Source organism: Enterobacter sp. BNK-16 (assembly GCF_048684955.1).
GTDB classification, from domain to species: Bacteria; Pseudomonadota; Gammaproteobacteria; order Enterobacterales; family Enterobacteriaceae; genus Enterobacter; species Enterobacter bugandensis.
Window position 1 is genome coordinate 1,373,744 of record NZ_JBLQTQ010000001.1, and the last position, 114,887, is coordinate 1,488,630.

A 114,887-nucleotide genomic window follows, 5' to 3' on the forward strand; every position below is an offset into this window, starting at 1 on the left:
GAAGAGCGTTACGCTCTACCTCAACGCGCAGATTAAAGCGGGCGCGCAGTCGGTGATGATTTTCGACACCTGGGGCGGCGTGCTGACCGGACGTGATTATCAGCAGTTCTCCCTGTACTACATGCACAAAATCGTTGACGGCCTGCTGCGTGAAAACGAAGGTCGCCGTGTGCCGGTGACGCTGTTCACCAAAGGTGGCGGCCAGTGGCTGGAAGCGATGGCGGCAACCGGCTGCGACGCGCTGGGCCTCGACTGGACCACCGATATTGCCGATGCGCGCCGTCGCGTGGGCGACAAAGTGGCGCTACAGGGCAACATGGACCCGTCCATGCTCTATGCTCAGCCTGCCCGTATCGAAGAGGAAGTGTCGACTATACTGTCTGGTTTCGGCCAGGGTGAAGGCCACGTCTTTAACCTCGGCCACGGCATTCATCAGGATGTGCCGCCTGAACACGCAGGCGTATTTGTGGAGGCGGTGCATCGGCTTTCTGCCCAGTATCACAAGTAAGGAGTGGTTATGGATCTCGCGTCGCTACGCGCTCAGCAAATCGAACTGGCTTCATCAGTGATCCGCGAGGATCGTCTGGATAAGGATCCCCCGCAGTACATTGGCGGGGCGGACGTCGGGTTCGAGCAGGGCGGTGAAGTGACGCGGGCGGCGATGGTGGTGCTGAAATACCCGTCGCTGGAGCTGGTGGAGTACAAGGTGGCGCGTATCGCCACCACCATGCCCTATATTCCCGGCTTTCTCTCCTTCCGCGAATACCCGGCGCTGCTGGCCGCGTGGGAGCAACTCTCGCAAAAACCTGACCTCCTGTTTGTTGACGGGCACGGTATCTCCCATCCGCGTCGCTTAGGCGTCGCCAGCCACTTTGGTCTGCTGGTGGACGTGCCGACCATCGGCGTGGCGAAAAAACGCCTGTGCGGCGCGTTTGAGCCGCTCTCTGCCGAACCGGGCGCGCTGGCGCCGCTTATCCATAAAGGCGAGCAGTTGGCGTGGGTCTGGCGCAGTAAAGCGCGCTGTAATCCGCTGTTTATCGCCACCGGGCATCGGGTGAGCATGGACAGCGCGCTGGCGTGGGTGCAGCGCTGCATGAAGGGCTACCGGTTACCGGAGCCAACCCGCTGGGCTGACGCCGTTGCCTCTTCACGTCCGGCATTCATTCGTTGGCAGGAAATTCAGCCGTGATTCAGGTAAACTGCGGCTAATTTTCGATTCGAGACATCATCATGTTACAAAACCCGATTCATCTGCGCCTTGAGAAGCTGGAAAGCTGGCAGCACGTGACGTTTATGGCTTGCCTGTGCGAGCGCATGTATCCCAACTATGCCGCGTTCTGTAAGCAAACGGAGTTTGGCGAAGGCCAGATTTATCGACGTATCCTGGATTTGATCTGGGAGACGCTGACGGTGAAAGACGCAAAGGTGAACTTCGATTCACAGCTCGAAAAGCTGGAAGAGGCGATCCCGGCGGCGGACGATTACGACCTGTACGGCGTTTATCCGGCTATCGACGCTTGCGTGGCGTTGAGCGAGCTGATCCACTCCCGTCTGAGCGGTGAAACGCTGGAGCACGCCATTGAAGTCAGTAAGGCATCCATCACGACCGTCGCGATGCTGGAAATGACGCAGGAAGGCCGTGAAATGACCGACGAAGAGCTACGTGCTAACCCGGCGGTTGAACAGGAATGGGATATTCAGTGGGAGATTTTCCGCCTGCTGGCAGAGTGTGAAGAGCGTGATATTGAGCTGATCAAAGGGCTGCGCGCGGACCTACGTGAGGCCGGTGAGAGCAATATTGGTATAATTTTTAACCAATGAGACAACAAAACGTGATTTAACGCCTGTTTTGTCGCACCTCGACTCTTCCCTTCTGCCCCCCGTCTGGTCTACATTTGGGGGGCGAAAAAAAGTGGCTATCGGTGCGTGTATGCAGGAGAGTGCTTTTTTGGCATTTTCGTCGCACTCGATGCTTAGCAAGCGATAAACACATTGAAAGGATAACTTATGAACAAGACTCAACTGATTGATGTAATTGCGGACAAGGCTGATCTGTCTAAAGTGCAGGCTAAAGCTGCTCTGGAATCTACCCTGGCTGCTATTACTGAGTCTCTGAAAGAAGGCGATGCTGTACAACTGGTTGGTTTCGGTACCTTCAAAGTGAACCACCGCGCTGAGCGTACTGGCCGCAACCCGCAGACCGGTAAAGAAATCAAAATCGCCGCAGCTAACGTGCCGGCATTTGTTTCTGGTAAAGCACTGAAAGACGCAGTTAAGTAAGACGCGTGGCAGTGAACAGTTTTAACGAAGGGGCGGCAACGCCCCTTTTGTCATTCTGGCGTGGCACGCTCGCGCTGGCAGGCGTACTGTTGCTGTCTGCCTGTAGCCATGACTCCTCACTCCCCCCGTTTACCGCCAGCGGCTACGCTGACAACCAGGGCGCGGTCAGGATCTGGCGCAAAGATTCCAGCGATGAAGTCCATATGCTTACCGCGTTCAGCCCGTGGCATAACGGCAACACCTCGACCGCAGAGTACCGCTGGCAGGGCGATGCGCTATCGCTGATTGAACTGAACATCTACAGCAAGACCCCTGAACACGTGAAGGTGCGTTTCGACGACCACGGCGAGCTGAGCTTTATGCAGCATGAAGTCAGCGGGTTGAAACAGCAGCTTTCCAGCGATCAGGTCGCCCTTTACCGCTACCGCGCCGAACAGCTCCGTCAGACCAGCGACGCGCTGCGTCAGGGCCGCGTGGTGCTGCGCCAGGGGCGCTGGCATGCCGATGGCACGGTGACCACCTGCGAAGGGCAGACCGTAAAGCCTGAGCTTGAATCCTGGGCAACCGAACACATTCAGCGCCGTCAGCGGCATTCGTCTATGGAAGTGAGCGTGGCGTGGCTTGAGGCGCCGGAAGGCTCTCAGCTGCTGCTGGTGGCGAACGAAGACTTCTGCAACTGGCAGCCGACAGAGAAAAGTTTTTGATTTAAGTTCCCTCTCCCTTGAGGGAGAGGGTTAGGGTGAGGGGGAAATTACTCTCCCTGCTCCCGCGCAATGGCACGATAACCGATATCCTGACGGCTGAAGCTGCCGTTCCAGTGAATATCCGCCATTAGCGCATAGGCGCGTTTCTGCGCTTCTGCCACGGTCTGACCCAGCGCGGTCGCACACAGCACGCGGCCGCCGTTGGTCAGCACGCGGTCGTCGTCAGCCAGCTTCGTACCGGCATGGAACACCTTCGCGCCGTCAATCTCTTCCAGCGGCAGGCCGTGGATCTCATCTCCGGTGCTGTAGTTCCCCGGATAGCCACCCGCAGCAATCACCACGCCCAGAGACGCACGCTCGTCCCACTCTGAGGTTTTCTCGTCCAGCTTGCCTTCGCAGGCCGCCAGGCACAGATCCACCAGGTCGGATTTCATGCGCAGCATGATCGGCTGGGTTTCCGGATCGCCAAAGCGGCAGTTGAATTCAATCACCTTCGGGTTACCCTGCTTGTCAATCATCAGGCCCGCGTAGAGGAAGCCGGTGTAGGTATTGCCTTCCGCCGCCATGCCCTTCACGGTAGGCCAGATGATGCGGTCCATGGTGCGCTGATGCACCTCATCGGTAACAACGGGCGCAGGGGAGTAAGCGCCCATCCCGCCGGTGTTGGGGCCGGTATCGCCATTGCCCACGCGCTTGTGATCCTGGCTGGTGGCCATCGGCAGAACGTGCTCGCCGTCGACCATCACGATAAAGCTCGCCTCTTCGCCGTCGAGGAACTCTTCGATCACGATGCGGTGGCCCGCGTCGCCAAAGGCGTTGCCTGCCAGCATATCCTGAACGGCCGCTTCGGCTTCTTCGAGCGTCATCGCCACGATAACGCCTTTCCCGGCGGCCAGACCGTCGGCTTTGATGACAATCGGCGCGCCTTTTTCACGCAGGTAAGCCAGCGCGGGCTCGACGTCGGTGAAGTTCTGATACTCCGCCGTCGGAATGTTATGACGCGCGAGGAAATCTTTGGTGAAGGCTTTTGAGCCTTCCAGCTGTGCGGCACCTTCCGTTGGGCCGAAGATTTTCAGGCCAGCGGCGCGGAAGGCGTCTACGACGCCAATCACCAGCGGCGCTTCCGGGCCCACGATGGTCAGATCGATGTTCTCGCTCTGGGCAAAGCTCAGCAGCGCCGGGATATCGGTCACGCCGATAGCCACGTTCTGCAGCGCGGGTTCCAGTGCGGTACCGGCGTTGCCCGGTGCCACGAAGACGGTTTTAACCTGCGGAGACTGCGCCGCTTTCCACGCCAGCGCGTGCTCGCGCCCGCCGTTACCAATCACTAATACTTTCATTTTCTGCTCCGGGAATTAATGGCGGAAGTGGCGCATGTCGGTGAAGATCATTGCGATGCCGTGTTCGTCGGCAGCGGCAATCACCTCGTCGTCGCGGATAGAGCCGCCAGGCTGGATCACACAGGTGATGCCCACCGCAGCCGCAGCGTCGATACCGTCACGGAACGGGAAGAAGGCGTCAGAGGCCATGGCGGAGCCTTTCACTTCCAGGCCTTCGTCGCCTGCTTTGATACCGGCAATTTTCGCAGAGTAAACGCGGCTCATCTGGCCTGCGCCTATCCCGATGGTCATGTTCTCTTTGGCGTAGACAATGGCGTTAGACTTCACGAACTTCGCCACTTTCCAGCAGAACAGCGCGTCGCGCAGCTCCTGTTCGGTCGGCTGACGTTTGGTCACCACGCGCAGGTCGGCTTCTGTCACCATACCCAAATCGCGATCCTGAACCAGCAGACCGCCATTCACGCGCTTGAAGTCCAGGCCCGGCAAGCGCTCCGCCCACTGGCCGCAAACCAGTACGCGCACGTTCTGTTTCGCCGAGGTGATTTTCAGCGCTTCTTCGGACGCGGATGGCGCGATGATCACTTCGACAAACTGGCGGGAGATAATGGCCTGCGCGGTCTCAGCATCCAGCTCGCGGTTGAAGGCAATAATGCCGCCGAATGCGGAGGTCGGGTCGGTTTTGTAGGCGCGATCGTAGGCATCCAGAATAGAGGTGCTTACCGCAACGCCGCACGGGTTGGCGTGCTTGACGATAACGCAGGCCGGCTCGCTGAACTCTTTCACGCATTCCAGTGCGGCGTCGGTGTCGGCAATGTTGTTATAGGAAAGGGCTTTGCCCTGAACCTGCTGTGCGGTCGCAACGGAGGCTTCCTTGACCTCTTCTTCTATATAGAAGGCAGCCTGCTGGTGGCTGTTCTCACCGTAACGCATATCCTGCTTCTTAATGAAGTTCAGGTTCAGGGTGCGCGGGAAGCGGCCAGAAGGATCTTTGCTTTCACCGTGGTAGGCAGGAACCAGGCTACCGAAGTAGTTGGCAATCATGCTGTCGTACGCGGCGGTGTGTTCGAACGCCTTAATCGCAAGGTCGAAGCGGGTTTCGAGAGTGAGGGAGCCGTCGTTAGCATCCATCTCATTAATAATGGCGCTGTAGTCGCTGCTCTTCACCACGATGGCCACATCTTTATGGTTCTTCGCCGCGGAGCGCACCATGGTTGGGCCGCCAATATCAATATTCTCAACCGCATCTTCCAGAGAGCAGCCTTCGCGGGCGACGGTCTGGGCAAACGGGTAGAGGTTAACAACAACCATATCGATAGGCGCGATATCATGCTGTTCCATAATGCCGTCGTCCTGACCGCGACGGCCCAGAATGCCGCCGTGCACTTTCGGATGCAGGGTTTTGACGCGTCCATCCATCATTTCCGGGAAACCGGTGTAGTCGGACACTTCGGTTACCGGCAGACCTTTATCTGCTAACAGGCGAGCGGTACCGCCTGTAGAAAGCAGCTCCACACCGCGTGCGGAAAGTGCCTGAGCGAATTCAACGATACCGGCTTTATCAGAAACACTGAGCAGAGCGCGGCGGACTGGACGACGTTGTTGCATGGTAAATCCCCTGGATTTCACGATTACAGAGAGCGTTAGATGAATTTTCCAGCGAAAAACTCATCTAACACACCTGACGAGGCCTCCTTGTTAAGCGCGAGCATTTTAACGAAAACGTTTGCGCAACGCTCGCATATTTTCACTTTTTCGAAGCACTGTGGATAACTCTGTGTGTAAAAGGGTATAAGGCGGGGTTTTGCTGGGGAATGCAGCAGTCAGTCATTTTTCTGTCATTTAGCGGTTGCGGCCCGCGGAGAACTCCCTATAATGCGCCTCCATCGACACGGCGGATGTGAATCACTTCACAGTTAACCCGGTCGGTTGAAGAGAAAAAATCCTGAAATAACGGGTTGACTCTGAAAGAGGAAAGCGTAATATACGCCACCTCGCAACGGTGAGCTGAAAGCCGCGTTGCAACTGCTCTTTAACAATTTATCAGACAATCTGTGTGGGCACTCAAAGTGACATGGATTCTTAACGTCCTCGGACGAAAAATGAATACCAAGTCTCTGAGTGAACATACGTAATTCATTACGAAGTTTAATTCACGAGCATCAAACTTAAATTGAAGAGTTTGATCATGGCTCAGATTGAACGCTGGCGGCAGGCCTAACACATGCAAGTCGAACGGTAGCACAGAGAGCTTGCTCTCGGGTGACGAGTGGCGGACGGGTGAGTAATGTCTGGGAAACTGCCTGATGGAGGGGGATAACTACTGGAAACGGTAGCTAATACCGCATAACGTCGCAAGACCAAAGAGGGGGACCTTCGGGCCTCTTGCCATCAGATGTGCCCAGATGGGATTAGCTAGTAGGTGGGGTAACGGCTCACCTAGGCGACGATCCCTAGCTGGTCTGAGAGGATGACCAGCCACACTGGAACTGAGACACGGTCCAGACTCCTACGGGAGGCAGCAGTGGGGAATATTGCACAATGGGCGCAAGCCTGATGCAGCCATGCCGCGTGTATGAAGAAGGCCTTCGGGTTGTAAAGTACTTTCAGCGGGGAGGAAGGTGTTGAGGTTAATAACCTCAGCAATTGACGTTACCCGCAGAAGAAGCACCGGCTAACTCCGTGCCAGCAGCCGCGGTAATACGGAGGGTGCAAGCGTTAATCGGAATTACTGGGCGTAAAGCGCACGCAGGCGGTCTGTCAAGTCGGATGTGAAATCCCCGGGCTCAACCTGGGAACTGCATTCGAAACTGGCAGGCTAGAGTCTTGTAGAGGGGGGTAGAATTCCAGGTGTAGCGGTGAAATGCGTAGAGATCTGGAGGAATACCGGTGGCGAAGGCGGCCCCCTGGACAAAGACTGACGCTCAGGTGCGAAAGCGTGGGGAGCAAACAGGATTAGATACCCTGGTAGTCCACGCCGTAAACGATGTCGACTTGGAGGTTGTGCCCTTGAGGCGTGGCTTCCGGAGCTAACGCGTTAAGTCGACCGCCTGGGGAGTACGGCCGCAAGGTTAAAACTCAAATGAATTGACGGGGGCCCGCACAAGCGGTGGAGCATGTGGTTTAATTCGATGCAACGCGAAGAACCTTACCTACTCTTGACATCCAGAGAACTTAGCAGAGATGCTTTGGTGCCTTCGGGAACTCTGAGACAGGTGCTGCATGGCTGTCGTCAGCTCGTGTTGTGAAATGTTGGGTTAAGTCCCGCAACGAGCGCAACCCTTATCCTTTGTTGCCAGCGGTCCGGCCGGGAACTCAAAGGAGACTGCCAGTGATAAACTGGAGGAAGGTGGGGATGACGTCAAGTCATCATGGCCCTTACGAGTAGGGCTACACACGTGCTACAATGGCGCATACAAAGAGAAGCGACCTCGCGAGAGCAAGCGGACCTCATAAAGTGCGTCGTAGTCCGGATTGGAGTCTGCAACTCGACTCCATGAAGTCGGAATCGCTAGTAATCGTGGATCAGAATGCCACGGTGAATACGTTCCCGGGCCTTGTACACACCGCCCGTCACACCATGGGAGTGGGTTGCAAAAGAAGTAGGTAGCTTAACCTTCGGGAGGGCGCTTACCACTTTGTGATTCATGACTGGGGTGAAGTCGTAACAAGGTAACCGTAGGGGAACCTGCGGTTGGATCACCTCCTTACCTTAAAGAACCTGCCTTTGCAGTGCTCACACAGATTGTCTGATGAATGATGAACTTCTGAATGTACTTTTGAGTGCATTAAGAAGTTTTGCTCTTTAAAAATCTGGATCAAGCTGAAAATTGAAACGACACATCTTTAATGGTGTGTTCGAGTCTCTCAAATTTTCGCAATCAGAAGTGAAACATCTTCGGGTTGTGAGGTTAAGCGACTAAGCGTACACGGTGGATGCCCTGGCAGTCAGAGGCGATGAAGGACGTGCTAATCTGCGAAAAGCGACGGCGAGGTGATATGAACCTTTGACCCGTCGATGTCCGAATGGGGAAACCCAGTGTGTTTCGACACACTATCGTTAACTGAATACATAGGTTAACGAGGCGAACCGGGGGAACTGAAACATCTAAGTACCCCGAGGAAAAGAAATCAACCGAGATTCCCCCAGTAGCGGCGAGCGAACGGGGAGCAGCCCGGAGTCTGAATCAGCTTGTGTGTTAGTGGAAGCGTCTGGAAAGTCGCACGGTACAGGGTGACAGTCCCGTACACGAAAATGCACAGGTTGTGAACTCGAAGAGTAGGGCGGGACACGTGGTATCCTGTCTGAATATGGGGGGACCATCCTCCAAGGCTAAATACTCCTGACTGACCGATAGTGAACCAGTACCGTGAGGGAAAGGCGAAAAGAACCCCGGCGAGGGGAGTGAAAAAGAACCTGAAACCGTGTACGTACAAGCAGTGGGAGCACCTTCGTGGTGTGACTGCGTACCTTTTGTATAATGGGTCAGCGACTTATATTCTGTAGCAAGGTTAACCGTATAGGGGAGCCGAAGGGAAACCGAGTCTTAACTGGGCGTTAAGTTGCAGGGTATAGACCCGAAACCCGGTGATCTAGCCATGGGCAGGTTGAAGGTTGGGTAACACTAACTGGAGGACCGAACCGACTAATGTTGAAAAATTAGCGGATGACCTGTGGCTGGGGGTGAAAGGCCAATCAAACCGGGAGATAGCTGGTTCTCCCCGAAAGCTATTTAGGTAGCGCCTCGTGAACTCATCTTCGGGGGTAGAGCACTGTTTCGGCTAGGGGGCCATCCCGGCTTACCAACCCGATGCAAACTACGAATACCGAAGAATGTTATCACGGGAGACACACGGCGGGTGCTAACGTCCGTCGTGAAGAGGGAAACAACCCAGACCGCCAGCTAAGGTCCCAAAGTCATGGTTAAGTGGGAAACGATGTGGGAAGGCACAGACAGCCAGGATGTTGGCTTAGAAGCAGCCATCATTTAAAGAAAGCGTAATAGCTCACTGGTCGAGTCGGCCTGCGCGGAAGATGTAACGGGGCTAAACCATGCACCGAAGCTGCGGCAGCGACACTATGTGTTGTTGGGTAGGGGAGCGTTCTGTAAGCCGTTGAAGGTGTGCTGTGAGGCATGCTGGAGGTATCAGAAGTGCGAATGCTGACATAAGTAACGATAAAGCGGGTGAAAAGCCCGCTCGCCGGAAGACCAAGGGTTCCTGTCCAACGTTAATCGGGGCAGGGTGAGTCGACCCCTAAGGCGAGGCCGAAAGGCGTAGTCGATGGGAAACAGGTTAATATTCCTGTACTTGGTGTTACTGCGAAGGGGGGACGGAGAAGGCTATGTCAGCCGGGCGACGGTTGTCCCGGTTTAAGCGTGTAGGTGTGTGTTCCAGGCAAATCCGGTTCACTTTAACACTGAGGCGTGATGACGAGGCACTACGGTGCTGAAGTGATAAATGCCCTGCTTCCAGGAAAAGCCTCTAAGCATCAGGTAACACGAAATCGTACCCCAAACCGACACAGGTGGTCAGGTAGAGAATACCAAGGCGCTTGAGAGAACTCGGGTGAAGGAACTAGGCAAAATGGTGCCGTAACTTCGGGAGAAGGCACGCTGATATGTAGGTGAAGCCCCTGCGGGCGGAGCTGAAATCAGTCGAAGATACCAGCTGGCTGCAACTGTTTATTAAAAACACAGCACTGTGCAAACACGAAAGTGGACGTATACGGTGTGACGCCTGCCCGGTGCCGGAAGGTTAATTGATGGGGTTAGCGGCAACGCGAAGCTCTTGATCGAAGCCCCGGTAAACGGCGGCCGTAACTATAACGGTCCTAAGGTAGCGAAATTCCTTGTCGGGTAAGTTCCGACCTGCACGAATGGCGTAATGATGGCCAGGCTGTCTCCACCCGAGACTCAGTGAAATTGAACTCGCTGTGAAGATGCAGTGTACCCGCGGCAAGACGGAAAGACCCCGTGAACCTTTACTATAGCTTGACACTGAACACTGGTCCTTGATGTGTAGGATAGGTGGGAGGCTTTGAAGCGTGGACGCCAGTCTGCGTGGAGCCGTCCTTGAAATACCACCCTTTAATGGCTGGTGTTCTAACGTGGACCCGTAATCCGGGTTGCGGACAGTGTCTGGTGGGTAGTTTGACTGGGGCGGTCTCCTCCCAAAGAGTAACGGAGGAGCACGAAGGTTAGCTAATCCTGGTCGGACATCAGGAGGTTAGTGCAATGGCATAAGCTAGCTTGACTGCGAGAGTGACGGCTCGAGCAGGTGCGAAAGCAGGTCATAGTGATCCGGTGGTTCTGAATGGAAGGGCCATCGCTCAACGGATAAAAGGTACTCCGGGGATAACAGGCTGATACCGCCCAAGAGTTCATATCGACGGCGGTGTTTGGCACCTCGATGTCGGCTCATCACATCCTGGGGCTGAAGTAGGTCCCAAGGGTATGGCTGTTCGCCATTTAAAGTGGTACGCGAGCTGGGTTTAGAACGTCGTGAGACAGTTCGGTCCCTATCTGCCGTGGGCGCTGGAGAATTGAGGGGGGCTGCTCCTAGTACGAGAGGACCGGAGTGGACGCATCACTGGTGTTCGGGTTGTCATGCCAATGGCACTGCCCGGTAGCTAAATGCGGAAGAGATAAGTGCTGAAAGCATCTAAGCACGAAACTTGCCCCGAGATGAGTTCTCCCTGAGACTATAAGTCTCCTGAAGGAACGTTGAAGACGACGACGTTGATAGGCCGGGTGTGTAAGCGCAGCGATGCGTTGAGCTAACCGGTACTAATGAACCGTGAGGCTTAACCTTACAACGCCGAAGGTGTTTTGGCGGTGAGAGAGACGATTTTCAGCCTGATACAGATTAACAGAATTTGCCTGGCGGCTTTAGCGCGGTGGTCCCACCTGACCCCATGCCGAACTCAGAAGTGAAACGCCGTAGCGCCGATGGTAGTGTGGGGTCTCCCCATGTGAGAGTAGGGAACTGCCAGGCATCAATCAAGAAGAACCCCGTACCGTAAGGTGCGGGGTTTTTTGCTTTTGTTTTTCTCCCTCTTCCTGAAACTTTCTCACCTTCGACTTGCAGGCTCGACATTCATACCATTTCTGGGTATCGTTAGCTGTCTGGATGTCTAAACGTTTATACGTATATTGTGAGGAAGTAAGGTTATGCCGATTCGGGTGCAGGACGAGCTACCAGCCGTCAATTTCTTACGTGAAGAGAACGTCTTCGTGATGACGGCTTCACGCGCGACAGGTCAGGAAATTCGCCCGCTGAAGGTTCTCATCCTCAACCTGATGCCGAAAAAGATTGAGACGGAGAATCAGTTTCTGCGTCTGCTGTCGAACTCCCCGCTGCAGGTCGATATTCAACTGCTGCGTATTGATGCCCGCGAGTCACGTAACACGCCCTCTGAGCATCTGAATAACTTCTACTGTAACTTCGAAGATATTCGGGGGGAAAACTTCGACGGACTGATTGTGACAGGCGCGCCGCTCGGTCTGGTTGAATTTAACGATGTTGCTTACTGGCCGCAGATCAAACAGGTGCTGGAATGGGCAAAAGATCACGTCACGTCAACGCTGTTTGTCTGCTGGGCGGTACAGGCCGCACTCAACATTCTCTACGGTATTCCCAAGCAAACCCGCACTCAAAAGCTCTCCGGCGTATACGAACACCACATTCTTCATCCACACGCGCTGCTGACGCGTGGTTTTGATGACACCTTCCTGGCCCCGCATTCCCGCTACGCCGATTTTCCGGCCCAGCTGATTCGTGATTACACCGATCTGGAGATCCTGGCCGAAACGGAAGACGGGGATGCCTACCTGTTTGCCAGTAAAGACAAACGTATCGCGTTCGTTACCGGCCATCCTGAGTATGATCCCGATACTCTCGCATCAGAGTATTTCCGTGATGTCGAAGCGGGTCTTAATCCGGATATCCCGTACAACTATTTCCCGAAAAACGATCCGCAAAACAAACCAAGGGCCACCTGGCGCAGCCACGGAAATCTGCTGTTCACTAACTGGCTCAACTATTACGTCTACCAGATTACGCCGTACGATCTTCGCCACATGAATCCGACGCTGGAGTAATCGTCTGCATTAAACGATCCTAAAGCGTTTCAGCTATTCAGATCAGGCACCTTCGGGTGCCTTTTTTATTTCCGAAATCCCGTTCAACATGCCAGGAAACTTTAACTCCATATTAATCATCATGTTGCGTTGTAATTAAAATTAAAATGGAAATTGTTTTTGATTTTGGAAAAATTATAGATAGTCTTAATTCTGCTGAGCGAAAACTACACAACGATCTTTCGTTCGCATTGGGGGCGTGATTTTGGATCTTTGATGAGGAGCAGAACGATGACTCAACAGGCAACCACGGTCGATGAATTGACCTTTACCCAGCCGAATGGTGAGCAAGAACAGCAGGTTTTGACGGCCGAAGCGGTAGAGTTTCTGACTGAGCTGGTGACCCGCTTTACGCCGCAGCGCAATAAGCTGCTGGCGGCACGCATTCACCAACAGCAGGAAATCGATAACGGCAAGTTGCCAGGATTTATTTCGGAAACTGCTTCCATTCGTCGTGGTGAGTGGAAAATCCGCGGCATTCCTGAAGATTTACAGGATCGTCGCGTTGAGATCACTGGTCCGGTAGAGCGCAAAATGGTGATCAACGCCATGAACGCCAACGTTAAAGTCTTTATGGCCGATTTTGAAGACTCGCTGGCCCCGGACTGGAACAAAGTTATCGACGGGCAGATCAACCTGCGCGATGCCGTCAACGGCACCATCAGCTACACCAACGAAGCCGGGAAAATCTACCAGCTCAAACCGAATCCGGCGGTGCTGATCTGTCGCGTACGAGGTCTGCATCTGCCTGAAAAACACGTCACCTGGCGCGGAGAAGCGATCCCGGGCAGCCTGTTCGACTTTGCGCTCTACTTCTTCCACAACCACAAAAGCCTGCTGGCGAAAGGCAGCGGCCCCTATTTCTATCTGCCGAAAACCCAGTCCTGGCAGGAAGCGGCGTGGTGGAGTGAAGTATTCAGCTACGCAGAAGACCGCTTCAGCCTGCCGCGCGGCACCATTAAAGCCACGCTGCTGATTGAAACCCTGCCTGCCGTATTCCAGATGCATGAGATCCTACATGCGCTGCGTGACCATATTGTGGGCCTGAACTGCGGTCGCTGGGATTACATCTTCAGCTACATCAAGACGCTGAAAAACCATGCCGACCGGGTATTGCCGGATCGTCAGGTTGTCACCATGGATAAACCGTTCCTCAGCGCCTATTCGCGCCTGCTGATCAAGACCTGCCACAAACGCGGGGCGTTTGCGATGGGCGGCATGGCGGCGTTTATCCCGAGCAAAGATGCTGAGCGAAACAATCAGGTGCTCAACAAGGTGAAAGCCGACAAAGAGCTGGAAGCGCGTAACGGCCACGACGGTACGTGGATCGCGCACCCCGGCCTGGCCGATACGGCGATGGAAGTCTTTAACCGCGTGCTGGGCGACAACAAAAACCAGCTGTTTGTCACGCGCGAGGACGATGCCCCAACGGCTGAAGAACACCTGCTGGCACCGTGCGCGGGCGAGCGGACGGAAGAGGGGATGCGTGCCAATATTCGCGTCGCGGTCCAGTACATCGAAGCGTGGATCTCCGGCAACGGCTGCGTGCCTATCTACGGCCTGATGGAAGATGCTGCCACGGCGGAAATTTCGCGCACCTCTATCTGGCAGTGGATCCACCATCAAAAAACGCTCAGCAACGGCAAGCCGGTCACCAAAGCCCTATTCCGTCAGATGCTGGCCGAAGAGATGCGGGTCATCCAGGACGAGCTGGGCGAACACCGCTTCAGCAGCGGACGCTTTGACGACGCAGCGCGCCTGATGGAGCAAATCACCACATCAGATGACTTAATCGACTTCCTGACCCTGCCGGGCTACCGCTTCCTGGCGTAACTCACCACATAACAATATGGAGCATCTGCACATGAAAACCCGTACCCAACAAATCGAAGAATTAAAGAAAGAGTGGACTCAACCGCGCTGGGAAGGCATCCGCCGTCCTTACAGCGCGGAGGACGTGGTGAAATTACGCGGCTCGGTCAACCCGGAATGCACGCTGGCACAGAACGGTGCGGCGAAAATGTGGAAGCTGCTGCACGGTGGCTCCAAAAAGGGTTATATCAACAGCCTCGGTGCGCTGACCGGCGGTCAGGCATTGCAGCAGGCGAAGGCCGGCATAGAAGCCATTTACCTTTCCGGCTGGCAGGTCGCGGCGGACGCCAACCTGGCCTCCAGCATGTATCCGGATCAATCTCTTTATCCGGCCAACTCGGTACCGTCGGTGGTGGATCGGATCAACAATACCTTCCGCCGCGCGGATCAGATCCAGTGGGCCGCAGGCATTGAGCCCAACGATCCGCGTTTTATTGATTACTTCCTGCCGATCGTGGCGGATGCGGAAGCGGGCTTCGGCGGCGTGCTGAACGCCTTCGAACTGATGAAATCGATGATTGAGGCCGGTGCAGCGGCCGTTCACTTCGAAGACCAGCTTGCGTCGGTGAAGAAGTGCGGGCATATGGGCGGAAAAGTTCTCGTCCCGACCCAGGAAGCGATTCAGAAGCTGGTTGCCGCGCGTCTGGCTGCTGACGTGCTCGGCGTGCCGACGCTGGTGATTGCCCGTACCGATGCGGATGCGGCGGACCTGATTACCTCTGACTGCGATCCGTACGATAGCGAATTTATTACCGGCGAGCGCACCAGCGAGGGGTTCTATCGCACGCATGCCGGTATCGAACAGGCCATCAGCCGCGGCCTGGCCTATGCCCCTTACGCCGACCTGGTCTGGTGTGAAACGTCCACGCCGGATCTGGCGCTGGCGAAGCGCTTTGCCGATGCGATTCATGCGAAATACCCGGGCAAACTGCTGGCCTACAACTGTTCGCCGTCCTTCAACTGGCAGAAAAAGCTGGATGACAAAACCATCGCCAGCTTCCAGCAGCAGCTGTCGGATATGGGCTACAAGTACCAGTTCATCACTCTGGCAGGCATCCACAGCATGTGGTTCAACATGTTCGACCTGGCGCACGCTTACGCGCAGGGGGAGGGCATGAAGCACTACGTTGAGAAGGTGCAGCAGCCGGAGTTTGCCGCTGGTAAAGACGGCTATACCTTTGTTTCTCACCAGCAGGAAGTGGGGACGGGCTACTTTGATAACGTGACGACCATCATCCAGGGAGGCGCCTCATCCGTTACCGCCTTAACGGGGTCAACCGAAGAAGCACAGTTCTAAACTTTTCCCCCTCTCCCCTCCGGGGAGAGGGATGGGGTGAGGGGGAATATATGTCGCGTGGCCTGGAATTGCTGATTGCCCAAACCATTCTGCAGGGCTTTGATGCCCAGTATGGTCGTTTTCTGGAAGTGACCTCCGGCGCGCAGCAGCGCTTCGAACATGCAGACTGGCATGCGGTTCAGCAGGCCATGAAGCAGCGTATTCATCTCTATGACCACCATGTGGGTCTGGTGGTGGAGCAGCTGCGCTGTATTACCGACGGTAAAAGCCCGGACGCGGCATTTTTACTGCGCGTGAAAGAGCATTACACCCATCTGTTACCCGACTACCCTCGCTTCGAGATTGCGGAGAGCTTTTTCAACTCCGTCTATTGCCGGTTATTTGACCACCGCTCATTATCTCCTGAGCGGTTATTTATCTTCAGCTCCCAGCCTGAGCGCCGCTTCCGTACCATTCCGCGTCCGCTGGCGAAAGATTTCTTTCCCGATCGCGGGTGGGAAAAGCTCCTGCATCGCATCTTAACGGATTTGCCGCTGCGCCTGCCGTGGGAGAACAAGCTCCGGGATATCGGCTATATCCATGCGCATCTTCGTGAAACCTACGGCGAGGAGGTGCTCAGCCGCAGCCATGTGCAGGTGGCCAACGAGCTGTTCTACCGGAATAAGGCCGCCTGGCTGGTGGGCAAACTGGTTACGCCGACGGCCATTGTGCCGTTTCTGTTGCCCATTCACCGTACCGACGACGGCGAACTGTTTGTCGATACCTGCCTGACCACCAGCGCCGAGGCCAGCATCGTGTTTGGCTTCGCCCGATCCTATTTCATGGTGTACGCCCCGCTGCCTGCCGCCCTGGTGGAGTGGCTGCGCGAGATCCTGCCGGGCAAAACCACCGCCGAGTTGTATATGGCGATTGGCTGTCAGAAGCATGCCAAAACGGAAAGTTACCGGGAATACCTGCGCTATGTCACCGCGGCGGATGAGCAGTTTATCGAAGCGCCAGGTATCCGCGGCATGGTGATGCTGGTCTTCACGCTGCCGGGCTTCGACCGGGTCTTTAAGGTGATAAAAGACAAATTCGCCCCGCAGAAAGAGATGACCGCCGCGCACGTCCGCGCCTGCTATCAGCTGGTAAAAGAGCACGATCGCGTCGGGCGAATGGCCGATACCCAGGAGTTTGAAAACTTTGTGCTGGATAAGCAGCAGATCGATCCGGCGCTTATGTCGCTGTTAATGCAGGAAGCGCCGACGAAAATCACCGATCTGGGCGATAAAATAGCGATTAGCCATCTTTACATTGAGCGCCGTATGGTGCCGCTCAATATCTGGCTGGAACAGTCAGAGGGCCAGGCATTGCGTGATGCCATCGAAGAGTACGGCAACGCCATCCGCCAGCTCGCCGCCGCCAATATCTTCCCTGGCGATATGCTGTTTAAAAACTTCGGCGTCACCCGGCACGGGCGGGTGGTGTTCTACGATTACGATGAAATTTGCTACATGACCGAGGTGAACTTCCGCGATATCCCGCCGCCCCGTTACCCGGAGGATGAGCTCTCCAGCGAGCCGTGGTACAGCGTTTCGCCGCGCGATGTGTTTCCCGAGGAGTTTCGCCACTGGCTGTGTGCGGACCCACGCATCGGGCCGTTATTTGAAGAAATGCATGAAGATCTGTTCCACGCCAGCTACTGGCGCGGGCTACAAACGCGGATCAAAAATGGGCACGTGGAGGATGTGTACGCTTACCGCCGCAAGCAGCGGTTTTGTGTGCGGTTTAACGAATCCCACCGTACGCCAGCGTCACCTCTTTCGCGGCCTTAATCACCAGCGCGCCCAGCTCGGTCACCCGGTCGTCGGTCATACGTGAGATGGGGCCAGAGATGGAGATCGCAGCAAACGGCTCGCGATGTTCGTCGAAAATACAGGCCGCGAGGCAGCGCAGCCCAAGGGCATGTTCTTCGTCATCAAACGAATAGCCGCGCTTGCGGGTCAACGCCAGATCTTCTTTCAGATGCACCGGCGACACCAGCGTGGCGTGGGTGTAGGTGTGCAGCCCTTTACGGTGCAGCAGCCCCGTCACCTGCTCTTCGCTGAGCTGCGAGAGAAACGCTTTCCCCGCCCCGGAGGCGTGCATCGGCAGCTTGCCGCCAATCGGCGCGGACATGCGCATCAGCTGCGTGCACTGCACCTGGTCGATGATAATCGCCTGGTGGTCGCTCTGGTCAAGCACGGCAAGGTTCACCGTCTCGCCGGACTCCTCCATCAGCTTGCGCAGGATCGGGTGCACAATCGCCAGCAGGTTACGGCTCTGCAGGAAGCTGCTGCCCACGATAAACGCATGCGCGCCCACCGCCCAGTGCCCCAGCTCGCCGACCTGGCGGACAAAACCCAACTGCTGCATGGTGGTCAGCAGGCGGTGCGTGGTGGAGTTCGGCAGGCCAGCCTGCTGGGCCAGCTCCGTCAGGGCCACGCTACCGTGCGACTCGGCTATCCACTCCAGCAGCTTCAGACCGCGCGTCAGGGATTGAACCTGTCCGCCGGGTTGTGCAGCGGCGGTGGCGGCAGGTTTTCTGCCGCGTTTGGCGGGAACGGTCGCGACCATGACGATCTCCTTTTTCTGTATCGTGGAAATCATTTTCGTTTTATTTGGTAAATTTGCAACCGCTTTCCTGACTGATCGGAGGAGTGATGGTGAACATGTCTCATGTTACCGCGGCGTGACTTTTCCACCCTGCGAGATTGTGCCAGTATGGAACGCAGCCTTTTGGCCATGTTGAGCGTTGTCGGGAGCAAGTGTGAGCAGCAAAGTAGAGCAACTGCGTGCGCAGTTAAATGAACGAATTCTGGTGCTGGACGGCGGCATGGGCACCATGATCCAGGGCTATCGTCTGAGCGAAGACGATTTCCGCGGCGAGCGCTTCGCCGACTGGCCCTGCGACCTGAAAGGAAACAACGACCTGCTGGTGCTCAGCAAGCCGTCCGTGATTAAGGATATCCACAATGCCTACTTTGAAGCGGGTGCGGATATCGTTGAAACTAACACCTTCAACTCGACAACCATCGCCATGGCGGATTACCAGATGGAATCCCTGTCGGCGGAGATCAACTATGAGGCGGCCAGGCTCGCCCGCGCCTGTGCCGACGAGTGGACGGCCCGCACGCCGGACAAGCCGCGCTACGTTGCCGGGGTGCTTGGCCCGACCAACCGCACCGCGTCGATTTCACCGGACGTCAACGACCCGGCGTTTCGTAATATCACCTTTGACCAGCTGGTTACGGCGTATCGTGAATCGACCAAAGCGCTGGTGGAAGGTGGCTCCGACCTGATCCTGATTGAAACGGTGTTCGATACCCTCAACGCCAAAGCCGCGATATACGCGGTGAAAGAGGAGTTTGAGGCGCTGGGCGTTGACCTGCCGATCATGATCTCCGGCACCATCACCGACGCCTCCGGCCGCACCCTGTCCGGCCAGACAACCGAAGCGTTTTATAACTCCCTGCGCCACGCCGACGCGCTCTCCTTCGGCCTGAACTGCGCGCTGGGACCAGACGAACTGCGCCAGTACGTGCAGGAGCTTTCGCGCATCGCCGAATGCTACGTTACCGCGCATCCGAACGCCGGTCTGCCGAACGCGTTTGGCGAGTACGATCTGGATGCTGACACCATGGCGGCGCAAATCCGCGAGTGGGCCGAGTCAGGTTTCCTGAACATCGTCGGCGGCTGCTGCGGCACCACGCCGGAGCACATCGCCGCCATGAGCCGCGCCGTGGACGGGCTGCCGCCGCGCAAGCTGCCCGAGCTGCCGGTTGCCTGTCGCCTTTCCGGCCTGGAGCCGTTGACCATCGGCGACGACAGCCTGTTTGTGAACGTGGGTGAACGTACCAACGTTACTGGTTCCGCTAAATTCAAGCGCCTGATCAAAGAAGAGAAGTACAGCGAAGCGCTGGACGTCGCCCGCCAGCAGGTGGAAAGCGGGGCGCAGATTATCGATATCAACATGGACGAGGGGATGCTTGACGCCGAAGCGGCGATGGTGCGTTTCCTCAACCTGATTGCCGGTGAGCCGGATATCGCCCGCGTGCCGATCATGATTGACTCCTCCAAGTGGGAGGTCATCGAAAAAGGGCTGAAGTGCATTCAGGGCAAAGGCATCGTTAACTCCATCTCGATGAAAGAGGGCGTGGATATCTTTATCCACCACGCGAAGATGGTGCGCCGCTACGGTGCGGCCGTGGTGGTGATGGCCTTCGATGAGGTGGGCCAGGCCGACACCCGCGAGCGCAAAATTGAGATATGCCGCCGCGCGTACAAAATTCTGACCGAAGAGGTGGGCTTCCCGCCGGAAGACATTATTTTCGACCCGAACATCTTTGCCGTCGCGACCGGCATCGAAGAGCACAACAACTACGCCCAGGACTTTATCGGCGCGTGTGAAGACATCAAGCGCGAGCTGCCGCATGCGCTGATCTCCGGCGGCGTGTCGAACGTCTCGTTCTCGTTCCGCGGCAACGACCCGGTGCGTGAGGCGATCCACGCCGTGTTCCTCTACTACGCCATCCGCAATGGGATGGACATGGGTATCGTCAACGCCGGACAGCTGGCGATTTACGACGATCTGCCTGCCGAACTGCGCGATGCCGTAGAGGACGTGATCCTCAACCGTCGCGACGACGCCACCGAGCGCATGCTCGACCTGGCGGAAAAATACCGCGGCAGTAAATCGGATGAATCGGCCAATGTTCAGCAGGCCGAGTGGCGCGCCTGGGACGTGAAAAAGCGTCTGGAATACTCGCTGGTGAAAGGGATTACCGAGTTCATCGAGCAGGACACCGAGGAAGCGCGTCAGCAGGCAGCCCGCCCGATTGAGGTGATCGAAGGGCCGCTGATGGACGGCATGAACGTGGTCGGCGATCTGTTCGGCGAGGGCAAGATGTTCCTGCCGCAGGTGGTGAAATCCGCTCGCGTCATGAAGCAGGCAGTGGCTTATCTTGAACCCTTCATCGAAGCCAGCAAAGAGAAAGGCTCCAGCAACGGTAAAATGGTTATCGCCACCGTGAAGGGCGACGTGCACGACATCGGCAAAAACATTGTTGGCGTGGTGTTGCAGTGTAATAACTACGAAATTATCGACCTTGGCGTGATGGTTCCGGCGGATAAAATCCTCAAGACCGCGCGCGAAGTGAACGCCGATCTGATTGGCCTCTCCGGCCTGATTACGCCGTCGCTCGACGAAATGGTCAACGTGGCAAAAGAGATGGAGCGTCAGGGCTTCACCATTCCGCTGCTGATTGGCGGGGCGACCACCTCGAAAGCGCACACGGCAGTGAAGATCGAGCAGAACTACAGCGGACCGACGGTTTACGTGCAGAACGCCTCGCGCACGGTGGGCGTGGTTTCCGCACTGCTCTCCGAGACTCAGCGCGACGATTTTGTGGCGCGCACTCGCCAGGAGTACGAAACCGTTCGCGTACAGCACGGGCGCAAAAAACCGCGCACGCCGCCGGTGACGCTCGCTGCCGCACGCGATAACGACCTGGCCTTTGACTGGGCAAGCTATACGCCGCCGGTCGCGCATCGTCTGGGCGTGCAGGACGTGACGGCCAGCATCGAGACGCTGCGCAACTACATTGACTGGACGCCGTTCTTTATGACCTGGTCGCTGGCGGGCAAATATCCGCGCATCCTCGAAGATGAAGTCGTAGGCGAAGAGGCGAAGCGTCTGTTTAAAGACGCCAATGATATGCTGGACACGCTGAGCGCAGAGAAAACCCTCAACCCGCGCGGCGTGGTGGGGCTGTTCCCGGCGAACCGCGTGGGTGACGACGTAGAAATCTATCGCGATGAAACCCGCACCCACGTGCTGGCCGTGAGCCATCACCTGCGGCAGCAAACCGAAAAAGTGGGCTTTGCCAACTACTGCCTGGCGGATTTCGTTGCGCCGAAGCTGAGCGGGAAAGCTGACTATATCGGCGCCTTTGCGGTAACCGGCGGTCTGGAAGAAGACGCCCTGGCGGACGCGTTTGAAGCGCAACACGATGATTACAATAAGATCATGGTGAAAGCGATTGCCGACCGCCTGGCGGAAGCCTTTGCTGAATACCTGCACGAACGCGTACGCAAGGTGTACTGGGGTTACGCGGCGAATGAGAACCTCAGCAACGAGGAGCTGATCCGCGAAAACTACCAGGGGATTCGTCCGGCGCCGGGCTATCCGGCCTGTCCGGAACACACCGAAAAAGGCACTATCTGGAAACTTCTGGACGTAGAAGCGCATACCGGCATGAAGCTCACCGAGTCGTTCGCTATGTGGCCGGGCGCGTCCGTGTCGGGCTGGTACTTCAGTCATCCAGACAGCAAGTACTTCGCCGTGGCGCAGCTGCAGCGCGATCAGATCGAAGATTACGCCCTGCGCAAAGGCATGAGCGTGTCTGAGGTAGAGCGCTGGCTGGCACCGAATTTAGGCTACGACGCGGACTAACGTCACTTTTCCTTACAACAAACAGGGCACCTCAACGGTGCCCTGTCTCTTTCTTACGTTTAAACCCTTATACTTAATCATAAAATCTATAACGATAAGGAGAACCCACTTCCGTGCTGACGTTGTTACATCTGCTTTCGGCAGTCGCACTGCTCGTATGGGGCACCCATATTGTCCGCACCGGCGTGATGCGCGTGTTCGGCGCGCGCTTACGTACCGTCCTCAGCGGCAGCGTTGAGAAGAAGCCGCTCGCCTTCTGCGCGGGGATTGGCGTCACGGCGCTGGTGCAAAGCAGCAATGCCACCACCATGCTCGTCACCTCGTTCGTGGCGCAGGATCTGGTCGCGCTCGCCCCGGCGCTGGTGATCGTGCTGGGTGCTGACGTCGGTACCGCGCTAATGGCGCGTATCCTGACGTTCGATCTCTCCTGGCTGTCGCCGCTGCTGATTTTCATCGGTGTGATCTTTTTCCTTGGCCGCAAGCAGACCCGGGCCGGGCAGCTTGGCCGCGTGGGCATTGGCCTCGGGCTGATTCTGCTGGCGCTGGAACTGATTGTGCAGGCGGTGACGCCTATCACCCAGGCGAACGGCGTGCAGGTCATCTTCGCCTCGCTGACCGGTGACATCATGCTGGATGCGCTGATCGGGGCAGTGTTTGCCATCATCAGCTACTCCAGCCTGGCCGCCGTGCTGCTGACGGCCACGCTCACCGCCGCGGGCGCGATCTCCTTCCCGGTGGCGCTGTGTCTGGTGATCGGCGCTAACCTCGGCTCTGGCCTGCTGGCGATGCTTAACAACAGCGCGGCCAATGCTGCCGCCCGTCGCGTGGCGCTGGGGAGTTTGCTGTTTAAGCTGGTGGGCAGCCTGATTATTCTGCCGTTTGTCCATCCGCTGGCAAACCTGATGGACAACCTCCCGCTGCCGAAAGCGGAGCTGGTGATCTACTTCCACGTCTTCTATAACCTGGTGCGCTGCCTGGCGATGGTGCCGTTTGCCGCGCCGATGGCCCGCTTCTGCGAGCGTCTTATCCGTGATGAACCGGAGCTGGACGCGCGCCTTAAGCCGAAGCATCTGGATACCTCCGTGCTGGACACCCCCGCGCTGGCCATCGCCAACGCCGCCCGCGAAACGCTGCGCATGGGCGACGCGATGGAAACCATGCTCGAAGGGCTGAAAAAGGTGATGCACGGCGAGCCGCGCGAGGAAAAAGAGCTGCGCAGGCTGGCGGACGACATCAACGTGCTGTATACCGCCATCAAGCTCTATCTGGCGCGTATCCCGCAGGACGAACTGGCGGAAGAGGAGTCCCGCCGCTGGGCGGAAATCATTGAGATGTCGCTTAACCTTGAGCAGGCCTCGGACATCGTTGAGCGTATGGGCAGCGAAATCGCGGACAAATCCCTGGCCGCGCGTCGGGCGTTCTCCGTGGAAGGGCTGAAGGAGCTGGAAGCGCTGCACGAAAAGCTGGTGAGCAACCTGAAGCTGGCGATGTCGGTGTTCTTCTCCAGCGACGTACCGAGCGCGCGCCGCCTGCGCCGCAACAAGCATCGCTTCCGCATTCTTAACCGCCGATACTCGCACGCCCACGTTGAACGTCTGCACCAGCAGAACGTGCAGAGTATCGAGACCAGCTCACTCCATCTGGGGCTGCTGGGAGATATGAAGCGTCTTAACTCGCTGTTCTGCGCGGTGGCCTACAGCGTGATGGAACAGCCGGATGAAGATGACGAGCGGGATGAGTATTAATCTCTGAAAGCGCCTCGCAGATCCTCTCCATGAGGCGTGACCAAACTCTACTGAAAACGTAACGTCACGCCACAGGTCATAAGCAGACCTGTGGCGTGAGACAATGTAATCTTTTATGTATAAAATTTTATACAGGGATGTGGTATGCTGTCAGAAAAACCAGCAATGAGACCCATTGCATGGATGGGGAGTGCCTTCGATGATTTGCTCGGCTTCCCGGAGGAAATCCGGCGGGAAGCAGGGTATCAGCTACATCGATTACAGGCTGGATTAGAGGCGGCAGACTGGAAGCCGATCTCAGAGATTGGCAAAGGCGTTGCAGAGATACGGCTACGCGGTGACACGGGCGCATACCGAATCATCTATTTGGCTCGTTATGAGGATGCTGTTTACGTACTGCATTGCTTTAAGAAGAAAACGCAGCGGACATCAGGCCATGATAAATACACATAGCAAAGGCACGTTTTCAGGCGGTGCTTGATGCTCGGAGAGGATGAAAATGGGAAGACGCGTTGATACAAAAATTCGGCATGTGACAGCTTCAGAAACGAACATTTTTGCTGAGCTGGGTTTTGAAGAAAGTGAAGCTAAACAGTTGCACGAAAGTGCCGAAAAAGAGGTTGAGCAGTTGCTTGCCATCAAGCGGCAACTGATGCAGGAAATTTCCTCGTGGATTGCGGAGAATAAACTGCGTCAGACTGACGCTGCCGCCAGGCTAAACGTCTCTCGTCCCCGCGTGTCTGATGTCGTGAACCTCAAAACCAGTAAGTTCACCCTTGATACGCTGATCATGATGTTATGTAAACTTGGAAAACCCGTCTCAGTTACGGTCGGCTAATCTTTTTTTCCAGTCCATACCTAAGGTATATTTCGCCCTTCACAGGAGAAACTATGCTGCCAACTCAATCAACCCGATTAAACAAATACATTAGCGAGAGCGGGATCTGCTCACGTCGCGAGGCTGACCGTTACATTGAACAGGGTAACGTGTTTCTTAACGGCAAACGCGCCACGATTGGTGACCAGGTGGTCCCTGGCGACGTGGTTAAAGTGAATGGTCAGCTCATTGAACCGCGTGATGCTGAAGACCTGGTGTTTATCGCGTTGAACAAACCGGTTGGGATTGTCAGCACCACGGAAGACGGCGAGCGGGACAACATCGTTGATTTCGTTAACCACAGCAGCCGTATCTTCCCGATTGGTCGCCTGGATAAAGACTCTCAGGGGCTGATTTTCCTTACCAACCACGGCGACCTGGTGAACAAAATTCTGCGTGCCGGTAACGACCACGAGAAAGAGTATATCGTTACGGTGAACAAGCCGGTGACGGACGAGTTCATTCGCGGGATGGGCGCAGGCGTGCCGATTCTGGGCACCGTGACGAAGAAGTGCAAGGTCAAAAAAGAAGCGCCGTTTGCCTTCCGCATTACCCTGGTGCAGGGCTTAAACCGCCAGATCCGACGCATGTGCGAGTATTTTGGTTATGAAGTGACGAAGCTGGAACGTACGCGCATCATGAACGTCAGCCTGTCCGGGATCCCGCTGGGCGAGTGGCGTGACTTAACGGACGACGAGCTGATCGAGCTGTTCAAGCTTATCGAAAACTCCTCGTCCGAAGCGAAGCCGAAAGCTAAAGCGAAGCCGAAAACGCAGGCGATTAAACGTCCGGTGGTGAAGGCACCGCAGGCGGAAGAGAAAGGGCGGGGCAAGCCGGGTAACGGAAAACGCTTTACCCAGCCGGGTCGCAAAAAGAAAGGGCGCTGATTAGCGCCTTCCACGGGTTGATGTATTGGCGGACCAGGAAAAGGTCGCCTCTGCATCCGGCTTATAAGCCTGCTCTTTTTTCAGCTTGCGGGCTTTTTTCGCCGCAGCCTCACGTTGCGCCATCAGCTTGTCGATGTACTCTTTTTTAACCTGATTGGTTTCGGCGTTCGTCAGCGTGCGGCCATGTGCGATGCGGGCGCGGTCGAGAAGCGTTTTCAGTTCGCGCTGCTCGGCTTCCGTCATGTCTTTCTGGGTCAATCGTGGTGTAGCCATTGCTGAAGCCTCCTGATGGGGAGGCTCCAGTGTAAAGCAAGCCGGGTTAATTAACCCTGTTTCAGCGCATCTTTTTTCGGTTGCTCATCAATCGGCTTACCGGACCAGTAGCCCGCCAGCAGCGAGCCGGACAGGTTGTGCCAGACGGAGAACAGCGCGCCCGGCAGGGCCGCCAGCGGTGAGAAGTAAATTTTACCCAGCGCCGCTGCCAGGCCGGAGTTCTGCATGCCTACCTCGATTGCCAGCGTGCGGCAGGTGGACTCGTCAAAGCCAAACAGCTTCCCGCCCCAGTATCCGCCCAGCAGGCCGATGGTGTTGTGCAGCACCACCGCGACGATCACCACAAAGCCCACCGAGGCAATGTGCGACGCGGAACCAGCCACCACGGCGCTGATGATCGCCAGAATGCAGACCATCGAAAACGCGGGCAGGTACGGCTCAACCGCTTTCACCACGCGCGGGAACAGATGGTGAATGACCAGCCCCAGCGCAATCGGGATCACCACAATCTGCAGAATGCTGAGCAGCATGCCCATCACATCCACCTGAATATGTGCGTCCACGTACAGGCGGGTTAACAGCGGTGTGGCAATCACGCCCACCAGCGTGGATACCGAAGAGATGGTCACGGAGAGTGCCACGTCACCTTTCGCCAGATAGATCATCACGTTAGATGCCGTACCGCTGGCGACGCTGCCCACCAGCACCATCCCGGCGGAAAGGTCCGGCGGCATCTTAAAGGCCATCGCCAGCAGCCAGGCCGCGAGCGGCATCACCAGGTAGTGCAGGAATATCCCTGCAGCCACCGGCGCCGGGCGCGACAGCACGCGTTTAAAATCGTCGATTTTCAGGTGCACGCCCATGCCGAACATAATCAGCATCAGCAGCGTGGTGACCCACGGACCAATACCCGTGAAGGTGGTAGGGGTGTAATACGCGAGTACGGAGAGCAGCAGCGCCCATAGCGGGAACAGCCGGGTGATAACGGATAACATAGTGAATTCCTTGCAGTATTGTCGTGTTGTTTAGTTATGAAAAAGCCGGGTCTGTGCCCGGCTTATAGGTATTGTTTATCGTGCTAACGAATTTTATTCAAACAAATTCTGATGAAGTTTCTGCACCACCTGCTCGGCCTGATCGGCAGGGACCAGGAAGCAAAGGTTATAGCTGGAGGCACCGTAGCAGATCATGCGGATGTTGAACGGGTCAAGCACGCCGAACACCTCTTTGCCCACGCCGCAGGCGCGAGACAGCTTGTTACCGATGATGGCCACCAGCGCCAGGTCTTCTTCGACCTCCACGCGGCACAGCTCAGACAGCTCAATCAGCAGCGACTGCGTCAGCAGGGTGTCACCGGTGGAGGTGGAGCCGGTGGTGTCCAGCGTCAGCGCAATGCTCACTTCGGAGGTGGTAATCAAATCTACAGAGATGTTATGGCGCGCGAGGATGCCAAACACTTCCGCCAGGAAGCCGCGGGAGTGCAGCATGTTGTGGCTGTGCAGCGTGACCAGCGTCTGGCGGCGGCGCAGGGCCAGCGCGCGGAACAGCGGCGGGTTCTCGGTTTTCTTGCAGACCAGCGTCCCGCCCGCTTTTGGATCTTTACTCGAGCCAACGAAGACCGGAATATCGCTGCGCACGGCAGGCAGCAGCGTTGCCGGATGCAGCACTTTTGCACCGAAGGTGGCCATTTCAGCCGCTTCTTCAAAGGCAATCACATCAATACGTTTTGCCGCAGACACCACGCGCGGGTCGGTAGTGTAAATACCCGGCACGTCAGTCCAGATATCCACGCGCGTTGCGTGCAGGGCTTCGCCCAGCAGCGCGGCGGTGTAATCGCTGCCGCCACGGCCAAGCGTGGTCGTGCGTCCTTTCGCTTCGCTGCCGATAAAGCCCTGGGTGATCACCATGCCTTCTGCCAGGCGCGGCACCAGCTGCTGGTTGGTGAGCTCGGCCAGCATCTCAACGTCCGGTTCGGCGCGCCCAAAACGATCGCTGGTGCGCATCACTTTACGCACGTCAAACCACTGCGCCTGAACGTTACGCTCGCGCATAATTTCAACAAACAGCAGGGTAGACATCAATTCACCGTGGCTGACCAGTTCATCGGTCAGGGCGGTGGAGGTTGCCAGTGACGCCGCTTCTGCCAGGGTGGTGATATTTTCCAGCAGGCGCTCCACTTCTTCGCGGATCACGTTCGGGTTTTGCAGACGTTCAAGAATGTCGAACTGAATTTTGCGCAGTGCATCCAGCTTCACGAAACGTTCTGTCGCTTCCAGTCCTTCAGACAGAGAAACCAGCAGGTTCGTCACGCCGGCGGATGCAGAGAGCACCACCAGGCGGGTATTCGGATCGGCCAGCACCACATCGGCGCTGCGGTTCATGGCATCGTAATCGGCCACACTGGTGCCGCCAAACTTGGCGACCACAAAACTCGTCATAACAACCTCGTGTCAGGGAATGAATAAGCGACCTTGGCACAAGAATGAAACGAAAACAGGTGCAGGCGCAAAATACGGCCCTATAAATAAAATGCGGGGGAGGTCCTGTCAATGCTGGGATTATGCGGATTTTTTATGGGGGGGTACCCCTGAGAAACAGGACTTATAACAGGCCCATATTTTATGCTCCTTTTTACCCCCTTTTGACCGACATTTCGCCACGCCGGAAGGGCTCGACAGCAGCTATACTTTTCGGGTCTTTTCACCTGCGTTTGATGCAGACCAGGGCAATGGCATAAAAACCATCACAATTTTTATTTGCAGGCGCTACAATCGACCGCAGTCACAATTCTCAAATCAGAAGAGTATTGCTAATGAAAAACATCAACCCAACGCAGACCGCTGCCTGGCAGGCACTCCAGAAACATTATGATGAAATGAAAGACGTCACCATCGCGGATCTGTTCGCGAAAGATGCCGATCGTTTCACTAAGTTCTCCGCGACCTTCGATGACCTCATGCTGGTGGATTTCTCCAAGAACCGCATTACCGAAGAGACGCTGGCAAAACTGCAGGATCTGGCGAAAGAGACCGAGCTGGCCGACGCCATCAAATCCATGTTCTCCGGTGAGAAGATCAACCGCACCGAAGACCGTGCCGTGCTGCACGTGGCGCTGCGCAACCGTAGCAATACGCCAATCATCGTTGACGGCAAAGATGTTATGCCGGAAGTAAACGCGGTGCTGGAAAAGATGAAAACCTTCTCTGAAGCGATCATCTCCGGCAGCTGGAAAGGCTACACCGGCAAAGCGATCACCGACGTGGTTAACATCGGTATCGGCGGCTCTGACCTCGGCCCGTTCATGGTGACCGAAGCCCTGCGCCCGTACAAAAACCACCTCAACATGCACTTTGTCTCTAACGTCGATGGTACCCACATCGCCGAAGTGCTGAAAAACGTGAACCCGGAAACCACCCTGTTCCTGGTGGCGTCTAAAACCTTTACCACCCAGGAAACCATGACCAACGCCCACAGCGCGCGTGACTGGTTCCTGAAAACCGCGGGCGACGAAAAGCACGTGGCGAAACACTTTGCGGCGCTCTCCACCAACGGTAAAGCGGTAGGCGAGTTTGGCATCGATACGGCGAACATGTTCGAGTTCTGGGACTGGGTTGGCGGCCGCTACTCTCTGTGGTCTGCAATCGGTCTGTCCATCATCCTGTCCGTAGGCTTCGACAACTTCGTTGAGCTGCTCTCCGGCGCGCATGCGATGGACAAACACTTCTCCACCACCGCGCCTGAGAAAAACCTGCCGGTGCTGCTGGCGCTGATCGGGATCTGGTACAACAACTTCTTCGGCGCTGAAACCGAAGCGATCCTGCCATACGACCAGTACATGCACCGTTTTGCGGCCTACTTCCAGCAGGGCAACATGGAATCCAACGGTAAGTACGTTGACCGTAACGGCAACGCGGTGGATTACCAGACTGGCCCGATCATCTGGGGCGAGCCGGGCACCAACGGCCAGCATGCGTTCTACCAGCTGATTCACCAGGGTACCAAAATGGTACCGTGCGATTTCATTGCCCCGGCGATCACGCACAACCCGCTGTCCGACCACCATACGAAGCTGTTGTCTAACTTCTTCGCACAGACCGAAGCGCTGGCGTTCGGTAAATCCCGCGAAGTGGTTGAGCAGGAATACCGTGACCAGGGTAAAGATCCGGCCACGCTGGAGCACGTTGTGCCGTTCAAAGTGTTCGAAGGCAACCGTCCAACCAACTCCATCCTGCTGCGCGAAATCACCCCGTTCAGCCTGGGCGCGCTGATTGCGCTGTACGAGCACAAGATCTTCACCCAGGGCGCGATCCTGAACATCTTCACCTTTGACCAGTGGGGCGTTGAGCTGGGCAAACAGCTGGCAAACCGCATTCTGCCAGAGCTGGGTAACGATAAAGCCATCGACAGCCACGACAGCTCCACCAATGGTTTGATTAACCGTTATAAAGCATGGCGTGCGTAATTAATATGTCATGAAAAATGCCGGCGATATGCCGGCATTTTTTTATCGGATAATTCCTGATGTCTGTTAGTTAACTCAAATTCTGACTCTGAGTTTAATCTGAAAAAGGCGGTTAACCTGCTAATTGCTGCGGTTTATTTTAAGAAAATACGCAGAGCTAAGATAATAAGGATATATTATAATTTATTGATTTTTATCGATTATTTATTTCAAATATTTGTTTTTCGTTTCTGTTTTATCCATTAGTCCGAAAACCGTCCCCCTATTTCCCCCCACGGTAAACCCTCTGCTGTAGTTGTGTATACTCGATTCCGCCTGAATTTCTTTTCGGGCAAATCTCCATTCATTCATTGAAGGGAAATTGTTATGAAGAAAGTACTGTATGGCATTTTTGCCATATCTGCACTTGCGGCGACGTCTGTCTATGCAGCTCCGGTCCAGGTCGGGGAAGCAGCAGGGTCGGCAGCGACGTCTGCGTCTGCGGGAAGTTCTACCGCAGCCAGCACCAGCACCGTAAGTTCAGCCGTGGGTGTCGCGCTGGCGGCAACCGGTGGCGGTGATGGCTCCAATACCGGAACCACGACCACTACGACAACCAGCACCCAGTAATACCGGGTGTTTTAATCATAACCACACTTCGGTGTGGTTATTTCGCCCCTTCGGAGAAGAGTCGTGAAGCGACCTGCAATCATTCTGATTTGCCTGCTGTTGCAGGCGTGCTCAGCCACCACCAAAGGGCTGGGACATTCACTGTGGGAAAGCCTGTTCGGCACGCCGGGCGTTCATCTGACCGATGACGAACTTCAGAACATGCCGTACGCCAGCCAGTACATGCAGCTAAACGATGGCCCGCAGCTGTTTGTGGTGCTCGCTTTCGATGAAAACGGGCAGCAGAAATGGGTGACGCAGGATCAGGCCACCATCGTCACGCAGCATGCCCGAATTGTGAAAACGCTGCTCGGCGGCGACAACTTGCTCGAGGTGAATAATCTCGCCGAAGACCCGCTCATCAAGCCAAATCAGATCGTCGACGGCGCAAGCTGGACGCGCACGATGGGCTGGACCGAGCACAAGCAGGTGCGCTACGCCACGGCCCGCTCCACCTTCCGCTGGGACGGTACGGACAACGTGAAAGTCGGCAGCGACGAAACTCAGGTGCGCGTATTGGATGAAGAGGTCACCACCGACCAGGCCACCTGGCATAACCGCTTCTGGATCGACGAGGATGGGCAGATCCGTCAGTCCTTGCAGTATCTCGGTGCCGGTTTCTTCCCGGTGAAAACCACCCTGATCAAGGCGGCGAAATCATGAAAACGCTCATCCACGCTGTGCTTCTCGCCAGCCTTGCCGCGCCGCTGGCGTGGTCTGCAGGAACGGTAAAGGTCTACACGCCGGACAGTGAAAAACCCAAAACCTTAACCAACGCCGAGCATCTGCTCGATCTCGTCGGGCAGCCAAGGCTTGCCAACAGCTGGTGGCCGGGAGCGGTGATCGGCGAGCATCAGGCGACGGTTAAGGCGGAGCAGGAACACCGTGCCCTGCTGGCCCGCCTGACGAGCCTGGCGGAGCAGGAAGACGGCGACGATGCCGCGGCCATTAACAGCGTTCGCCAGCAGCTTCAGGCGCTGAAGGTGACAGGCCGCCAGAAAGTCAATCTTGATCCAGATGAAGTGCGCGTCACGGAAAAGGGCAACCCCACGCTTGAAGGGGAGTACACCCTCTGGCTTCCGGTAAAGCCGACGACGGTGACCGTGATGGGGCTTATCAGCAGCCCCGGTAAAAAGCCCTTTACGCCCGGTCGCGACGTGGCGAGCTATCTCGACGAACAAAGCCTGCTGAGCGGCGCGGATAACAGCTACGCATGGATTATTTATCCAGACGGGCATACGCAAAAAGCGCCGGTGGCGTACTGGAATAAACGCCATATCGAACCCATGCCGGGCAGCATCATTTTTGTCGGTTTTGCCGACCATTTCTGGACGAAGGCATATGACGGGCTTAACGCCGATATCCTTCACTCCCTGACACAGCGGATACCGGAAGAATGAAAAGAACCTATGTCTACAGCATGCTGGCGCTCTGCGTAAGCGCCGCCTGCCATGCAGAAACGTATCCGGCACCTGTTGGCCCGTCTCAGTCAGACTTCGGCGGCGTCGGTTTACTGCAAACGCCTACCGCGCGCATGGCGCGTGAAGGGGAAATTAGCCTGAACTACCGCGATAACGACCAGTATCGCTACTATTCCGCCTCCGTACAGCTTTTCCCGTGGCTTGAAACCACGCTGCGCTACACCGACGTGCGTACGAAACAATACAGCAGCGTCGACGCCTTCTCCGGCGATCAGACCTACAAAGATAAAGCCTTCGACGTCAAACTGCGCCTGTGGGAAGAGAGCTACTGGATGCCGCAGGTCTCCGTGGGTGCAAAAGATATCGGCGGTACCGGCCTGTTCGACGCGGAATACATCGTGGCCAGCAAGGCCTGGGGACCGTTTGATTTTTCTCTCGGTCTTGGCTGGGGCTATCTCGGCACCAGCGGCAACGTTAAAAACCCGTTCTGTACCTACAGCGATAAATACTGCTACCGCGATAACAGCTACAAGAAAGCCGGTTCCATCAACGGCGACCAGATGTTCCACGGCCCGGCCTCGCTGTTCGGTGGTGTGGAATACCAGACGCCGTGGCAGCCGCTGCGCCTGAAGCTGGAGTACGAAGGGAACGACTACTCGCAGGACTTCGCCGGGAAGATTGAGCAGAAGAGCAAGTTTAACGTCGGCGCCATTTATCGCGTCACCGACTGGGCCGACGTTAACCTCAGCTACGAGCGCGGCAACACGGTGATGTTTGGCTTCACGCTGCGCACTAACTTTAACGACATGCGGCCGCACTACAACGATAACGCGCGGCCTGCCTACCGGCCGGAGCCGCAGGATGCGATTCTGCAGCACTCCGTGGTGGCAAACCAGCTGACGCTGTTGAAATACAACGCCGGTCTGGCCGATCCGAAAATTCAGGTGAAAGGCGATACGCTGTACGTCACCGGCGAGCAGGTGAAATACCGCGACTCGCGGGAAGGGATCGAACGCGCCAACCGGATCGTGATGAACGATCTCCCGGACGGGATCCGCACGATCCGCGTGACGGAGAACCGCCTGAATCTGCCGCAGGTCACCACCGAAACCGATGTCGCCAGCCTCAAGCGCCATCTTGAAGGCGAACCGCTCGGGCATGAAACCGAGCTGGTGCAAAAACGCGTAGAGCCGATCGTGCCGGAAACCACCGAGCAGGGCTGGTATATCGATAAATCGCGCTTTGATTTCCATATCGATCCGGTACTGAACCAGTCCGTCGGCGGGCCGGAAAACTTCTACATGTATCAGCTGGGTGCGATGGCGACGGCGGATCTGTGGGTCACCGACCACCTGCTGACCACCGGCAGCCTGTTCGGCAACATTGCGAACAATTACGACAAGTTTAACTACACGAACCCGCCGAACGACTCGAAGCTGCCGCGCGTGCGTACCCGCGTGCGTGAATACGTGCAGAACGATGTCTACGTGAATAACCTGCAGGCCAACTACTTCCAGTACTTCGGCAACGGCTTCTACGGCCAGGTTTACGGAGGCTACCTGGAGACTATGTTCGGCGGCGCGGGGGCGGAGGTGCTGTATCGTCCCGTCGACAGCAACTGGGCGTTCGGGATTGATGCCAACTACGTTAAGCAGCGTGACTGGCGCAGCGCGCAGGACATGATGAAGTTCACCGACTACAGCGTCAAAACCGGCCACCTGACCGCCTACTGGACGCCTTCGTTCGCGCAGGACGTGCTGGTGAAAGCCAGCGTCGGCCAGTATCTGGCGGGCGACAAGGGCGGCACGCTGGATATCTCCAAACACTTCGACAGCGGCGTCGTGGTGGGGGGCTACGCCACCATCACCAACGTCTCGCCGGACGAGTACGGGGAAGGGGACTTCACCAAAGGGGTTTACGTGTCGATTCCGCTGGATCTGTTCTCATCCGGTCCGACTCGCAGCCGTGCGGCAGTAGGCTGGACGCCGCTGACGCGTGACGGTGGTCAGCAGCTTGGGCGTAAGTTCCAGCTGTACGACATGACCAGCGATAAGAACATTAACTTCCGCTGATGCTTCACACCGGGCGGCACTGCGTTTGCCCGGCCTACGGTTTTTGTAGGCCTGGTAAGCGCAGCGCCAGCGGGCGAATGCGCCAAACATAAACAAAAAATATAGATCCCCGTCACATTTTTGCGTTATACAGGAATCTCGTCCTGGAGAATGAGGTGCTGTATGACATCCCTGACTCGCCCGCGCGTTGAGTTTATCTCAACGATACTCCAGACCGTGCTGAACCTCGGTCTGCTGAGCCTTGGCCTGATCCTGGTCGTCTTTCTCGGCAAAGAGACGGTGCATCTGGCGGATGTGCTGTTCGCCCCTGAGCAAACCAGCAAATATGCGCTGGTGGAAGGCCTGGTGGTCTACTTTCTCTACTTTGAATTTATCGCCCTGATTGTGAAGTACTTCCAGTCCGGCTTTCACTTCCCGCTGCGCTATTTTGTTTACATTGGCATCACCGCCATTGTGCGGCTGATCATCGTCGATCATAAATCCCCGCTCGACGTGCTGATCTACTCGGCGGCGATCCTGCTGCTGGTGATCACCCTCTGGCTGTGTAACTCGAAGCGGCTGAAACGGGAATAAAAAAATGGCGGCCCGGAGGCCGCCTAACAACAGTCACAAGTTGGGTCAATACAATACGTCTAAAGTTGAGGGTTGCAGTGGCATAACAGATGAAACTTAACCTTTCACGCCGCCCGCCGTCAGGCCATTCACCAGCCAGCGCTGGGCCAGCAGGAACACCACGGTAATCGGGATGGCAGACAGTACGGCCGCCGCGGCAAAGTCGCCCCACAGGTAGTTTTGCGGGTTGAGGTATTGCTGCATACCTACGGCCAGGGTGTAGCTGTTCACATCGCGCAGTAACAGTGAGGCGACCGGTACTTCGGTGATCGCCGCGATAAACGACAGGATAAACACCACCGCCAGAATCGGCACGGACAGCGGCAGCAGCACCAGACGGAACGCCTGCCACGGGGTAGCGCCATCCAGCGACGCCGCCTCTTCCAGCGAGCCGTCGATGGTTTCGAAATAGCCTTTGATGGTCCACACGTGCAGGGCAATACCGCCGAGATAGGCGAAGATCACGCCGCCGTGGGTATTCAGGCCAATAAACGGCACGTACTGGCCGAGACGGTCAAACAGGGCGTACAGCGCCACCAGCGACAGCACCGCCGGGAACATCTGGAAAATCAGCATGCCTTTCAGCAGCGTTGCTTTGCCCGGGAAACGCATGCGGGCGAAGGCATAAGCACAGGTGGTGGAGAGCGTCACGATGCCGATCGCGGTGATGGTTGCTACCTTCACCGAGTTCCACAGCCACAGCAGCACCGGGAACGGCGGCGGGGTGACGCGGCCATCGGCGTGCTCCACGCTGAAGCCCAGCGCGAGCTTCCAGTGCTCCCAGGAGATTTCATCCGGGATCAGGCTCCCGGTCGCAAAGTTACCCGAGCGCAGGGAGATGGCGATAACCATCAGCAGCGGGAACATGATGGCCGCGATGAAAATCAGCAGGCCTAAGTGCGTCGCGAGGAGGCGCAGCTTCTGAGATTTGGGTTGTACCATTGCCATGTTCAGTGCCCTCCTTAGTCAAATTTCATACGTGTGGCTTTCAGGTTCACAATCGCCAGAGCGCCAACCAGCAGGAAGATCAGGGTGGCAATCGCCGCCGCCAGACCAAAGTCCTGGCCGCCGCCGCCTTCAAAGGCGATACGGTAGGTGTAGCTCACGAGCAGGTCGGTATAGCCTGCTGGCGTGGTGGTGCCAAGACGGTCCGGGCCGCCGTTGGTCAACAGCTGAATCAGCACGAAGTTGTTAAAGTTAAAGGCGAAGCTGGCAATCATCAGCGGCGTCAGCGGCTTAATAAGCAGCGGCAGCGTAATTTTAAAGAAGTTCTGGAACGGACCCGCGCCGTCCATCGCCGAGGCTTCATACAGATCGTCCGGAATCGCCTTCAACAGCCCCATGCACAGGATCATCATGTACGGATAGCCCAGCCAGGTGTTGACGATGATAATCATCGAGCGGGCGGTGGTCGGGTCGCTGAACCAGGCCGGTTTGATACCGAACAGCGCGCTCAGCATCATGTTGATTTCACCGAAGCTCTGGTTAAACAGCCCTTTGAAAATCAGAATCGAGATAAACGACGGCACGGCGTAAGGCAGAATCAGCAGCACGCGGTAAATCGCTTTGCCTTTCAGGGACTCCCACTGCACGAGGCAGGCCAGCACCATGCCTACGGCAACGGTCAGGATCACCGTCAGCACCGAGAAGACCACCGTCCAGACGAAGATGGCGAAGAACGGTTTCTGGATACCTTCGTCGGTAAACACGCGGGTAAAGTTGTCCCAGCCGATGGTGACGGTATAGCCAGGGCTGAGCTTGTCATCACCCCATTTGCCATCGGCCGTTATAGACTGATAGAAACCAATGTCGTTATTCGGACGGTACTTCACGCCGCTCTGGTTGTTGGTCAGCGTGCCGTCGTCCGCCAGGGTATATAGCGGCTGCGTGCCGGAGAACTGGCGCAGCGAGCTCATGGTCACTTTGCTTTCATCGGGCAGCACGGCGGTGAGCTGGGTCAGCGCCTGGCGATTCTGGGTAATGATACGCAGGTTCGCACGTTCACCCTCCGGCAGGGCCGCGGCCTCTTTTAAGACCAGCTTCTGCTCGCCGCCAAATTTGAACGCGTCGGAAAGATAGTTTTTGCCGCTCTCACCGTCAGTGAGCGCTAACTTCCACTCGTCACCTGCAGGATACAGGCCGAAGTTGAAGGTTTTACCTGCCTGATAAGAGCGATCCAGAAGCACCTGAGTGGCGCGCTCCTGCGCGAGTTGGTTGGTGCTGCTGTAGTTGGTGAACGCAATGGCGATGGTGCAGATTAGCGGGAACAGGACAAACAGCCCCATCCCGGCCACGCCCGGGTAGACATAGCGCCAGGCATAGGCTTTACGGTTGGCGAAAATATACAGGCCAGCAGAGCTTAAGATCAGCGTCATGATGGCGAACAGATATTCCCCTTGTACGTACATTAAAACAACAAGGTAACCCACCAGCAGACACAGCAGACCGATCGCTGACCACTTCAGCGCGTCGCTTTGCCACCAGTGCTTCTTTTTAATGACATCCATGGGGTTCTTCCTCTACAACGGTGGAAACTTTTCGTCAGGTGGCGCTGCGCTTACCTGACCTACGGATCGTGCCGTAGTCGTAGGGCGGGTAAGCGCACGCGCCACCCGCCGTTTTTCTTCTTACTTAGTAATACGACCCTGAGCATCCTTCAGCGCGGCATCGACAGTCTGGCGACCGCTTGCAGCGTTGATGACGGCGGTACGGGTGGCGTACCAGAACGCGGCCATCTGTGGGATGTTCGGCATGATTTCGCCTTTCTGAGCGTTATCCATGGTTGCCGCGATGCGTGGATCTTTTGCCAGCTGATCCTGGAAGGATTTCAGCGCCACGGCGCCCAGCGGTTTGTCCTTGTTCACTTCACCCAGACCCTGATCGGTCAGCAGGTAGTTTTCCAGGAACTCTTTCGCCAGCTCTTTGTTCGGGCTGGCGGCGTTGATGCCCGCGCTCAGCACGCCCACGAACGGTTTAGACGGCTTGCCGTTGAAGGTTGGCAGCAGGGTCACGCCGTAGTTGATTTTGCTCTTGTCGATATTGGTCCAGGCCCACGGACCGTTGATGGTCATCGCGGTTTCGCCTTTGTTGAACGCCGCTTCCGCGATGGAGTAGTCGGTATCCGCGTTCATGTGTTTGTTCTTAATCAGGTCAACCAGGAAGGTCAGGCCTTTTTTCGCGCCCGCGTTGTCCACGCCCACGTCTTTCACGTCATATTTGCCGTTTTCAAACTTGAACGCGTAGCCGCCGTCGGCAGCAATCAGCGGCCAGGTGAAGTACGGCTCTTGCAGGTTGAACATCAGGGCGGATTTACCTTTCGCCTTCAGCTCTTTATCCAGTTTCGGGATCTCTTCCCAGGTTTTCGGTGGGTTTGGCACCAGGTCTTTGTTGTAAATCAGAGACAGGGCTTCAACCGCGATTGGGTAGGCGATCAGCTTGCCGTTATAGCGAACGGCGTCCCAGGTGAACGGGAACAGTTTGTCCTGGAAAGCTTTGTCTGGCGTGACTTCAGCCAGCAGGCCAGACTGCGCGTAACCGCCGAAACGGTCGTGTGCCCAGAAGATGATGTCCGGGCCGTCACCAGTTGCCGCAACCTGCGGGAATTTCTCTTCCAGTTTGTCCGGGTGCTCTACGGTAACTTTGATACCGGTGTCTTTCTCGAATTTTTTGCCCACTTCGGCCAGGCCGTTATAGCCCTTGTCGCCGTTAATCCAGATAACCAACTTGCCTTCTTCAATTTTGGCGAGCGCTGGGGCGGAAACCATCATTGCTGCAAGGGCGGACAATGCGAAAACGCGTGCGCCAGTCTTGATATTCATATCTGCCATCCTTTTTGGTGATGTGCTCGTGGATACATAAGGTGGTTCAACGTGACTCAGTCTCCTTATTTGACATCCTCTTTCCATCCTCCCAACCCCTACGCCCCACCCCCCGTTTGTGTGATCTCCGTTGCATAAATTTAAGTTATGAGTGCTGGCGCACATAAAAACCCACCGAATTTTGCAGGCGGCTTCACGAATTTCGCCTCAGCCCCCCGGCTGCGGTCGCAGAGCCTGTTCTCTCATCCTCCCGCCTCCTCCCCCATAAAAAAGGCGGGGGGTGGAGGATTCACGAAAGTAATGGATACCCCATAGTGAACTTATCTTGAATGTTTCTGTCGGTGACAGGTTGTAACGAAGGGAGAAGGGCATGGCGAGCGTACAGCTGCGTAATGTAACGAAAGCCTGGGGCGACGTAGTGGTGTCGAAAGACATCAATCTGGACATCACTGAAGGCGAGTTTGTGGTGTTTGTCGGCCCATCAGGCTGTGGTAAATCAACTCTGCTGCGTATGATTGCCGGTCTTGAAACTATCACCAGCGGCGACCTGCTGATCGGTGATACCCGAATGAATGACATCCCGCCTGCCGAACGTGGCGTAGGCATGGTGTTCCAGTCTTATGCACTTTATCCCCATCTTTCCGTTGCCGAGAACATGTCTTTTGGCCTGAAACTGGCCGGGGCAAAAAAAGAGGTCATTAACCAGCGCGTCACGCAGGTGGCTGAAGTGTTGCAGCTGGCGCACCTGCTGGAGCGTAAACCGAAAGCGCTTTCCGGCGGTCAGCGTCAGCGCGTGGCGATTGGCCGTACGCTGGTGGCCGAGCCGCGCGTGTTCCTGCTTGATGAACCTCTCTCTAACCTGGATGCCGCCCTGCGCGTCCAGATGCGTATTGAAATCTCCCGTCTGCACAAGCGCCTTGGCCGCACGATGATTTACGTCACCCACGATCAGGTCGAAGCGATGACCCTCGCCGACAAAATTGTGGTGCTGGACGCCGGTCGCGTGGCGCAGGTGGGCAAACCGCTGGAGCTGTATCACTACCCGGCAGACCGCTTTGTTGCGGGCTTCATTGGCTCGCCAAAGATGAACTTCCTGCCCGTCAAAGTGACGGCGACAGCCATTGAACAGGTACAGGTGGAGCTGCCAAACCGCCAGCAGGTCTGGCTGCCGGTCGACAGCGCCAACGTACAGGTCGGGGCAAATATGTCCCTCGGTATCCGTCCTGAGCATCTACTGCCAAGCCACATTGCGGATGTGACGCTGGAAGGTGAAGTTCAGGTCGTCGAACAGCTTGGTCACGAAACACAGATTCATATCCAGATCCCCGCCATCCGTCAGAACCTGGTCTACCGCCAGAATGACGTGGTGTTGGTAGAAGAGGGTGCCACATTCGCTATCGGCTTGCCGCCAGAGCGCTGCCATCTGTTCCGTGAGGATGGCACTGCATGTCGTCGGTTGCATAAAGAGCCAGGCGTTTAAGCAATCCCAAAAGAAGACACGAAACCGACAGGTGAAGTGTTCAAAGAAAAGCAATGATCTCAGGAGATAGAATGATGATTACTCTGCGCAAACAAGTCCCTCTGGCGGTCGCCATTGCGGCAGGCATCCTGTCTGCCCAGGCTGGCGCCGTGGACTTTAAAGGTTATGCTCGTTCCGGCATTGGCTGGACCGGGAGTGGCGGTGCCCAGCAGTGCTTCCAGGCAACGGGTGCTCAAAGTAAATACCGTCTGGGTAACGAATGTGAAACCTATGCGGAATTGAAGCTGGGCCAGGAAGTGTGGAAAGAGGGCGATAAGAGCTTCTATTTCGACACTAACGTCGCGTATTCCGTTGCGCAGCAGAATGACTGGGAAGCCACTGATCCGGCCTTCCGTGAAGCCAACGTGCAGGGTAAAAACCTGATCGAGTGGCTGCCAGGCTCCACTATCTGGGCCGGTAAGCGCTTCTATCAGCGTCATGACGTCCACATGATCGACTTCTACTACTGGGACATTTCCGGTCCTGGTGCGGGTATCGAAAACATCGACCTGGGCTTCGGTAAACTCTCTCTGGCAGCCAGCCGCTCCACTGAAGCTGGCGGTTCTTCTACCTTCGCCAGCAACAACATCCGTGACTACACCACCGACACCGCGAACGACGTGTTTGACGTGCGTTTAGCGCAGATGGAAGTCAACCCGGGCGGTACGCTGGAGCTGGGCGTTGACTACGGTCACACCAACGTTAACGATGATTACTACCTGCAGCCAAAAGCTTCGAAAGATGGCTGGATGTTCACCGCAGAACATACCCAGAGCATGCTGAAGGGCTTCAACAAGTTCGTTGTTCAGTACGCAACGGACTCTATGACCTCCCAGGGTAAAGGTCTGAACCAGGGCGCGGGCATTGGTCTTGGCAATGACGATTCCGATGGCAAACTGTACGGATACGGCATCAACAACAACGGTAGCCTGCTGCGTATCCTTGACCACGGTGCAATCTCCCTGGGCGACAGCTGGGACCTGATGTACGTCGGTATGTATCAGGATATCGACTGGGATAACAACAACGGCACCAAGTGGTGGACCGTCGGCGTGCGTCCTATGTACAAATGGACGCCAATCATGAGCACCCTGCTGGAAGTAGGCTACGACAACGTCAAATCTCAGAAAACTGACGAAACCAACAACCAGTACAAAATCACCCTGGCACAACAGTGGCAGGCTGGCGACAGCATCTGGTCTCGTCCTGCAATCCGTGTCTTCGCAACCTACGCCAAGTGGGATGAGAAGTGGGGTTATGACACTTCCGGTAGCCCGATCTCTACGAGTTCCAACTATAACTCCAACTTCGGTATGCAGACTGCAGGCCTTGGCCGCGGCGACACTGACGAGTGGAGCTTCGGTGCCCAGATGGAAATCTGGTGGTAATTCGCAAGACCTGACGTAATGACCTGAAAGAGGGGCGTAAGCCCCTCTCTCCTTAGGGCCCTGCGCGCTATTGCCTGGCCACCGCAGAGCTGATGCTATCAGAGGTAATAACAATGAAAATGAAGAAAAGTCTCGTCGCGCTGTACCTCTCTGCGGGGCTGCTGGCCAGCGTGCCGGCGCTAACGTTCGCAGAAGTGAATTTTGTTCCTCAGAATACATCCACGGCGCCTTCCGTTCCGACGGCAGCGCTGCAGCAGCTGACTTGGACACCGGTTGATCAATCCAAAACGCAGTCCACACAGCTTTCCACGGGCGGGCAACAGCTGAATGTGCCCGGCATTTCCGGCCCGGTTGCTGCCTACAGCGTTCCGGCCAATATTGGCGAGCTGACCCTGACGCTGACCAGTGAAGTGAATAAGCAGACCAGCGTATTTGCGCCGAACGTGCTGATCCTCGACCAGAACATGACGCCATCTGCCTTCTTCCCGAGCGAGTATTTTACCTATCAGGAGCCCGGCGTGATGAGCGCGGACCGGCTTCAGGGCGTGATGCGTCTGACGCCAGCGCTGGGTCAGCAAAAAATCTACGTGCTGGTATTCACCACCGATAAAGATTTGCAGCAAACCACCAGGTTAGTGGATCCGGCAAAAGCGTATGCAAAAGGTACCGGCAATGCGGTGCCCGATATTCCCGACCCGATTGCCCGCCACGCAACGGACGGTCTGGTGAAGTTAAAAGTCTCCACCAATAGCGCTTCCAGCGTGCTGGTTGGCCCGCTGTTTGGTTCGTCTGGTCCGGGGCCGGTCACCGTCGGTAATACCGCCGCTCCAGCCTATGCCGCGCCAGTTGCCGCAGCGCCAGCCGCAGCGCCAGCCGCAGCGCCAGTCCCGGCGAAGAAAGCCGAGCCCGTACTGAACGACACCGAAGAGTACTTCAACAACGCCATTAAGCAGGCGGTGAAGCGCGGCGATGTCGATAAAGCGCTGAAACTGCTTGATGAAGCCGAACGTTTAGGTTCAACCACTGCCCGTTCCACCTTTATCAGCAGTGTAAAAGGCAAGGGGTAACTGTTCCCCACAGTGCTGATTTGTTAGTAGTTTAGTGCGCCTGAGTGGGCGCACTTTTTTTCGTATTCGCCAGGCTGTTGCGCCCATGTTGCGATAGTGATCGTTAAATAACGTTTGGCCCCCCCTCATTGCCCGTTTCTGCGATACAATGCCATTACGTTATGTATCGGAGAGTCTGGCATGTCACACCCCGCGCTAACGCAACTGCGTGCGCTGCGCTATTTCGACCAAATACCTGCGCTTGATCCGCAGCAGCTGGACTGGTTGCTGCTGGAAGATTCCATGACAAAACGTTTTGAGCAACAGGGTAAAACGGTCACGGTAACCCTGATACAGGAAGGGTTTGTCTCCGGCGATGAGATCGCCAGCGAGCTGCCGCTGTTGCCGCAAGAGGAACGCTACTGGCTGCGTGAAATTTTGCTCTGTGCCGATGGCGAACCCTGGCTTGCCGGGCGGACGGTGGTGCCCGAATCTACCCTATCCGGGCCTGAGCTGGCGCTGCAGCGGCTGGGGAAAACGCCGCTGGGACGTTATCTTTTCACCTCATCTGAGCTGACCAGGGATTTCATTGAAATTGGGCGTGATGCCGAACTGTGGGGGCGCCGTTCCCGCCTTCGCCTGAGCGGTAAGCCGTTAATCCTGACGGAGCTATTTTTACCGGCATCACCGTTGTACTAAGAGGAAGAAAAAATGGAGTGGACCCTGACGCAGAATAAGCTGTTGGCGTATCACCGCTTAATGCGTACCGATAAACCCATTGGCGCGTTGCTGCTGCTGTGGCCGACCTTATGGGCGCTGTGGGTGGCCACGCCGGGCATGCCGCCGCTGTGGATCCTGGGCGTATTCGTTGCCGGCGTCTGGCTGATGCGCGCGGCGGGTTGCGTGGTGAATGACTATGCCGATCGTAAATTTGACGGCCACGTAAAGCGCACTGCCAACCGCCCGCTACCCAGCGGCCAGGTGACCGGGAAAGAAGCACGCGTACTGTTCATCGTTCTGGTGCTGCTCTCTTTCCTGCTGGTATTAACCCTGAACACCATGACGATTCTGCTGTCCGTCGCGGCGCTCGCACTGGCCTGGGTTTATCCCTTTATGAAGCGCTACACCCATCTGCCTCAGGTGGTGCTGGGGGCGGCGTTTGGCTGGTCGATTCCGATGGCGTTTGCGGCAGTTAGTGAGTCCTTACCGCTTAGCTGCTGGCTGATGTTCCTGGCGAACATCCTCTGGGCCGTAGCGTATGACACGCAATATGCGATGGTTGACCGCGACGATGACCTGAAAATTGGCATTAAATCCACGGCCATTCTCTTTGGACGCCAGGACAAACTTATCATTGGCATTCTGCAGGTTGCGGTACTGGCGCTGATGGTCGCGATTGCGCGCCTGAACGGACTGAACTGGGAATTTTACTGGTCGATACTGGTAGCAGGGCTGCTGTTTGCCTACCAGCAGAAGCTGATTGCAAAACGCGAACGCGAAGCCTGCTTTAAAGCGTTTATGAACAATAACTATGTCGGTCTGGTGCTGTTTTTAGGCCTGGTCATGAGCTATTTTTCCTGATTGACGCGCGGTCATGCCCTGCCGGGTATGGCCGCATCGTTACCCGGCATTACCGCCCTCACAAATTTAAACCATCGTTTCATAAATTCGCGCTTTTGTGAGGCGCTTCACCTACGCTTCTCCCGGGCTAGTCTATTTTCTAAGCGTAAAAAAATAAAACACTGTTTTAACGCTGACATCGCTACCCTGGAGCTGACTCAATGAAAACGACCCTCAAGCCGTTACTGGCCGCGCTGTGCCTGTCTGCTTTTGCCTGCACCGTTTCTGCCCAAACCATCAAAGCCGCCGATGTGCATCCTGAAGGCTACCCGAACGTGGTCGCGGTTCAGCACATGGGTGAAAAACTCAAACAACAAACCGACGGCAAGCTGGAGATTAAGGTCTTCCCCGGCGGCGTGCTGGGGGATGAAAAGCAGATGATTGAGCAGGCGCAGATGGGGGCGATTGACATGATCCGCGTCTCCATGGCGCCGGTTGCCGCCATCCTGCCGGATATCGAAGTCTTCACCCTGCCGTACGTTTTCCGGGATGAGGATCATATGCATAAAGTGATCGACGGGGATATCGGCAAGCAGATCGGCGACAAGCTGACCGCGAACCCGAAATCCCGCCTGGTGTTTCTCGGCTGGATGGATTCCGGCACCCGCAACCTGATCACCAAAGAGCCGATAGTCAAACCTGAAGATCTGAAAGGGAAGAAAATCCGCGTGCAGGGCAGCCCGGTGGCACTCGCCACGCTGAAGGACATGGGGGCGAACTCGGTGGCGATGGGCGTTAGCGAGGTTTACAGCGGCATGCAGACCGGCGTGATCGACGGCGCGGAGAATAACCCGCCCACCTTTATCGCCCACAACTACATGCCGGTTGCTAAAAACTACACCCTCAGCGGCCACTTTATCACCCCGGAAATGCTGCTCTATTCAAAAGTGAAATGGGACAAGCTGAGCGCTGATGAACAGCAAAAAATCCTGACCCTGGCCCGTGAAGCGCAGTTCGAACAGCGCAAGCTGTGGAATGCGTATAACGACCAGGCGCTGGCGAAAATGAAGGCGGGCGGCGTGCAGTTCCACGATATCGATAAGACGGTATTCATCAAGGCCACAGAGCCGGTGCGCGCCCAGTATGGCGACAAGCATCAGGATCTGATGAAAGCCATCGCTGACGTCCAGTAATACGGAGCACGTATGTCCGAACTCTACCTGAAGTGGATGGACCGTCTGTACCTGCTCGCCATGGCGGTGGCGGGTGTCTCGCTGCTGGTGATGACGATTGTCATCCCCATCGGCATCTTTTCACGCTACGTGCTCAACCGCGGCGAATCCTGGCCGGAGCCCGTCGCCATTATCTGCATGGTAACGTTCACCTTCATCGGCGCGGCGGTGAGCTACCGCGCCGGGTCGCACATTGCGGTCAATATGCTCACCGACCGTCTGCCCGCGTCGCTGCAAAAGTTGTGTGTACGTGTGGTTGATCTGCTGATGCTGCTGATTTCCGGTCTGATGTGCTGGTACAGCTACTGGCTGTGCGTCGAGCTCTGGGAGCAGCCGGTGGCGGAGTTCCCGATTCTGACTTCCGGCGAAAGCTACCTGCCGCTGCCGATCGGGTCGGCGATTTTGATTCTGTTCGTTCTTGAACGCCTGCTGTTTGGCGCGCAGGAAAACCGTCCGGTCGTGCTGATCGGCAATCACAGTTAAGGGGTGAACAATGGATGCTTTTGTTTTGTTATTCACCCTCGCCATTTTGCTGGCGCTGGGGATGCCGGTGGCCTTCGCCGTGGGGCTGAGCGCCGTGGCAGGTGCGCTGTGGATTGATTTACCGCTGGAGGCGCTGATGATCCAGATCACCAGTGGGGTGAACAAATTTACCCTGCTGGCGATCCCGTTCTTCATCCTCGCCGGAGCGATCATGGCGGAAGGGGGCATTGCCCGACGGCTGGTTAACTTCGCCTATGTGTTTGTCGGCTTTATCCGCGGCGGGCTGTCGCTGGTGAACATCGTCGCCTCGACGTTCTTCGGCGCGATTTCTGGCTCGTCGGTGGCGGATACAGCGTCCATCGGCAGCGTGATGATCCCGGAGATGGAGAAGAAGGGCTATCCGCGCGAATACGCGGCGGCGGTCACGGCGAGCGGGTCGGTGCAGGCGATTCTGATCCCGCCCAGCCACAACTCGGTGATTTATTCCCTGGCGGCGGGGGGAACGGTCTCCATCGCCACGCTGTTTATCGCGGGCGTATTGCCGGGCCTGCTGCTGGGCGTGAGCCTGATGGTGCTCTGCCTGTGCTTCGCCCGCAAACGCGGCTACCCGAAGGGGGATAAAATCCCGTTCAGACAGGCGCTGAAAATCATGCTCGATGCCCTGTGGGGGCTGATGACGGTGGTGATTATCCTCGGCGGGATCTTGTCCGGGATTTTTACCGCCACCGAATCTGCCGCCGTGGCCTGCCTGTGGGCGTTTTTCGTCACCATGTTTATCTACCGCGACTACAAATGGAGCGAACTGCCGAAGCTGATGTGCCGCACGGTGAAAACCGTTACCATCGTGATGATTTTAATCGGCTTTGCCGCGGCGTTTGGCGCGGTGATGACCTACATGCAGCTGCCGATGCGCATCACCGAGTTCTTCACGTCGCTCTCTGATAATAAGTACGTGATCCTGATGTATCTCAACATCATGCTGCTGCTGATCGGCACGCTGATGGACATGGCGCCGATCATCCTGATCCTGACGCCGGTGCTGCTGCCGGTGACCAACGCGCTGGGGATCGACCCGGTGCACTTCGGGATGATCATGATGGTTAACCTGGGGATCGGGCTGATCACCCCGCCGGTCGGATCGGTGCTGTTTGTGGCGAGCGCGGTGAGTAAGCAGAAGATTGAAACCGTGGTGCGGGCGATGCTGCCATTTTACGGCATCCTACTGGTGGTGCTGGGGATGGTGACGTATATCCCGGCGATATCATTGTGGCTGCCGAGGATGTTAGGGATGCAGTAACGCCGTTTTTTGCCGGGTGGCGGCTGCGCCTTACCCGGCCTACGGTTCAGAGTTGTTATTGGCCCGGTAAGGCGCAGCCGCTACCGGGCGTTTTTATTTCCGCCGTAATAATCTCAACGCGTTAGCCGTGACCAGCACCGTCGCCCCGGTATCCGCCAGCACCGCCAGCCACAGTCCGGTCATGCCGAGGAGCGTGGTGACGAGAAATATCCCCTTCAGACCCAGCGCAATGCCGATGTTCTGGCGAATATTGGCGCGCGTCGCCCGCGCAAGATCTATCATCTGCGCCAGCCCGGTCAGACGGTTATGCGTCAGCGCCGCATCCGCCGTCTCCAGCGCTACGTCGGTGCCGCTGCCCATCGCAATACCGAGGGTGGCGGCCTTCATCGCCGGGGCATCGTTAATTCCGTCACCGACCATCGCCAGCGGCGCGCGGCTGTTCAGTTCAGTTACCGCGCTGACCTTGTCCGCAGGCAGTAATCCGGCCTTAAACGCCAGCCCCAGCTCGTCGGCAATCGCAGCCGCCGCGCGCGGGTTATCGCCGGTGAGGATCACGCCCTGTACGCCCAGCCTGTGCAGCGCCTCGACGGCATCTCTCGCATCGTCACGCAGGGTATCGCGCAGGGCCAGCATGCCCATCGGTACGCCGTCCTGCATCACGGTAACAACCGTCTGCCCGGCCTGCTCTAACGCCTCAACCTGTGGATGAGAGAACGCGCCCGCCGCAACAATCAGCACTTTTTTGCCGTCGACGACGGCCTCAATCCCTGACCCGACCAGCGCCCGTTGGGCGGTTGCCGAAGGGATAGCCAGCCCGCGCCTTTGCGCTTCACGCACTATCGCCTGCGCCAGCGGGTGAGTGGAGCCCTGCTCAACGGCGGCGGCCATGATCAGCAGTTCGTCCTCACTGATGTCCTGCGGATAGACGCCGGTGACCTGCGGCTTACCAACCGTCAGCGTGCCGGTTTTATCGAAGGCGATGTGCTGAACCTGGCTCAGCTGTTCCAGCGCCGCGCCGCCCTTAATCAGCGCCCCGCGACGTGCCGCCGCCGCCAGACCCGAGGTAATCGCCGCGGGCGTAGAGATCACCAGCGCGCACGGGCAGCCAATCAGCAGCAGGGTCAGCCCTTTATAAATCCAGCCCTCCCACGGCGCGCCGAAGAACAGCGGTGGAACGACGGTGACCAGCAGGGCGACCAGCATGATGGCGGGGGTGTAAATCCGGCTGAAGCGGTCAATAAAGCGTTCGACCGGCGCGCGGCGCTCCTCGGCCTCTTCAATCAGCTTCAGGATGCGGTCGATGGCGCTGTCGCCCGGCTCGGACAGGACTTTGAGCTGCACCAGGCGGTCGACGCTGGTGGCACCGGCAGGGACTTTTTCGCCTGCCGCACGCTCCACCGGAATGGATTCCCCGGTCAGGGCGCTTTCGTCAAAGCTCGCGGTGGCGGTAACGAGAGCCCCATCGGCAGGCAGACGCCCGCCCGCGGCGACTTCTATCACGTCGCCCGGGCGCAGCGTGTTGATGGCGACCGTTTCACGTTTGCCTTCATTGACCCGCGTGGCGGTTTCTGGCTTCAGCGCCATCAGCGCGCTCACCCCTTTGCGCGCCCGGCTCGCTGCCCAGCCCTCAAGCCGTTCGCCGATCAGGAACAGCAGCAGCACCATCGCCGCTTCCGCCGTCGCGCCAATGAACAGCGCGCCAATGGCCGCCACGCTCATCAACGTTTCAATGGCAAACCAGCTGCCGCTTCTCATCAGGCGCAGTGCCTGACGGGCAATCGGGAACAGCCCGACCAGGGTAGTGGCAATAAACGCCAGGTTGCCGAACGGGTGGTTAATCTGCTCCAGACCCCAGCTCAGGGCCATCATGATGATGAGGGTAATAAGCGGCAGGTTTTCTTTTAGCGGAGAGTTTTTTTCGGCAGGTGCCGTTTCGCTGCGCAGGGTATAGCCCGCCTTGCTGACGGCGGCTTCAACCTGCTTGCTGACGTCTTTTTCGGCGCTGACCAGCAGCTTTTCGGTGGCGAACAGGACCTGAACGTGGTTTACGCCCGGTACCTGCCTCACCGCGTTTTCCACTTTGCGGGCGCAGGCCGCGCAGTCCATGCCGTTGATGACCCAGCTGTAGCGGTTGCCGCCTTCAGGCAGCGCGTCGACCTGCGTTTCGCACGCGGCCTCGCAGCAGCAGTCGTCTTTCGGCGGAACCGGGCTGAGCTTAAGCGCCGAGAATTGTGGGACTTTTTTGGGAATTTCTGGAGTCGACATGGCAGTCTCCGGTAATGATAATTTTCTCATTAACCGCAGCATACACTCTGGAGTCGACTCCAGAGTCAAGCGTTATTTAGATATACAATGAACGCACGATCAGGAAGTGCCCGGCAAAGTAGCAGGCGGACGAAATCGCGTTATCCGCGCGGAAGCGGCGGCGATAGTGGCTGCCCAGCCAGACGATATTGCCGATTAACAGCAGCGCCGCGCCGAAGAACGCGGACATCGCCTGAGATGTCGGGCGGAAGAACCACAGTTCACCGGCCAGCCACACCATCACCAGCGTCATGGCGATAAACGTGCATACCGGCAGACGCATTTCTTCCAGACGCGACCAGATCACCGCAATCAGCAGCGCGCCAATCACCAGCAGCACCAGCGGCAGCGGCCAGAAGAAGGAGAGCGTCATCTGGCTGGCAAAGTAGATGGTATACAGCAGATGCGAGAGGAAAAATGCCCCCACGGCATACAGCAGGCGCTGACGCGGCAGCAGGGTTAAGGCATCACCAATCAGGGAGGCACACAGCCCGGCGAGCACCAGATAGCTGATGGCGTTAAACATCGGAGCCTGCCAGGCGAGCAGCAGAAGCAACAGCAGCGTGACGGGTTTAAACAACCAGCGCTGCCAGGCTGGACCGCGATAGGACGCATCGACATAAAGCCATGCGGAAAAACAGACAGCGATAAATGACCAAAGCATATTAACTCCCTGTAACTGTTGAGGCTGAATAATCAGTTTCTGATCCAGTGTAGTGACGCGAGCGGGCGTTTGGCAATGCCGGGGCAGGCGAGGTATCCTGAATTCCGCATAATCTGATGGGATTTTTCAATGAGCAAGATGCCGCTGTTTTTCATTATCGTGGTGGCGATTATCGTCATTGCCGCCTCGTTTCGCTTCGTGCAGCAGCGCCGCGAAAAGGCGGACAACGACGCCGCGCCGCTGATGCAAAAGCGCGTAGTGGTGGCGAACAAACGCGAAAAACCGCTTAACGACCGCCGCTCTCGCCAGCAGCAGGTGACGCCTGCGGGCACCGGCATGCGCTATGAAGCCAGCTTTAAGCCGGAAACCGGCGGTCTGGAGATGACCTTCCGCCTGGAGGCGCAGCAGTACCATCAGCTGACGGTGGGAGAGAAAGGCACGCTGAGCTATAAAGGGTCGCGTTTTGTAGGTTTTAGGGCTGAATAATGCGCGATCGGTCCCCTCTCCTACAGGGAGAGGGTTAGGGTGAGGGTATCACACCGCACCTTACTTCTTCACCTGCGCCTTAAACTTCTTCATCCACACCAGCAGTTCAAACACGCCGAAAATAAACACCCGCAGCTGCTGCCAGCCGGTCATCGGCGGGCCATCTTTCGGCAGGCCGTTTTTCAGCATCACCATCTGCAGGGCGTGCATGAACGAGGTGAAAATCAGCGCCACGTTAACAAAAATGTTCAACGGGCGCGGGAACGGGTGCACCAGATTCAAAATCAAAAATGCCCAGACGCCCAGCATCAGCAAGCGTCCCAGGTTAATCAGTACCGGCATCGGATCCTCCTTGTGCCTGACGGTGATACAGACGATAAGCCACCTGGCCTGCGACCTTCTCGCGGTGCAGATCCCAGTGAACGGGAACGGGTGGCAGGCCGTTTTCCACTTCGCTTTCTACATAAATCAGCGCGTCATCCGCCAGCCAGCCATTGTGCTCCAGCAGGGATAACGTCTCTTCCAGCAACCCCTTGCGGAACGGCGGGTCGACAAAGACCACATTATGCGGCGTACCCTGCTGCGCGAGGAAGCTCAGCGTATTGGTGTTGACCACTTTCGCGTTCGTCGCCTTCAGCGTCGCCAGATTTTGCTGCAGCGTCTGCGCAACGCCGCGCTCCATCTCCAGCAGCGTGGTGCTGGCGGCATAGCGAGACAGCGCTTCCAGCCCTAAGGCACCGCTTCCGGCGAAGCAGTCCAGGCAGTGGGCGTCTACCATTGATGGGGCAAGCCAGTTAAACAGCGTCTCGCGAACGCGGTCGGTTGTAGGGCGTAAACCGGGGCTGTCCGGCACCGGTAATTTCCGGCCTCGCCACTGGCCGCCGATAATGCGAATTTGACCGGCCGGGGCGCGGGTGGGTTTCTTCATCTCTGGAAAGCTCTGTTAACCATAGCCCTGCGATTGCGGGCGGTGATGTCAATTAAGTAAAGTGTTAGACTATTTCATCATTTTTTTAGCTTCCCTGTATATAGCGCCGCGAGGAGTGTAGTCGCAGATGGCAAAACAAAAAAAACGTGGCTTCTTTTCCTGGTTGGGTTTCGGTGAAAAAGAGCAAGAAACAGAACAGAAAACCGAAGAGCAACAGGTTGTAGAAGAGCAGTCACAGCCTGAAACGCCTGTCGAAACCGCTGCGGTTGTCGAAGCGGAAGAACCAGCGCACAGCAAAGAAGAGATTGAATCCTTTGCTGAAGAGGTGGTTGAGGTCACTGAGCAGGTTCAGGAGAGCGAGAAGCCAGAGCCGGTTATCGTAGAAACCCTTACCGAAGCGCCGCAGGCCGCTATCGAACACGAAGCGCTGCCGCTGCCTGAAGAGGTTAAAGCTGAAGAGGTTTCTGCCGAAGAGTGGCAGGCCGAAGCGGAAACCGTTGAAATCGTTGAGGCGGTGGAAGAAGAGGCGGCACTTGAGCCAGAGCTGACCGACGAAGAGCTGGAAGCTCAGGCGCTGGCGGCGGAAGCGGCTGAAGAAGCGGTAATCGTCGTGCCGGTGGAAGAGCAGGCCGAAGAAGAGATCGTTCAGGAGCAGGAAAAACCGACCAAAGAAGGTTTCTTCGCGCGCCTGAAGCGCAGCCTGCTCAAAACCAAAGAAAACTTAGGTTCCGGATTTATCAGTCTTTTCCGCGGCAAGAAGATCGACGACGATCTGTTTGAAGAGCTGGAAGAGCAGCTGCTGATTGCGGACGTGGGCGTGGAAACTACCCGTAAGATCATCGCCAACCTGACCGAAGGGGCGAGCCGCAAACAGCTGCGCGACGCCGAGGCGCTGTACGGCCTGCTGAAAGACGAGATGGGTGATATTCTCGCAAAAGTTGACGAACCGCTTAATATTGAAGGCAAAACGCCATTTGTTATTCTGATGGTTGGCGTTAACGGCGTGGGTAAAACCACCACCATCGGCAAGCTGGCGCGCCAGTTTGAGCAGCAGGGCAAATCGGTGATGCTGGCGGCGGGCGATACCTTCCGTGCGGCAGCGGTTGAGCAGCTCCAGGTGTGGGGCCAGCGCAACAACATTCCGGTGATTGCCCAGCACACCGGCGCAGATTCCGCATCCGTGATTTTCGACGCCATCCAGGCGGCGAAGTCGCGCAACGTGGACGTGCTGATTGCCGACACCGCAGGGCGTTTGCAAAACAAATCGCACCTGATGGAAGAGCTGAAGAAAATAGTTCGCGTCATGAAGAAGCTGGACGAAGATGCACCGCATGAAATTATGCTGACTATCGACGCCAGCACCGGGCAGAACGCCATTAGCCAGGCGAAGCTGTTCCATGAAGCGGTAGGGCTGACGGGGATCACGCTGACCAAACTGGACGGCACCGCGAAAGGCGGGGTGATCTTCTCCGTGGCCGACCAGTTCGGCATTCCTATCCGCTACATCGGTGTGGGCGAGCGTATTGAGGATTTGCGTCCGTTTAAGGCGGACGACTTTATTGAGGCATTATTTGCCCGAGAGGACTAACAATGATTCGCTTTGAACACGTCAGCAAGGCCTATCTCGGTGGGAGACAAGCGCTGCAGGGGGTGACGTTCCACCTGCAGCCAGGCGAGATGGCATTCCTGACCGGCCATTCCGGCGCGGGGAAAAGTACCCTGCTCAAGCTTATCTGTGGGATCGAACGGCCAAGCGCCGGGAAAATCTGGTTCAGCGGCCACGAAATTAGCCGTCTGAAAAACCGTGAAGTGCCGTTTCTGCGTCGTCAGATCGGCATGATTTTCCAGGATCACCACCTGCTGATGGATCGCACCGTTTTCGATAACGTGGCGATCCCGCTGATTATTGCCGGCGCCAGCTATGACGATATCCGCCGTCGCGTCTCTGCGGCGCTGGACAAGGTCGGGCTGCTGGACAAAGCGAAGAACTTCCCGATCCAGCTTTCCGGCGGTGAACAGCAGCGCGTGGGCATCGCCCGCGCGGTGGTGAACAAGCCTGCCGTACTGCTGGCGGATGAACCGACCGGTAACCTGGACGATGCCCTGTCTGAAGGGATTTTGCGTCTGTTTGAGGAATTCAACCGCGTAGGGGTAACGGTACTGATGGCGACGCACGACATGGGGCTTATTTCCCGTCGTTCGTACCGCATGCTGACCCTGAGCGACGGGCATTTGCACGGAGGCCACGGTGAACAAGCGTGATGCAATGAACCAGATTCGGCAGTTCGGGAACCGGTTCGACCGTTTCCGTAAGCCGCAGGGCGGCGGTGACGGCAATCGTAATGCGCCTAAGCGCCAGAAAGCGGCGCCGAAACCGGCCTCCCGCAAGACCAACGTGTTTAACGAACAGGTGCGCTACGCCTTCCACGGCGCGCTGCAGGACCTGAAAAGCAAACCGCTGGCGACGTTCCTGACGGTGATGGTGATCGCCATCTCCCTGACGCTGCCAAGCGTCTGCTACATGGTCTATAAGAACGTCAACCAGGCGGCGTCGCAGTATTACCCGTCACCGCAGATCACCGTTTATCTGGATAAAGCGCTCGACGATAACGCGGCGGCGCAGGTGGTCGGGCAAATCCAGGCCGAGCAGGGCGTGGAGAAGGTGAATTATCTCTCCCGTGAAGAAGCGTTGGGCGAGTTCCGTAACTGGTCAGGCTTTGGCGGCGCGCTGGACATGCTGGAAGAGAACCCGTTGCCCGCCGTGGCGGTGGTGATCCCGAAGCTGGATTTCCAGGGTACCGATTCTCTGAATACCCTGCGCGACCGCATCACACGCATCAACGGGATTGATGAAGTGCGCATGGACGACAGCTGGTTTGCCCGTCTTGCGGCGCTGACCGGGCTGGTGGGGCGCGTGTCGGCGATGATCGGCGTGCTGATGGTGGCGGCGGTGTTCCTCGTCATCGGTAACAGCGTGCGTCTGAGCATCTTTGCGCGTCGCGATACCATCAACGTGCAAAAACTGATTGGCGCAACGGATGGTTTCATCCTGCGTCCGTTCCTCTACGGTGGCGCACTGCTCGGTTTCTCCGGCGCATTTCTTTCACTGATATTGTCAGAAATTTTGGTGATGCGGCTTTCGTCTGCCGTCACAGAAGTGGCGCAGGTTTTCGGAACTAAGTTTGATATCAGTGGCTTAGGCTTCGATGAGTGCCTTCTGTTGCTGCTGGTGTGCTCCATGATCGGCTGGATTGCCGCATGGCTGGCAACGGTTCAACATTTACGCCACTTTACTCCCGACTAATAAAAGCGTGATATAATCTTTCCCTGCACCGAGATGTTCGCTCTGCAGGGAAAGCGTCCCTGTTGTCTCTTCCCCTGTTATCATCTCCATGTCACATTTTGTGCGTAATTTATTCACCGTTGCACCTGGAACTTGTGGATAAAATCACTGTCTGATAAAAGAGTGAATGCTAATCTCGTTGCTCAAACGCTTTGGCATGGTTGTTGCCTGACGGGGACAGCCTGGACCAGAAGAAACATTGAGAGGAATGAATGACCAAAGAAATGCAAACTTTAGCTTTAGCCCCTGTTGGTAACCTGGAATCTTACATCCGGGCTGCGAACACCTGGCCGATGTTAACGGCCGAGGAAGAAAAGGAGCTTGCTGAAAAGCTGCATTACCAGGGCGATCTGGAAGCAGCGAAAAAGCTGATCCTGTCTCACCTGCGCTTTGTTGTTCACATTGCTCGTAACTATGCGGGCTATGGCCTGCCGCAGGCGGACTTGATTCAGGAAGGTAACATCGGCCTGATGAAGGCTGTACGTCGCTTTAACCCGGAAGTGGGCGTGCGACTGGTCTCCTTCGCCGTACACTGGATCAAAGCAGAAATTCATGAATACGTGCTGCGCAACTGGCGTATCGTGAAAGTCGCCACGACAAAAGCGCAACGTAAGCTGTTCTTCAACCTGCGTAAAACCAAGCAGCGTCTGGGCTGGTTCAATCAGGATGAAGTGGAAATGGTGGCGCGCGAGCTGGGTGTATCCAGCAAAGACGTCCGTGAGATGGAATCCCGTATGGCCGCGCAGGACATGACCTTTGATATGTCCTCCGACGACGACGCATCTGACAGCCAGCCGATGGCACCGGTTCTGTATCTGCAGGATAAAACCTCTAACTTTGCCGACGGCATTGAAGAGGACAACTGGGAAGATCAGGCCGCGAACAAGCTGACCCATGCGATGGAAGGCCTCGACGAGCGTAGCCAGGACATTATCCGCGCCCGCTGGCTGGACGAAGACAACAAGTCCACGCTGCAGGAGCTGGCCGACCGCTACGGCGTTTCTGCTGAACGTGTCCGTCAGCTTGAAAAGAACGCCATGAAAAAACTTCGCGCTGCTATCGAAGCGTAATTACCGCGAAGTACACCGAGAGCCCTCGAATGCAAATTCGGGGGTTTTGTTTTTTTAGCGCCCGCTCTGGCGAATTTCTCCCCCCTGGCAAACACTTACTGATGCGCTAAGCAGGCGATTTTCTCAGGGGGTCAGGGTGAAAAATAACGAACTGAATGACCGGCGTTTACAGGCGACGCCGCGCGGCATCGGCGTGATGTGTAACTTCTATGCTGATAAAGCCGAAAACGCCACGGTGTGGGACGTGGAAGGCAATGAGTACATCGACTTCGCCGCCGGGATCGCGGTGCTGAATACCGGCCATCGCCATCCCAAAGTTATCTCCGCTATCGAAAAACAACTCCACGCTTTTACCCACACGGCCTACCAGATTGTGCCGTATGAGGGCTATGTGGCGCTTGCCGAGCGCATCAACCAGCGCGTGCCGATTGACGGCCCGGCCAAAACCGCCTTCTTCTCGACGGGTGCTGAAGCGGTCGAAAACGCGGTCAAAATTGCCCGCGCGTATACCAGACGCCCCGGCCTTATCACCTTCGGCGGCGCGTTCCACGGGCGCACCTTTATGACCATGGCACTGACCGGTAAGGTCGCGCCGTACAAGCTGGGTTTCGGCCCGTTCCCCGGTTCGGTATACCACGCTCAATTCCCTGACGGTCTGCACGGCATCAGCACGGCGGAAGCATTAAAAAGCCTGGAGCGCATCTTTAAGGCCGATATCGCCCCAGACCAGGTGGCGGCCATTATTCTCGAACCGGTTCAGGGAGAGGGCGGGTTCAACATTGCGCCCGCTGATTTTATGCAGGCGCTGCGCGCCCTGTGTGATACCCACGGGATTTTGCTGATTGCCGACGAGGTGCAAAGCGGCTTCGCCCGCACGGGCAAGCTGTTCTCGATGGAACACCACTGCGTGAAGCCGGACCTGATCACCATGGCAAAAAGCCTCGCGGGCGGGATGCCGCTCTCAGCGGTATCGGGCCGCGCCGAGGTGATGGACGCGCCTGCACCTGGCGGTCTGGGCGGTACCTACGCAGGTAACCCGCTGGCGATTGCCGCGGCGCACGCGGTGCTGGACGTGATTGATGAGGAAGATCTCTGCACGCGCTCGGCGCACCTCGGCCATCATCTGGTAGAAGTGCTCAACAAAGCGAAGGAAAACTGTCCGTTCATCGCCGACATCCGTGCCCAGGGCTCGATGGTCGCGGTGGAGTTTAACGATCCGCAATCCGGGCAACCGTCGCCGGAATTCACCCGGCAGGTGCAGGAGCGCGCGTTGAACGAAGGGTTGCTGCTCCTGAGCTGCGGCGTTTACGGCAACGTGATCCGCTTCCTTTATCCGCTTACCATCCCCGAAGCGCAGTTTCGCAAAGCGCTGGACATTATCTCCGCGTCGCTGACACGTTAAAGCCACCAGCCCGGCGGTAAATCCTGTCGGGCTTATCATATATTCATTTCAAATTAGCTATTCCAAAATCATAAAAATGGGGTATGTTTTAGCAGAGTATGCTGAAAAAGCGCGAACAGCACACCAATAACTGAAATAAAGCGCTGCACAACAACATCACAACAATCGTAATAACCATAATAATGGGGAATCTCAGGATGAACATGAAGGGTAAAGCGTTACTGGCAGGATGTATCGCGTTGGCATTCAGCACCATGGCGCAGGCAGATATTAAAGTGGCCGTGGTGGGCGCAATGTCCGGTCCGGTAGCACAGTACGGCGACCAGGAATTTACGGGCGCAGAACAGGCAGTTGCAGACATTAATGCTAAGGGCGGCATCAAGGGCGAAAAACTGCAGATCGTAAAATACGACGATGCCTGTGACCCGAAGCAAGCGGTCGCGGTGGCGAACAAAGTGGTCAACGACGGCATCAAATACGTTATCGGTCACCTGTGCTCCTCTTCTACTCAGCCCGCGTCTGACATCTACGAAGACGAAGGTATCCTGATGATCACCCCGGCTGCGACCGCACCGGAGCTGACCGCGCGCGGCTACAAGCTGACCCTGCGTACCACCGGTCTGGACTCCGATCAGGGCCCAACGGCGGCTAAGTACATCCTGGAAAAAGTGAAGCCGCAGCGTATCGCGATTGTTCACGACAAACAGCAGTATGGTGAAGGTCTGGCCCGTGCGGTGCAGGACGGTCTGAAAAAAGGCAATGCCAACGTGGTCTTCTTTGATGGGATCACCGCTGGCGAGAAAGACTTCTCCACCCTGGTGGCGCGTCTGAAGAAAGAGAATATCGATTTCGTTTACTACGGCGGCTACCACCCGGAAATGGGCCAGATCCTGCGCCAGGCGCGCGCGGCGGGTCTGAAAACCCAGTTCATGGGCCCGGAAGGCGTGGCGAACGTTTCCCTGTCTAACATCGCGGGTGAATCTGCCGAAGGTCTGCTGGTGACCAAGCCGAAGAACTACGACCAGGTGCCAGCGAACAAACCTATCGTAGATGCCATCAAGGCGAAGAAGCAGGATCCAAGCGGCGCGTTCGTCTGGACAACCTACGCAGCGCTGCAGTCTCTGCAGGCAGGTCTGAATCAGTCAGCCGATCCGGCTGAGATTGCCACCTGGCTGAAAGCGAACACGGTCGAGACCGTGATGGGGCCGCTCTCCTGGGACGCAAAGGGCGATCTGAAGGGCTTTGAGTTCGGCGTGTTTGACTGGCATGCGAACGGAACGGCAACTGACGCCAAATAATTTTCCCGTCGCCTTTCGCGCCGCAGGTGCGTTGGCTGCGTTATTCAACCCCGGTCACTTACTTATGTAAGTTCCCGGGGATTTCATAACTTGCCGCCTTCCTGCAACACGAAATGCTTGGGAAAATGCGGTAGAAATTGTAGGCCGGGTAAGGCGCAGCCGCCACCCGGCTTTCTTTTAGCGCTTCTCCCACCCGCTCTCCTGCGCCGTAAACCCTAACGCCTGCATAAACGCTGCCATCACGGCGCGGTCTTCCACGCCCACGTCGGCCATCCACCATGAGTTTACGTTCGGGTTTTCGCGGATCACTTCTTCAATTAAATACTGTCCCACACCGCGACGACGGGTCACGTCACGCACGCGCAGCGAGTCCAGCGCTCCCTCCGTGCCGCTCAGGGTCACGCGAACCGCGGCCAGCAGGCGCTCGTTGAAGCGCGCGGCATAAATGCGATGGTTCTCGTCGACATGCAGCGACGAAGGGGAATATTCCGGCCAGATCTTGCCCAGGTCGATATGATCCTGGTCGCTAAAGGTCACCAGACGCACGATAGTCAGTTTCATTAGCAGCTTGTCCAAATCAAATTGAGTAGAGGCAGTGTACTCAATTTATTCACTCAGCGGCTTCCTCTTTTTATTCTCATTAACCAGGTGATTAGTTTTTTAGCAATGCAATGGGCAGTGTGAAAACACATGGATCGAAAAATAAGCAGAATTTTAACCTGAATGGCAGTGATTTATTCGGCGCTTTGTACCGTTATTTTATGCTGCAAACTGCACTTTTATTTGTTTATCTCTGCCTGATTTCAGAATATTATCTTTCCTTAATCGCCTGAAAAATAGAGATTTTAGTCTGGTTTTTGACAAAAAACTGCGCTAAACCATTAAAGGCACTGGTAAAAATAGCGTTGTTCATTAAAAGTACAGAATGCTTTTTAACCATAATAAAACAAAATATAAACACGACATCACGAATGGGGATTCTGAGATGAAAAGGAACGCGAAGACATTTATCGCGGGAATGGTTGCACTGGCGATCTCGCATGCGGCCATGGCGGAAGAGATTAAAGTTGCGGTAGTCGGTGCGATGTCCGGCCCTGTTGCCCAGTGGGGTGACATGGAGTTTAACGGCGCGCGTCAGGCCATCAAAGACATCAACGCCAAAGGCGGCATCAAGGGCGACAAGCTGGTAGGCGTGGAGTATGACGACGCCTGCGATCCGAAACAGGCCGTTGCGGTCGCCAACAAAATCGTCAACGACGGGATTCAGTACGTCATCGGCCACCTGTGCTCATCCTCCACCCAGCCCGCGTCCGATATCTACGAAGACGAAGGTATTCTGATGATCACTCCGGGCGCCACCAACCCGGAGCTGACCCAGCGCGGCTACCAGCACATCATGCGTACCGCCGGTCTGGACTCCTCCCAGGGGCCAACTGCGGCCAAATACATCCTCGAGACCGTTAAGCCACAGCGTATCGCCATAATTCATGACAAGCAGCAGTACGGCGAAGGCCTGGCGCGCTCCGTGCAGGACGGCCTGAAAAAAGGCGGCGCGAACATCGTCTTCTTCGACGGCATTACCGCAGGCGAAAAAGACTTCTCCGCGCTGATAGCCCGTCTGCAAAAAGAGAACATCGACTTCGTCTACTACGGCGGCTACTACCCGGAAATGGGCCAGATGCTGCGCCAGGCGCGCGCCACCGGTCTGAAAACCCAGTTTATGGGGCCAGAGGGCGTGGGCAACGCCTCCCTGTCGAACATCGCAGGGGATTCTGCCGAAGGCATGCTGGTGACGATGCCAAAACGCTATGACCAGGATCCGGCCAACAAGGCTATCGTGGATGCGCTCAAGGCGCAGAAGAAAGATCCGAGTGGTCCATACGTCTGGATCACTTACGCGGCTGTGCAGTCTCTGACAACCGCGCTGGAGCGTACCGGCAGCAAAGAGCCGCTGGATCTGGTGAAAGATTTAAAAGCACACGGGGCGAACACCGTGATTGGGCCGCTGAACTGGGATGAGAAAGGCGATCTGAAGGGATTTGAGTTTGGTGTCTTTAAGTGGCACGCCGACGGTTCGTCCTCGGTCGCCAAATAATTATCCCACCGCCCGGCTCACCGGGCGGGTATAAAAAGGTTTGCATATGTCCGAGCAGTTTCTCTACTTTTTGCAGCAGATGTTTAACGGCGTCACGCTGGGAAGCACCTACGCGCTGATCGCCATCGGCTATACGATGGTTTACGGCATTATCGGCATGATCAACTTCGCCCACGGCGAGGTGTACATGATCGGTAGCTACGTCTCCTTTATGATTATCGCCGCGCTGATGATGATGGGCATCGACAGCAGCTGGCTGCTGGTCGCCGCCGGGTTTGTTGGCGCGATCGTGATCGCCAGCGCCTACGGCTGGAGCATTGAGCGCGTGGCCTACCGGCCGGTGCGCAGCTCCAAGCGTCTTATTGCGCTGATTTCCGCGATTGGGATGTCGATCTTCCTGCAAAACTACGTCAGCCTGACCGAAGGTTCGCGCGACGTGGCGCTGCCAAGCCTGTTTAACGGCCAGTGGATTGTGGGGGCCAGCGAAAACTTCTCAGCCTCTATTACTACGATGCAGCTGGTGATCTGGGTCGTGACCTTTGTCGCCATGCTCGCCCTGACCCTGTTCATCCGCTACTCCCGCATGGGACGCGCCTGCCGCGCGTGCGCGGAAGACCTGAAGATGGCGAGCCTGCTCGGCATCAACACCGACCGCGTGATCGCCCTGACCTTCGTGATTGGCGCGGCGATGGCGGCGGTGGCTGGCGTGCTGCTCGGCCAGTTCTACGGCGTAATTAACCCGTACATCGGCTTTATGGCCGGGATGAAAGCCTTCACCGCGGCGGTACTGGGCGGCATCGGCAGTATTCCGGGCGCGATGATTGGCGGCCTGATCCTGGGCGTGGCGGAAGCGCTCTCCTCGGCGTACCTGAGCACCGAATATAAAGACGTGGTGTCGTTTGCCCTGCTGATTCTGGTTCTGCTGGTGATGCCTACCGGTATTCTGGGCCGTCCGGAGGTAGAGAAAGTATGAAACCGATGCATTTTGCAATGGCGCTGCTCTCTGCCGCCATGTTTTTCGTGCTGGCCAGCGTCTTTATGGGCGTCCAGCTTGAGCTGAATGGCACCAAACTCGTTGTCGATACTGCAGCTGATATTCGCTGGCAGTGGGTCTTTATCGGCACCGCCGTGGTGTTCCTGTTCCAGCTGCTGCGCCCGCTGTTCCAGAAAACGCTGAAAAATGTCTCCGGACCGAAATTCGTCCTGCCGGCGATCGACGGTACAACGGTCAAACAGAAGCTGTTCCTCGTGGCGCTGCTGGTGGCTGCCGTGGCGTGGCCGTTTATGGTGTCGCGCGGCACGGTGGACATCGCCACCCTGACCATGATTTACGTGATCCTCGGCCTCGGTCTGAACGTGGTGGTCGGTCTCTCTGGTCTGCTGGTGCTGGGCTACGGCGGTTTCTACGCTATCGGCGCGTACACCTTTGCGCTGCTGAACCACTATTACGGCCTGGGCTTCTGGACCTGCCTGCCGCTGGCGGGGCTGGTCTCTGCCGCCGCAGGCTTCCTGCTCGGCTTCCCGGTGCTGCGCCTGCGCGGTGACTACCTGGCGATTGTGACCTTAGGCTTCGGTGAAATCGTCCGTATCCTGCTGCTCAACAACACCGAAGTGACCGGCGGCCCGAACGGCATCAGCCAGATCCCGAAGCCGACCTTCTTCGGCCTGGAGTTCAGCCGTACCGCCCGCGAAGGCGGCTGGGATACCTTCAGCAACTTCTTTGGCATCAAATATGACCCCTCTGACCGCGTGATCTGGCTCTATCTGGTGGCGCTGCTGCTGGTGGTCATCACCCTGTTCGTGATCAACCGCCTGCTGCGCATGCCGCTGGGCCGAGCGTGGGAAGCGCTGCGCGAAGATGAGATCGCCTGCCGCTCTCTGGGCCTGAACCCGACCCGCATCAAGCTGACCGCGTTCACCATCAGCGCCGCGTTTGCCGGTTTCGCCGGCACGCTGTTCGCCGCGCGTCAGGGCTTCGTCAGCCCCGAGTCGTTCACCTTTGCCGAATCGGCCTTTGTGCTGGCGATTGTGGTACTCGGCGGGATGGGCTCGCAGTTCGCCGTTATCCTCGCGGCTATCCTGCTGGTGGTCTCCCGCGAGCTAATGCGCGACTTTAACGAATACAGCATGCTGATGCTGGGTGGTTTGATGGTGCTGATGATGATCTGGCGTCCGCAGGGTCTGCTGCCGATGACGCGTCCACAGCTGAAGCTTAAGAATGTGGAAGCGAAAGGAGAGCAGGCATGAGTCAGCCATTATTATCCGTAAACGGTCTGATGATGCGTTTTGGCGGCCTGCTGGCGGTCAACAACGTGAACCTGGACCTGCATAAAAAAGAGATCGTCTCCCTGATTGGCCCGAACGGCGCGGGGAAAACCACGGTCTTTAACTGCCTGACCGGCTTCTACAAGCCGACGGGCGGCACCATCATGCTGCGCGACCAGCACCTGGAAGGGCTGCCGGGCCAGCAGATTGCCCGCATGGGCGTGGTGCGTACCTTCCAGCACGTGCGTTTGTTCCGCGAGATGACGGTGATTGAGAACCTGCTGGTGGCACAGCATCAGCAGCTGAAAACCGGCCTGTTCTCCGGCCTGCTGAAAACCCCGGCCTTCCGCCGCGCGCAGGAGGAGGCGCTCGATCGCGCCGCCACCTGGCTCGACCGCATCGGCCTGCTGCAGCACGCCAACCGTCAGGCGAGCAACCTGGCCTATGGCGACCAGCGTCGACTGGAGATTGTGCGCTGCATGGTGACCCAGCCGGAGATCCTGATGCTCGACGAACCGGCAGCGGGCCTCAACCCGAAAGAGACCAAAGAGCTGGACGAGCTGATTGCCGAGCTGCGCGATCATCACGACACCACCATCCTGCTGATTGAGCACGACATGAAGCTGGTGATGGGCATTTCGGACCGTATCTACGTGGTAAACCAGGGCACGCCGCTGGCAAACGGCACGCCGGAAGAGATCCGCAACAACCCGGACGTGATCCGCGCATACCTTGGTGAGGCATAAGATGGAAAAAGCGATGTTAACGTTCGACAAGGTCAATGCGCACTACGGCAAGATCCAGGCGCTGCACGACGTCAGCCTGCACATCAATCAGGGTGAAATCGTCACCCTGATTGGCGCCAACGGCGCGGGCAAAACCACGCTGCTCGGCACCCTGTGCGGCGACCCGCGCGCCACCAGCGGTCGGATTGTGTTCGATGGTAAAGACATTACCGACTGGCAGACCGCCAGAATCATGCGTGAGGCGGTGGCGATTGTCCCGGAAGGGCGCCGCGTCTTCTCCCGCATGACGGTGGAAGAGAACCTGGCGATGGGCGGGTTCTTCGCTCACCGCGATGAATACCAGACCCGCATCAAGTGGGTGTACGAACTCTTCCCGCGCCTGTGGGAGCGCCGCATTCAGCGCGCCGGTACAATGTCCGGCGGTGAACAGCAGATGCTGGCGATTGGCCGCGCGCTGATGAGCCAGCCGCGTCTGCTGCTTCTGGATGAACCGTCGCTCGGTCTGGCGCCGATCATCATCCAGCAGATATTCGACACCATCGAGCAGTTGCGTAAAGAGGGGATGACCATCTTCCTCGTCGAGCAGAACGCCAACCAGGCGCTGAAGCTCGCTGACCGTGGCTACGTGCTGGAGAACGGCCGCGTGGTGCTGGAAGACACCGGCGACGCGCTGCTGGCGAACGAAGCGGTGCGGAGCGCGTATTTAGGCGGTTAGATAAAAGCAAAAAGGCAACGCAAGTTGCCTTTTTTAGTGTTTTCTCCCTCTCCCTGTGGGAGAGGGCCGGGGTGAGGGCACCAGACCGCACCCAATGAAGCACCTAATTCCCTTCACACAACCATCATCCCCCTGACCCTTTACTGTCACTTATCTGTAAACAAACAGTTATTTTTCTGTCATTCGAGCATGTCATGTTACCTCGCGAGCATAAAACGCGTGATATCGCGCATCCGGCACAATAAGAGAGATGACAATGACATCGTTACGACACACAGCTTTGGGTCTGGCACTGGGTCTGGCTTTTGCGACGAACGCAATGGCTGTGACCACCATTCCGTTCTGGCATTCCATGGAAGGGGAGTTGGGTAAAGAGGTTGACTCCCTGGCGCAGCGTTTCAACGACACCCATCCGGATTACAAAATTGTGCCGGTGTACAAAGGTAACTACGAGCAGAGCCTGAGCGCGGGCATCGCCGCCTTCCGTACCGGTAACGCGCCTGCGCTGTTACAGGTTTATGAAGTGGGCACCGCCACCATGATGGCCTCCAAAGCCATCAAGCCGGTGTATGAAGTGTTCAAAGAGGCGGGCATCAACTTCGATGAATCCCAGTTCGTGCCGACCGTAGCGGGTTACTATACCGATTCCAAAACCGGTCACCTGCTGTCCCAGCCGTTTAACAGCTCCACACCGGTGCTGTACTACAACAAAGACGCCTTCAAAAAAGCCGGTTTAGATCCGGAGCAGCCGCCAAAAACCTGGCAGGACCTGGCCGAATACACCGCGAAGCTGAAAGCGGCGGGCATGAAGTGCGGCTACGCCAGCGGCTGGCAGGGCTGGATCCAGATTGAAAACTTCAGCGCCTGGCACGGCCTGCCGGTTGCCACCAAAAACAATGGCTTCGACGGCACCGACGCGGTACTCGAGTTCAACAAGCCGGAGCAGGTGAAGCACATTGCGCTGCTTGCCGATCTGAACAAGAAGGGCGACTTCAGCTACTTCGGGCGTAAAGACGAATCCACCGAGAAGTTCTACAACGGCGACTGCGCCATTACCACCGCCTCGTCCGGCTCGCTGGCGGATATTCGTCACTACGCCAAATTCAACTACGGCGTGGGCATGATGCCGTACGACGCTGACGTGAAGGGCGCGCCGCAGAACGCCATCATCGGCGGGGCGAGCCTGTGGGTGATGCAGGGTAAAGATAAGGGCACCTACAAAGGCGTCGCCGAGTTTCTGGATTTCCTGGCCAAGCCGGAAAACGCTGCTGAATGGCACCAGAAGACCGGCTACCTGCCGATCACCAAAGCCGCGTATGACCTGACCCGCGAGCAGGGCTTCTACAGCAAAAACCCGGGTGCGGACATCGCGACGCGTCAGATGCTGAACAAGCCGCCGTTGCCGTTCACTAAAGGCCTCCGTCTGGGCAACATGCCGCAGATCCGCACCATCGTGGATGAAGAGCTTGAAAGCGTGTGGACCGGGAAGAAAACGCCACAGCAGGCGCTGGATTCCGCAGTAGAGCGCGGGAATCAGCTGCTGCGCCGCTTTGAGCAGTCGACGAAATCGTAATTTGTGATTCGCCCGGTGGCGCTGCGCTTACCGGGCCTACGACGTGCCCCATCCAGGCCGGGTAAGGCGCAGCCGCCACCCGGCATTGTTCAGGAACCCAATCTCCATGTCCTCATCCCGTCCGGTGTTTCGCTCCCGCTGGCTGCCGTACCTGTTGGTCGCGCCTCAGCTGGTCATCACCGTTATCTTCTTTATCTGGCCTGCGGGCGAAGCGCTGTGGTACTCGGTACAAAGCGTCGATCCGTTCGGGCTCTCCAGCCAGTTTGTCGGGCTGGACAACTTTACCGCGCTATTCCATGACAGCTACTACCTGGACTCCTTCTGGACGACGATGAAGTTCAGCGCGCTGGTCACCGTCAGCGGCCTTGTTGCCTCGCTGTTTTTCGCCGCGCTGGTGGATTACGTGGTGCGCGGCAGCCGCCTGTATCAGACCCTGATGCTGCTGCCTTACGCCGTGGCCCCCGCCGTTGCCGCTGTGCTGTGGATCTTCCTGTTTAACCCCGGACGCGGGCTGATTACTCACTTCCTGGCAGAGTTCGGCTACGACTGGAACCACGCCCAGAACAGCGGTCAGGCGATGTTCCTGGTGGTGTTCGCCTCGGTGTGGAAGCAGATCAGCTATAACTTCCTGTTCTTCTTTGCCGCGCTGCAGTCCATCCCGCGTTCACTGGTGGAGGCCGCCGCGATTGACGGCGCAGGGCCGATTCGGCGCTTCTTCAGGCTGTCCCTGCCGCTGATTGCCCCGGTGAGCTTCTTCCTGCTGGTGGTTAACCTCGTGTACGCCTTCTTCGACACCTTCCCGGTGATCGACGCCGCCACCGCAGGCGGCCCGGTGCAGGCGACAACGACGCTTATTTATAAGATCTACCGCGAAGGTTTTGCGGGGCTGGATCTCTCTGCTTCTGCCGCCCAGTCCGTCGTGCTGATGTTCCTCGTCATCATCCTCACGGTGGTGCAGTTCCGCTATGTTGAAAGTAAGGTGCGCTACCAATGATTGAGAACCGTCGCGGGCTGACGATTTTCAGCCATACCATGCTGATTTTAGGGATTATCGTCATCCTGTTCCCGCTGTACGTGGCCTTTGTCGCCGCCACGCTGGACACCAAAGCGGTGTTCGACACGCCGATGACGCTGATCCCGGGCGGGCATCTTTTCGAGAACATGAAAACCATCTGGACCCAGGGCGTGGGCGCCAACAGCGCGCCGTTCTGGCTGATGATGCTCAACAGCTTCATCATGGCGTTCGGCATTACGGTGGGCAAAATCACGGTGTCGATGCTCTCGGCCTTCGCCATCGTCTGGTTTCGCTTTCCGCTGCGTAACCTGTTCTTCTGGATGATTTTCATCACCCTGATGCTGCCGGTGGAGGTGCGTATCTTCCCGACGGTGGAGGTGATCGCCAACCTGAAGATGCTGGACAGCTACGCGGGCTTAACCCTGCCGCTGATGGCCTCGGCGACCGCCACCTTCCTGTTCCGCCAGTTCTTTATGACCCTGCCGGACGAGCTGATTGAGGCCGCGCGCATCGACGGTGCCTCCCCGATGCGCTTCTTCCGCGACATCGTGCTGCCGCTGTCGAAAACCAACCTTGCGGCGCTGTTTGTGATCACCTTTATCTACGGCTGGAACCAGTACCTGTGGCCGCTGCTGATTATTCAGGACGTCAACCTCGGCACCGCCGTGGCGGGCATCAAAGGCATGATTGCCACCGGTGAAGGCACCACCCTCTGGAACCAGGTGATGGCGGCGATGCTGCTCACCCTAATCCCACCCGTAGTCATTGTTTTAGCCATGCAGCGCGCGTTTGTCCGCGGCCTGGTCGATAGCGAGAAATAAGATGGCAGGTTTAAAACTTCAGGCAGTTACCAAAAGCTGGGACGGTAAAACCCAGGTCATTCAGCCGCTGACGCTCGACGTGGCGGACGGCGAATTTATCGTGATGGTCGGCCCGTCCGGCTGTGGCAAATCCACGCTGCTGCGCATGGTGGCGGGGCTGGAGCGCGTGACCTCGGGGGACATCTGGATTGACCGCCAGCGCGTCACCGAGATGGAGCCGAAAGACAGGGGCATCGCGATGGTGTTCCAGAACTACGCCCTCTATCCGCACATGAGCGTGGAAGAGAACATGGCCTGGGGGCTGAAAATCCGCGGCATGGGCAAAGGCCATATCGAGGAGCGCGTGAAAGAAGCCGCGCGCATTCTGGAACTCGACGGTCTGCTGAAGCGCCGCCCGCGCGAGCTCTCCGGCGGCCAGCGCCAGCGCGTGGCGATGGGGCGCGCCATCGTGCGTGACCCGGCGGTATTCCTGTTCGACGAGCCGCTGTCTAACCTCGACGCCAAGCTGCGCGTGCAGATGCGCCTTGAGCTGCAGCAGTTGCACCGTCGTCTGAAAACCACGTCACTGTACGTGACCCACGATCAGGTCGAAGCGATGACCCTCGCCCAGCGCGTGATGGTAATGAACAAAGGCGTTGCCGAGCAGATTGGCACCCCGGTGGAAGTGTACGAAAAACCGGCCACCCGCTTTGTGGCGAGCTTTATCGGCAGCCCGGCGATGAACCTGCTGGAAGGGCGCATCAGCAGCGCGGGCACCCACTTTGAACTGGAAAGCGGGATGGCGCTGCCGATCAACTGGTACTATCGTGGCTACGCCGGGCGTAAGATGACGCTCGGTATCCGCCCCGAGCATATTGGTTTAACCTCTCAGGCGGACGGCGGCGTGCCGCTGGTGATGGACACGCTGGAGATGTTGGGTGCAGATAACCTGGCGCACGGGCGCTGGGGCGAGCAAAAAATTGTGGTGCGCCTGGCGCATCAGGAGCGCCCGAAAGCGGGCAGCACGCTGTGGCTCCACCTTCCGGAAAACCATCTGCACCTTTTTGACGGTGAAACAGGACAACGAGTATGAGCAACTGGCCTTATCCCCACGTCGTCGCCCACCGCGGCGGCGGTAAGCTGGCCCCGGAAAACACTCTGGCGGCGATCGATGTCGGCGCGCGCTACGGCCACACGATGATCGAGTTCGACGCCAAGCTGTCGAAGGACGGCGAAATTTTCCTGCTGCATGACGACAACCTTGAACGCACCAGCAACGGCTGGGGCGTGGCGGGTGAACTGCCGTGGCGCGATCTGCTGAAGGTGGACGCCGGAAGCTGGTATAGCGGCGAGTTCAAAGGCGAACCGCTGCCCCTGCTGGCGGAAGTGGCCGATCGCTGTCGCCAGCACGGCATGATGGCGAATATCGAAATCAAACCGACCACCGGCACCGGGCCGCTGACGGGCAAAGTGATTGCCCTTGCCGCGCGCGAGCTGTGGGAAGGCATGACCGCGCCGCTGCTGTCGTCGTTTGACATCGACGCGCTGGAGGCCGCACAGGCAGCTGTACCTGAGCTGCCGCGCGGGCTGCTGCTGGACGAGTGGCGTGAGGACTGGCGTGAACTGACGGGCCGCTTAGGCTGCGTCTCTATCCATCTGAACCACAAGCTGCTGGATGAGGCGCGGGTGAAAATGCTGAAAGACGCGGGTCTGCATATTCTGGTCTACACCGTTAACAAACCCCAGCGCGCAGCCGAGCTGCTGCGCTGGGGCGTGGACAGTATCTGTACCGATGCGATTGACCAGATCGGCCCGAAATTTATTTATTGAGCATACTGCCGTTCTGCTGGGTCGGCAGCATATGCTGCTGACCGCTGCTTTGCGACATACCGCCCCCTAACATCCCGCCGTTTTTATTTGGCAGCGGCTGCTCGCGCACCTGTCCCTGCTGCACGCGCTGGGTGTTGGCGTTCATCTGGTTTTGCAGGCTCTGCTGCTGCATCTGGGTCTGCGTTCTCAGCTGCTGATTGAGCATCCCTTTCTGCTGCTGTTGCTGGCTCATCATCTCGGTCTGCATACGCTGCTGGCTCGGGATGACATAACCCTGCTGGTTCGGGTTATTCATGGTGTTGAGTGGCTGTGCGAGCGCGGCAAACGGGATCAGCGCCGCAAGAATCATCAAGCGTTTCATTGTCATTTCCTCCTCTTGAGGCCTCTCTTAAGTTTACTCTGATTTCACCATGACGATGATTTTTTAGGAGTTGTGAACCAGGCTTAAGCGGGGAATATGGATCCCTTCACCTGGAGAACAATAATGATGAAACCAACCTTCTTGCGCTGGGTCGCCATCGCCGCGCTGATGGCAGGCGGCACATTTACCGTGGCGGCCAACCCGCCCGCCGCTCCTCCCGTCTCTTACGGCGTGGAGGAGGATGTTTTTCACCCCGTGCGGGCCACGCACGGCATGGTGGCCTCGGTTGACGCGCTGGCGACCCAAGTGGGCGTCGATATTCTTAAGCAGGGCGGTAACGCGGTGGATGCAGCGGTCGCCGTCGGCTATGCGCTGGCGGTAACGCATCCGCAGGCGGGGAATCTGGGCGGCGGCGGCTTTATGATGCTGCGCACCAAAGACGGTAAAACCACGGCCATCGACTTCCGCGAAATGGCGCCTTCTCAGGCGTCCCGCGATATGTTCCTCGACGACCAGGGGAACCCGGACAGCAAAAAATCCCTGACCTCGCACCTCGCCTCCGGCACGCCGGGCACCGTTGCGGGCTTCTCGCTGGCGCTGGAAAAATACGGCACGATGCCGCTGAACAAGGTGGTGCAGCCTGCCATCAGGCTGGCGCGGGAGGGATTTGTGGTCAATGACGCCCTGGCGGACGACCTCAAGACCTACGGCAGTGAAGTCATTCCCAATCACGAAAACAGCAAGGCGATCTTCTGGAAGGACGGTGAACCGCTGAAGAAGGGCGATAAGCTGGTGCAGAAGAATCTCGCCAAAAGCCTGGAGCTGATTGCGGAGCACGGCCCGGACGCGTTCTACAAAGGGGCGATTGCCGACCAGATTGCCGAAGAGATGCAGAAGAACGGCGGGCTTATCACCAAAGCGGATCTGGCGGAATACAGGGCGGTGGAGCGCGAGCCGATTAGCGGCACCTACCGCGGCTACGAGGTGTTCTCCATGCCGCCGCCGTCTTCCGGGGGCATTCACATCGTGCAGATCCTCAATATTCTTGAAAACTTTGATATGCACAAGTTCGGCTTCGGCAGCGCAGATGCCATGCAGGTGATGGCGGAGGCGGAAAAACGCGCCTATGCCGACCGCTCGGAATACCTCGGCGATCCGGACTTCGTGAAGGTGCCGTGGCAGGCGCTGACCAACAAGGCATATGCAAAATCCATTGCCGATCAGATCGACATCAACAAGGCTAAGCCGTCGAGCGAGATCCGCCCCGGCAAGCTGGCGCCGTATGAAAGCAACCAGACGACGCACTTCTCGGTGGTGGATAAAGACGGCAATGCGGTGGCGGTAACCTATACGCTCAACACCACCTTTGGTACCGGGATCGTAGCGGGCAACAGCGGCATTCTGCTGAACAACGAGATGGATGACTTCTCCGCCAAGCCGGGCGTGCCAAACGTCTACGGGCTGGTCGGCGGCGATGCGAATGCGGTGGGGCCGAAGAAGCGTCCGCTGTCGTCCATGTCGCCAACCATCGTGGTGAAAGACGGGAAAACCTGGCTGGTGACCGGCAGCCCTGGCGGGAGCCGCATCATAACTACCGTGCTACAGATGGTGGTGAACAGCATCGACTTTGGCATGAACGTCGCCGAGGCGACCAATGCGCCGCGTTTCCATCATCAGTGGCTGCCGGACGAGCTGCGCGTGGAGAAGGGCTTTAGCCCGGACACCATCAAGCTTCTGGAGCAGCGCGGACAGAAGGTTGCGGTGAAAGAGGCGATGGGCAGCACCCAGAGCATTATGGTGGGGCCAGACGGCGCGCTGTTTGGCGCGTCGGATCCGCGTTCGGTGGATGATTTGACGGCGGGGTACTGATTATTCCCCTCACTCTAACCCTCTCCCCAAAGGGGAGAGGGGAATGTGTCACTTCATTCTCGCCATGAAGTACGCGTCCACATATTCGCCGTTGCGCAGGGCGTAGCGCTTGCCGGTGCCTTCAATTACGAACCCGTGCTTTTTGTACACCGCGATTGCCGGTTCGTTATCAACAAATACTGTTAACTCAATGCGATCGACGCGCAGCCAGTTGTCGCACATATCAATCATGGTTCGCATCAGCGCGCTGGCAACGCCCCGATTTTGCCATTGCGCACCCACACAAATACCGAAATCGGCAACGTGGCTGCGACGCGGGCGTTGTGCGACGGCAATGCACAGGTGCCCGGCGACGGTCCCGTCGATACAAGCCACCAGCTGTTTAATGCCGGGCTGATCGGTTAGCCGGTCATGCCACATCTGCTCTGAGGGATGAGGAACCTGTAGCGTGTTGTGGTACACCTCCGGCTGGGCGTGGATCTGACGAATGGCATCGTAATCTCTCGGTTCAGCGTGGCGTATCACTATCTCACTCATTCCTTGTTCCTCAGTCGGTTAAAAGTCCCCTCCAACATCAATGACTTTAAAATTTGAGTCAACCGCTATTTTTTGCAAAAAGTATTGGACAAGTGCGAATGAGAATGATTATTATTGCTTTGCATTCAGGAGGACCCCTACGGGAACCTGAAAGCACGACATTGCTCACATTGCTTCCAGTATTACTTTAGCCAGCTTCTCGCTGGCTTTTTTTTTGTTATGGTTAAACTCAGTAACCTTCTAAAAGGACTGAGCCATGACACTACATTGCGCATTTATTGGATTTGGCAAAAGCACCACGCGTTACCACCTTCCGTATGTCCTCCACCGTAAAGACACCTGGCATGTGGCCCATATTTACCGCCGCCGCGCGAAGCCGGAAGAGCAATCCCCGCAGTATTCCCACATTCACTTCACCAGCGATCTCGATGAAGTATTGAATGACCCGCAGGTAAAGCTGGTGGTTGTCTGCACCCATGCCGACAGCCATTTTGACTATGCGAAACGCGCGCTCGAAGCGGGCAAGAACGTGCTGGTGGAAAAGCCGTTCACCCCGACCATTGCCGAAGCGAAAGCGCTGTTTACGCTGGCGAAAAGCAAAGGGCTAACCGTTACCCCGTATCAGAACCGTCGCTTTGACAGCTGTTTCCTGACGGCGAAAAAGGCGATTGAGAGCGGCAAGCTTGGCGACATTGTGGAAATCGAAAGCCACTTCGATTACTACCGCCCGGTGGCGGAAACCCAGCCCGGCCTGCCGCAGGACGGCTCGTTCTATGGTCTGGGCGTACACACCATGGACCAGATCATCTCCCTGTTTGGCCGCCCGGACCACGTGGCTTACGACATCCGCAGCCTGCGCAATAAAGCCAACCCGGACGATACCTTCGAGGCGCAGCTGTTCTACGGCGACCTTAAGGCTATCGTTAAAACCAGTCACCTGGTGAAAATCGACTACCCGAAATTTATCGTTCATGGCACCAAAGGCTCGTTCATTAAGTACGGCATTGACCAGCAGGAGACCAGCCTGAAGGCCAACATCATGCCGGGCGAACCGCGCTTTGCGGCGGACGATTCCGTGGGCGTGCTGGAGTACGTGAACGATGAGGGCGTAACGGTCAAAGAAGAGCTGAAACCGGAAACCGGCGACTATGGCCGCGTCTACGATGCGCTGTATGAAACCCTTACCAGCGGCGCGCCGAATTACGTCAAGGAATCTGACGTTCTGACCAACCTTGAAATCCTTGAACGGGCATTCGAGCAGGCTTCTCCTGCCACGGTAACCCTCGCGAAATAAGCAAAAACGGCTCCTCTGGGCTTGTTCATAATTTTTGAACAGAGGAGTCAATTTTCACCCTCTATGATCCCCGACCGTTTGAGTCCACACTTACTCCATCGAAACGAACTGAGGGTGAAAACAATGATCTACTTACGCAAAGCAAACGAACGCGGTCACGCAAATCATGGCTGGCTGGACTCATGGCATTCATTCTCGTTTGCCGACTACTACGACCCGAACTTCATGGGCTTCTCCGCGCTGCGCGTGATTAACGACGACGTGATTGATGCAGGCCAGGGCTTCGGTACCCACCCGCACAAAGACATGGAAATCCTGACCTATGTGCTGGAAGGGGCGGTTGAGCACCAGGACAGCATGGGCAACAAAGAGCAGGTGCCGGCGGGCGAGTTCCAGATTATGAGCGCGGGTACCGGGGTGCGTCACTCTGAGTACAACCCGAGCAAAACGGAAAAACTGCACCTGTATCAAATCTGGATCATTCCAGAAGAGACCGGCATCACGCCACGCTACGAGCAGCGCCGCTTCGACGCGAAACAGGGCAAACAGCTGGTGCTGTCCCCGGACGCGCGTGAAGGTTCCCTGAAAGTGCATCAGGATATGGAGCTGTACCGCTGGGCGCTGGCGAAAGACGAGCAGTCCGTGCACCAGATTGCCGCCAACCGCCGCGTCTGGATCCAGGTGGTGAAAGGGGAAGTGTCTATCAACGGCACCAAAGCCACCACCGCCGATGGTCTGGCCGTCTGGGATGAGCAGGCGCTCTCCGTGCACGCCGACAGCGAAAGCGAAATCCTGCTGTTTGACCTGCCTCCGGTCTAAATAATTTCTCAACCTTCCCTTTTAAACGGGGAAGGTTGAGCTTTGTCCGTGATAAACTGAGCAAATCTCTCACTTCAAGATTTCTCAGGACGATGAAAAAGAAACGCCCCGTACTTCAGGATGTCGCCGATCGCGTCGGTGTGACCAAAATGACGGTCAGCCGTTTTTTACGTAACCCGGAACAGGTTTCCGTGGCGTTGCGTGGCAAGATTGCCGCCGCCCTTGATGAACTGGGTTATATTCCCAACCGCGCACCCGATATTCTCTCCAATGCGACCAGCCGTGCGGTGGGCGTTCTGCTTCCTTCCCTGACCAACCAGGTTTTCGCTGAAGTTCTGCGCGGCATTGAAAGCGTCACCGATGCGTTTGGCTACCAGACCATGCTCGCTCACTATGGGTACAAGCCGGAACTGGAAGAGGAACGTCTTGAATCGATGCTTTCCTGGAACATTGACGGCCTGATTTTAACCGAGCGTACCCACACTGCCCGCACGCTCAAAATGATTGAAGTCGCCGGTATTCCGGTGGTGGAGCTCATGGACAGCCAGTCGCCATGCCTCGACATCGCCGTTGGGTTCGATAACTTTGAAGCGGCTCGTCAGATGACAGCGGCGATCATCGCCCGCGGTCATCGTCATATTGCCTACTTGGGTGCGCGTCTTGATGAACGTACTATCATCAAACAGAAGGGATACGAGCAGGCGATGCTCGACGCAAATTTAACCCCGTACAGCGTGATGGTGGAGCAGTCCTCATCTTACACCTCGGGTATTGAGCTGATGCGTCAGGCACGACGCGAGTATCCGCAACTGGACGGTATTTTCTGTACCAACGATGACCTTGCGGTCGGTGCAGCGTTCGAATGCCAGCGTCTGGGGTTGAAGATCCCTGAGGATATGGCGATTGCCGGCTTCCACGGCCACGATATTGGTCAGGTGATGGAGCCGCGTCTGGCGAGCGTTCTGACACCGCGTGAACGCATGGGCCGCATTGGTGCAGAACGCCTGCTGGCGCGCATTCGTGGAGAGACGGTTACCCCTAAAATGTTAGATTTAGGTTTCACCTTGTCACCGGGTGGATCTATTTGAACTGACAAATTTGAAGTAGCTCACACTTATTCACTTCGCGCACGTTTGGATATTGCTTCTCTTTTGCCCCGGCAGGACAATGTTACCGATAACTGTTACCCGTAACAATTGACTGAGGGACACCCTTTGAGCACGACTAATCACGATCACCACGTTTACGTCCTGATGGGCGTGTCCGGTAGCGGTAAATCTGCCGTGGCGAGCGAAGTGGCGCATCAACTCCAGGCTGCGTTTCTTGATGGTGACTTCCTCCATCCGCGCAGCAACATCATGAAAATGGCTTCCGGCGAACCGCTGAACGATGACGACCGCAAACCGTGGTTACAGGCGCTGAATGACGCCGCGTTCGCGATGCAGCGCACCAACAAAGTTTCCCTGATCGTCTGCTCCGCGCTGAAAAAAACCTACCGCGACCTGCTGCGCGACGGCAATCCGAACCTCTCGTTCATCTACCTGAAAGGCGATTTTGGGGTGATTGAAAGCCGTCTGAAAGCGCGTAAAGGCCACTTCTTTAAAACTCAGATGCTGGTGACGCAGTTCGAAGCGCTTCAGGAGCCGGGTGAAGATGAAAAAGACGTCTTAGTGGTTGATATCGATCAGCCGCTGGAAGGTGTTGTAGCCAGCACCATCGAGGTCATTAACAAAAGGCAGTAAGTTTTGAGTACATTAACGCTAGTTTTGACAGCAGTGGGTTCGGTATTGCTGCTGCTGTTTTTAGTGATGAAGGCGCGTATGCACGCCTTCGTTGCTTTGATGGTGGTTTCTATTGGTGCAGGTCTCTTTTCCGGTATGCCGCTCGACAAGATCGCCGCGACGATGGAAAAAGGGATGGGAGGCACGCTGGGCTTCCTGGCGATTGTGGTCGCGCTGGGCGCGATGTTTGGCAAGATTCTGCATGAGACGGGCGCGGTCGACCAGATTGCCGTCAAAATGCTCAAATCCTTTGGCCACAGCCGCGCGCACTACGCGATTGGTCTGGCAGGGCTGATTTGCGCGCTGCCGCTGTTCTTCGAAGTGGCGGTGGTGCTGCTCATCAGCGTCGCCTTCTCCATGGCGCGCCATACCGGCACTAACCTCGTGAAGCTGGTCATTCCGCTGTTTGCGGGCGTGGCGGCGGCTGCGGCGTTTCTGCTGCCAGGGCCGGCGCCGATGCTGCTGGCCTCCCAGATGCACGCCGATTTTGGCTGGATGATCCTGATTGGCCTGTGTGCGGCCATCCCGGGGATGATTATCGCCGGTCCGCTGTGGGGCAATTTCATCAGCCGTTACGTTGAGCTGCACATCCCGGACGACATCACCGAGCCGCACCTGGGCGAAGGCAAAATGCCGTCATTCGGCTTTAGCCTTTCTTTGATCCTGCTCCCGCTGGTGCTGGTGGGTCTGAAAACTATTGCCGCGCGCTTTGTGCCGGTCGGTTCTACCGCGTACGAATGGTTTGAGTTCATTGGTCACCCGTTCACGGCGATTCTGGTGGCGTGTCTGGTGGCGATTTACGGCCTGGCGATGCGCCAGGGAATGCCAAAAGACCGCGTGATGGAGATCTGTGGTGCGGCGCTGCAGCCTGCGGGTATTATCCTGCTGGTGATCGGTGCCGGCGGCGTGTTCAAGCAGGTGCTGGTGGATTCCGGCGTGGGCCCGGCTCTGGGTGAAGCACTGACCGGAATGGGCCTGCCGATTGCGGTAACCTGCTTCGTGCTGGCTGCGGCGGTGCGTATCATTCAGGGTTCCGCCACCGTGGCATGTTTAACCGCCGTGGGTCTGGTGATGCCGGTGATTGAACAGCTGAACTACTCCGGTGCCCAGATGGCTGCGCTGTCTATCTGCATCGCGGGCGGGTCAATTGTCGTCTCGCACGTTAACGACGCTGGCTTCTGGCTGTTCGGTAAGTTTACCGGCGCGACCGAAGCGCAAACCCTGAAAACCTGGACGCTGATGGAAACCATCCTCGGCACCACCGGGGCCATTGTCGGGATGATTGCCTTTACGCTGCTCAGCTAAATGCAATGATTTAACAAGGCAAAAAAGGCCCGGTAGCGTTAGCGCTTACCGGGCCTTTTTTATTATCCAGGGCATCAGGCCGGGTCATAACCCGGCATTGTGTTACTCGCCCTGCGTCGCGCTCTCAATCGTCAAGCGCACATCCGACGTAATCAGTTCAGCCAGCATCTGGTAAACCTTCAGCGTCTCTTCCGGCTCGGCATCGCCCGTATCGCTGATGAAGCCTTCGTCACGCAGCGTCAGCACCAGCGAGCTGAATACCGCCTTGTCGAAGAATTCCGGGGCGTTAATGCCGTGCAGAACGGACAGGCGCTGGGCCAGCGTTCGGCTCTCTTTCTCCAGCGTGCCGCGGTTGATCGACGGGTTCGCGCTCAGCAGCCAGAACGTAATGGCGTAGCGCTGCAGCGTTTCGCGCGCACCGGCCGCCAGCAGTTGCAGGGTACGGGAGCGTGACGGATTGATGTGCAGCTCGTCGTTCGCAACGGTGATCAGCCCCTGACGGCGCAGCTCTTCCGTCAGTTTATCCAGCTCAACGGCCAGTTCTTCCTTGCTCCAGCGCAGGAATAGCTCCGCTTTAAGCATCGGGTAGAGCGTCTCAACGTGGCGCAACAGCTCCTGACGTGAAATACGGCGATGCTGGGTGATAATGGCCGCCATGAGCGATGGCAGCATCAGCATATGAGCGATGTTGTTGCGGTAGTACGTCATCAGTACGGCCTGCTCGCGCGGCAGAATGATGATATCGCCGATCGTATCTTTCTCGACTTCAAACTTGTTCATCTGCAGCGCGTGATCGATAAGCTCGCTGGCGGTAGCAGAAGGAGCTGTCGAATCAACCGAGTACGGCACGTTGCGCATCATGTCCAGATAGCAGTCCAGTTGCTCCGTGAGCTGTTCACGGGTCAGGGAACGCTGACGTGAAGCCAGCAGCGCCGTACAGCACAGGTTCATCGCATTGGCCGCACCGGCGTTGTTAATGCGCACCATCAGCTCGGACGCGATACCGTTCACCGTTGGCGTCAGCCAGGCCGGACGCACCGCTTCGATAGGATCGATAGACTCGCGCCAATCCGGAACATGATGGTTCAGATACGTCATCAGCGGCATCGGCTCGCCAAAGTTTACGTAGCCCTGACCCAGGTTGCGTAACTTGCTCAGGCCGCGCAGCATCTGCGGCAGGCTCTCTTTCTCTTTGGTCGCACCGCGCAGCTCTTTCGCGTAGGTGCCCACTTCCATCACGTGCTCATAGCCAATGTAAATTGGCACGAGCGTGATTGGACGCGTACCGCCGCGCAGCATCGCCTGAATGGTCATCGACAGCGTGCCGGTCTTCGGATCGAGCAGACGACCGGTACGGGAGCGCCCGCCCTCCACGAAGTACTCTACGGAGTAGCCACGGCTGAACAACTCGCCGAGATACTCGCGGAACACGGTGGAGTAGAGCTTGTTGCCCTTGAAGGTACGACGAATAAAGAACGCACCCAGGCGGCGGAAAATCGGGCCTGCTGGCCAGAAGTTCAGGTTAATACCGGCGGCAATGTGCGGCGGTACCAGTCCCTGGTGATAGAGCACGTAGGAGAGAAGCAGGTAGTCCATGTGGCTGCGGTGGCAGGGGACATAGACAATCTCATGACCATCGTGCGCCAGCTGACGTACACGTTCAGCGTTATGCACGTTGATGCCCTGATACAGGCGGTTCCAGGTAAAGCCGAGAATACGATCGGACAGGCGAATCATCTCGTAGGAGAAGTTCGCTGCGATCTCTTCCATCAGCGCAATGGCGTTCTGCTGGGCTTTCTCATGGGAAATTTTCTTGCTGCGCGCTTCGTCTTCAACGGCGCGGGCGATCGCTTTGGAGGCCAGCAGCTTGTTGAACAGGTCCTGACGCGCCGGAAGACGTGGCCCTACGGCCGCCAGGCGCTGACGGGCGAAGTGCATACGCGCCACGCGCGCCAGTTTTTGCGCGATGATCTTGTCAGTGCCGTGCTCGTCCGCCATTCGGCGAAGGGAGACGGAAGGGGAGAAGCGCACAAAGCTGTCACGTCCCAGCCAGGAGACCGCGAAGAACTTCTGGATGCCGTTAAGCATGCGCAGCGGCGGGTTCTCTTCGCCTTTTTCGCGGCCCGGACGGCGACCAAACATCACCGATACCGGCACCATCTGCACATCCAGGTCAGGATTGCTGCGGTGCAGGTCGAGATAGTCGTGGAACAGCTTGATGGACTCTTCTTTCGGTGTGTAATAGGTAAACACGCGCGGCCCGCCGTGAATGAACACGTAGCGCGGCAGCAAAGTGCCGTCAACTTCCAGTGGTTCAAGCGGATCGGGTAAATCATGCGCCAGACACTGGGCACGGAGCGTTAGCAGGTCTGCCTTAGAGTTATAAGGCAAAACGTACATAATAGGGCGCGACGTATCGAGCCCCAGTTCCAGCGCGGGTTCTGCTGGGATAGACTTACTTTTTACCAGTATGCTTAATGGTAAATTAAGTAATTTGTAGTAAATTCGTGGCCAGCCGGACATAAACGATGTAAAGCCTCTGGTTAATAATGCAATTGCGGCGCAAGGATAACAGAAAGCGCGCAAAATTTCTGTTGTTACCCGTCATACTTCAGGCGGCAGCGAAACGCGCTGCAGCTCCTGTTACTGACGCTCTTTTTTAAAAAAGGTTCTTTTAATGGCCAATAATACCACTGGGTTGACGCGTATCATCAAAGCCGCCGGCTATTCATGGAAAGGTTTCCGTGCCGCGTGGGTCAATGAAGCTGCTTTTCGCCAGGAAGGTGTCGCCGCTATCGTCGCGGTTATCATCGCCTGTTTCCTTGATGTAGATGCCATTACCCGCGTGCTTCTCATCGGTTCCGTACTTCTGGTGATGATAGTGGAAATTCTCAATAGCGCTATTGAGGCCGTGGTCGACCGGATCGGCTCTGATTTTCACGAGCTCTCTGGCCGCGCGAAAGATATGGGCTCCGCCGCTGTCCTGCTGGCGATTATCACCGCAGCCATTACCTGGGTCACGCTGCTTTGGTCACATTTCCGATGATGCTCGAGGAATAATTAAGTCCCTGGTTTTTTGTGCAGTTTTTGGTTCCAAAATCGCCTTTGACTGTATATACTCACAGCATAACTGTATATACACCCAGGGGGCGGAATGAAAGCATTAACGACCAGGCAGCAAGAGGTGTTTGATCTCATTCGGGATCATATCGGCCAGACGGGTATGCCACCCACGCGTGCGGAAATCGCGCAGCGTCTGGGTTTCCGTTCTCCGAATGCTGCCGAGGAACACCTGAAAGCGCTGGCGCGTAAGGGTGTGATTGAGATTGTGTCAGGCGCGTCGCGTGGTATCCGCCTGCTGGTGGAAGAAGAGACGGGCATTCCGCTGATAGGCCGCGTTGCTGCAGGTGAACCTCTGCTGGCACAACAGCATATTGAAGGTCACTACCAGGTCGATCCTGGTATGTTCAAGCCGAGCGCTGATTTTCTGCTGCGCGTTAGCGGGATGTCGATGAAAGACATCGGCATTCTTGATGGCGACCTTCTGGCCGTTCACAAAACGCAGGATGTGCGAAACGGCCAGGTGGTGGTTGCGCGCATTGATGACGAAGTGACCGTTAAGCGCCTGAAAAAACAGGGTAACACTGTTCAGCTATTGCCCGAAAACAACGAGTTCACCCCGATTGTGGTCGACCTCCGCGAACAGAGTTTCTCTATTGAAGGTCTGGCTGTTGGCGTGATTCGTAACGGCGAATGGCTGTAATCTCTTCCTGACAGGCTACGCTTCCGCTGTAGCCTGCTTCATTTACCCTTCCCGGTATCTCTCATGTCACTGCTGACGGCATCTGATAAGGCATTGTGGCGTCTTGCCCTGCCGATGATTTTCTCCAATATCACCGTGCCCTTGCTGGGTCTGGTCGATACGGCCGTTATTGGTCATCTCGATTCCCCTGTTTATCTTGGCGGCGTGGCGATTGGCGCGACGGCAACCAGCTTCCTGTTTATGCTGCTGCTCTTTTTGCGTATGAGTACTACCGGGCTCACGGCACAGGCGTATGGTGCGAAAGATCCGTTACGTCTGGCGCGTGCGCTGGTGCAGCCGCTGATCCTGGCGCTTGGCGCGGGGGTACTCATTGTTTTACTGCGCACGCCCCTGATAGACCTTGCGCTCCATGTTGTTGGCGGCAGCGAGGCGGTACTGGAGCAGGCGCGTCGCTTCCTTGAAATCCGCTGGCTCAGCGCGCCCGCTTCGCTGGCAAACCTGGTTCTGCTGGGTTGGTTACTGGGTGTGCAATACGCCCGTGCGCCAGTGATTTTGCTGGTCGTGGGAAACCTTCTCAACATTGTGCTCGATCTCTGGCTGGTGATGGGCCTGCATATGGACGTGCGCGGGGCGGCACTGGCAACGGCGATTGCCGAATACGGAACCTTACTCATTGGGCTGTGGATGGTCTGGCGCGTGCTGGCCCTGCGCGGGATATCCCTCGTAATGCTGAAAACCGCATGGCGCGGCAATATCCGTAAACTGCTGGCGCTCAACCGTGACATCATGCTGCGCTCGCTTCTGCTACAACTCTGTTTTGGCGCATTGACGGTTTTTGGTGCCCGTCTTGGGCCTGAGATCGTCGCGGTGAATGCGGTCCTGATGACATTGCTGACGTTTACCGCCTACGCGCTGGACGGCTTCGCCTACGCTGTTGAGGCGCATTCCGGGCAGGCGTACGGCGCGCGGGAAAGTGGGCAGCTTAGGGATGTCTGGCGGGCAGCCTGTCGACAAGCGGGACTGGTCGCGCTGACGTTTGCTCTGATTTATGCCTGTTTTGGCCGTGACATTATTGCATTACTCACTTCGATCCCGGCTTTACGCGAACTGGCGGACCACTACATCGTCTGGCAGGTGATCTTGCCGGTGGTGGGGGTGTGGTGTTATCTGCTGGACGGCATGTTTATCGGTGCGACGCGCGGAGCGGAAATGCGCAACAGTATGGCGGTTGCGGCGGCGGGGTTTGGTTTGACGCTGCTGACGCTTCCGTGGCTGGGTAATCACGGTTTGTGGCTGGCGCTTGCGGTCTTTCTCTCCCTGCGCGGCCTCTCGCTTGCCTTTATCTGGCATCGCCACTGGCAAAATAATACCTGGCTTCCTTCCCGTCACGATATATCGTGACGGTTAAAGATTCCGAATATGAAATCAACTGCCGAATCCTCAACTACAATTATTATCACGTCCAGCAGAAAAGAACGTAACGGACGTTACGACCCGACGCTTAACTAAGAGGACACGATGATGAATAAAGACGAAATCGGCGGCAACTGGAAGCAGTTCAAAGGTAAAGCGAAAGAACAGTGGGGGAAGCTGACTGATGACGATATGACCGTCATTGAAGGCAAGCGCGATCAGCTTGTCGGTAAAATTCAGGAACGTTACGGCTACGCGAAAGACCAGGCGGAAAATGAAGTCAAAGACTGGGAAACCCGTAACGACTACCGCTGGTAGCGCTGAATAACCCACAAAGGCGGCTTAAGAGCCGCCTTTCTTTTGCTGCTAACGCGGCTTTTTCTTTATCAGAATTGAGTGGTCGTGCTGACACGCATCCTGATGTCGACAGGCTTCCACCTCAACGCATGCAGAACACAGCCCGTGCGCTTCAATCACGTTATGACGCAGGGCAAAACCCATTTTTGCCGCCAGCGTGTGCATAATGTCCTCTACGCCCTCCGCTCCCTCTTCTTTCACCACGCCGCAACGATCGCAGATAAACATGGCCGATGTATGCGTTGGCTGATCGAAAAGATGGCACAGGACATAGCTGTTTGTGGATTCGACTTTATGCACAAACCCTTGTTCCAGCAGGAAATCCAGCGCGCGATACACCGTGGGCGGTTTAGCCTGCGGCTCGCTTTCGCGGAGCAGGTCGAGTAGATCGTAGGCGCTGATCGCCCCCTGTTGCAGGCTCATCAGGCGCAAGACTTCAAGGCGCTGCGGGGTCAGGCGCACATTGCGTTGCGCGCACAGCTTTTCGGCCTGCGCTAACAGCTCTTTTGTGGACTTATCCATTTAGCACCTCGGATGTTCTGGGAGATAAAACCCTCACTTTATCATGTTCTGGCAAAAACACCGATATCCGCCAGGCTGTGCTATACCTGACGCATCGCAAACCGGGAATGTAACAATGAAAAAACCAGACTGTATCAAGCACTGGCGCGACGTAGAAGGGCCAGATGACGCCACCTACCCCGACAGTAACGAGCTTTTTTCCATCGGATCGCCGCTGGCGCGCAGCCTGGGCCTCAGGCGTATAGGCATTCATCATGAACGTTTACCGCCGGGGCGTCGGACGTCCTATCCCCATGCGGAAAGTGACGAAGAAGAGTTTATCTACGTGCTTGAGGGCTATCCTGAAGCCTGGATTAATGGCTATTTGTGGAAACTCGAACCCGGAGACAGCGTGGGCTTTCCCGCCGGAACGGGGGTGTGCCACACCTTTATCAACAACACAGAGGAAGAGGTTCGGCTACTGGTGGTGGGGGAGGCCAACAAGAAGCACAACCGCATCTACTATCCGCTCAATCCGGTTTATGCCGCCACGCGGGAAGATCGCTGGGTAGACCATCCGCCACAGTTTTTTGGGCCGCACGATGGAAAACCTGGGAAAAAATAATTTCCTCTTCTATAAATATTGAGGGCCGTCACAAATTACAACAGGCCGTAAGGAAGTTTTACTTAGGGAATGAATTAGCGGGTCTTTTTATCTTTATTCACAGCAATAGTTCGCGCCTGTTTGGGGGATAACAGACAGGGGTTATTTCATAACAGACTATAAGACGGGCATACTGTGAAAAAACATTTTAAATTTTCGGTGGTTAGCATCGCTGTCTCCTTGTTTATGGCAAATCAGGCGGGAGCAGCCAATACCTGGACAGAATCACGTAGCGACGCGATGGGGGGCACCGGCGTTGCTTCGGGCAATTATGGTAGCGGGGCGTTAATTAACCCCGCGCTGCTGGCAAAGGCAAAACCGGACGATGACGTGACGGTCATTTTGCCGTCCGTTGGGGTGCAGGTAACGGATGAGGATAATCTTCAGGATGAGATTGATACCATCAACGACAAAATCAATCACTATAAGGATGTGGTTGATAACCTTACGCCAATCGAGGTTATTACTAATCCGTTAGGCTCCATCAACCAGTTCCAGGGCGCGGCCAAAGATCTGGCCGATGAGCTGGACTATCTCAAGGGCAAAACCGCTCGCGCGACGGCAGGAGCAGGCCTTGCCGTGAGTATCCCTAACGATGTGCTTTCCGTGGCCTTTATGGCGAAAGGTTACGCCCATGGCCGGGTAAGTTCGTCTATCGACCAGCAGGATATTGATTATCTGCGCGGTATTCAAAGAAGCAATCTGGTGGCTGCCGGCGTTGCCCTGGACGCTGCGCTGAACGGCACGGACCAGATCACTAAAAACCTCAACTCAACGGCGTCCGGTCGGGCGGCGATTATCTCCGACTACGGTATTGCCGTTGCCCGCCAGTTTGACCTTGGCGGCGTTCCGGTTTCCGTGGGCGTGACGCCAAAACTGCAAAAAAGCTGGATCTATAACTACACCACCTCGATCTACGATTACGACAGTAATAAGTGGAACGATAGCCGCTACCGTACAGACGATACCGGCTTTAACGTCGATGCCGGTATTGCCGCTGATTTTGGCGAAAACTGGACGGTCGGCATGAGCGGGCAAAACCTGATGTCGCGCGATATCGACACCAAAGATATCCGCATCCGCAACGGGCGTACGGGGGAAGTGGTGAGCTATAAAGACACCTACCAGATCCGTCCGCTGGTGACCGCGGGCGCTGCCTGGCACAACGATCTGGTGACCCTGACCGCCGATGGCGATCTGACCGAAACCAAAGGCTTTAAGAGCGAAGATACGTCGCAGTATGTTGGGGTCGGTGCTGAAGTGACTCCGCTGAGCTGGCTGGCGGTGCGTGCCGGTTATCGTGCGGATATGAAAGGGAACGACAGCAACGTCTTTACCGGCGGTGTCGGTTTCGCGCCGTTCAATACCGTTCATGTTGACCTGATGGGCCTGTATGGCGAGGACGAAACCTGGGGCGCAGGGGCTCAGCTGAGCATGACGTTCTAAAGTACACCGGAGGCGCTGCGCCTCCGGCTTTTCTTTGTGCTATAGTAGCGCCCCTTTTCCACCAGATGCTTAAAACTTCGCCATGTCGTCAGAACACCAGACCGCTTTTCCTGCACACCGTTTCTCTATTGCGCCGATGCTCGACTGGACGGACAGACACTGCCGCTATTTCCTGCGCCAGCTCTCCCGCCATACGCTGCTGTACACCGAAATGGTGACCACGGGCGCAATTATTCACGGTAAGGGCGACTACCTGGCATACAGTGAAGAAGAGCATCCGGTTGCGCTGCAGCTGGGGGGCAGCGATCCGGTCGCGCTGGCCCAGTGTGCAAAGCTGGCGGAAGAACGCGGCTACGACGAGATCAACCTGAACGTCGGCTGCCCTTCCGACCGCGTGCAAAACGGCATGTTCGGCGCCTGTCTGATGGGCAACGCACAGCTGGTGGCGGACTGCATCAAAGCGATGCGCGATGTGGTCTCCATTCCGGTGACGGTCAAAACCCGTATCGGCATCGACGACCAGGACAGCTACGAATTCCTGTGCGATTTCATCAATACGGTGTCAGGGAAAGGCGAGTGTGAGATGTTTATCATCCACGCCCGCAAAGCCTGGCTTTCAGGCCTTAGCCCGAAAGAGAACCGTGAGATCCCGCCGCTGGACTACCCGCGCGTGTACCAGCTGAAACGTGATTTCCCGCACCTGACGATGTCAATCAACGGCGGTATTACGTCGCTGGAAGAGGCGAAAGCGCACCTTGAGCATATGGATGGCGTGATGGTCGGGCGCGAGGCGTATCAAAATCCGGGCATTCTGGCGACGGTCGATCGCGAAATCTTTGGCGTTGCAGGCGCAGACACCGATCCGGTTGCCGTCGTGCGTGCCATGTACCCTTACATTGAGCGCGAGTTGAGCAATGGCACCTATCTTGGCCACATCACCCGCCATATGCTTGGCCTGTTCCAGGGTATTCCGGGCGCGCGCCAGTGGCGTCGCTACCTCAGTGAGAACGCGCATAAAGCCGGTGCCGATATTGAGGTGCTGGAACATGCGCTGCGGCTGGTGGCGGATAAGCGATAATTTCGCTAAAAGATCGTCAAATTCACCACGCCCTGCGGATCCTCGCGGGGCGTTTTGCTTTAAGAACAATATGTTAGCTTTGGCATGATTCTTGTAATGATTGCAGCATCATTCGGGAACTCGTGGGAGAGCACCATGCTTGAACTACTTTTTGTGATTGGCTTTTTTGTCATGCTGATGGTCACGGGCGTGTCGCTGCTCGGCATTCTGGCCGCGCTCGTTGTGGCTACGGTGGTTATGTTTATCGGCGGATTATTTGCCCTGACGATCAAATTGCTGCCGTGGCTGCTGCTGGCTATCGCCGTGGTGTGGGTAATACGGGCGATTAAAGCGCCAAAACTGCCGACTTATCAGCGCAATAACCGCTTCCGTTACTAAGGTATTGAGGGGTTCGTCACATACTTGTAACTTTTCCGGCAGCATGGCTTAGAACAGAATAGGATTTACTTATCGAATCTGTCACTATGGCTGCCGCTACAGAATTCATCGAGCTGTACCCTACATACAGCCGAACTAAAAAAAGAAAGGGCTTCCCACGGGAAGCCCAATTTCTTTTTGGGGGTCAGGGGATTAGCAGGCTTGAACCCTGCGTCGCCCGGCTTTCCAGCACCTCATGCGCACGCTGCGCATCGGTTAGCGGGTATTTCTGCGTATCCGCCACATCCACCTTAATCACGCCGCTGGCTATTAGCGAGAACAGCTCGTTGCTGGCTTCCTCCAGTTCTTCCCGGTTGGTGATGTAACCCTGCAAAGAAGGGCGCGTCACGTACAGCGACCCTTTCTGATTCAGAATGCCGAGATTGACGCCGGTGACAGCGCCTGAGGCGTTACCAAAGCTCACCATCAGTCCGCGACGCTGCAGGCAGTCCAGCGACGCTTCCCAGGTGTCTTTCCCCACCGAGTCATACACGACGCGTACTTTTTTGCCGCCGGTAATCTCTTTTAGCCGCTCGACGATGCTCTCTTCCCGATAGTTGATCACCTGCCACGCGCCCGCGTCCAGCGCACGCTGGGCTTTTTGCGCACTGCCTGTGGTGCCGATCAGCTTCGCGCCTAAGGCTTTCGCCCACTGGCAGGCAATCAGCCCCACGCCACCGGCGGCAGCATGGAACAGGAACTGCTCATCGGGCTTAATTTCGTAGGTTTTGCGCAGCAGGTAATAGACCGTCAGCCCTTTCAGGAATGAGGCGGCCGCCTGCTCAAAGGTGATGGCGTTCGGCAGCAGGGCGGCTTTGTCCGCCGGGACGTTGTGGACGGAGCTGTAAGCGCCCAGGGCAGACTGTGCATATACCACACGATCGCCTTCTTTGATGTGCTTAACCGCACTGCCCACTTTGCTGACGATACCGGCCGCTTCAGTGCCCAGGCCGCTCGGCATTGACGGAGGCGGGTAGAGACCGCCACGAATATAGGTATCAATGTAGTTAATGCCGATAGCTCTGTTTTCCACCTGAATTTCGTTCTCGCCAGGCGCAGTGGGGGTATACTCCACCGCTTTCAGCACTTCAGGACCGCCGTGTTTCTGGAACTCAATGCGCGTTGCCATGCTCCCTCCGTAAGAAAAATATGGTAATCTTTCGACCCACTCTTTATCTCGGTAACTCCATTCACTATGGCAGGAAACAAACCCTTCAACAAACAGACTGAACCTCGCGAGCGTGATTCCCAGGTCGCAGGGTTAAAAGTCCCGCCGCACTCGATTGAAGCGGAACAGTCGGTGTTGGGCGGTTTAATGCTGGATAACGAACGCTGGGACGACGTCGCCGAGCGCGTAGTGTCTGAAGATTTCTACACCCGTCCGCACCGCCATATCTTTACCGAAATGGCGCGCCTGCAGGAGTCCGGCAGCCCTATTGACCTGATCACGCTCGCGGAATCGCTGGAGCGTCAGGGGCAGCTGGACAGCGTCGGCGGCTTTGCCTACCTGGCAGAGCTGTCAAAAAACACGCCAAGTGCGGCGAACATCAGCGCTTACGCCGACATCGTGCGCGAACGTGCCGTCGTCCGCGAGATGATCTCGGTAGCGAACGAGATCGCCGAAGCCGGTTTTGATCCGCAGGGTCGCACCAGTGAAGACCTGCTCGACCTTGCCGAGTCCCGCGTCTTCAAAATCGCCGAAAGCCGCGCCAACAAAGACGAAGGCCCGAAAAACATCGCCGACGTGCTCGATGCCACCGTTGCGCGTATAGAGCAGCTTTTCCAGCAGCCGCACGACGGTGTGACCGGGGTGAACACAGGCTATGACGATCTGAACAAAAAAACTGCCGGTTTACAGCCGTCGGATTTAATTATCGTCGCGGCGCGTCCGTCGATGGGTAAAACGACATTTGCGATGAACCTCGTCGAAAATGCGGCGATGTTGCAGGATAAGCCGGTGCTTATTTTCAGTCTCGAGATGCCCTCGGAGCAGATCATGATGCGTTCTCTGGCATCGCTTTCGCGCGTGGATCAGACCCGCATCCGTACCGGCCAGCTCGACGACGAGGACTGGGCGCGCATCTCCGGCACCATGGGCATTTTGCTGGAAAAACGGAACATCTATATCGATGACTCCTCCGGCCTGACGCCGACGGAAGTGCGCTCCCGCGCGCGCCGCATCGCCCGTGAACACGGCGGCATCGGCCTTATCATGATCGACTACCTTCAGCTGATGCGCGTCCCGTCGCTCTCAGACAACCGTACGCTGGAAATTGCAGAGATTTCCCGCTCGCTCAAGGCGTTAGCTAAAGAGCTGCACGTGCCGGTAGTGGCGCTGTCACAGCTTAACCGCTCCCTGGAACAGCGTGCAGACAAACGCCCGGTCAACTCCGACCTGCGTGAATCCGGCTCCATTGAGCAGGATGCCGACTTAATCATGTTCATCTACCGTGATGAGGTCTATCACGAGAACAGCGACCTGAAAGGGATCGCCGAAATTATTATTGGTAAGCAACGTAACGGCCCCATCGGTACGGTACGTCTGACCTTTAACGGCCAGTGGTCGCGTTTCGACAACTATGCCGGTCCTCAATATGATGATGAGTAATTTCTAAGGAATTCAAATGCAAGCGGCAACTGTTGTTATTAACCGCCGCGCTCTGCGACACAACCTGCAACGTCTGCGTGAACTGGCGCCCGCCAGCAGGCTCGTTGCAGTCGTGAAAGCGAACGCTTACGGACACGGTCTTCTTGAGATCGCGCGAACGCTCCCCGATGCCGACGCCTTTGGCGTCGCCCGTCTCGAAGAAGCTCTCCGCCTGCGCGCAGGCGGCATTACGCAACCGATTCTGCTCCTCGAAGGCTTTTTTGAAGCCTCGGATCTGCCGACCATTGCAGACCAGCAGCTGCACACGGCGGTACACAACGAAGAACAACTGGCCGCGCTGGAAACGGCTGAACTGAGCGAGCCGGTCACCGTCTGGATGAAGCTCGACACGGGCATGCACAGGCTGGGCGTGCGTCCGGAAAACGCGGAGGCGTTTTATCAGCGTTTGTGCCAGTGCAAAAATGTGCGTCAGCCGGTCAATATCGTCAGCCACTTCGCCCGTGCCGATGAGCCCGAATGTGGCGCAACCGAGCAGCAGCTTGATATCTTCAACACCTTCTGCGAAGGCAAGCCGGGAATGCGCTCCATTGCGGCATCCGGCGGCATTCTGCTGTGGCCGCAGTCCCACTTCGACTGGGCGCGTCCGGGGATTATCCTGTATGGCGTTTCCCCGCTTGAGAATAAACCCTGGGGGCCGGACTTAGGCTTTAAGCCGGTGATGTCGCTGGTATCAAAGCTGATTGCCGTGCGGGAGCACAAAGCGGGCGAGCCGGTGGGTTACGGCGGTACCTGGACCAGCGAGCGCGACACGCGGCTTGGCGTGGTGGCGATGGGCTACGGCGACGGCTATCCGCGCGCGGCACCAACGGGCACGCCGGTGCTGGTCAATGGTCGTGAAGTGAAAATTGTCGGCCGCGTGGCGATGGACATGATTTGCGTGGATCTTGGGCCCGGCGCGCAGGATAAAGCGGGCGACGATGCGGTGATGTGGGGTGAAGGTCTGCCCGTTGAACGCATTGCTGAGATTACAAAAGTGAGTGCTTACGAACTTATTACGCGTCTGACGTCGCGGGTGGCGATGAAATACATCGACTGAGCTTTAACGGGATGCGATGTATCCCGCTTCTGTTAACATCCCCTCGATCTTATTCCGCTTCCGGTTTATTGTTGAAAACCCTGCCTCATAATAATCCGGAGAACATCGCGTGTTTCAGAAAGTAGACGCCTACGCCGGCGACCCTATTCTCTCCTTGATGGAGCGTTTCAAAGAAGATCCTCGCAGCGATAAAGTGAACCTCAGCATCGGTCTGTATTACAACGAGGATGGCATCATTCCTCAACTGAAAGCCGTTGCCGAAGCCGAAGCACGTCTTAACGCAACCCCGCACGGTGCTTCGCTTTATTTGCCGATGGAAGGGTTAAACACCTACCGTAATACGATTGCGCCGCTGCTGTTTGGTGCGGACCACGCGGTGCTCGCGCAAAAGCGCGTGGCGACTATCCAGACGCTGGGCGGCTCGGGTGCGCTGAAGGTAGGCGCTGATTTCCTGAAAAAATATTTCCCGGATTCCGGCGTGTGGGTCAGCGACCCGACGTGGGAAAACCACGTGGCCATCTTTGAAGGCGCGGGCTTTAAGGTCGAGACCTATCCGTGGTTCGACAGCGAAACCAATGGCGTGCGCGTCGAAGCGCTGCTGGAAAAACTGAACACCCTGCCGGCGCGCAGCATCGTGCTGCTGCACCCATGCTGCCATAACCCAACGGGTGCGGACCTCACCAATGCCCAGTGGGATGCGGTGATCGAGGTGCTGAAGGCACGTAACCTGATCCCGTTCCTCGACATCGCCTATCAGGGCTTTGGCGCGGGCATGGAAGAAGATGCTTACGCCATCCGCGCCGTTGCCAGCGCCGGGCTGCCAGCGCTGGTCAGCAACTCCTTCTCAAAAATCTTCTCTCTCTACGGCGAGCGCGTTGGCGGTCTGTCCGTGGTGTGTGAAGACGCCGAAGCCGCGGGGCGCGTTCTCGGCCAACTGAAAGCGACGGTCCGCCGTATTTACTCCAGCCCGCCGAACTTTGGTGCGCAGGTGGTGGCGACCGTTCTGGGAGACGAACAGCTGAAAGCCACCTGGCTTGCGGAAGTGGAAGCGATGCGCAAGCGCATTCTGTCGATGCGTCAGGAACTTGTTAACGTGCTGAAAGAGGCGGTGCCGGGGCATAACTTCGACTATCTGCTCAAGCAGCGCGGGATGTTCAGCTATACCGGACTGAGCGCGGCACAGGTCGATCGCCTGCGTGACGAGTTCGGCGTCTACCTGATCGCCAGCGGCCGTATGTGCGTGGCGGGCCTGAATGCCGGCAACGTCCAGCGCGTGGCGCAGGCGTTTGCTGCTGTAATGTAAATGCTCACTAACCCAGCCCTCTCCCCGTGGGAGAGGGCTGGGGTGAGGGCATCAGACCGCATAAACACGTCCCCCGGCACTTTGTGATCGTCTTCTTTTTATTCATCTTTATAAGTAAAAACTCCTTTCCTTCCCCTCCCTCCGGGGTTATGGTCGGATAGATTTTTGACCATCCACTCAAAATATAAAGATAACAAACTGAATATTCAGGGGAAAATATGCGCAAGATCACACTGGCGCTCAGCGCCGCCTGCTTATTGTTCTCGCTTAATAGCGCCGTCGTCGCGCGAGCTTCCGCACCGACGCCGCTTTACACCGGCACCACCGCCGCCATCCTTGCCGAGCAGGCACCCATTCACTGGGTTTCCGTGGCCCAAATCGAAAACAGCCTGATGGGCCGCCCGCCAATGGCCGTGGGCTTCGACATTGACGATACCGTGCTGTTCTCGAGCCCAGGCTTCTGGCGTGGCAAGAAAACGTATTCTCCGGACAGCGAAGCGTATCTGAAGAACCCGGAGTTCTGGGAAAAAATGAATAACGGCTGGGATGAGTTCAGCATTCCGAAAGAGGTGGCCCGCGCGCTGATCGCCATGCACGTTAAGCGCGGCGACAGCATTTACTTTGTCACCGGCCGTAGCCAGACCAAAACGGAGACCGTCTCCAAAACCCTGCAGGACGATTTTCAGATCCCGGCAGCCAGCATGAATCCGGTCATTTTTGCCGGTGATAAAGAGGGACAAAACACCAAAACCCAGTGGCTGGAGCAGAAAAACATCAAAGTGTTCTACGGTGATTCGGATAACGACATTACCGCGGCGCAGGATGTGGGAGCCAGAGCGATCCGGGTGCTGCGTGCCTCTAACTCGACCTATCGACCGCTGCCGATGGCAGGCAAGTTTGGCGAGGAGGTGATTGTTAACTCCGAGTATTAGTTCTTGAGCGGCGGGTTTGATTCTTTTTTGAACAAATCCGCCGCTGCGGGTTTTACCTTTCGCCTTCTTGCTGCACACTTAGAAAGATTCATCTTTCAGAACGGAGCAGCTCATGTGGTATCAACAGACCCTGACCTTAAGCGCTAAACCCCGCGGATTTCACCTTGTGACGGACGAAGTCATCGGGCAACTCCGCGACCTGTCGCGCGTCAAAACGGGTTTACTGCATCTGCTGCTTCAGCACACGTCAGCCTCCCTCACGCTTAATGAAAATTGCGACCCTACCGTCCGGTCTGATATGGAACACCATTTCCTGAAGACGGTTCCGGACAACGCCCCCTACGAGCACGATTATGAAGGCGCAGATGACATGCCTTCGCATATCAAATCTTCTCTGCTGGGCGTATCGCTGATGCTGCCGGTTCATAACGGGCGGCTAATGCTGGGCACGTGGCAAGGGATCTGGCTGGGAGAACATCGCATTCACGGTGGTTCGCGTAAAATTATCGCAACGCTACAAGGGGAATAAAGATGACAATTTCGGAGATACTTCAGTACTGCATGAGCAAGCCTGGCGCGGAACAAAGTGTTCACAGCGACTGGAAAGCCACGCAGATCAAAGTGGGAGACGTGCTGTTTGCGATGGTGAAAGAGGTTGAAGGGCGCCCGGCGGCGTCGCTGAAAACCAGCCCGGAACTGGCGGATCTATTACGTCAGCAGCATGATGATGTGAGGCCGAGCCAGCACCTCAATAAGGCGCACTGGAGTACCGTTTATCTGGACGGCTCGCTGCCCGGCTCGCAAATTTACTATCTGGTGGATGCGTCCTACAAGCAGGCGGTTGAGCTGCTGCCGGAAGCGACCCGACAGCAGCTCTCCGTGTAACAATTACAGCAACGGTTTAAGGAAGCGCGCGGTGTGCGAGGCTTCGCACTCTGCAACGGTCTCTGGCGTACCGGAGACGAGGATTTCACCCCCGCCGCTGCCGCCTTCCGGGCCGAGATCGACAATCCAGTCCGCGGTTTTAATCACGTCCAGATTATGTTCGATGACCACAATCGTGTTGCCCTGATCGCGCAGCTGATGCAGCACCTCAAGCAACTGCTGGATATCTGCAAAGTGCAGGCCGGTGGTCGGCTCATCCAGAATGTAGAGCGTCTGGCCGGTACCACGCTTGGACAGCTCGCGCGCCAGCTTCACGCGCTGCGCCTCACCGCCGGACAGGGTTGTTGCTGACTGCCCCAGGCGAATGTAGGTCAGGCCTACGTCCATCAGCGTCTGCAGCTTACGCGCCAGCGCAGGGACGGCGTCAAAGAACTCACGCGCCTCTTCGATGGTCATGTCCAGCACTTCGTGGATGGTCTTGCCTTTGTACTTAATCTCCAGCGTTTCGCGGTTATAGCGCTTGCCTTTGCACTGGTCGCACGGCACGTAGATATCCGGCAGGAAGTGCATCTCAACCTTGATCACGCCGTCGCCTTGGCACGCTTCACAGCGGCCGCCGCGCACGTTAAAGCTGAAACGTCCTGGCGTATACCCGCGCGAACGCGCTTCCGGTACGCCAGCGAAGAGTTCACGTACGGGCGTGAAGACGCCGGTATAGGTCGCCGGGTTGGAACGCGGCGTACGGCCAATCGGGCTCTGGTCGATGTCGATAACCTTGTCGAAATGCTCCAGCCCCTGAATATCGCGGTAGGGTGCAGGCTCGGCCAGCGTCGCGCCGTTCAGCGCCGTCTGCGCAATCGGGAACAGCGTATCGTTGATCAGCGTCGATTTACCGGAACCGGACACGCCGGTAATGCAGGTAAACAGGCCAACCGGCAGCGTCAGGGTGACGTCCTTCAGGTTGTTGCCGCGCGCCCCTGTGAGCTTCAGCACTTTTTCCGGGTTCGCCGCGACGCGCTGTTTTGGCACTTCAATTTTGCGCTTGCCGCTCATGTACTGGCCGGTCAGCGACTCGGGCACCGCCATAATGTCCTTCAGCGTACCTTCCGCCACCACCTGGCCGCCGTGCACGCCCGCGCCCGGGCCGATGTCGATCACGTGGTCTGCGGCGCGAATTGCGTCTTCGTCGTGCTCCACCACGATTACCGTGTTGCCGAGATTGCGCAGGTGGATCAGCGTGCCGAGCAGACGCTCGTTGTCGCGCTGGTGCAGGCCGATGGACGGTTCATCCAGCACGTACATCACGCCGACTAAGCCCGCGCCAATCTGGCTCGCCAGACGGATACGCTGGGCTTCACCGCCGGAGAGCGTTTCTGCCGAGCGGGAAAGCGTCAGGTAGTTCAGGCCAACGTTCACGAGGAATTTGAGGCGATCGCCGATCTCTTTCAGCACTTTTTCGGCGATTTTCGCACGCTGGCCGGAAAGCTTCAGGTTGTTGAAGAAGTCCATTGCGTGGCCGATGCTCATGTCTGAGATGGTCGGCAGCGCCGTGTTTTCCACAAACACGTGGCGCGCTTCGCGACGCAGACGCGTGCCCTCGCAGGTGGCGCAGGAGCGGTTGCTGATGAACTTCGCCAGCTCCTCGCGCACCGCGCTGGATTCGGTCTCTTTGTAGCGGCGCTCCATATTGTGCAGCACCCCTTCGAACGGGTGGCGACGCACGGAGGTATCGCCGCGATCGTTCATGTATTTGAATTCGATGTTCTCTTTGCCGGAACCGAACAGGATCACTTTGTGCACGTTCGGGCTCAGGCTCGCCCACGGCGCTTCAACGTCGAATTTGTAGTGCTCCGCCAGCGACTTCAGCATCTGGAAGTAGTAGAAGTTACGCTTATCCCAGCCGCGAATCGCACCGCCCGCGAGCGACAGCTCGGGGTTCTGGATCACGCGATCTGGATCGAAATACTGCTGCACGCCCAGACCGTCACAGGTCGGGCACGCGCCCGCCGGGTTGTTGAACGAGAACAGGCGCGGTTCCAGCTCGCGCATGCTGTAGCCGCAAATCGGGCAGGCGAAGTTGGCGGAGAAGAGCAGCTCTTCCGCTTTCGGGTCGTCCATGTCGGAGACCACGGCCGTGCCGCCAGAGAGTTCCAGCGCGGTTTCAAAGGATTCAGCCAGACGCGTGGCAAGATCGTCACGCACCTTAAAGCGGTCAATCACCACTTCGATGGTGTGTTTCTTTTGCAGCTCAAGCTTTGGCGGATCGGACAGGTCACACACTTCGCCGTCGATACGGGCGCGGATATAGCCCTGGCTTGCCAGGTTCTCCAGCGTTTTGGTGTGCTCGCCTTTACGCTCTTTGATTATCGGTGCCAGCAGCATCAGGCGTTTGCCTTCCGGCTGCGACAGCACGTTATCCACCATCTGGCTCACGGTCTGTGCCGCCAGCGGGACATCGTGGTCCGGGCAGCGCGGCTCACCCACGCGGGCATACAGCAGACGCAGGTAGTCATGGATTTCGGTAATGGTACCGACCGTTGAACGCGGGTTATGCGAGGTAGACTTCTGCTCAATAGAGATAGCAGGCGATAACCCTTCAATATGATCGACATCCGGTTTTTCCATCAGCGACAGGAACTGACGCGCGTACGCGGAGAGTGATTCGACGTAACGACGCTGTCCTTCGGCATACAAAGTGTCGAAAGCCAGTGAGGATTTGCCAGACCCCGAAAGCCCGGTCACGACGATGAGTTTGTCGCGAGGGATTATGAGGTTGATATTCTTGAGATTATGGGTGCGGGCGCCCCGAACTTCGATCTTATCCATTCACCTTTCCCGGTTGGAACACGGATTGCCTGGTTTGTTTGAAGGACAAACGGCTGTCAGAAACGGCTAATTATGACACAATTTGACCTGTTTGAATATACAGTATTGGAATGCATTTTCTGATTCGCTGTGTAACAATGTCGAGTTCGCGGGAGATTTCTGAACCGACCACGCAACTATGCAAATTGCCGCGTGGAAATGGTACACTCGCGCGTTTACACTATTAAGAAACGTATTCAGGAGACACGAACATGGCCAGCAGAGGCGTAAACAAGGTGATTCTCGTCGGTAATCTGGGCCAGGACCCGGAAGTACGCTACATGCCGAGTGGTGGCGCAGTTGCCAACATTACGCTGGCTACTTCCGAATCCTGGCGTGATAAAGCGACCGGTGAAATGAAAGAGCAGACCGAATGGCACCGCGTTGTGCTGTTTGGCAAACTGGCCGAAGTAGCCGGTGAGTATCTGCGTAAAGGTTCTCAGGTCTATATCGAAGGCCAGCTGCGTACCCGCAAATGGACCGACCAATCCGGTCAGGAAAAATACACCACGGAAGTGGTGGTGAACGTGGGCGGCACCATGCAAATGCTGGGTGGCCGTCAGGGCGGTGGCGCACCGGCAGGTGGCGGTCAGAACCAGCAGCAGGGTGGTTGGGGTCAGCCTCAGCAGCCGCAGGGCGGCAACCAGTTCAGCGGCGGCGCGCAGTCTCGTCCGCAGCAGCAGTCTGCTCCTGCTCCGTCTAACGAACCGCCAATGGACTTCGACGACGATATCCCGTTCTGATCAACGGATGCTAAAACAAAAAACCCAGACATCGTCTGGGTTTTTTTATTGCTGAAGGGATCAGGTAATCACCATCGGCCAGTCTGGTGGGGTGTGGTTCATCGCCTCAACCATCACCACTTTTATATTTTCCCAGACCGCGGCCATATCCAGCAGGGTAATGCCCAGCAGGCCCGTTGCGAACCAGCAGGCCGCGCCAAGCCCTAACAGGGTACTTATGACGGCAAGACCCGCGTAGTCGGATTTACGAAACTGAATGTTCAGCGTGCTGGCTAAAAACATCAAAACCGCGCTCAACAAGGGCCAGCGCAGGAGAACCATGCTGGTAGTAATGGTTGCCATAAAACCCATCCTCTACAAAACAGACGAACTGAATGAAACAGTGTTTCTCGTTACACAATATGTGTGAACTATATCACATTTGTTGATTTATTCGCCAGTACCAGCGTAGCCAAAAAAGGGGATTTTATTACCCGGAAAAAAGAGCATGCGGTTCGGGACCGCCTTCGGACAGGGGGGAGGCGGATACACAACGCGCTGAGGTAATCCCGTCGGGTAAGTGGGGAAGAGCATCTGGAGGCAGAGAGACGGCCAGCCGTGCCGTTTTTAGGGGGCGCATTATTTTCTGATAATATTGTGGTGATGTCTGATTATTTATAAAACAACGAACAAAATATACCCGCAGAAATAGGATAAAACGTCACGTTGGTGTTGTACTTTTTTCATGCCGCCAGAAGTTTTGCTTAATCAGCGATCCTCTGTTGTGTTCTCTTCAAACCTCCCGTACGCGATGGATAATTATTTTCCTTAATTAAAACGGAACGAATACTTACAGTTTAGCTTACGGGAAAATATTATCGTCATAACGAAATTTAAGATTTTTAATACTAAAAGTCAGTTGCTAACTTCGCATGATTCATGCAACGTAATCACCTGTTTAACAAAGCATCCGGCCTTCATTACTACAGGCGTACAACATGCAGGGATATAGGGCGGGAAATGAATCGTAGCGCGCGGCGCAAAATGCTCAGAGTGGTAGGGATCATCATGGTAGTTCTGCTGCCGGTGATGCTTGCTCTATGGTTTGCCCAGCTACGAGCCGAGTCGGAAACGAGCGCTCAGCTACGGACATTTGCTGAACTGGCTTTAGACAAAACAGAACTGGTAATTCAACAAGTTGAACTGGCCAGGGGCGAGGCAGAAAAATATCAGGGTGAACGTTGTACGCCGGAACATCGTCAATATATGTTGAACGTTGTTCGTGGCCGCCTGTTTGTCGCCGATTTAATTTATGCTGAAGGTCAGAATTTTCTTTGTTCGACCGTTTTTACACCGGATCAACCCTACGTCATTCCGGTCGCTAATTACACGCGTAAACCTGACGTTGCTATCTATTATTTTCGCGATACGCCATTTTATACTGGCTATAAAATGACATATATGCAGCGCGGAAATTATGTCGTGGTTGTCAATCCGCTTTCTTACAGTGAAGTGATGTCTACCGATCATTCCCTCGCATGGGGGGTATACGACACGGTAACTAATGCCTTCTTTTCCGTCAGCCAGAAAGCCAATGCGACTTTATTAAATTCGATGATTCGGGATAAGGAATCGGTATTTCAAAAAGATAACCGTTTCTATACCGTCGTGAAATCGACAAATCGGCCTATTGCCGCCATCGTGTCGACGTCAGATAAACGTTTTTATGAAACGCTCTATCACCAGGCGACGTTGACGCTACCGCTGGGAATGATCTGCAGCATTATTATTTTGCTGGTGTGGTCCCGCACCCATCGTGAGCTTAATTCGCCGGGGCGCTTACTGCACCGGGCGCTGAACAAGCGCCAGCTTTGTGTGCACTATCAGCCGATTATTGATATCAAGAACAACCAGTGTGTGGGGGCAGAGGCGCTGTTGCGCTGGCCTGGTTTCAATGGGCAGGTAATGAGCCCGGCTGAGTTTATTCCGCTTGCGGAAAAAGAGGGAATGAGCGAGCGGATCACGGATTATGTCGTTGAGGAGGTGTTCAGCGATCTGGGCCATTTCCTGGCGGCGCATCCGCATCTCTATATTTCGATCAACCTGTCGGCCACGGACTTCCACTCCTCGCGGCTGATCGCCATGATTTCTGACAAGGCCCGGCACTACGCCGTACGCGCCCAGCAAATTAAAATCGAAGTGACGGAACGCGGCTTTATCGATGTGCCAAAAACCACGCCGGTGATTCAGGCCTTCCGTCAGGCGGGCTATGAAGTGGCGATCGATGATTTCGGGACCGGTTATTCCAACCTGCACAACCTCTACTCGTTGAACGTGGATATTCTGAAAATCGATAAATCGTTTATCGACACCTTAACCACCAACAGTACCAGCCACCTGATCGCCGAGCATATTATCGAGATGGCGCAAAGCCTGCGGCTTAAAACCATTGCGGAAGGGGTTGAGACGGCTGAGCAGGTGAGTTGGCTGTTGAAGCGCGGCGTTGAGTTCTGTCAGGGATGGCACTTCGCGAAAGCGATGCCGCCCCAGGAGTTTATGACCTGGCAGCAGCAACCTTTGCACTGATATGCATTAATTCAACTGGTGGCGATAATCGCTCGGCGTACGGTCAAACTCGCGGCGAAACACGCGGGAAAAGGTTTGTTGCGAGACATAGCCAAGATCCATCGCGATATCAAAAATCGGCCGCTGCGTTGAGCGTAACGCCTGCGCCGCCAGCAGGAGCCTGCGCTGACGAATGTACTCCCCCAGCGTCTGGTGCATGACCGTGCGGAACATTCTCTGTAAATACCATTTCGAATAGCCCGATTTTTTTGCGACCACATCAATGTTCAACGGTTGGTCGATATGATCGTCAATCCATTCAATAAGTGTCTGAATAATTTGCTGATGCGACATAAGGTTGCCCCTCTGTAGATACAACTTTCTCGGTTGATTCGTCGTTTTCTCTGCGGGGGAGTATAATTCCTCAAGTTAACTTGAGGTAAAGAGGTTTTATGGAAAAGAGATTGCCGCGCATTAAAGCGCTTTTAACCCCCGGCGAAGTGGCAAAGCGAAGCGGCGTTGCGGTATCGGCGCTCCACTTCTATGAAAGCAAAGGGTTAATTAAAAGCATCCGTAACGGCGGAAACCAGCGCCGCTATACCCGTGACGTGCTCCGCTACGTGGCGATTATCAAAATTGCGCAACGCATCGGCATTCCCCTGGCGACGATCGGTGAGGCATTCGGCGTGTTGCCGGAAGGGCATACGCTTAGCCCGAAAGAGTGGAAAGAGCTTTCGTCCCAGTGGCGTGAAGAGCTGGACAGGCGTATCCACACGCTGGTGGCGCTGCGTGACGAGCTGGACGGCTGTATCGGCTGCGGCTGCCTGTCCCGTAGCGACTGCCCGCTACGTAACCCTGGCGACAGGCTGGGCGAGCAGGGGACCGGGGCGCGACTGCTGGAGGAGGATTAAGTTCTTGCGGCAAAAAGCATAATAAAGAACTAAAGCGCCACTAAGGGCGCTTTAGTTTTTCCCGGTCTTTGTCTTTCTCTCTATCCCGCTGGTTCACGGGAGGGTTTCCCCCGACATCAGCACCCCTCGTGTCGAGCTGGTTGGGGAGGTTCCGGATTGTGCCGACACTTTAATTCTATGCAAGACCCGTTTTTTCGCCAGCCGCGCTAGCCGTTTTTTAGACGAAATTTTTTCGCGGTGTTGTTCGATTTTCTATAGTTAAAAAGTATGAATAACAGGAGAAAATCATGCTCACGGTACATCACCTTAACCAGTCGCGCTCTCACCGCGTGATCTGGGCGCTGGAAGAGCTCGCCCTGCCTTATGAGATTGTTCACTACCAGCGCGAAAAGAACATGCTGGCACCCGAGTCCCTCAAAAAGGTGCATCCGTTGGGCAAATCGCCGGTCATTGAAGATAACGGGCTGATCCTTGCGGAGTCAGGCGCCATTCTGGAGTATCTGCAGGAAACCTATGATGCCGAATCGCGGCTGAAGCCTTTAGACCCCGCGCATAAGGTGCAATACCGCTTCTGGCTGCATTACGCAGAAGGGTCGCTGATGCCGCTGCTGCTCATGAAGCTGGTCTTCAGCAGCCTGGGCAAGCCGCCCGTGCCGTTTGGCATCCGAACGCTGGGCAAGGCGCTGGGACAGGGGGTACAGAAAGCGTATCTCAACCCCCAGCTGGAGACCCATGCGCGCTTTATTGACTCACATCTTGCTAAAAACAGCTGGTTTGCCGGAGAGACGTTAAGCATGGCCGACATTCAGATGAGCTTCCCCCTCTTTGCCCTGCTGGCGCGCGGCGGCATTGCTAATCTGCCGCATATTCAGGCATGGAAGCAAAAAGTGGAAACTAGTCCTGGCTGGCAAAGAACCCTGCAACAAGGTGGCCCGTTAACGATCCCGGGCGAGGATTGAAATGTAAACAAATTGCGCATAGACGATAACGTTTGCGCATCCTCTGTTTATTTCTTCATCGTCATAAGTGAATTTTAGCGAAAAACGACAAAGTTCAGTTGAAAAGGGCGGGTATTAGGCTGGATAATCGTTTGCCTTAATTTGACCACCCGTTTTATAAGCGCGGAGCTAAACGTTTGCTTTTTTTGTGACGCCCTTTCGTCGCAAACGCAACACACGGATTTGACGTTTTAGCTGGCAGCGGTGTCTCCACCACGCTTATGGACGTTCTATAAAAACTCTCAGGGGATGTTTTCTATGTCTACGCCATCTGCGCGTACCGGCGGTTCACTTGACGCCATGTTTAAAATTTCGGCTCGTGGCAGCACCGTGCGCCAGGAAGTCGTTGCCGGTCTGACCACGTTTCTGGCGATGGTTTACTCCGTCATCGTGGTGCCGGGCATGCTGGGCAAGGCGGGCTTCCCGCCTGCGGCTGTCTTTGTCGCCACCTGCCTGGTGGCCGGCGTGGGCTCCATCGTAATGGGCCTGTGGGCGAACCTGCCGCTGGCGATTGGTTGCGCTATCTCTTTGACCGCCTTTACCGCGTTCAGTCTGGTGCTGGGCCAGCAGATCAGCGTACCGGTTGCCCTCGGCGCCGTGTTCCTGATGGGCGTACTGTTTACCGTTATTTCTGCCACCGGCATCCGTAGCTGGATTTTGCGCAACCTGCCGCAGGGCGTGGCGCACGGCACCGGTATCGGTATCGGCCTGTTCCTGCTGCTGATCGCTGCCAACGGCGTGGGTCTGGTCATCAAGAACCCGCTGGACGGCCTGCCGGTAGCGCTCGGTCATTTCGCGAGCTTCCCGGTCATTATGTCGCTCATCGGTCTGGCGGTGATTATCGGCCTGGAAAAACTGAAGGTGCCGGGCGGCATTTTGCTGACCATTATTGGCATTTCCATCGTCGGCCTGATTTTCGATCCGACCGTTCACTTCTCCGGTATTTTCGCCATGCCGTCTCTGAGCGATGACAAAGGCAACTCCCTGATCGGCAGCCTGGATATCGTCGGTGCGCTGAACCCGGTGATCCTGCCAAGCGTGCTGGCGCTGGTGATGACCGCGGTATTTGACGCCACCGGTACCATTCGCGCGGTGGCCGGTCAGGCCAACCTGCTGGATAAAGACGGTCAGATTATTGATGGCGGCAAAGCGCTGACCACCGACTCCCTGAGCAGCGTCTTCTCTGGTCTGGTGGGTGCGGCGCCTGCGGCGGTGTATATCGAATCTGCAGCGGGTACGGCGGCAGGCGGTAAAACCGGCCTGACGGCCATCACCGTTGGCGTGCTGTTCCTGCTGATCCTGTTCCTCTCTCCGCTCTCCTACCTGGTGCCTGCGTATGCGACCGCGCCAGCGCTGATGTACGTCGGCCTGCTGATGCTGAGCAACGTGGCGAAAATCGATTTTGCGGACTTCGTGGATGCGATGTCCGGCCTGATTACCGCAGTGTTTATCGTCCTGACCTGTAACATCGTGACCGGCATCATGATCGGCTTCGCCTCGCTGGTGATTGGTCGTCTGGTTTCCGGAGAGTGGCGCAAGCTGAACATCGGCACCGTGGTGATCGCCGTTGCGTTGGTCGCCTTCTACGCGGGCGGCTGGGCAATCTAAATTATCCATTGATGCGAAAACGGGTGGCTCAGGCCGCCCGTTTTTATTTTCAGGACTCATCCCGTTGCCTTTTGCGTTACTCTGGAGAGGATAGAATAAGAGGCACGACGCCTCAGGTTTGGCTTAAAAAGAAACACAGCAAACAGGGAACGCATGGAAATCTTCTTCACAATACTCATCATGACCCTTGTGGTCTCACTATCCGGGGTGGTTACACGCGTACTGCCCTTCCAGGTCCCCCTGCCTTTAATGCAAATAGCCATCGGCGCGCTGCTGGCGTGGCCGACGTTCGGTCTGCACGTGGAGTTCGATCCGGAACTGTTCCTCGTGCTGTTTATCCCGCCGCTGCTGTTTGCTGATGGGTGGAAAACGCCGACGCGCGAATTTCTTGAGCACGGGCGAGAGATCTTCGGCCTGGCGCTGGCGCTGGTGGTCGTTACCGTGGTCGGGATTGGTTTCCTGATCTACTGGGCCGTACCGGGTATCCCGTTAATTCCCGCCTTTGCGCTGGCCGCCGTGCTGTCGCCGACCGACGCCGTGGCCCTTTCCGGCATTGTGGGTGAAGGGCGCATTCCGAAGAAAATAATGGGCATTTTGCAGGGCGAGGCGTTGATGAACGACGCTTCCGGCCTGGTGGCCCTGAAGTTTGCCGTGGCGGTAGCCATGGGCACCATGGTCTTTACCATTGGTGGCGCGACCCTGGAATTCTTCAAGGTGGCGATTGGCGGTATTCTCGCGGGCTTCGTGGTGAGCTGGCTATATGGTCGTTCGCTGCGCTTCCTCAGCCGCTGGGGCGGCGATGAACCGGCGACGCAAATCGTTCTGCTGTTCCTGCTGCCGTTTGCCTCTTACCTTATCGCTGAACATATCGGCGTCTCGGGCATTCTGGCGGCGGTAGCGGCGGGGATGACCATCACCCGTTCCGGCGTGATGCGCCGCGCGCCGCTGGCGATGCGCCTGCGCGCCAACAGCACCTGGGCGATGCTGGAGTTTGTCTTTAACGGCATGGTCTTCCTGCTGCTGGGCCTGCAGCTGCCGGGCATCATGGAATCCTCGCTGATCGCGGCGGAGGCGGATCCAAACGTTGAAGTCTGGATGCTGTTTACCGATATCGTGCTGATCTACATGGCATTAATGCTGGTGCGTTTCGGCTGGCTGTGGACGATGAAAAAATTCAGCATGCGCTTCCTGACCAAAAAGCCGATGGAGTTCGGCTCCTGGACCACGCGCGAGCTGCTGATTGCCTCCTTCGCGGGCGTACGCGGGGCGATAACCCTCGCCGGTGTGCTCTCTATTCCGCTGCTGCTGCCGACGGGCGACGTCTTCCCGGCGCGCTACGAGCTGGTGTTCCTGGCGGCGGGCGTGATTCTCTTCTCGCTGTTTGTCGGCGTGATTATGCTGCCGATTTTACTCCAGCACATTGATGCCGGTGACTCGACCCAACAGCACAAAGAGGAGCGGATAGCCCGCGCGGCGACGGCGGAAGTGGCGATAGTGGCCATTGAGAAGATGGAGGAGCGTCTGGCTGCCGATGCCGAAGAGAACATTGATAATCAGTTGCTGAAAGAAGTCAGTTCACGCGTGATTGGTAATTTGCGCCGTCGTGCTGACGGACGTAACGACGTGGAAAGCTCGCTGCAGGAAGAGAACCTCGAGCGTCGTTTCCGCCTTGCGGCGCTGCGCTCCGAGCGTGCCGAGCTGTATCACCTGCGCGCGACGCGTCAGATCAGCAACGAGACGCTGCAAAAGCTGCTGCACGATCTGGACCTGTTAGAAGCGCTGTTAATAGAGAATCAGTAGCGCGTTGTTGCCCGGTGGCGCTGCGCTTACCGGGCCTACATTCGAACCGTCGGCCGGGTAAGGCGAAGCCGCCATCCGGCACTATTCAGACCGCACCCAAAACCCCTCACAACATTGCAGCCACGCCTGTGCGCTGTGCGAGAGATACACCCCTTCACGCCAGATCATCCCCAACTGCCAGTGCAGGTCACTCTCCAGCGGGATCCAGCGCAGCGTGTTTTTATCCAGCCGCTCGCAGATCGGCTGCGGCAGAATGGCAATTCCCACGCCCGCCTGCACCATTGCCGCCAGGAAATCCCACTGGCCGCTGCGCACCGCAATGCGCGGCTTCACGTTATGGTGGTTAAACAGGGTCATTAGCTGGCGGCTTAAGGCGAAGTCTTCGTTGTAGATCAGCAGCGGGTGTTCGCCGAGCAGATCGGGCTTCACTGAGTCTATCTTCAGCCAGTCGCCGGAGCGGGGCACCAGCACGCACAGCGGATGGCTGAACAGCGGCAGCGTTGCCAGCCCGCTCTCTTCCTCCACGGGAAGGGCCGTCATCGCCACGTCCAGCTCGCCGTTGATCACCGCCTGCTGCACGGTCAGGCCGCCAAATTCAGAAATTTTGAGCTCAACGCCAGGGTAGCGCTGACGGAACAGGCTTATCGGCCCGGCCATCATCATGCCAACCATCGGCGGAATGCCGAGCCGCAGCAGACCTTTCGTCAGGTGGTTGATGTCCGCAAGCTCGGCCTCAAGCTGGCGAAACTCCGCCAGGATCGCCAGCCCGCGCTCGAACACCACGCGTCCGGTATCGGTCAGCAGCAGCTTGCGTCCGTCGCGGATCAGCAGGGTGCAGTTCAGCTCGTCTTCGAGGTTTTTCAGCATTTTGCTGATGGTTGGCTGGGTAACGAACAACTTCTCCGCTGCGCGGGTAAAACTTTGCTGGCGAACCACCTCGACAAAATAGCGCAGCGTTCTTATGTCCATGATTATTCCTCGAAACTATACCTTCGATGATTTTAATTCATTTCAGTCGATGACGTACGCTCACTATACTGGCGCCTCGTCTCATTTCTGAGGAAAACCCCCATGGCCGTGGCGTTAAGCCGTGTTACGCCTGCCGTTGTGCAACGACTCCAGGTACCAGTTCAGGTACTGCTCTACGCGGGACTGTTTGTTTTTGCGGAATACCTTGTCGACTGGCTGCACCTGCCTTTACCCGCCAACCTGGTGGGGATGGTGCTGATGCTGGTGCTGATCCTCTGCCGCGCGTTGCCCCTCAACTGGGTGCGCGCCGGCGCGCGCTGGCTGCTGGCGGAGATGCTGCTGTTCTTTGTTCCGGCCGTGGTGGCGGTGGTGAACTATGCGCAGCTGCTGATGGTCGACGGCTGGCGCATCTTCGCGGTTATTGCCCTGAGCACGCTGATGGTGCTGGGAGCCACCGCCTGGGTGGTGGATAAGGTGTACCGGTTCGAAATCAGCAGGCAAAAGCATGACTAACTTTCAGATAAGCGTGCTGTGCCTGATCGTGACGGTCGCCATCTACTTTGCCAACAAGCGCCTGTATCGCCGCTTTCGCACGCTGCCGCTGATGCCGCTGGTCTTCACGCCGATCCTGCTGGTGCTGATGCTGGTCTTCGGCCATATCTCCTGGCAGAACTACATTGGTGAATCCCACTGGCTGCTGTGGCTGCTCGGCCCGGCGACTATCGCCTTTGCGGTACCGGTGTATGACAACCTGGCCATTATCAAACGCCACTGGATGTCGCTCAGCGCGGGCGTCGTCACCGCGACGGTGGTGGCGGTTTGTAGCTCCGTCTGGCTGGCGCGGCTGTTTACCCTCTCCGATGAAATTCAGCGCAGCCTGGCCGTGCGCTCGGTGACCACGCCGTTTGCGCTGGCGGCCGCCAAACCGCTCGGCGGGCAGCCGGATCTGGTGGCGCTGTTTGTGGTCGTCACCGGCGTATTCGGCATGGCGGTGGGGGATGTGCTGTTTCTGCGGCTGTCCATTCGGGAAGGGATGGCGAAAGGAGCAGGGTTTGGCGCGGCATCTCATGGGGCAGGCACGGCGCGTTCGTATGAGCAGGGTCAGCAGGAAGGGGTCGTTGCAAGCCTGGTGATGATGCTCTCGGGCGTAACGATGGTGCTGATTGCGCCGCTGGTGGCGTGGGTGATGTTTTAAGCTCCCCGGCCAGAGCAACCGGGGAGAAAGGCTTAGTGTGCGCGGCCCTGCTCAACGCCGAGGCCGGTTTGTGAGCGGATAAACTGGGCGCGGAATTTCTCACGCTCCAGGTTACCCTCCGGCGAGTTGTCGGTAGCCGAGAAGACCCAGATACCGATAAACGCCACGGCAATGGAGAACAGCGCCGGGTACTCGTACGGGAAGATAGCGCTTTCGTGACCGAGGATCTGCACCCAGATGGTCGGGCCGAGGATCATCAGAATTACCGCTGTCAGCAGGCCGAGCCAGCCGCCTATCATCGCCCCACGGGTGGTCAGTTTGGACCAGTACATGGAGAGCAGAATGATTGGGAAGTTACAGCTTGCCGCAATTGAGAAGGCCAGTCCCACCATAAAGGCGATGTTCTGCTTCTCAAACAGGATCCCCAGCAGAATAGCGACCACGCCCAGCACCAGCACGGTGATTTTGGAAACCTTCAGCTCGTCGCGCTCGCTCGCGCCTTTACGGAAGACGTTGGCGTAGAGGTCGTGCGATACCGCAGACGCGCCCGCCAGCGTCAGCCCGGCGACCACCGCAAGGATGGTGGCGAAGGCCACGGCGGAGATAAAGCCGAGGAACAGGTTGCCGCCCACCGCGTCGGCCAGGTGCACCGCCGCCATGTTGTTACCGCCAATCAGCGCGCCCGCCGCGTCTTTAAACGCCGGGTTCGCGCCCACCAGCATGATCGCGCCGAAGCCGATGATAAAGGTCAGGATGTAGAAGTAACCCATAAAGCCGGTGGCGTAGAAGACGCTCTTACGCGCTTCACGCGCGTCTGACACCGTGAAGAAACGCATCAGAATGTGCGGCAGGCCAGCGGTACCAAACATCAGGCCGAGACCAAGAGAGAGCGCGGAGATCGGATCTTTCACCAGCCCGCCCGGGCTCATGATCGCTTCTCCTTTCGGGTGGACAGCCATCGCTTCGGTGAACAGGTTATTGAAGCTGAAGCCGACGTGCTTCATCACCATAAAGGCCATAAAGCTCGCGCCGAACAGCAGCAGTACGGCTTTGATGATCTGCACCCAGGTGGTGGCCAGCATGCCGCCGAACAGAACGTACATCACCATCAGCACGCCCACCAGCACCACCGCGACGTGGTAGTTCAGGCCAAACAGCAGTTCGATAAGCTTGCCCGCGCCCACCATCTGGGCGATCAGATACAGCGCCACCACCACCAGCGAGCCGCAGGCGGAGAGGGTACGAATCGGCCCCTGCTTCAGGCGATAGGATGCCACGTCAGCGAAGGTGTAACGTCCCAGGTTGCGCAAGCGTTCGGCAATCAGGAACAGAATGATCGGCCAGCCGACGAGGAAGCCGAGGGAGTAGATCAGGCCGTCATAGCCGGAGGTGTACACCAGCGCGGAGATCCCGAGGAACGAGGCGGCGGACATAAAGTCACCCGCAATCGCCAGCCCGTTCTGGAAGCCGGTAATGTTGCCGCCCGCAGTGTAGTAATCGTTACGGGAGCGAACGCGTTTCGACGCCCAGTACGTAATGTACAGCGTCAGCACCACGAAAATCAGGAACATGATAATCGCCTGCCAGTTTGTGGGCTGGCGCTGTACCTCGCCGGTAATGGCATCCGCCGCGTGGGCGGCAAAGGGAAGTGTGGCCGCAAGCGCCGTCAGGACTCGCTTCATGATGCTTTTACCTCTTGCAGTACCGCTTTATTAAGACGATCGAACTCACCGTTCGCACGCCAGACGTAGACGCCGGTCAGCACAAATGAAATCACGATCACGCCAATGCCAATGGGGATACCGCGCGTCACGCTGGTGCCCTCATGTAACGGGGTGCCCAGCCAGTGCGGCGCAAAGGCGATCAGCAGAATAAAGCCGACATAGATAATCAGCATGATGATGGAAAGGGTGAAGGCAAACCGTTGCCGCTTATCGACGAGCTCCCTGTAGTGCGCACTATTCTCTATCTGCTGACAAATATCGTTATTCATCACAGAAATCTCCAGAGGTAAGGTTGGTTTGTTTTATCCCCTCTCCCCTATGGGGAGAGGGTGAGGGGAGAGGGAGAAAACACTAGGATGGCATTGCGATGGCCTGCTTCTCTTCGAGCAGTTTGTCCACCACGCCAGGATCGGCAAGCGTTGAGGTATCGCCGAGGTTGCTGGTATCGCCTGCCGCGATTTTGCGCAGGATACGGCGCATAATCTTGCCGGAACGGGTTTTCGGCAGCGAGTCTGTCCAGTGCAGTACGTCCGGCGTAGCAAGCGGGCCAATCTCTTTACGTACCCAGTTGCGCACCTCGGTATACAGCTCCGGCGACGGCTCTTCGCCGTGGTTCAGGGTGACGTAGGCGTAGATCGCCTGGCCCTTGATGTTGTGAGGAATGCCGACCACCGCCGCTTCGGCAATCTTCGGATGCGACACCAGCGCGGACTCAATCTCTGCCGTACCCAGACGGTGGCCGGAAACGTTCAGCACGTCGTCCACGCGTCCGGTGATCCAGTAATAACCGTCTTCATCCCGGCGCGCGCCGTCGCCGCTGAAGTACATGTTTTTAAAGGTCGAGAAGTAGGTCTGCTCGAAGCGCTCGTGATCGCCAAACAGCGTGCGCGCCTGGCCCGGCCAGGAGTCTGTGATCACCAGGTTACCCTCGGTAGCGCCTTCCTGCGGATTACCTTCGTTATCCACCAGCGCAGGCTGCACGCCGAAGAACGGACGGGTTGCCGAGCCGGCCTTCAGCTGCGTCGCGCCCGGCATTGGGGTGATCATGAAGCCGCCGGTTTCGGTCTGCCACCAGGTGTCCATCACCGGGCACTTCTCGTTACCGATTTTCTTCCAGTACCACTCCCAGGCTTCCGGGTTGATGGGCTCGCCCACGGAGCCGAGGATGCGCAATGAGGAGCGGTCGGTGCCCTCGATGGCCTTATCGCCTTCCGCCATTAACGCGCGGATCGCCGTTGGCGCGGTGTAAAGAATGTTGACCTGGTGCTTATCGACCACCTGACACATGCGCGCCGGGGTCGGCCAGTTCGGTACGCCCTCAAACATCAGCGTCGTTGCGCCGCAGGCCAGCGGGCCGTACAGCAGGTAGCTGTGTCCGGTGACCCAGCCCACGTCGGCGGTACACCAGTAGATGTCGCCCGGATGGTAGTCGAAGACGTATTTGAAGGTGGTGGCCGCATACACCAGATAGCCGCCGGTGGTGTGCAGTACGCCTTTCGGTTTACCGGTTGAGCCGGAGGTGTAAAGAATAAACAGCGGATCTTCCGCATTCATCTCTTCCGGCTGATGCTGGTCGCTCGCTTTTTCAATCAGGTCGCTCCACCACAGGTCACGCCCCTCGTGCCAGTCGATCTTGCCGCCGGTACGCTTGAGGACAATGACGTTATTGATGGATTTTACGTTCGGGTTTTTCAGCGCTTCATCGACGTTTTTCTTCAGCGGAATACCGCGCCCGGCGCGTACGCCCTCGTCGGCGGTGATCACCAGCTTCGAGTTCGAGTCAACGATGCGCCCGGCAACCGCTTCAGGGGAGAAGCCGCCGAAGATGACGGAGTGGATCGCGCCGATACGCGCGCAGGCGAGCATAGCTACCGCCGCTTCCGGCACCATCGGCATGTAGATCGCCACCACGTCGCCTTTTTTAATCCCCTGGTCCAGCAGCACGTTAGCGAAGCGGCAGACGTCGCGGTGCAGCTCTTTATAAGAGATATGTTTGCTCTGAGAGGCATCGTCGCCTTCCCAGATAATGGCCGTTTCGTTGCCGCGTTCGGCAAGATGGCGGTCCAGGCAGTTCGCCGCCAGGTTCAGCGTGCCGTCTTCATACCATTTGATGGAGACGTTGCCTGGCGCGAAAGAGGTATTCTTCACCTTCTGATAAGGTTTGATCCAGTCAAGGATGTGACCCTGCTCGCCCCAGAAGGCGTCCGGGTTGGTAACAGATTGCTGATATTTCTCGTGGTACTGCTCCGGGGTGATCAGGCAACGGTCCGCAATGTTTGCGGGAATGTCGTGTTTGTGTATTTGGCTCATGGCTTTTTTTCTCCTTGTAAGATGTTAATGATATGTCGCAAAAACGTTAATAGTAGGGGCTTTACAAGCTTTGTTTAGTATTTGGGCGACAGATCACGCATTGTTTGAACAGGTTGAAAATTGAGCGAATGAAACTTTGAAGGGAAATAATTCACGATGCCGATTATTCACAATTCTTTATAAAAAAGCGTTTTTATAACAAAAGGTTATTTATCAGAATTATGACAAACTCGCGTCATAACCGCTTTTGATAGTGAAATGCGTCGTTCTTTAAGGCTTGCGCAACAGGTCGTGCAAATGATACTCATACGCCGCGTTAAAAAATCCCATAAACCAACGCAACACAATTCATACCCTTTCAGTATGTCTCCATATTCATGCAGTTTTGCTGGTGCGGAGATTTCATTGAGGAAGTCAGTTTCTATGAAAAATTTGAAAGTCAGCCTGGCCTGGCAGATCCTGCTGGCCCTTGTGCTGGGCATCTTGCTGGGCAGTTATCTTCATTATCATAGCGACAGCCGCGAGTGGCTGATTGCGAACCTGCTCTCTCCGGCAGGCGATATTTTTATTCATCTGATTAAGATGATTGTGGTGCCTATTGTGATCTCGACGCTGGTGGTCGGTATCGCGGGCGTCGGCGATGCGAAGCAGTTAGGCCGCATTGGCGCGAAAACTATTCTCTATTTCGAAGTGATCACCACGGTTGCGATTATCCTCGGCATAACGCTGGCGAACGTATTCCAGCCAGGCTCCGGGATCGATATGTCACAGCTGGCGACGGTGGATATTTCGAAATACCAAAGCACCACCGCTGACGTGCAGAGCCATTCCCACGGTCTGATGGGGACTATCCTGTCGCTGGTGCCGACCAACATCATTGCTTCCATGGCGAAAGGCGAGATGCTGCCGATCATCTTCTTCTCGGTGCTGTTTGGTCTGGGGCTCTCCTCCTTGCCGGCAACGCACCGTGAGCCGCTGGTGACCGTATTCCGCTCTATCTCCGAAACCATGTTCAAAGTGACCCACATGGTGATGCGCTACGCGCCGGTTGGGGTGTTCGCGCTTATCGCCGTGACCGTGGCGAACTTTGGTTTTGCCTCCCTGTGGCCGCTGGCGAAGCTGGTGATCCTGGTGCACTTCGCCATTCTGTTCTTCGCACTGGTGGTGCTGGGGATTGTGGCACGCCTGTGCGGGCTGAGTATCTGGATCCTGATCCGTATCCTGAAGGATGAACTGATTCTGGCGTACTCCACCGCAAGCTCCGAGAGCGTGCTGCCGCGCATTATCGAGAAGATGGAGGCGTACGGTGCGCCAGCGTCGATAACGAGCTTCGTGGTGCCGACCGGCTACTCCTTTAACCTGGATGGCTCGACGCTGTACCAGAGTATTGCGGCGATCTTTATCGCGCAGCTGTACGGCATTGACCTGTCGCTGTGGCAGGAGATCGTACTGGTTCTGACGCTGATGGTGACCTCAAAGGGCATCGCAGGCGTGCCGGGCGTCTCCTTCGTGGTGCTGCTGGCGACGCTGGGCAGCGTGGGTATTCCGCTGGAAGGCCTGGCGTTTATCGCCGGTGTGGACCGTATCCTCGATATGGCGCGTACGGCGCTGAACGTGGTGGGTAACGCGCTGGCGGTGCTGGTTATCGCCAAGTGGGAACACAAATTCGACCGTAAAAAAGCGCTGGCGTATGAACGTGAAGTGCTGGGTCGTTTCGATAAGACGGCTGACCAGTAACATCCTAAGCCCGGTGGCGCTGCGCTTACCGGGCCTACGGGTTTTGTAGGCCCGGTAAGGCGAAGCCGCCACCCGGCACGTTATTCTCCGCTCAACGCATCAAACTCCTCACACCCCGTATCAAACCCTTCGGTACAGCTCAGGTTTAGCCAGTAGAGCGCTTTCTGCTTATTCGGCGTGATAAAGCCTTTCTCTCCCTGCTGGAACAGCATCCCTGCCCAGTACTCCGCATAGCCCGTACGTGACAGGGACGAGCTGCGCTTAAACCATGACGCCGCCTGTACGTCATCCTGCGGCACCTCTACGCCGTTGGCATAAATCAGCCCCAGCAGCAGCTGCGCATCGACTGCCGAGTCGTTGTCGATATCTTCGGCCGCCGTTTGCAGGAGCTTGATGGCCTGAGGATAGTCGGTTTTACCCGCCTGCGTGTTCACCATAATACGCGCCAGCATAATCGTGCCGCGCTTGCTGCCGGCGATGGTGGCCTGCTGCGCCAGCGCTTTAGCCTGAGCGTAATCCCCCTGCGTAAAGAGGATCTGCGAGAGTAACCCCATGGCGTCGACATCACCGCCTTTCGCGGCTTTCTCGGCCCACTGCGCTGCCTGCTTTCTGTCACCGGAGCTGAAGTAGGTATCGGCGAGATAATACTGGGCGCGGGCATCGCCGGCTTCCGCCTGCTTCTGATACTGGCTGCCTATCTCATCCGCGCGGGCGAACGACGTAAAAAATAACAACAACAGAAAAATGGCTTTCATGGATTCTTATCATCTGGGTACACGCCGCGCAGTATAATCGCGGTAGCAAAAGAAAAAAATGGGTGCATTAAGACCTCAGCATCCTACAAGCCGGGCGGAACCGTGGTTTCGCCCGTAGAGGTTAGCCTGCCACGCAGGCTAATTTCGCCGCCACCTCCTGATGTTCACTCTTTATTGAAAACTCGCAGAGTCTACCGCGAGTAATAAAGGTAAATATCACTATCGTCAGGCAGATAATAAAGACGATGCCTAACGCAGTTTTTAATGGCGTCATGCCTTTTACTCCTTGTCAAAAAAAGAATAAGAGGCTACTCTCAACCTG

The 114,887-nt window shown here is 56.7% G+C and carries 102 protein-coding genes, 3 rRNA genes and 1 pseudogene (1 of these 106 cut by a window edge); 78 read left to right on the plus strand and 28 right to left on the minus strand.

From position 1 onward, the window contains the following. From hemE to ACMGGH_RS06620, 5 genes are all read left to right on the plus strand, one after another. Window positions 1-508 carry the end of a uroporphyrinogen decarboxylase gene (gene hemE / locus ACMGGH_RS06600; RefSeq protein WP_010425930.1) on the plus strand. The gene continues 557 nt to the left of window position 1, outside the view, so the window shows 508 of its 1,065 coding nt (coding positions 558-1,065); the start codon falls outside the window, past its left edge; it ends in the stop codon at window positions 506-508. 9 nt (window positions 509-517) lie between these two features. Then, window positions 518-1,189: a deoxyribonuclease V gene (nfi, locus tag ACMGGH_RS06605; RefSeq protein WP_010425928.1), complete on the plus strand. Its 672-nt coding sequence runs from the start codon at window positions 518-520 to the stop codon at window positions 1,187-1,189. Between the two features lie 41 nt (window positions 1,190-1,230). Further along, entirely contained in the window at window positions 1,231-1,821 is a 591-nt protein-coding gene (locus ACMGGH_RS06610) for a YjaG family protein (protein WP_022646712.1), read from the plus strand. 186 nt (window positions 1,822-2,007) lie between these two features. After that, window positions 2,008-2,280 carry a nucleoid-associated protein HU-alpha gene (gene hupA / locus ACMGGH_RS06615; RefSeq protein ID WP_002445246.1) on the plus strand — a complete coding sequence of 91 codons (273 nt, stop codon included), beginning with the start codon at window positions 2,008-2,010 and terminating at the stop codon, window positions 2,278-2,280. An 11-nt stretch (window positions 2,281-2,291) separates the two neighbouring features. Next, a complete protein-coding gene (locus ACMGGH_RS06620) occupies window positions 2,292-2,984 on the plus strand; it encodes a DUF1481 domain-containing protein (RefSeq protein WP_232949172.1) in 693 nt (230 codons plus the stop codon). 47 nt (window positions 2,985-3,031) lie between these two features. On the opposite strand, the gene purD is transcribed toward ACMGGH_RS06620, so the two are convergent. After that, window positions 3,032-4,324 (minus strand): phosphoribosylamine--glycine ligase, encoded by a 1,293-nt coding sequence (gene purD / locus ACMGGH_RS06625; RefSeq protein ID WP_232949170.1) that lies wholly within the window; start codon window positions 4,322-4,324, stop codon window positions 3,032-3,034. 15 nt (window positions 4,325-4,339) lie between these two features. Further along, window positions 4,340-5,929 carry a bifunctional phosphoribosylaminoimidazolecarboxamide formyltransferase/IMP cyclohydrolase gene (purH, locus tag ACMGGH_RS06630; RefSeq protein WP_232949171.1) on the minus strand — a complete coding sequence of 530 codons (1,590 nt, stop codon included), beginning with the start codon at window positions 5,927-5,929 and terminating at the stop codon, window positions 4,340-4,342. A gap of 562 nt (window positions 5,930-6,491) precedes the next feature. On the opposite strand from purH, the gene ACMGGH_RS06635 reads away from it, so the two are divergent. The 7 genes from ACMGGH_RS06635 to aceK all read left to right on the plus strand — a co-directional run bounded on the left by ACMGGH_RS06635 (window position 6,492) and on the right by aceK (window position 17,445). After that, window positions 6,492-8,031: ribosomal RNA gene (locus ACMGGH_RS06635) — 16S ribosomal RNA — on the plus strand. Window positions 8,032-8,230: 199 nt separating this feature from the next. Then, window positions 8,231-11,134, plus strand: a 23S ribosomal RNA gene (locus ACMGGH_RS06640). Window positions 11,135-11,201: 67 nt separating this feature from the next. Then, window positions 11,202-11,317 (plus strand): 5S ribosomal RNA (gene rrf, locus ACMGGH_RS06645). Together the 16S, 23S and 5S rRNA genes form the textbook arrangement of a ribosomal RNA operon. Before the next feature lie 176 nt (window positions 11,318-11,493). Further along, window positions 11,494-12,423 carry a homoserine O-acetyltransferase MetA gene (gene metA / locus ACMGGH_RS06650; RefSeq protein ID WP_045631510.1) on the plus strand — a complete coding sequence of 310 codons (930 nt, stop codon included), beginning with the start codon at window positions 11,494-11,496 and terminating at the stop codon, window positions 12,421-12,423. A 270-nt stretch (window positions 12,424-12,693) separates the two neighbouring features. Next, window positions 12,694-14,295: a malate synthase A gene (aceB, locus tag ACMGGH_RS06655; RefSeq protein ID WP_232949022.1), complete on the plus strand. Its 1,602-nt coding sequence runs from the start codon at window positions 12,694-12,696 to the stop codon at window positions 14,293-14,295. 31 nt (window positions 14,296-14,326) lie between these two features. Beyond that, entirely contained in the window at window positions 14,327-15,631 is a 1,305-nt protein-coding gene (aceA, locus tag ACMGGH_RS06660) for an isocitrate lyase (protein ID WP_028015114.1), read from the plus strand. 50 nt (window positions 15,632-15,681) lie between these two features. Continuing rightward, window positions 15,682-17,445: a bifunctional isocitrate dehydrogenase kinase/phosphatase gene (aceK, locus tag ACMGGH_RS06665; protein WP_232949023.1), complete on the plus strand. Its 1,764-nt coding sequence runs from the start codon at window positions 15,682-15,684 to the stop codon at window positions 17,443-17,445. Here the strand turns inward: aceK and iclR are convergent. Further along, on the minus strand, window positions 17,399-18,226 hold the full coding sequence (gene iclR / locus ACMGGH_RS06670) for a glyoxylate bypass operon transcriptional repressor IclR (protein WP_420299084.1): 828 nt from the start codon (window positions 18,224-18,226) through the stop codon (window positions 17,399-17,401). The genes aceK and iclR overlap by 47 nt on opposite strands. A gap of 193 nt (window positions 18,227-18,419) precedes the next feature. Between iclR and metH the strand changes: the two genes are divergently transcribed. The 5 genes from metH (at window position 18,420) to rluF (ending at window position 25,612) form a co-directional block, all read left to right on the plus strand. Then, window positions 18,420-22,103 carry a methionine synthase gene (gene metH / locus ACMGGH_RS06675; RefSeq protein ID WP_232949024.1) on the plus strand — a complete coding sequence of 1,228 codons (3,684 nt, stop codon included), beginning with the start codon at window positions 18,420-18,422 and terminating at the stop codon, window positions 22,101-22,103. 113 nt (window positions 22,104-22,216) lie between these two features. Continuing rightward, a complete protein-coding gene (locus tag ACMGGH_RS06680; RefSeq protein ID WP_041911578.1) occupies window positions 22,217-23,848 on the plus strand; it encodes a Na/Pi cotransporter family protein in 1,632 nt (543 codons plus the stop codon). 144 nt (window positions 23,849-23,992) lie between these two features. After that, window positions 23,993-24,301 (plus strand): type II toxin-antitoxin system RelE/ParE family toxin, encoded by a 309-nt coding sequence (locus tag ACMGGH_RS06685; protein WP_416172909.1) that lies wholly within the window; start codon window positions 23,993-23,995, stop codon window positions 24,299-24,301. A gap of 46 nt (window positions 24,302-24,347) precedes the next feature. Beyond that, a complete protein-coding gene (locus tag ACMGGH_RS06690) occupies window positions 24,348-24,686 on the plus strand; it encodes a helix-turn-helix domain-containing protein (protein ID WP_032655712.1) in 339 nt (112 codons plus the stop codon). 53 nt (window positions 24,687-24,739) lie between these two features. Then, a complete protein-coding gene (gene rluF / locus ACMGGH_RS06695; RefSeq protein ID WP_047366837.1) occupies window positions 24,740-25,612 on the plus strand; it encodes a 23S rRNA pseudouridine(2604) synthase RluF in 873 nt (290 codons plus the stop codon). Here the strand turns inward: rluF and ACMGGH_RS06700 are convergent, their stop codons facing one another. The 3 genes from ACMGGH_RS06700 to lysC form a co-directional block, all read right to left on the minus strand. Beyond that, complete coding sequence (locus tag ACMGGH_RS06700) at window positions 25,613-25,885, minus strand: DUF3811 domain-containing protein (RefSeq protein ID WP_003860346.1); 273 nt, start codon at window positions 25,883-25,885, stop codon at window positions 25,613-25,615. Between the two features lie 50 nt (window positions 25,886-25,935). Further along, complete coding sequence (panS, locus tag ACMGGH_RS06705; protein WP_063943940.1) at window positions 25,936-26,880, minus strand: ketopantoate/pantoate/pantothenate transporter PanS; 945 nt, start codon at window positions 26,878-26,880, stop codon at window positions 25,936-25,938. Between the two features lie 93 nt (window positions 26,881-26,973). Then, on the minus strand, window positions 26,974-28,323 hold the full coding sequence (gene lysC / locus ACMGGH_RS06710; RefSeq protein ID WP_232949025.1) for a lysine-sensitive aspartokinase 3: 1,350 nt from the start codon (window positions 28,321-28,323) through the stop codon (window positions 26,974-26,976). A 374-nt stretch (window positions 28,324-28,697) separates the two neighbouring features. On the opposite strand from lysC, the gene pgi reads away from it, so the two are divergent. From pgi to psiE, 6 genes are all read left to right on the plus strand, one after another. After that, on the plus strand, window positions 28,698-30,347 hold the full coding sequence (gene pgi / locus ACMGGH_RS06715; protein WP_232949026.1) for a glucose-6-phosphate isomerase: 1,650 nt from the start codon (window positions 28,698-28,700) through the stop codon (window positions 30,345-30,347). A 366-nt stretch (window positions 30,348-30,713) separates the two neighbouring features. Continuing rightward, the gene (gene yjbE / locus ACMGGH_RS06720; RefSeq protein WP_013095034.1) at window positions 30,714-30,956 is read left to right on the plus strand and encodes an exopolysaccharide production protein YjbE; all 243 of its coding nucleotides are present in this window, start codon (window positions 30,714-30,716) and stop codon (window positions 30,954-30,956) included. A gap of 63 nt (window positions 30,957-31,019) precedes the next feature. Next, a complete protein-coding gene (locus ACMGGH_RS06725) occupies window positions 31,020-31,658 on the plus strand; it encodes a YjbF family lipoprotein (RefSeq protein WP_041911573.1) in 639 nt (212 codons plus the stop codon). Beyond that, window positions 31,655-32,395, plus strand: a complete 741-nt coding sequence (locus ACMGGH_RS06730; protein ID WP_232949027.1) for a capsule biosynthesis GfcC D2 domain-containing protein — start codon at window positions 31,655-31,657, stop codon at window positions 32,393-32,395. The genes ACMGGH_RS06725 and ACMGGH_RS06730 overlap by 4 nt, the downstream gene beginning before the upstream one ends. Beyond that, complete coding sequence (locus tag ACMGGH_RS06735; protein ID WP_232949028.1) at window positions 32,392-34,488, plus strand: YjbH domain-containing protein; 2,097 nt, start codon at window positions 32,392-32,394, stop codon at window positions 34,486-34,488. The genes ACMGGH_RS06730 and ACMGGH_RS06735 overlap by 4 nt, the downstream gene beginning before the upstream one ends. A gap of 162 nt (window positions 34,489-34,650) precedes the next feature. Further along, complete coding sequence (gene psiE / locus ACMGGH_RS06740; protein ID WP_000202963.1) at window positions 34,651-35,061, plus strand: phosphate-starvation-inducible protein PsiE; 411 nt, start codon at window positions 34,651-34,653, stop codon at window positions 35,059-35,061. Window positions 35,062-35,157: 96 nt separating this feature from the next. On the opposite strand, the gene malG is transcribed toward psiE, so the two are convergent. From malG to malE, 3 genes are all read right to left on the minus strand, one after another. Next, entirely contained in the window at window positions 35,158-36,048 is an 891-nt protein-coding gene (gene malG, locus ACMGGH_RS06745; RefSeq protein ID WP_006810496.1) for a maltose ABC transporter permease MalG, read from the minus strand. Between the two features lie 14 nt (window positions 36,049-36,062). Further along, the gene (gene malF, locus ACMGGH_RS06750) at window positions 36,063-37,607 is read right to left on the minus strand and encodes a maltose ABC transporter permease MalF (protein ID WP_028015128.1); all 1,545 of its coding nucleotides are present in this window, start codon (window positions 37,605-37,607) and stop codon (window positions 36,063-36,065) included. A gap of 120 nt (window positions 37,608-37,727) precedes the next feature. Beyond that, window positions 37,728-38,918 (minus strand): maltose/maltodextrin ABC transporter substrate-binding protein MalE, encoded by a 1,191-nt coding sequence (gene malE / locus ACMGGH_RS06755; protein WP_032644952.1) that lies wholly within the window; start codon window positions 38,916-38,918, stop codon window positions 37,728-37,730. 370 nt (window positions 38,919-39,288) lie between these two features. Between malE and malK the strand changes: the two genes are divergently transcribed. The 8 genes from malK to ACMGGH_RS06795 all read left to right on the plus strand — a co-directional run bounded on the left by malK (window position 39,289) and on the right by ACMGGH_RS06795 (window position 47,443). Beyond that, window positions 39,289-40,398: a maltose/maltodextrin ABC transporter ATP-binding protein MalK gene (gene malK / locus ACMGGH_RS06760; protein ID WP_028015130.1), complete on the plus strand. Its 1,110-nt coding sequence runs from the start codon at window positions 39,289-39,291 to the stop codon at window positions 40,396-40,398. Window positions 40,399-40,469: 71 nt separating this feature from the next. Continuing rightward, window positions 40,470-41,825 carry a maltoporin gene (locus ACMGGH_RS06765; RefSeq protein WP_047366843.1) on the plus strand — a complete coding sequence of 452 codons (1,356 nt, stop codon included), beginning with the start codon at window positions 40,470-40,472 and terminating at the stop codon, window positions 41,823-41,825. A gap of 113 nt (window positions 41,826-41,938) precedes the next feature. Next, window positions 41,939-42,892 carry a maltose operon protein MalM gene (malM, locus tag ACMGGH_RS06770; RefSeq protein ID WP_232949029.1) on the plus strand — a complete coding sequence of 318 codons (954 nt, stop codon included), beginning with the start codon at window positions 41,939-41,941 and terminating at the stop codon, window positions 42,890-42,892. Between the two features lie 180 nt (window positions 42,893-43,072). Continuing rightward, complete coding sequence (gene ubiC, locus ACMGGH_RS06775; protein WP_014882105.1) at window positions 43,073-43,570, plus strand: chorismate lyase; 498 nt, start codon at window positions 43,073-43,075, stop codon at window positions 43,568-43,570. Between the two features lie 12 nt (window positions 43,571-43,582). Beyond that, complete coding sequence (ubiA, locus tag ACMGGH_RS06780; protein WP_028015133.1) at window positions 43,583-44,452, plus strand: 4-hydroxybenzoate octaprenyltransferase; 870 nt, start codon at window positions 43,583-43,585, stop codon at window positions 44,450-44,452. Between the two features lie 200 nt (window positions 44,453-44,652). Beyond that, window positions 44,653-45,624: a TRAP transporter substrate-binding protein gene (locus ACMGGH_RS06785; protein WP_041911564.1), complete on the plus strand. Its 972-nt coding sequence runs from the start codon at window positions 44,653-44,655 to the stop codon at window positions 45,622-45,624. 12 nt (window positions 45,625-45,636) lie between these two features. Beyond that, window positions 45,637-46,146, plus strand: coding sequence for a TRAP transporter small permease (locus ACMGGH_RS06790; RefSeq protein ID WP_045260961.1), 510 nt, complete (start codon window positions 45,637-45,639; stop codon window positions 46,144-46,146). Window positions 46,147-46,156: 10 nt separating this feature from the next. Continuing rightward, on the plus strand, window positions 46,157-47,443 hold the full coding sequence (locus ACMGGH_RS06795; protein ID WP_045260960.1) for a TRAP transporter large permease: 1,287 nt from the start codon (window positions 46,157-46,159) through the stop codon (window positions 47,441-47,443). A 93-nt stretch (window positions 47,444-47,536) separates the two neighbouring features. Here ACMGGH_RS06795 and zntA read toward each other — a convergent pair whose 3' ends face one another. Further along, window positions 47,537-49,708, minus strand: a complete 2,172-nt coding sequence (zntA, locus tag ACMGGH_RS06800; RefSeq protein ID WP_232949030.1) for a Zn(II)/Cd(II)/Pb(II) translocating P-type ATPase ZntA — start codon at window positions 49,706-49,708, stop codon at window positions 47,537-47,539. A gap of 76 nt (window positions 49,709-49,784) precedes the next feature. Continuing rightward, window positions 49,785-50,411, minus strand: a complete 627-nt coding sequence (locus ACMGGH_RS06805; protein ID WP_028015138.1) for a lysoplasmalogenase — start codon at window positions 50,409-50,411, stop codon at window positions 49,785-49,787. Between the two features lie 129 nt (window positions 50,412-50,540). Between ACMGGH_RS06805 and ACMGGH_RS06810 the strand changes: the two genes are divergently transcribed. After that, window positions 50,541-50,897 (plus strand): DUF2500 domain-containing protein, encoded by a 357-nt coding sequence (locus tag ACMGGH_RS06810; RefSeq protein WP_028015139.1) that lies wholly within the window; start codon window positions 50,541-50,543, stop codon window positions 50,895-50,897. Between the two features lie 60 nt (window positions 50,898-50,957). Here ACMGGH_RS06810 and ACMGGH_RS06815 read toward each other — a convergent pair whose 3' ends face one another. Beyond that, window positions 50,958-51,239, minus strand: a complete 282-nt coding sequence (locus ACMGGH_RS06815) for a DUF1145 family protein (protein WP_014882110.1) — start codon at window positions 51,237-51,239, stop codon at window positions 50,958-50,960. Further along, the gene (gene rsmD, locus ACMGGH_RS06820; RefSeq protein ID WP_232949032.1) at window positions 51,223-51,825 is read right to left on the minus strand and encodes a 16S rRNA (guanine(966)-N(2))-methyltransferase; all 603 of its coding nucleotides are present in this window, start codon (window positions 51,823-51,825) and stop codon (window positions 51,223-51,225) included. The genes ACMGGH_RS06815 and rsmD overlap by 17 nt, the downstream gene beginning before the upstream one ends. A 127-nt stretch (window positions 51,826-51,952) precedes the next feature. Here rsmD and ftsY point away from each other — a divergent pair, with 127 nt between their 5' ends. From ftsY to livJ, 6 genes are all read left to right on the plus strand, one after another. Beyond that, complete coding sequence (gene ftsY / locus ACMGGH_RS06825; protein ID WP_232949033.1) at window positions 51,953-53,413, plus strand: signal recognition particle-docking protein FtsY; 1,461 nt, start codon at window positions 51,953-51,955, stop codon at window positions 53,411-53,413. 2 nt (window positions 53,414-53,415) lie between these two features. Next, complete coding sequence (gene ftsE, locus ACMGGH_RS06830; protein WP_003861525.1) at window positions 53,416-54,087, plus strand: cell division ATP-binding protein FtsE; 672 nt, start codon at window positions 53,416-53,418, stop codon at window positions 54,085-54,087. Then, window positions 54,074-55,129: a permease-like cell division protein FtsX gene (gene ftsX / locus ACMGGH_RS06835; RefSeq protein WP_028015142.1), complete on the plus strand. Its 1,056-nt coding sequence runs from the start codon at window positions 54,074-54,076 to the stop codon at window positions 55,127-55,129. The genes ftsE and ftsX overlap by 14 nt, the downstream gene beginning before the upstream one ends. A gap of 251 nt (window positions 55,130-55,380) precedes the next feature. After that, window positions 55,381-56,238 carry an RNA polymerase sigma factor RpoH gene (gene rpoH, locus ACMGGH_RS06840; protein WP_028015143.1) on the plus strand — a complete coding sequence of 286 codons (858 nt, stop codon included), beginning with the start codon at window positions 55,381-55,383 and terminating at the stop codon, window positions 56,236-56,238. A 136-nt stretch (window positions 56,239-56,374) separates the two neighbouring features. Then, a complete protein-coding gene (locus ACMGGH_RS06845; RefSeq protein ID WP_059357298.1) occupies window positions 56,375-57,640 on the plus strand; it encodes a 4-aminobutyrate--2-oxoglutarate transaminase in 1,266 nt (421 codons plus the stop codon). Between the two features lie 197 nt (window positions 57,641-57,837). Continuing rightward, window positions 57,838-58,938, plus strand: coding sequence for a branched chain amino acid ABC transporter substrate-binding protein LivJ (gene livJ, locus ACMGGH_RS06850; protein WP_072201786.1), 1,101 nt, complete (start codon window positions 57,838-57,840; stop codon window positions 58,936-58,938). 177 nt (window positions 58,939-59,115) lie between these two features. Here the strand turns inward: livJ and panM are convergent, their stop codons facing one another. Next, complete coding sequence (gene panM / locus ACMGGH_RS06855) at window positions 59,116-59,499, minus strand: aspartate 1-decarboxylase autocleavage activator PanM (RefSeq protein ID WP_049137662.1); 384 nt, start codon at window positions 59,497-59,499, stop codon at window positions 59,116-59,118. Window positions 59,500-59,923: 424 nt separating this feature from the next. On the opposite strand from panM, the gene livK reads away from it, so the two are divergent. The 10 genes from livK (at window position 59,924) to ugpQ (ending at window position 69,977) form a co-directional block, all read left to right on the plus strand. Then, window positions 59,924-61,033, plus strand: a complete 1,110-nt coding sequence (livK, locus tag ACMGGH_RS06860) for a high-affinity branched-chain amino acid ABC transporter substrate-binding protein LivK (RefSeq protein ID WP_232949034.1) — start codon at window positions 59,924-59,926, stop codon at window positions 61,031-61,033. 46 nt (window positions 61,034-61,079) lie between these two features. Then, window positions 61,080-62,006 (plus strand): high-affinity branched-chain amino acid ABC transporter permease LivH, encoded by a 927-nt coding sequence (gene livH / locus ACMGGH_RS06865; protein ID WP_028015147.1) that lies wholly within the window; start codon window positions 61,080-61,082, stop codon window positions 62,004-62,006. After that, a complete protein-coding gene (locus tag ACMGGH_RS06870) occupies window positions 62,003-63,280 on the plus strand; it encodes a high-affinity branched-chain amino acid ABC transporter permease LivM (protein ID WP_045631383.1) in 1,278 nt (425 codons plus the stop codon). The genes livH and ACMGGH_RS06870 overlap by 4 nt, the downstream gene beginning before the upstream one ends. Then, window positions 63,277-64,044 carry a high-affinity branched-chain amino acid ABC transporter ATP-binding protein LivG gene (gene livG / locus ACMGGH_RS06875; RefSeq protein ID WP_028015149.1) on the plus strand — a complete coding sequence of 256 codons (768 nt, stop codon included), beginning with the start codon at window positions 63,277-63,279 and terminating at the stop codon, window positions 64,042-64,044. The genes ACMGGH_RS06870 and livG overlap by 4 nt, the downstream gene beginning before the upstream one ends. 1 nt (window position 64,045) lies before the next feature. Beyond that, window positions 64,046-64,759: a high-affinity branched-chain amino acid ABC transporter ATP-binding protein LivF gene (livF, locus tag ACMGGH_RS06880; RefSeq protein ID WP_008500102.1), complete on the plus strand. Its 714-nt coding sequence runs from the start codon at window positions 64,046-64,048 to the stop codon at window positions 64,757-64,759. Between the two features lie 256 nt (window positions 64,760-65,015). After that, a complete protein-coding gene (gene ugpB, locus ACMGGH_RS06885; protein ID WP_023310025.1) occupies window positions 65,016-66,332 on the plus strand; it encodes a sn-glycerol-3-phosphate ABC transporter substrate-binding protein UgpB in 1,317 nt (438 codons plus the stop codon). 106 nt (window positions 66,333-66,438) lie between these two features. After that, window positions 66,439-67,326, plus strand: a complete 888-nt coding sequence (ugpA, locus tag ACMGGH_RS06890; protein WP_023618241.1) for a sn-glycerol-3-phosphate ABC transporter permease UgpA — start codon at window positions 66,439-66,441, stop codon at window positions 67,324-67,326. Beyond that, window positions 67,323-68,168: a sn-glycerol-3-phosphate ABC transporter permease UgpE gene (gene ugpE, locus ACMGGH_RS06895; protein ID WP_028015153.1), complete on the plus strand. Its 846-nt coding sequence runs from the start codon at window positions 67,323-67,325 to the stop codon at window positions 68,166-68,168. The genes ugpA and ugpE overlap by 4 nt, the downstream gene beginning before the upstream one ends. Window position 68,169: 1 nt before the next feature. Continuing rightward, on the plus strand, window positions 68,170-69,240 hold the full coding sequence (locus ACMGGH_RS06900; protein WP_048957463.1) for a sn-glycerol-3-phosphate import ATP-binding protein UgpC: 1,071 nt from the start codon (window positions 68,170-68,172) through the stop codon (window positions 69,238-69,240). Then, a complete protein-coding gene (gene ugpQ / locus ACMGGH_RS06905; RefSeq protein ID WP_069733686.1) occupies window positions 69,237-69,977 on the plus strand; it encodes a glycerophosphodiester phosphodiesterase in 741 nt (246 codons plus the stop codon). Before ACMGGH_RS06900 ends, ugpQ begins: the two co-directional genes overlap by 4 nt. Here ugpQ and ACMGGH_RS06910 read toward each other — a convergent pair. Further along, window positions 69,967-70,338: a DUF2756 family protein gene (locus tag ACMGGH_RS06910; protein WP_182034401.1), complete on the minus strand. Its 372-nt coding sequence runs from the start codon at window positions 70,336-70,338 to the stop codon at window positions 69,967-69,969. The two genes, ugpQ and ACMGGH_RS06910, sit on opposite strands and share 11 nt — an antisense overlap. Window positions 70,339-70,461: 123 nt before the next feature. Between ACMGGH_RS06910 and ggt the strand changes: the two genes are divergently transcribed. After that, window positions 70,462-72,207, plus strand: coding sequence for a gamma-glutamyltransferase (gene ggt / locus ACMGGH_RS06915; RefSeq protein WP_074171895.1), 1,746 nt, complete (start codon window positions 70,462-70,464; stop codon window positions 72,205-72,207). Window positions 72,208-72,255: 48 nt separating this feature from the next. Here ggt and yhhY read toward each other — a convergent pair whose 3' ends face one another. Next, entirely contained in the window at window positions 72,256-72,744 is a 489-nt protein-coding gene (yhhY, locus tag ACMGGH_RS06920; RefSeq protein WP_063155548.1) for an N-acetyltransferase, read from the minus strand. Between the two features lie 256 nt (window positions 72,745-73,000). Between yhhY and ACMGGH_RS06925 the strand changes: the two genes are divergently transcribed. The 5 genes from ACMGGH_RS06925 to gntU all read left to right on the plus strand — a co-directional run bounded on the left by ACMGGH_RS06925 (window position 73,001) and on the right by gntU (window position 77,943). Further along, on the plus strand, window positions 73,001-74,038 hold the full coding sequence (locus ACMGGH_RS06925; protein ID WP_232949035.1) for an oxidoreductase: 1,038 nt from the start codon (window positions 73,001-73,003) through the stop codon (window positions 74,036-74,038). 123 nt (window positions 74,039-74,161) lie between these two features. Further along, on the plus strand, window positions 74,162-74,857 hold the full coding sequence (locus tag ACMGGH_RS06930; RefSeq protein WP_003861565.1) for a pirin family protein: 696 nt from the start codon (window positions 74,162-74,164) through the stop codon (window positions 74,855-74,857). A 92-nt stretch (window positions 74,858-74,949) separates the two neighbouring features. Beyond that, on the plus strand, window positions 74,950-75,945 hold the full coding sequence (gntR, locus tag ACMGGH_RS06935) for a gluconate operon transcriptional repressor GntR (protein WP_014882133.1): 996 nt from the start codon (window positions 74,950-74,952) through the stop codon (window positions 75,943-75,945). 126 nt (window positions 75,946-76,071) lie between these two features. Next, window positions 76,072-76,599: a gluconokinase gene (gene gntK / locus ACMGGH_RS06940; RefSeq protein WP_045260947.1), complete on the plus strand. Its 528-nt coding sequence runs from the start codon at window positions 76,072-76,074 to the stop codon at window positions 76,597-76,599. 3 nt (window positions 76,600-76,602) lie between these two features. Then, window positions 76,603-77,943 carry a gluconate transporter gene (gene gntU, locus ACMGGH_RS06945; RefSeq protein WP_014833577.1) on the plus strand — a complete coding sequence of 447 codons (1,341 nt, stop codon included), beginning with the start codon at window positions 76,603-76,605 and terminating at the stop codon, window positions 77,941-77,943. Window positions 77,944-78,045: 102 nt separating this feature from the next. On the opposite strand, the gene plsB is transcribed toward gntU, so the two are convergent. Further along, window positions 78,046-80,466: a glycerol-3-phosphate 1-O-acyltransferase PlsB gene (gene plsB / locus ACMGGH_RS06950; protein WP_028015161.1), complete on the minus strand. Its 2,421-nt coding sequence runs from the start codon at window positions 80,464-80,466 to the stop codon at window positions 78,046-78,048. A gap of 154 nt (window positions 80,467-80,620) precedes the next feature. On the opposite strand from plsB, the gene ACMGGH_RS06955 reads away from it, so the two are divergent. The 5 genes and pseudogenes from ACMGGH_RS06955 (at window position 80,621) to ACMGGH_RS06975 (ending at window position 83,437) form a co-directional block, all read left to right on the plus strand. Next, window positions 80,621-80,989, plus strand: a complete 369-nt coding sequence (locus ACMGGH_RS06955) for a diacylglycerol kinase (RefSeq protein WP_014830281.1) — start codon at window positions 80,621-80,623, stop codon at window positions 80,987-80,989. Between the two features lie 108 nt (window positions 80,990-81,097). Further along, entirely contained in the window at window positions 81,098-81,706 is a 609-nt protein-coding gene (gene lexA / locus ACMGGH_RS06960; protein ID WP_028015162.1) for a transcriptional repressor LexA, read from the plus strand. Between the two features lie 63 nt (window positions 81,707-81,769). Further along, window positions 81,770-83,107 carry an MATE family efflux transporter DinF gene (gene dinF / locus ACMGGH_RS06965; RefSeq protein ID WP_232949036.1) on the plus strand — a complete coding sequence of 446 codons (1,338 nt, stop codon included), beginning with the start codon at window positions 81,770-81,772 and terminating at the stop codon, window positions 83,105-83,107. Continuing rightward, window positions 83,104-83,178, plus strand: a pseudogene (locus ACMGGH_RS06970) (hypothetical protein); the annotation flags it as partial. The gene dinF and the pseudogene ACMGGH_RS06970, both read left to right, overlap by 4 nt. Window positions 83,179-83,227: 49 nt before the next feature. Then, window positions 83,228-83,437 (plus strand): CsbD family protein, encoded by a 210-nt coding sequence (locus ACMGGH_RS06975; RefSeq protein WP_014882139.1) that lies wholly within the window; start codon window positions 83,228-83,230, stop codon window positions 83,435-83,437. Between the two features lie 48 nt (window positions 83,438-83,485). Here ACMGGH_RS06975 and zur read toward each other — a convergent pair whose 3' ends face one another. Continuing rightward, window positions 83,486-83,998 carry a zinc uptake transcriptional repressor Zur gene (gene zur, locus ACMGGH_RS06980; protein WP_028015164.1) on the minus strand — a complete coding sequence of 171 codons (513 nt, stop codon included), beginning with the start codon at window positions 83,996-83,998 and terminating at the stop codon, window positions 83,486-83,488. Between the two features lie 115 nt (window positions 83,999-84,113). On the opposite strand from zur, the gene ACMGGH_RS06985 reads away from it, so the two are divergent. From ACMGGH_RS06985 to pspG, 4 genes are all read left to right on the plus strand, one after another. Next, the gene (locus ACMGGH_RS06985; protein WP_045260944.1) at window positions 84,114-84,602 is read left to right on the plus strand and encodes a cupin domain-containing protein; all 489 of its coding nucleotides are present in this window, start codon (window positions 84,114-84,116) and stop codon (window positions 84,600-84,602) included. Between the two features lie 225 nt (window positions 84,603-84,827). Further along, window positions 84,828-86,087 carry a conjugal transfer protein TraF gene (traF, locus tag ACMGGH_RS06990; RefSeq protein ID WP_420299208.1) on the plus strand — a complete coding sequence of 420 codons (1,260 nt, stop codon included), beginning with the start codon at window positions 84,828-84,830 and terminating at the stop codon, window positions 86,085-86,087. A gap of 82 nt (window positions 86,088-86,169) precedes the next feature. Further along, entirely contained in the window at window positions 86,170-87,165 is a 996-nt protein-coding gene (gene dusA, locus ACMGGH_RS06995; RefSeq protein ID WP_045631373.1) for a tRNA dihydrouridine(20/20a) synthase DusA, read from the plus strand. 135 nt (window positions 87,166-87,300) lie between these two features. Continuing rightward, window positions 87,301-87,543: an envelope stress response protein PspG gene (gene pspG / locus ACMGGH_RS07000; protein ID WP_028015168.1), complete on the plus strand. Its 243-nt coding sequence runs from the start codon at window positions 87,301-87,303 to the stop codon at window positions 87,541-87,543. A gap of 184 nt (window positions 87,544-87,727) precedes the next feature. Here pspG and ACMGGH_RS07005 read toward each other — a convergent pair whose 3' ends face one another. Then, entirely contained in the window at window positions 87,728-88,711 is a 984-nt protein-coding gene (locus ACMGGH_RS07005) for a quinone oxidoreductase (protein WP_232949037.1), read from the minus strand. Window positions 88,712-88,777: 66 nt separating this feature from the next. Between ACMGGH_RS07005 and dnaB the strand changes: the two genes are divergently transcribed. The 6 genes from dnaB to ACMGGH_RS07035 all read left to right on the plus strand — a co-directional run bounded on the left by dnaB (window position 88,778) and on the right by ACMGGH_RS07035 (window position 94,406). Continuing rightward, a complete protein-coding gene (dnaB, locus tag ACMGGH_RS07010; protein ID WP_232949038.1) occupies window positions 88,778-90,190 on the plus strand; it encodes a replicative DNA helicase in 1,413 nt (470 codons plus the stop codon). 16 nt (window positions 90,191-90,206) lie between these two features. Next, on the plus strand, window positions 90,207-91,286 hold the full coding sequence (alr, locus tag ACMGGH_RS07015) for an alanine racemase (protein ID WP_232949039.1): 1,080 nt from the start codon (window positions 90,207-90,209) through the stop codon (window positions 91,284-91,286). A 109-nt stretch (window positions 91,287-91,395) separates the two neighbouring features. Next, window positions 91,396-92,589 (plus strand): aromatic amino acid transaminase, encoded by a 1,194-nt coding sequence (gene tyrB, locus ACMGGH_RS07020; protein ID WP_045260940.1) that lies wholly within the window; start codon window positions 91,396-91,398, stop codon window positions 92,587-92,589. Window positions 92,590-92,807: 218 nt separating this feature from the next. After that, complete coding sequence (gene aphA, locus ACMGGH_RS07025; protein WP_041911537.1) at window positions 92,808-93,521, plus strand: acid phosphatase AphA; 714 nt, start codon at window positions 92,808-92,810, stop codon at window positions 93,519-93,521. 112 nt (window positions 93,522-93,633) lie between these two features. Next, complete coding sequence (locus tag ACMGGH_RS07030; RefSeq protein WP_041911536.1) at window positions 93,634-94,050, plus strand: secondary thiamine-phosphate synthase enzyme YjbQ; 417 nt, start codon at window positions 93,634-93,636, stop codon at window positions 94,048-94,050. A gap of 2 nt (window positions 94,051-94,052) precedes the next feature. Continuing rightward, on the plus strand, window positions 94,053-94,406 hold the full coding sequence (locus ACMGGH_RS07035) for an MmcQ/YjbR family DNA-binding protein (RefSeq protein ID WP_028015174.1): 354 nt from the start codon (window positions 94,053-94,055) through the stop codon (window positions 94,404-94,406). A 3-nt stretch (window positions 94,407-94,409) separates the two neighbouring features. Here the strand turns inward: ACMGGH_RS07035 and uvrA are convergent, their stop codons facing one another. Next, window positions 94,410-97,232, minus strand: coding sequence for an excinuclease ABC subunit UvrA (uvrA, locus tag ACMGGH_RS07040; RefSeq protein ID WP_041911534.1), 2,823 nt, complete (start codon window positions 97,230-97,232; stop codon window positions 94,410-94,412). 251 nt (window positions 97,233-97,483) lie between these two features. On the opposite strand from uvrA, the gene ssb1 reads away from it, so the two are divergent. Then, complete coding sequence (gene ssb1, locus ACMGGH_RS07045) at window positions 97,484-98,014, plus strand: single-stranded DNA-binding protein SSB1 (RefSeq protein WP_006810470.1); 531 nt, start codon at window positions 97,484-97,486, stop codon at window positions 98,012-98,014. A gap of 60 nt (window positions 98,015-98,074) precedes the next feature. On the opposite strand, the gene ACMGGH_RS07050 is transcribed toward ssb1, so the two are convergent. Then, window positions 98,075-98,356 carry a YjcB family protein gene (locus ACMGGH_RS07050; protein WP_028015176.1) on the minus strand — a complete coding sequence of 94 codons (282 nt, stop codon included), beginning with the start codon at window positions 98,354-98,356 and terminating at the stop codon, window positions 98,075-98,077. Window positions 98,357-99,013: 657 nt separating this feature from the next. Here ACMGGH_RS07050 and ACMGGH_RS07055 point away from each other — a divergent pair. Next, window positions 99,014-100,579: an EAL domain-containing protein gene (locus ACMGGH_RS07055; protein WP_063437698.1), complete on the plus strand. Its 1,566-nt coding sequence runs from the start codon at window positions 99,014-99,016 to the stop codon at window positions 100,577-100,579. A gap of 6 nt (window positions 100,580-100,585) precedes the next feature. Here ACMGGH_RS07055 and soxS read toward each other — a convergent pair whose 3' ends face one another. After that, window positions 100,586-100,912 carry a superoxide response transcriptional regulator SoxS gene (gene soxS, locus ACMGGH_RS07060; protein ID WP_008503387.1) on the minus strand — a complete coding sequence of 109 codons (327 nt, stop codon included), beginning with the start codon at window positions 100,910-100,912 and terminating at the stop codon, window positions 100,586-100,588. Window positions 100,913-101,010: 98 nt separating this feature from the next. On the opposite strand from soxS, the gene soxR reads away from it, so the two are divergent. From soxR to ACMGGH_RS07080, 4 genes are all read left to right on the plus strand, one after another. Further along, window positions 101,011-101,469 carry a redox-sensitive transcriptional activator SoxR gene (soxR, locus tag ACMGGH_RS07065; protein ID WP_023331806.1) on the plus strand — a complete coding sequence of 153 codons (459 nt, stop codon included), beginning with the start codon at window positions 101,011-101,013 and terminating at the stop codon, window positions 101,467-101,469. 287 nt (window positions 101,470-101,756) lie between these two features. After that, a complete protein-coding gene (locus ACMGGH_RS07070; RefSeq protein ID WP_028015178.1) occupies window positions 101,757-102,428 on the plus strand; it encodes a glutathione S-transferase family protein in 672 nt (223 codons plus the stop codon). 297 nt (window positions 102,429-102,725) lie between these two features. Beyond that, the gene (gene ghxP / locus ACMGGH_RS07075; protein ID WP_028015179.1) at window positions 102,726-104,075 is read left to right on the plus strand and encodes a guanine/hypoxanthine transporter GhxP; all 1,350 of its coding nucleotides are present in this window, start codon (window positions 102,726-102,728) and stop codon (window positions 104,073-104,075) included. A 153-nt stretch (window positions 104,076-104,228) separates the two neighbouring features. After that, on the plus strand, window positions 104,229-105,875 hold the full coding sequence (locus ACMGGH_RS07080) for a Na+/H+ antiporter (RefSeq protein WP_041911530.1): 1,647 nt from the start codon (window positions 104,229-104,231) through the stop codon (window positions 105,873-105,875). Between the two features lie 81 nt (window positions 105,876-105,956). On the opposite strand, the gene ACMGGH_RS07085 is transcribed toward ACMGGH_RS07080, so the two are convergent. Then, on the minus strand, window positions 105,957-106,844 hold the full coding sequence (locus ACMGGH_RS07085) for a LysR family transcriptional regulator (protein ID WP_041911529.1): 888 nt from the start codon (window positions 106,842-106,844) through the stop codon (window positions 105,957-105,959). Between the two features lie 102 nt (window positions 106,845-106,946). Between ACMGGH_RS07085 and ACMGGH_RS07090 the strand changes: the two genes are divergently transcribed. Further along, window positions 106,947-107,357 (plus strand): CidA/LrgA family protein, encoded by a 411-nt coding sequence (locus tag ACMGGH_RS07090; RefSeq protein WP_232949040.1) that lies wholly within the window; start codon window positions 106,947-106,949, stop codon window positions 107,355-107,357. Beyond that, window positions 107,350-108,039, plus strand: coding sequence for an LrgB family protein (locus ACMGGH_RS07095; protein ID WP_232949041.1), 690 nt, complete (start codon window positions 107,350-107,352; stop codon window positions 108,037-108,039). The genes ACMGGH_RS07090 and ACMGGH_RS07095 overlap by 8 nt, the downstream gene beginning before the upstream one ends. A 32-nt stretch (window positions 108,040-108,071) precedes the next feature. Here the strand turns inward: ACMGGH_RS07095 and actP are convergent, their stop codons facing one another. The 3 genes from actP to acs form a co-directional block, all read right to left on the minus strand. Next, window positions 108,072-109,721: a cation/acetate symporter ActP gene (gene actP / locus ACMGGH_RS07100; protein WP_045261053.1), complete on the minus strand. Its 1,650-nt coding sequence runs from the start codon at window positions 109,719-109,721 to the stop codon at window positions 108,072-108,074. Further along, window positions 109,718-110,032, minus strand: a complete 315-nt coding sequence (locus tag ACMGGH_RS07105; RefSeq protein WP_028015185.1) for a DUF485 domain-containing protein — start codon at window positions 110,030-110,032, stop codon at window positions 109,718-109,720. Before ACMGGH_RS07105 ends, actP begins: the two co-directional genes overlap by 4 nt. Before the next feature lie 82 nt (window positions 110,033-110,114). Beyond that, a complete protein-coding gene (gene acs, locus ACMGGH_RS07110; protein WP_041911526.1) occupies window positions 110,115-112,073 on the minus strand; it encodes an acetate--CoA ligase in 1,959 nt (652 codons plus the stop codon). A 423-nt stretch (window positions 112,074-112,496) separates the two neighbouring features. Between acs and gltP the strand changes: the two genes are divergently transcribed. After that, the gene (gltP, locus tag ACMGGH_RS07115) at window positions 112,497-113,810 is read left to right on the plus strand and encodes a glutamate/aspartate:proton symporter GltP (RefSeq protein WP_028015187.1); all 1,314 of its coding nucleotides are present in this window, start codon (window positions 112,497-112,499) and stop codon (window positions 113,808-113,810) included. Window positions 113,811-113,890: 80 nt separating this feature from the next. Here gltP and ACMGGH_RS07120 read toward each other — a convergent pair whose 3' ends face one another. Continuing rightward, on the minus strand, window positions 113,891-114,565 hold the full coding sequence (locus tag ACMGGH_RS07120; RefSeq protein ID WP_059357315.1) for a tetratricopeptide repeat protein: 675 nt from the start codon (window positions 114,563-114,565) through the stop codon (window positions 113,891-113,893). Window positions 114,566-114,686: 121 nt separating this feature from the next. Continuing rightward, window positions 114,687-114,839 (minus strand): Hok/Gef family protein, encoded by a 153-nt coding sequence (locus ACMGGH_RS07125; protein ID WP_028015189.1) that lies wholly within the window; start codon window positions 114,837-114,839, stop codon window positions 114,687-114,689. Between the last annotated feature and the right edge of the window lie 48 nt (window positions 114,840-114,887).

What these genes read in the sequence shown, in the direction of transcription:
- nfi (WP_010425928.1), top strand. Translation starts at nt 518, where the DNA reads ATGGATCTCGCGTCGCTACGCGCTCAGCAAATCGAACTGGCTTCATCA.
- ACMGGH_RS06610 (WP_022646712.1), top strand. Translation starts at nt 1,231, where the DNA reads ATGTTACAAAACCCGATTCATCTGCGCCTTGAGAAGCTGGAAAGCTGG.
- hupA (WP_002445246.1), top strand. Translation starts at nt 2,008, where the DNA reads ATGAACAAGACTCAACTGATTGATGTAATTGCGGACAAGGCTGATCTG.
- purD (WP_232949170.1), bottom strand. Translation starts at nt 4,324, where the DNA reads ATGAAAGTATTAGTGATTGGTAACGGCGGGCGCGAGCACGCGCTGGCG.
- purH (WP_232949171.1), bottom strand. Translation starts at nt 5,929, where the DNA reads ATGCAACAACGTCGTCCAGTCCGCCGCGCTCTGCTCAGTGTTTCTGAT.
- metA (WP_045631510.1), top strand. Translation starts at nt 11,494, where the DNA reads ATGCCGATTCGGGTGCAGGACGAGCTACCAGCCGTCAATTTCTTACGT.
- aceB (WP_232949022.1), top strand. Translation starts at nt 12,694, where the DNA reads ATGACTCAACAGGCAACCACGGTCGATGAATTGACCTTTACCCAGCCG.
- aceA (WP_028015114.1), top strand. Translation starts at nt 14,327, where the DNA reads ATGAAAACCCGTACCCAACAAATCGAAGAATTAAAGAAAGAGTGGACT.
- aceK (WP_232949023.1), top strand. Translation starts at nt 15,682, where the DNA reads ATGTCGCGTGGCCTGGAATTGCTGATTGCCCAAACCATTCTGCAGGGC.
- iclR (WP_420299084.1), bottom strand. Translation starts at nt 18,226, where the DNA reads ATGGTCGCGACCGTTCCCGCCAAACGCGGCAGAAAACCTGCCGCCACC.
- ACMGGH_RS06685 (WP_416172909.1), top strand. Translation starts at nt 23,993, where the DNA reads ATGCTGTCAGAAAAACCAGCAATGAGACCCATTGCATGGATGGGGAGT.
- ACMGGH_RS06690 (WP_032655712.1), top strand. Translation starts at nt 24,348, where the DNA reads ATGGGAAGACGCGTTGATACAAAAATTCGGCATGTGACAGCTTCAGAA.
- rluF (WP_047366837.1), top strand. Translation starts at nt 24,740, where the DNA reads ATGCTGCCAACTCAATCAACCCGATTAAACAAATACATTAGCGAGAGC.
- ACMGGH_RS06700 (WP_003860346.1), bottom strand. Translation starts at nt 25,885, where the DNA reads ATGGCTACACCACGATTGACCCAGAAAGACATGACGGAAGCCGAGCAG.
- panS (WP_063943940.1), bottom strand. Translation starts at nt 26,880, where the DNA reads ATGTTATCCGTTATCACCCGGCTGTTCCCGCTATGGGCGCTGCTGCTC.
- lysC (WP_232949025.1), bottom strand. Translation starts at nt 28,323, where the DNA reads ATGACGAGTTTTGTGGTCGCCAAGTTTGGCGGCACCAGTGTGGCCGAT.
- pgi (WP_232949026.1), top strand. Translation starts at nt 28,698, where the DNA reads ATGAAAAACATCAACCCAACGCAGACCGCTGCCTGGCAGGCACTCCAG.
- yjbE (WP_013095034.1), top strand. Translation starts at nt 30,714, where the DNA reads ATGAAGAAAGTACTGTATGGCATTTTTGCCATATCTGCACTTGCGGCG.
- ACMGGH_RS06730 (WP_232949027.1), top strand. Translation starts at nt 31,655, where the DNA reads ATGAAAACGCTCATCCACGCTGTGCTTCTCGCCAGCCTTGCCGCGCCG.
- ACMGGH_RS06735 (WP_232949028.1), top strand. Translation starts at nt 32,392, where the DNA reads ATGAAAAGAACCTATGTCTACAGCATGCTGGCGCTCTGCGTAAGCGCC.
- psiE (WP_000202963.1), top strand. Translation starts at nt 34,651, where the DNA reads ATGACATCCCTGACTCGCCCGCGCGTTGAGTTTATCTCAACGATACTC.
- malG (WP_006810496.1), bottom strand. Translation starts at nt 36,048, where the DNA reads ATGGCAATGGTACAACCCAAATCTCAGAAGCTGCGCCTCCTCGCGACG.
- malF (WP_028015128.1), bottom strand. Translation starts at nt 37,607, where the DNA reads ATGGATGTCATTAAAAAGAAGCACTGGTGGCAAAGCGACGCGCTGAAG.
- malE (WP_032644952.1), bottom strand. Translation starts at nt 38,918, where the DNA reads ATGAATATCAAGACTGGCGCACGCGTTTTCGCATTGTCCGCCCTTGCA.
- malK (WP_028015130.1), top strand. Translation starts at nt 39,289, where the DNA reads ATGGCGAGCGTACAGCTGCGTAATGTAACGAAAGCCTGGGGCGACGTA.
- ACMGGH_RS06765 (WP_047366843.1), top strand. Translation starts at nt 40,470, where the DNA reads ATGATGATTACTCTGCGCAAACAAGTCCCTCTGGCGGTCGCCATTGCG.
- malM (WP_232949029.1), top strand. Translation starts at nt 41,939, where the DNA reads ATGAAAATGAAGAAAAGTCTCGTCGCGCTGTACCTCTCTGCGGGGCTG.
- ubiC (WP_014882105.1), top strand. Translation starts at nt 43,073, where the DNA reads ATGTCACACCCCGCGCTAACGCAACTGCGTGCGCTGCGCTATTTCGAC.
- ubiA (WP_028015133.1), top strand. Translation starts at nt 43,583, where the DNA reads ATGGAGTGGACCCTGACGCAGAATAAGCTGTTGGCGTATCACCGCTTA.
- ACMGGH_RS06785 (WP_041911564.1), top strand. Translation starts at nt 44,653, where the DNA reads ATGAAAACGACCCTCAAGCCGTTACTGGCCGCGCTGTGCCTGTCTGCT.
- ACMGGH_RS06790 (WP_045260961.1), top strand. Translation starts at nt 45,637, where the DNA reads ATGTCCGAACTCTACCTGAAGTGGATGGACCGTCTGTACCTGCTCGCC.
- ACMGGH_RS06795 (WP_045260960.1), top strand. Translation starts at nt 46,157, where the DNA reads ATGGATGCTTTTGTTTTGTTATTCACCCTCGCCATTTTGCTGGCGCTG.
- zntA (WP_232949030.1), bottom strand. Translation starts at nt 49,708, where the DNA reads ATGTCGACTCCAGAAATTCCCAAAAAAGTCCCACAATTCTCGGCGCTT.
- ACMGGH_RS06805 (WP_028015138.1), bottom strand. Translation starts at nt 50,411, where the DNA reads ATGCTTTGGTCATTTATCGCTGTCTGTTTTTCCGCATGGCTTTATGTC.
- ACMGGH_RS06810 (WP_028015139.1), top strand. Translation starts at nt 50,541, where the DNA reads ATGAGCAAGATGCCGCTGTTTTTCATTATCGTGGTGGCGATTATCGTC.
- ACMGGH_RS06815 (WP_014882110.1), bottom strand. Translation starts at nt 51,239, where the DNA reads ATGCCGGTACTGATTAACCTGGGACGCTTGCTGATGCTGGGCGTCTGG.
- rsmD (WP_232949032.1), bottom strand. Translation starts at nt 51,825, where the DNA reads ATGAAGAAACCCACCCGCGCCCCGGCCGGTCAAATTCGCATTATCGGC.
- ftsY (WP_232949033.1), top strand. Translation starts at nt 51,953, where the DNA reads ATGGCAAAACAAAAAAAACGTGGCTTCTTTTCCTGGTTGGGTTTCGGT.
- ftsE (WP_003861525.1), top strand. Translation starts at nt 53,416, where the DNA reads ATGATTCGCTTTGAACACGTCAGCAAGGCCTATCTCGGTGGGAGACAA.
- rpoH (WP_028015143.1), top strand. Translation starts at nt 55,381, where the DNA reads ATGACCAAAGAAATGCAAACTTTAGCTTTAGCCCCTGTTGGTAACCTG.
- livJ (WP_072201786.1), top strand. Translation starts at nt 57,838, where the DNA reads ATGAACATGAAGGGTAAAGCGTTACTGGCAGGATGTATCGCGTTGGCA.
- panM (WP_049137662.1), bottom strand. Translation starts at nt 59,499, where the DNA reads ATGAAACTGACTATCGTGCGTCTGGTGACCTTTAGCGACCAGGATCAT.
- livK (WP_232949034.1), top strand. Translation starts at nt 59,924, where the DNA reads ATGAAAAGGAACGCGAAGACATTTATCGCGGGAATGGTTGCACTGGCG.
- livH (WP_028015147.1), top strand. Translation starts at nt 61,080, where the DNA reads ATGTCCGAGCAGTTTCTCTACTTTTTGCAGCAGATGTTTAACGGCGTC.
- ACMGGH_RS06870 (WP_045631383.1), top strand. Translation starts at nt 62,003, where the DNA reads ATGAAACCGATGCATTTTGCAATGGCGCTGCTCTCTGCCGCCATGTTT.
- livG (WP_028015149.1), top strand. Translation starts at nt 63,277, where the DNA reads ATGAGTCAGCCATTATTATCCGTAAACGGTCTGATGATGCGTTTTGGC.
- livF (WP_008500102.1), top strand. Translation starts at nt 64,046, where the DNA reads ATGGAAAAAGCGATGTTAACGTTCGACAAGGTCAATGCGCACTACGGC.
- ugpB (WP_023310025.1), top strand. Translation starts at nt 65,016, where the DNA reads ATGACATCGTTACGACACACAGCTTTGGGTCTGGCACTGGGTCTGGCT.
- ugpA (WP_023618241.1), top strand. Translation starts at nt 66,439, where the DNA reads ATGTCCTCATCCCGTCCGGTGTTTCGCTCCCGCTGGCTGCCGTACCTG.
- ugpE (WP_028015153.1), top strand. Translation starts at nt 67,323, where the DNA reads ATGATTGAGAACCGTCGCGGGCTGACGATTTTCAGCCATACCATGCTG.
- ACMGGH_RS06900 (WP_048957463.1), top strand. Translation starts at nt 68,170, where the DNA reads ATGGCAGGTTTAAAACTTCAGGCAGTTACCAAAAGCTGGGACGGTAAA.
- ugpQ (WP_069733686.1), top strand. Translation starts at nt 69,237, where the DNA reads ATGAGCAACTGGCCTTATCCCCACGTCGTCGCCCACCGCGGCGGCGGT.
- ACMGGH_RS06910 (WP_182034401.1), bottom strand. Translation starts at nt 70,338, where the DNA reads ATGAAACGCTTGATGATTCTTGCGGCGCTGATCCCGTTTGCCGCGCTC.
- ggt (WP_074171895.1), top strand. Translation starts at nt 70,462, where the DNA reads ATGATGAAACCAACCTTCTTGCGCTGGGTCGCCATCGCCGCGCTGATG.
- yhhY (WP_063155548.1), bottom strand. Translation starts at nt 72,744, where the DNA reads ATGAGTGAGATAGTGATACGCCACGCTGAACCGAGAGATTACGATGCC.
- ACMGGH_RS06925 (WP_232949035.1), top strand. Translation starts at nt 73,001, where the DNA reads ATGACACTACATTGCGCATTTATTGGATTTGGCAAAAGCACCACGCGT.
- ACMGGH_RS06930 (WP_003861565.1), top strand. Translation starts at nt 74,162, where the DNA reads ATGATCTACTTACGCAAAGCAAACGAACGCGGTCACGCAAATCATGGC.
- gntR (WP_014882133.1), top strand. Translation starts at nt 74,950, where the DNA reads ATGAAAAAGAAACGCCCCGTACTTCAGGATGTCGCCGATCGCGTCGGT.
- plsB (WP_028015161.1), bottom strand. Translation starts at nt 80,466, where the DNA reads ATGTCCGGCTGGCCACGAATTTACTACAAATTACTTAATTTACCATTA.
- ACMGGH_RS06955 (WP_014830281.1), top strand. Translation starts at nt 80,621, where the DNA reads ATGGCCAATAATACCACTGGGTTGACGCGTATCATCAAAGCCGCCGGC.
- lexA (WP_028015162.1), top strand. Translation starts at nt 81,098, where the DNA reads ATGAAAGCATTAACGACCAGGCAGCAAGAGGTGTTTGATCTCATTCGG.
- dinF (WP_232949036.1), top strand. Translation starts at nt 81,770, where the DNA reads ATGTCACTGCTGACGGCATCTGATAAGGCATTGTGGCGTCTTGCCCTG.
- ACMGGH_RS06975 (WP_014882139.1), top strand. Translation starts at nt 83,228, where the DNA reads ATGAATAAAGACGAAATCGGCGGCAACTGGAAGCAGTTCAAAGGTAAA.
- zur (WP_028015164.1), bottom strand. Translation starts at nt 83,998, where the DNA reads ATGGATAAGTCCACAAAAGAGCTGTTAGCGCAGGCCGAAAAGCTGTGC.
- ACMGGH_RS06985 (WP_045260944.1), top strand. Translation starts at nt 84,114, where the DNA reads ATGAAAAAACCAGACTGTATCAAGCACTGGCGCGACGTAGAAGGGCCA.
- traF (WP_420299208.1), top strand. Translation starts at nt 84,828, where the DNA reads ATGGCAAATCAGGCGGGAGCAGCCAATACCTGGACAGAATCACGTAGC.
- dusA (WP_045631373.1), top strand. Translation starts at nt 86,170, where the DNA reads ATGTCGTCAGAACACCAGACCGCTTTTCCTGCACACCGTTTCTCTATT.
- pspG (WP_028015168.1), top strand. Translation starts at nt 87,301, where the DNA reads ATGCTTGAACTACTTTTTGTGATTGGCTTTTTTGTCATGCTGATGGTC.
- ACMGGH_RS07005 (WP_232949037.1), bottom strand. Translation starts at nt 88,711, where the DNA reads ATGGCAACGCGCATTGAGTTCCAGAAACACGGCGGTCCTGAAGTGCTG.
- dnaB (WP_232949038.1), top strand. Translation starts at nt 88,778, where the DNA reads ATGGCAGGAAACAAACCCTTCAACAAACAGACTGAACCTCGCGAGCGT.
- alr (WP_232949039.1), top strand. Translation starts at nt 90,207, where the DNA reads ATGCAAGCGGCAACTGTTGTTATTAACCGCCGCGCTCTGCGACACAAC.
- aphA (WP_041911537.1), top strand. Translation starts at nt 92,808, where the DNA reads ATGCGCAAGATCACACTGGCGCTCAGCGCCGCCTGCTTATTGTTCTCG.
- ACMGGH_RS07030 (WP_041911536.1), top strand. Translation starts at nt 93,634, where the DNA reads ATGTGGTATCAACAGACCCTGACCTTAAGCGCTAAACCCCGCGGATTT.
- ACMGGH_RS07035 (WP_028015174.1), top strand. Translation starts at nt 94,053, where the DNA reads ATGACAATTTCGGAGATACTTCAGTACTGCATGAGCAAGCCTGGCGCG.
- uvrA (WP_041911534.1), bottom strand. Translation starts at nt 97,232, where the DNA reads ATGGATAAGATCGAAGTTCGGGGCGCCCGCACCCATAATCTCAAGAAT.
- ssb1 (WP_006810470.1), top strand. Translation starts at nt 97,484, where the DNA reads ATGGCCAGCAGAGGCGTAAACAAGGTGATTCTCGTCGGTAATCTGGGC.
- ACMGGH_RS07050 (WP_028015176.1), bottom strand. Translation starts at nt 98,356, where the DNA reads ATGGCAACCATTACTACCAGCATGGTTCTCCTGCGCTGGCCCTTGTTG.
- ACMGGH_RS07055 (WP_063437698.1), top strand. Translation starts at nt 99,014, where the DNA reads ATGAATCGTAGCGCGCGGCGCAAAATGCTCAGAGTGGTAGGGATCATC.
- soxS (WP_008503387.1), bottom strand. Translation starts at nt 100,912, where the DNA reads ATGTCGCATCAGCAAATTATTCAGACACTTATTGAATGGATTGACGAT.
- soxR (WP_023331806.1), top strand. Translation starts at nt 101,011, where the DNA reads ATGGAAAAGAGATTGCCGCGCATTAAAGCGCTTTTAACCCCCGGCGAA.
- ACMGGH_RS07070 (WP_028015178.1), top strand. Translation starts at nt 101,757, where the DNA reads ATGCTCACGGTACATCACCTTAACCAGTCGCGCTCTCACCGCGTGATC.
- ghxP (WP_028015179.1), top strand. Translation starts at nt 102,726, where the DNA reads ATGTCTACGCCATCTGCGCGTACCGGCGGTTCACTTGACGCCATGTTT.
- ACMGGH_RS07080 (WP_041911530.1), top strand. Translation starts at nt 104,229, where the DNA reads ATGGAAATCTTCTTCACAATACTCATCATGACCCTTGTGGTCTCACTA.
- ACMGGH_RS07085 (WP_041911529.1), bottom strand. Translation starts at nt 106,844, where the DNA reads ATGGACATAAGAACGCTGCGCTATTTTGTCGAGGTGGTTCGCCAGCAA.
- ACMGGH_RS07090 (WP_232949040.1), top strand. Translation starts at nt 106,947, where the DNA reads ATGGCCGTGGCGTTAAGCCGTGTTACGCCTGCCGTTGTGCAACGACTC.
- ACMGGH_RS07095 (WP_232949041.1), top strand. Translation starts at nt 107,350, where the DNA reads ATGACTAACTTTCAGATAAGCGTGCTGTGCCTGATCGTGACGGTCGCC.
- actP (WP_045261053.1), bottom strand. Translation starts at nt 109,721, where the DNA reads ATGAAGCGAGTCCTGACGGCGCTTGCGGCCACACTTCCCTTTGCCGCC.
- ACMGGH_RS07105 (WP_028015185.1), bottom strand. Translation starts at nt 110,032, where the DNA reads ATGAATAACGATATTTGTCAGCAGATAGAGAATAGTGCGCACTACAGG.
- acs (WP_041911526.1), bottom strand. Translation starts at nt 112,073, where the DNA reads ATGAGCCAAATACACAAACACGACATTCCCGCAAACATTGCGGACCGT.
- gltP (WP_028015187.1), top strand. Translation starts at nt 112,497, where the DNA reads ATGAAAAATTTGAAAGTCAGCCTGGCCTGGCAGATCCTGCTGGCCCTT.
- ACMGGH_RS07120 (WP_059357315.1), bottom strand. Translation starts at nt 114,565, where the DNA reads ATGAAAGCCATTTTTCTGTTGTTGTTATTTTTTACGTCGTTCGCCCGC.
- ACMGGH_RS07125 (WP_028015189.1), bottom strand. Translation starts at nt 114,839, where the DNA reads ATGACGCCATTAAAAACTGCGTTAGGCATCGTCTTTATTATCTGCCTG.